At 71.4% G+C, this 113494-nt stretch carries 112 protein-coding genes (1 of these 112 cut by a window edge); 34 read left to right on the top strand and 78 right to left on the bottom strand.

The genetic code is table 11. The annotated features are described in order from the left end of the window. The 3 genes from ABZ860_RS07725 to ABZ860_RS07715 all read right to left on the bottom strand — a co-directional run. A protein-coding gene (locus ABZ860_RS07725) for a glycosyltransferase (protein ID WP_357216544.1) crosses the window boundary here: on the bottom strand, positions 1–2875 show its 5' portion. The gene continues 548 nt to the left of window position 1, outside the view; 2875 of the gene's 3423 nt are visible here — the first part of the coding sequence; the start codon lies at positions 2873–2875; its stop codon lies off the left edge, out of view. 195 nt (positions 2876–3070) lie between these two features. After that, positions 3071–4702 carry a glycosyltransferase gene (locus ABZ860_RS07720; RefSeq protein ID WP_357216541.1) on the bottom strand — a complete coding sequence of 544 codons (1632 nt, stop codon included), beginning with the start codon at positions 4700–4702 and terminating at the stop codon, positions 3071–3073. After that, a complete protein-coding gene (locus ABZ860_RS07715; RefSeq protein WP_357216538.1) occupies positions 4699–6597 on the bottom strand; it encodes a glycosyl transferase family 2 in 1899 nt (632 codons plus the stop codon). The genes ABZ860_RS07720 and ABZ860_RS07715 overlap by 4 nt, the downstream gene beginning before the upstream one ends. Positions 6598–6816: 219 nt before the next feature. Here ABZ860_RS07715 and ABZ860_RS07710 point away from each other — a divergent pair, with 219 nt between their 5' ends. Then, a complete protein-coding gene (locus ABZ860_RS07710) occupies positions 6817–7554 on the top strand; it encodes a polysaccharide deacetylase family protein (RefSeq protein WP_357216535.1) in 738 nt (245 codons plus the stop codon). Here ABZ860_RS07710 and ABZ860_RS07705 read toward each other — a convergent pair. From ABZ860_RS07705 to ABZ860_RS07690, 4 genes are all read right to left on the bottom strand, one after another. Further along, complete coding sequence (locus ABZ860_RS07705; RefSeq protein ID WP_357216532.1) at positions 7493–8713, bottom strand: acyltransferase; 1221 nt, start codon at positions 8711–8713, stop codon at positions 7493–7495. The genes ABZ860_RS07710 and ABZ860_RS07705 overlap by 62 nt on opposite strands. Positions 8714–8775: 62 nt before the next feature. Next, a complete protein-coding gene (guaA, locus tag ABZ860_RS07700) occupies positions 8776–10323 on the bottom strand; it encodes a glutamine-hydrolyzing GMP synthase (RefSeq protein ID WP_357216530.1) in 1548 nt (515 codons plus the stop codon). A 101-nt stretch (positions 10324–10424) separates the two neighbouring features. Further along, positions 10425–11282, bottom strand: coding sequence for an SAM-dependent methyltransferase (locus ABZ860_RS07695; RefSeq protein WP_357216527.1), 858 nt, complete (start codon positions 11280–11282; stop codon positions 10425–10427). 39 nt (positions 11283–11321) lie between these two features. After that, positions 11322–11987 carry a TetR/AcrR family transcriptional regulator gene (locus ABZ860_RS07690; protein WP_357216524.1) on the bottom strand — a complete coding sequence of 222 codons (666 nt, stop codon included), beginning with the start codon at positions 11985–11987 and terminating at the stop codon, positions 11322–11324. A gap of 101 nt (positions 11988–12088) precedes the next feature. Here ABZ860_RS07690 and ABZ860_RS07685 point away from each other — a divergent pair, with 101 nt between their 5' ends. Next, positions 12089–14086, top strand: coding sequence for an AAA family ATPase (locus ABZ860_RS07685; RefSeq protein ID WP_357216522.1), 1998 nt, complete (start codon positions 12089–12091; stop codon positions 14084–14086). Here ABZ860_RS07685 and ABZ860_RS07680 read toward each other — a convergent pair. After that, the gene (locus tag ABZ860_RS07680; RefSeq protein ID WP_357216519.1) at positions 14022–15749 is read right to left on the bottom strand and encodes a GMC family oxidoreductase; all 1728 of its coding nucleotides are present in this window, start codon (positions 15747–15749) and stop codon (positions 14022–14024) included. The genes ABZ860_RS07685 and ABZ860_RS07680 overlap by 65 nt on opposite strands. Before the next feature lie 16 nt (positions 15750–15765). Continuing rightward, positions 15766–17322: a succinic semialdehyde dehydrogenase gene (locus ABZ860_RS07675; RefSeq protein ID WP_357216517.1), complete on the bottom strand. Its 1557-nt coding sequence runs from the start codon at positions 17320–17322 to the stop codon at positions 15766–15768. Between the two features lie 305 nt (positions 17323–17627). On the opposite strand from ABZ860_RS07675, the gene ABZ860_RS07670 reads away from it, so the two are divergent. Further along, positions 17628–19757: a protein kinase gene (locus ABZ860_RS07670; RefSeq protein WP_357216515.1), complete on the top strand. Its 2130-nt coding sequence runs from the start codon at positions 17628–17630 to the stop codon at positions 19755–19757. 45 nt (positions 19758–19802) lie between these two features. After that, on the top strand, positions 19803–21746 hold the full coding sequence (locus ABZ860_RS07665; RefSeq protein WP_357216512.1) for a beta-propeller domain-containing protein: 1944 nt from the start codon (positions 19803–19805) through the stop codon (positions 21744–21746). On the opposite strand, the gene ABZ860_RS07660 is transcribed toward ABZ860_RS07665, so the two are convergent. Next, the gene (locus tag ABZ860_RS07660; protein WP_357216509.1) at positions 21739–23499 is read right to left on the bottom strand and encodes a glycerol-3-phosphate dehydrogenase/oxidase; all 1761 of its coding nucleotides are present in this window, start codon (positions 23497–23499) and stop codon (positions 21739–21741) included. The genes ABZ860_RS07665 and ABZ860_RS07660 overlap by 8 nt on opposite strands. Before the next feature lie 434 nt (positions 23500–23933). Between ABZ860_RS07660 and ABZ860_RS07655 the strand changes: the two genes are divergently transcribed. Together ABZ860_RS07655 and ABZ860_RS07650 are read left to right on the top strand one after the other, a co-directional pair. Continuing rightward, the gene (locus ABZ860_RS07655; protein WP_357216506.1) at positions 23934–25094 is read left to right on the top strand and encodes a histidine kinase; all 1161 of its coding nucleotides are present in this window, start codon (positions 23934–23936) and stop codon (positions 25092–25094) included. Further along, a complete protein-coding gene (locus ABZ860_RS07650; RefSeq protein ID WP_357216503.1) occupies positions 25087–25731 on the top strand; it encodes a response regulator transcription factor in 645 nt (214 codons plus the stop codon). Before ABZ860_RS07655 ends, ABZ860_RS07650 begins: the two co-directional genes overlap by 8 nt. A 1-nt stretch (position 25732) precedes the next feature. On the opposite strand, the gene ABZ860_RS07645 is transcribed toward ABZ860_RS07650, so the two are convergent. Both ABZ860_RS07645 and ABZ860_RS07640 read right to left on the bottom strand, forming a co-directional pair. Beyond that, entirely contained in the window at positions 25733–26473 is a 741-nt protein-coding gene (locus tag ABZ860_RS07645) for an ABC transporter permease (protein WP_357216501.1), read from the bottom strand. Next, positions 26470–27342 (bottom strand): ABC transporter ATP-binding protein, encoded by an 873-nt coding sequence (locus ABZ860_RS07640; RefSeq protein WP_357216499.1) that lies wholly within the window; start codon positions 27340–27342, stop codon positions 26470–26472. Before ABZ860_RS07640 ends, ABZ860_RS07645 begins: the two co-directional genes overlap by 4 nt. Positions 27343–27675: 333 nt before the next feature. On the opposite strand from ABZ860_RS07640, the gene ABZ860_RS07635 reads away from it, so the two are divergent. The 10 genes from ABZ860_RS07635 to ABZ860_RS07590 all read left to right on the top strand — a co-directional run bounded on the left by ABZ860_RS07635 (position 27676) and on the right by ABZ860_RS07590 (position 37018). Beyond that, positions 27676–27837, top strand: a complete 162-nt coding sequence (locus ABZ860_RS07635; RefSeq protein WP_157099475.1) for a hypothetical protein — start codon at positions 27676–27678, stop codon at positions 27835–27837. An 86-nt stretch (positions 27838–27923) separates the two neighbouring features. Further along, positions 27924–28502, top strand: coding sequence for a VOC family protein (locus tag ABZ860_RS07630; RefSeq protein ID WP_357217596.1), 579 nt, complete (start codon positions 27924–27926; stop codon positions 28500–28502). Positions 28503–28504: 2 nt separating this feature from the next. Then, positions 28505–29422: a SagB/ThcOx family dehydrogenase gene (locus ABZ860_RS07625; RefSeq protein WP_357216496.1), complete on the top strand. Its 918-nt coding sequence runs from the start codon at positions 28505–28507 to the stop codon at positions 29420–29422. Continuing rightward, complete coding sequence (locus ABZ860_RS07620) at positions 29419–30654, top strand: coproporphyrinogen-III oxidase family protein (protein ID WP_357216494.1); 1236 nt, start codon at positions 29419–29421, stop codon at positions 30652–30654. Before ABZ860_RS07625 ends, ABZ860_RS07620 begins: the two co-directional genes overlap by 4 nt. 31 nt (positions 30655–30685) lie before the next feature. Further along, positions 30686–31711, top strand: coding sequence for a TOMM precursor leader peptide-binding protein (locus ABZ860_RS07615; protein ID WP_357216492.1), 1026 nt, complete (start codon positions 30686–30688; stop codon positions 31709–31711). After that, on the top strand, positions 31704–33116 hold the full coding sequence (locus ABZ860_RS07610; RefSeq protein WP_357216489.1) for a YcaO-like family protein: 1413 nt from the start codon (positions 31704–31706) through the stop codon (positions 33114–33116). Before ABZ860_RS07615 ends, ABZ860_RS07610 begins: the two co-directional genes overlap by 8 nt. After that, positions 33094–33930: a CPBP family glutamic-type intramembrane protease gene (locus ABZ860_RS07605; RefSeq protein WP_357216486.1), complete on the top strand. Its 837-nt coding sequence runs from the start codon at positions 33094–33096 to the stop codon at positions 33928–33930. The genes ABZ860_RS07610 and ABZ860_RS07605 overlap by 23 nt, the downstream gene beginning before the upstream one ends. Next, positions 33927–34829, top strand: coding sequence for a CPBP family intramembrane glutamic endopeptidase (locus ABZ860_RS07600; protein WP_357216484.1), 903 nt, complete (start codon positions 33927–33929; stop codon positions 34827–34829). The genes ABZ860_RS07605 and ABZ860_RS07600 overlap by 4 nt, the downstream gene beginning before the upstream one ends. Before the next feature lie 91 nt (positions 34830–34920). Then, positions 34921–35976: an LLM class flavin-dependent oxidoreductase gene (locus tag ABZ860_RS07595; RefSeq protein ID WP_357216481.1), complete on the top strand. Its 1056-nt coding sequence runs from the start codon at positions 34921–34923 to the stop codon at positions 35974–35976. 4 nt (positions 35977–35980) lie between these two features. After that, positions 35981–37018 carry an alpha/beta hydrolase gene (locus ABZ860_RS07590; protein WP_357216478.1) on the top strand — a complete coding sequence of 346 codons (1038 nt, stop codon included), beginning with the start codon at positions 35981–35983 and terminating at the stop codon, positions 37016–37018. Positions 37019–37020: 2 nt separating this feature from the next. Here the strand turns inward: ABZ860_RS07590 and ABZ860_RS07585 are convergent, their stop codons facing one another. Next, complete coding sequence (locus ABZ860_RS07585) at positions 37021–37749, bottom strand: class I SAM-dependent methyltransferase (protein WP_357216476.1); 729 nt, start codon at positions 37747–37749, stop codon at positions 37021–37023. Between the two features lie 313 nt (positions 37750–38062). Between ABZ860_RS07585 and nagA the strand changes: the two genes are divergently transcribed. Next, positions 38063–39211, top strand: a complete 1149-nt coding sequence (gene nagA / locus ABZ860_RS07580) for an N-acetylglucosamine-6-phosphate deacetylase (protein WP_357216474.1) — start codon at positions 38063–38065, stop codon at positions 39209–39211. A gap of 51 nt (positions 39212–39262) precedes the next feature. On the opposite strand, the gene ABZ860_RS07575 is transcribed toward nagA, so the two are convergent. Beyond that, positions 39263–39646: a DUF6223 family protein gene (locus ABZ860_RS07575; protein ID WP_357216471.1), complete on the bottom strand. Its 384-nt coding sequence runs from the start codon at positions 39644–39646 to the stop codon at positions 39263–39265. Positions 39647–39861: 215 nt separating this feature from the next. Between ABZ860_RS07575 and ABZ860_RS07570 the strand changes: the two genes are divergently transcribed. Both ABZ860_RS07570 and ABZ860_RS07565 read left to right on the top strand, forming a co-directional pair. Beyond that, complete coding sequence (locus tag ABZ860_RS07570; protein WP_357216469.1) at positions 39862–40977, top strand: histidine kinase; 1116 nt, start codon at positions 39862–39864, stop codon at positions 40975–40977. Continuing rightward, entirely contained in the window at positions 40974–41636 is a 663-nt protein-coding gene (locus ABZ860_RS07565) for a response regulator transcription factor (protein WP_357216466.1), read from the top strand. The genes ABZ860_RS07570 and ABZ860_RS07565 overlap by 4 nt, the downstream gene beginning before the upstream one ends. A gap of 61 nt (positions 41637–41697) precedes the next feature. On the opposite strand, the gene ABZ860_RS07560 is transcribed toward ABZ860_RS07565, so the two are convergent. Both ABZ860_RS07560 and guaB read right to left on the bottom strand, forming a co-directional pair. Continuing rightward, entirely contained in the window at positions 41698–42816 is a 1119-nt protein-coding gene (locus ABZ860_RS07560; RefSeq protein ID WP_357216463.1) for a GuaB3 family IMP dehydrogenase-related protein, read from the bottom strand. A gap of 33 nt (positions 42817–42849) precedes the next feature. Further along, the gene (gene guaB, locus ABZ860_RS07555; RefSeq protein ID WP_357216460.1) at positions 42850–44331 is read right to left on the bottom strand and encodes an IMP dehydrogenase; all 1482 of its coding nucleotides are present in this window, start codon (positions 44329–44331) and stop codon (positions 42850–42852) included. A 577-nt stretch (positions 44332–44908) separates the two neighbouring features. On the opposite strand from guaB, the gene ABZ860_RS07550 reads away from it, so the two are divergent. Together ABZ860_RS07550 and ABZ860_RS07545 are read left to right on the top strand one after the other, a co-directional pair. Continuing rightward, positions 44909–45913 carry a helix-turn-helix domain-containing protein gene (locus tag ABZ860_RS07550; RefSeq protein ID WP_357216457.1) on the top strand — a complete coding sequence of 335 codons (1005 nt, stop codon included), beginning with the start codon at positions 44909–44911 and terminating at the stop codon, positions 45911–45913. Between the two features lie 84 nt (positions 45914–45997). After that, positions 45998–46375: a DUF5319 domain-containing protein gene (locus tag ABZ860_RS07545; protein ID WP_030508386.1), complete on the top strand. Its 378-nt coding sequence runs from the start codon at positions 45998–46000 to the stop codon at positions 46373–46375. Here the strand turns inward: ABZ860_RS07545 and ABZ860_RS07540 are convergent. From ABZ860_RS07540 to ABZ860_RS07520, 5 genes are all read right to left on the bottom strand, one after another. Then, positions 46336–46551 (bottom strand): anti-sigma-D factor RsdA, encoded by a 216-nt coding sequence (locus ABZ860_RS07540; protein WP_357216454.1) that lies wholly within the window; start codon positions 46549–46551, stop codon positions 46336–46338. The two genes, ABZ860_RS07545 and ABZ860_RS07540, sit on opposite strands and share 40 nt — an antisense overlap. Further along, entirely contained in the window at positions 46548–47174 is a 627-nt protein-coding gene (locus tag ABZ860_RS07535) for a sigma-70 family RNA polymerase sigma factor (protein WP_030508385.1), read from the bottom strand. Before ABZ860_RS07535 ends, ABZ860_RS07540 begins: the two co-directional genes overlap by 4 nt. A 312-nt stretch (positions 47175–47486) precedes the next feature. Continuing rightward, positions 47487–49112: a chaperonin GroEL gene (gene groL, locus ABZ860_RS07530; protein ID WP_357216453.1), complete on the bottom strand. Its 1626-nt coding sequence runs from the start codon at positions 49110–49112 to the stop codon at positions 47487–47489. Positions 49113–49179: 67 nt separating this feature from the next. After that, on the bottom strand, positions 49180–49494 hold the full coding sequence (gene groES / locus ABZ860_RS07525; RefSeq protein WP_111699864.1) for a co-chaperone GroES: 315 nt from the start codon (positions 49492–49494) through the stop codon (positions 49180–49182). A gap of 273 nt (positions 49495–49767) precedes the next feature. Further along, a complete protein-coding gene (locus ABZ860_RS07520) occupies positions 49768–50610 on the bottom strand; it encodes an NAD-dependent epimerase/dehydratase family protein (protein WP_357216451.1) in 843 nt (280 codons plus the stop codon). A 140-nt stretch (positions 50611–50750) separates the two neighbouring features. Between ABZ860_RS07520 and ABZ860_RS07515 the strand changes: the two genes are divergently transcribed. The 3 genes from ABZ860_RS07515 to ABZ860_RS07505 all read left to right on the top strand — a co-directional run bounded on the left by ABZ860_RS07515 (position 50751) and on the right by ABZ860_RS07505 (position 53630). After that, positions 50751–51296, top strand: a complete 546-nt coding sequence (locus ABZ860_RS07515; RefSeq protein WP_357216449.1) for a MarR family transcriptional regulator — start codon at positions 50751–50753, stop codon at positions 51294–51296. A 45-nt stretch (positions 51297–51341) separates the two neighbouring features. Beyond that, positions 51342–52535, top strand: coding sequence for a methyltransferase domain-containing protein (locus tag ABZ860_RS07510; RefSeq protein WP_357216447.1), 1194 nt, complete (start codon positions 51342–51344; stop codon positions 52533–52535). Between the two features lie 156 nt (positions 52536–52691). Continuing rightward, positions 52692–53630: a hypothetical protein gene (locus ABZ860_RS07505; protein ID WP_357216444.1), complete on the top strand. Its 939-nt coding sequence runs from the start codon at positions 52692–52694 to the stop codon at positions 53628–53630. 137 nt (positions 53631–53767) lie between these two features. Here ABZ860_RS07505 and tsaD read toward each other — a convergent pair whose 3' ends face one another. The 10 genes from tsaD to ABZ860_RS07455 all read right to left on the bottom strand — a co-directional run bounded on the left by tsaD (position 53768) and on the right by ABZ860_RS07455 (position 62306). Continuing rightward, positions 53768–54796, bottom strand: a complete 1029-nt coding sequence (gene tsaD, locus ABZ860_RS07500; protein WP_357216441.1) for a tRNA (adenosine(37)-N6)-threonylcarbamoyltransferase complex transferase subunit TsaD — start codon at positions 54794–54796, stop codon at positions 53768–53770. Then, a complete protein-coding gene (gene rimI / locus ABZ860_RS07495) occupies positions 54793–55281 on the bottom strand; it encodes a ribosomal protein S18-alanine N-acetyltransferase (protein ID WP_357216438.1) in 489 nt (162 codons plus the stop codon). The genes tsaD and rimI overlap by 4 nt, the downstream gene beginning before the upstream one ends. Before the next feature lie 19 nt (positions 55282–55300). Beyond that, positions 55301–56023, bottom strand: coding sequence for a tRNA (adenosine(37)-N6)-threonylcarbamoyltransferase complex dimerization subunit type 1 TsaB (gene tsaB, locus ABZ860_RS07490; RefSeq protein ID WP_357216436.1), 723 nt, complete (start codon positions 56021–56023; stop codon positions 55301–55303). Between the two features lie 113 nt (positions 56024–56136). After that, a complete protein-coding gene (locus ABZ860_RS07485) occupies positions 56137–56691 on the bottom strand; it encodes a class F sortase (RefSeq protein WP_357216433.1) in 555 nt (184 codons plus the stop codon). 2 nt (positions 56692–56693) lie between these two features. Then, positions 56694–57332 carry a hypothetical protein gene (locus tag ABZ860_RS07480; protein WP_357216430.1) on the bottom strand — a complete coding sequence of 213 codons (639 nt, stop codon included), beginning with the start codon at positions 57330–57332 and terminating at the stop codon, positions 56694–56696. Positions 57333–57569: 237 nt separating this feature from the next. After that, complete coding sequence (gene tsaE / locus ABZ860_RS07475; RefSeq protein ID WP_357216427.1) at positions 57570–58031, bottom strand: tRNA (adenosine(37)-N6)-threonylcarbamoyltransferase complex ATPase subunit type 1 TsaE; 462 nt, start codon at positions 58029–58031, stop codon at positions 57570–57572. Further along, positions 58028–59080, bottom strand: coding sequence for an alpha/beta hydrolase (locus tag ABZ860_RS07470; RefSeq protein ID WP_357216424.1), 1053 nt, complete (start codon positions 59078–59080; stop codon positions 58028–58030). The genes tsaE and ABZ860_RS07470 overlap by 4 nt, the downstream gene beginning before the upstream one ends. Before the next feature lie 25 nt (positions 59081–59105). Beyond that, entirely contained in the window at positions 59106–60251 is a 1146-nt protein-coding gene (alr, locus tag ABZ860_RS07465; protein ID WP_357216422.1) for an alanine racemase, read from the bottom strand. A gap of 54 nt (positions 60252–60305) precedes the next feature. Beyond that, positions 60306–61808, bottom strand: a complete 1503-nt coding sequence (locus ABZ860_RS07460; RefSeq protein ID WP_357216420.1) for an NAD(P)H-hydrate dehydratase — start codon at positions 61806–61808, stop codon at positions 60306–60308. Positions 61809–61955: 147 nt separating this feature from the next. Continuing rightward, on the bottom strand, positions 61956–62306 hold the full coding sequence (locus ABZ860_RS07455; RefSeq protein WP_357216417.1) for a holo-ACP synthase: 351 nt from the start codon (positions 62304–62306) through the stop codon (positions 61956–61958). Positions 62307–62417: 111 nt separating this feature from the next. Between ABZ860_RS07455 and coaA the strand changes: the two genes are divergently transcribed. The 6 genes from coaA (at position 62418) to ABZ860_RS07425 (ending at position 67870) form a co-directional block, all read left to right on the top strand. Then, complete coding sequence (coaA, locus tag ABZ860_RS07450) at positions 62418–63359, top strand: type I pantothenate kinase (RefSeq protein ID WP_357216414.1); 942 nt, start codon at positions 62418–62420, stop codon at positions 63357–63359. A 29-nt stretch (positions 63360–63388) separates the two neighbouring features. Further along, positions 63389–64324: a DUF389 domain-containing protein gene (locus tag ABZ860_RS07445; RefSeq protein WP_357216411.1), complete on the top strand. Its 936-nt coding sequence runs from the start codon at positions 63389–63391 to the stop codon at positions 64322–64324. 78 nt (positions 64325–64402) lie between these two features. Further along, positions 64403–65344, top strand: coding sequence for an ABC transporter ATP-binding protein (locus ABZ860_RS07440; protein WP_357216408.1), 942 nt, complete (start codon positions 64403–64405; stop codon positions 65342–65344). Next, positions 65341–66207: an ABC transporter permease gene (locus ABZ860_RS07435; protein ID WP_357216405.1), complete on the top strand. Its 867-nt coding sequence runs from the start codon at positions 65341–65343 to the stop codon at positions 66205–66207. Before ABZ860_RS07440 ends, ABZ860_RS07435 begins: the two co-directional genes overlap by 4 nt. Further along, entirely contained in the window at positions 66204–67157 is a 954-nt protein-coding gene (locus ABZ860_RS07430; RefSeq protein ID WP_239108581.1) for an ABC transporter ATP-binding protein, read from the top strand. The genes ABZ860_RS07435 and ABZ860_RS07430 overlap by 4 nt, the downstream gene beginning before the upstream one ends. Further along, positions 67154–67870 (top strand): ABC transporter permease subunit, encoded by a 717-nt coding sequence (locus ABZ860_RS07425; RefSeq protein ID WP_357216401.1) that lies wholly within the window; start codon positions 67154–67156, stop codon positions 67868–67870. Before ABZ860_RS07430 ends, ABZ860_RS07425 begins: the two co-directional genes overlap by 4 nt. Here ABZ860_RS07425 and ABZ860_RS07420 read toward each other — a convergent pair whose 3' ends face one another. Genes ABZ860_RS07420 through ABZ860_RS07410 form a run of 3 tightly spaced genes read right to left on the bottom strand, consistent with a single transcriptional unit; the run spans position 67871 to position 70006 of the window. Beyond that, positions 67871–68626, bottom strand: a complete 756-nt coding sequence (locus tag ABZ860_RS07420; protein WP_357216399.1) for an SDR family oxidoreductase — start codon at positions 68624–68626, stop codon at positions 67871–67873. It abuts the gene before it with no gap. Between the two features lie 30 nt (positions 68627–68656). After that, positions 68657–69637, bottom strand: a complete 981-nt coding sequence (locus ABZ860_RS07415) for an alpha/beta hydrolase (protein WP_357216398.1) — start codon at positions 69635–69637, stop codon at positions 68657–68659. Positions 69638–69688: 51 nt separating this feature from the next. Next, positions 69689–70006, bottom strand: coding sequence for an antibiotic biosynthesis monooxygenase (locus ABZ860_RS07410; protein ID WP_357216395.1), 318 nt, complete (start codon positions 70004–70006; stop codon positions 69689–69691). A gap of 144 nt (positions 70007–70150) precedes the next feature. On the opposite strand from ABZ860_RS07410, the gene ABZ860_RS07405 reads away from it, so the two are divergent. Then, entirely contained in the window at positions 70151–71056 is a 906-nt protein-coding gene (locus ABZ860_RS07405; RefSeq protein WP_357216394.1) for an AraC family transcriptional regulator, read from the top strand. An 80-nt stretch (positions 71057–71136) separates the two neighbouring features. Here ABZ860_RS07405 and ABZ860_RS07400 read toward each other — a convergent pair whose 3' ends face one another. From ABZ860_RS07400 to rplM, 5 genes are all read right to left on the bottom strand, one after another. After that, on the bottom strand, positions 71137–71988 hold the full coding sequence (locus tag ABZ860_RS07400; protein ID WP_357217594.1) for an alpha/beta hydrolase: 852 nt from the start codon (positions 71986–71988) through the stop codon (positions 71137–71139). Positions 71989–72162: 174 nt separating this feature from the next. Beyond that, positions 72163–74946, bottom strand: coding sequence for an AAA family ATPase (locus ABZ860_RS07395; protein ID WP_357216391.1), 2784 nt, complete (start codon positions 74944–74946; stop codon positions 72163–72165). 105 nt (positions 74947–75051) lie between these two features. Then, positions 75052–76437, bottom strand: a complete 1386-nt coding sequence (glmM, locus tag ABZ860_RS07390) for a phosphoglucosamine mutase (protein WP_357216389.1) — start codon at positions 76435–76437, stop codon at positions 75052–75054. Next, the gene (gene rpsI / locus ABZ860_RS07385) at positions 76437–76958 is read right to left on the bottom strand and encodes a 30S ribosomal protein S9 (protein ID WP_357216386.1); all 522 of its coding nucleotides are present in this window, start codon (positions 76956–76958) and stop codon (positions 76437–76439) included. Before rpsI ends, glmM begins: the two co-directional genes overlap by 1 nt. A gap of 30 nt (positions 76959–76988) precedes the next feature. After that, complete coding sequence (gene rplM, locus ABZ860_RS07380) at positions 76989–77432, bottom strand: 50S ribosomal protein L13 (protein WP_357216383.1); 444 nt, start codon at positions 77430–77432, stop codon at positions 76989–76991. 337 nt (positions 77433–77769) lie between these two features. Here rplM and ABZ860_RS07375 point away from each other — a divergent pair, with 337 nt between their 5' ends. From ABZ860_RS07375 to ABZ860_RS07365, 3 genes are all read left to right on the top strand, one after another. Further along, positions 77770–78495: a CAP domain-containing protein gene (locus tag ABZ860_RS07375; RefSeq protein ID WP_357216380.1), complete on the top strand. Its 726-nt coding sequence runs from the start codon at positions 77770–77772 to the stop codon at positions 78493–78495. A gap of 41 nt (positions 78496–78536) precedes the next feature. Continuing rightward, positions 78537–79679, top strand: a complete 1143-nt coding sequence (locus ABZ860_RS07370) for a hypothetical protein (RefSeq protein WP_357216379.1) — start codon at positions 78537–78539, stop codon at positions 79677–79679. 1321 nt (positions 79680–81000) lie between these two features. After that, positions 81001–83460, top strand: coding sequence for a hypothetical protein (locus ABZ860_RS07365; RefSeq protein ID WP_357216376.1), 2460 nt, complete (start codon positions 81001–81003; stop codon positions 83458–83460). Positions 83461–83537: 77 nt separating this feature from the next. Here ABZ860_RS07365 and truA read toward each other — a convergent pair whose 3' ends face one another. From truA to ABZ860_RS07170, 39 genes are all read right to left on the bottom strand, one after another. Next, positions 83538–84428, bottom strand: coding sequence for a tRNA pseudouridine(38-40) synthase TruA (gene truA, locus ABZ860_RS07360; RefSeq protein ID WP_357216374.1), 891 nt, complete (start codon positions 84426–84428; stop codon positions 83538–83540). 108 nt (positions 84429–84536) lie between these two features. Then, complete coding sequence (rplQ, locus tag ABZ860_RS07355; protein WP_357216371.1) at positions 84537–85061, bottom strand: 50S ribosomal protein L17; 525 nt, start codon at positions 85059–85061, stop codon at positions 84537–84539. 148 nt (positions 85062–85209) lie between these two features. Continuing rightward, positions 85210–86226: a DNA-directed RNA polymerase subunit alpha gene (locus ABZ860_RS07350; protein WP_030508347.1), complete on the bottom strand. Its 1017-nt coding sequence runs from the start codon at positions 86224–86226 to the stop codon at positions 85210–85212. A 155-nt stretch (positions 86227–86381) separates the two neighbouring features. Beyond that, positions 86382–87008: a 30S ribosomal protein S4 gene (gene rpsD, locus ABZ860_RS07345; protein ID WP_357216368.1), complete on the bottom strand. Its 627-nt coding sequence runs from the start codon at positions 87006–87008 to the stop codon at positions 86382–86384. Positions 87009–87028: 20 nt separating this feature from the next. Then, complete coding sequence (rpsK, locus tag ABZ860_RS07340) at positions 87029–87433, bottom strand: 30S ribosomal protein S11 (RefSeq protein ID WP_020542285.1); 405 nt, start codon at positions 87431–87433, stop codon at positions 87029–87031. Between the two features lie 36 nt (positions 87434–87469). Continuing rightward, positions 87470–87850 (bottom strand): 30S ribosomal protein S13, encoded by a 381-nt coding sequence (gene rpsM / locus ABZ860_RS07335; RefSeq protein ID WP_142563119.1) that lies wholly within the window; start codon positions 87848–87850, stop codon positions 87470–87472. Positions 87851–88074: 224 nt separating this feature from the next. Next, complete coding sequence (rpmJ, locus tag ABZ860_RS07330; RefSeq protein WP_003956441.1) at positions 88075–88188, bottom strand: 50S ribosomal protein L36; 114 nt, start codon at positions 88186–88188, stop codon at positions 88075–88077. A gap of 44 nt (positions 88189–88232) precedes the next feature. Beyond that, positions 88233–88454 (bottom strand): translation initiation factor IF-1, encoded by a 222-nt coding sequence (infA, locus tag ABZ860_RS07325; RefSeq protein ID WP_030508344.1) that lies wholly within the window; start codon positions 88452–88454, stop codon positions 88233–88235. A gap of 421 nt (positions 88455–88875) precedes the next feature. Next, complete coding sequence (locus tag ABZ860_RS07320) at positions 88876–89325, bottom strand: DUF1707 domain-containing protein (RefSeq protein WP_357216365.1); 450 nt, start codon at positions 89323–89325, stop codon at positions 88876–88878. Positions 89326–89394: 69 nt separating this feature from the next. Further along, a complete protein-coding gene (map, locus tag ABZ860_RS07315) occupies positions 89395–90225 on the bottom strand; it encodes a type I methionyl aminopeptidase (protein ID WP_357216362.1) in 831 nt (276 codons plus the stop codon). Positions 90226–90311: 86 nt separating this feature from the next. Then, the gene (locus ABZ860_RS07310; protein WP_079319854.1) at positions 90312–90965 is read right to left on the bottom strand and encodes an adenylate kinase; all 654 of its coding nucleotides are present in this window, start codon (positions 90963–90965) and stop codon (positions 90312–90314) included. Continuing rightward, positions 90965–92272 carry a preprotein translocase subunit SecY gene (gene secY, locus ABZ860_RS07305; protein ID WP_357216359.1) on the bottom strand — a complete coding sequence of 436 codons (1308 nt, stop codon included), beginning with the start codon at positions 92270–92272 and terminating at the stop codon, positions 90965–90967. The genes ABZ860_RS07310 and secY overlap by 1 nt, the downstream gene beginning before the upstream one ends. Positions 92273–92453: 181 nt before the next feature. After that, the gene (rplO, locus tag ABZ860_RS07300) at positions 92454–92909 is read right to left on the bottom strand and encodes a 50S ribosomal protein L15 (protein WP_139573656.1); all 456 of its coding nucleotides are present in this window, start codon (positions 92907–92909) and stop codon (positions 92454–92456) included. A gap of 2 nt (positions 92910–92911) precedes the next feature. Then, entirely contained in the window at positions 92912–93094 is a 183-nt protein-coding gene (gene rpmD / locus ABZ860_RS07295; RefSeq protein ID WP_079319858.1) for a 50S ribosomal protein L30, read from the bottom strand. A 2-nt stretch (positions 93095–93096) separates the two neighbouring features. Continuing rightward, the gene (rpsE, locus tag ABZ860_RS07290; RefSeq protein ID WP_079319859.1) at positions 93097–93729 is read right to left on the bottom strand and encodes a 30S ribosomal protein S5; all 633 of its coding nucleotides are present in this window, start codon (positions 93727–93729) and stop codon (positions 93097–93099) included. A 64-nt stretch (positions 93730–93793) separates the two neighbouring features. Then, positions 93794–94177, bottom strand: coding sequence for a 50S ribosomal protein L18 (rplR, locus tag ABZ860_RS07285; protein ID WP_357216356.1), 384 nt, complete (start codon positions 94175–94177; stop codon positions 93794–93796). A 2-nt stretch (positions 94178–94179) separates the two neighbouring features. Then, complete coding sequence (gene rplF, locus ABZ860_RS07280; protein ID WP_357216353.1) at positions 94180–94722, bottom strand: 50S ribosomal protein L6; 543 nt, start codon at positions 94720–94722, stop codon at positions 94180–94182. An 18-nt stretch (positions 94723–94740) separates the two neighbouring features. Next, the gene (gene rpsH, locus ABZ860_RS07275) at positions 94741–95139 is read right to left on the bottom strand and encodes a 30S ribosomal protein S8 (RefSeq protein ID WP_030508333.1); all 399 of its coding nucleotides are present in this window, start codon (positions 95137–95139) and stop codon (positions 94741–94743) included. A gap of 111 nt (positions 95140–95250) precedes the next feature. Further along, positions 95251–95436 carry a type Z 30S ribosomal protein S14 gene (locus ABZ860_RS07270; RefSeq protein ID WP_030451489.1) on the bottom strand — a complete coding sequence of 62 codons (186 nt, stop codon included), beginning with the start codon at positions 95434–95436 and terminating at the stop codon, positions 95251–95253. Between the two features lie 2 nt (positions 95437–95438). Next, positions 95439–96008: a 50S ribosomal protein L5 gene (gene rplE, locus ABZ860_RS07265; RefSeq protein ID WP_030508332.1), complete on the bottom strand. Its 570-nt coding sequence runs from the start codon at positions 96006–96008 to the stop codon at positions 95439–95441. Beyond that, on the bottom strand, positions 96008–96307 hold the full coding sequence (rplX, locus tag ABZ860_RS07260) for a 50S ribosomal protein L24 (RefSeq protein WP_357217591.1): 300 nt from the start codon (positions 96305–96307) through the stop codon (positions 96008–96010). Before rplX ends, rplE begins: the two co-directional genes overlap by 1 nt. 8 nt (positions 96308–96315) lie before the next feature. After that, entirely contained in the window at positions 96316–96684 is a 369-nt protein-coding gene (gene rplN / locus ABZ860_RS07255) for a 50S ribosomal protein L14 (protein WP_030508330.1), read from the bottom strand. Positions 96685–96872: 188 nt separating this feature from the next. Further along, complete coding sequence (gene rpsQ / locus ABZ860_RS07250) at positions 96873–97160, bottom strand: 30S ribosomal protein S17 (RefSeq protein WP_079319862.1); 288 nt, start codon at positions 97158–97160, stop codon at positions 96873–96875. Beyond that, a complete protein-coding gene (rpmC, locus tag ABZ860_RS07245; protein ID WP_357216348.1) occupies positions 97153–97389 on the bottom strand; it encodes a 50S ribosomal protein L29 in 237 nt (78 codons plus the stop codon). The genes rpsQ and rpmC overlap by 8 nt, the downstream gene beginning before the upstream one ends. Then, positions 97389–97808, bottom strand: coding sequence for a 50S ribosomal protein L16 (gene rplP / locus ABZ860_RS07240; RefSeq protein WP_030508327.1), 420 nt, complete (start codon positions 97806–97808; stop codon positions 97389–97391). The genes rpmC and rplP overlap by 1 nt, the downstream gene beginning before the upstream one ends. A gap of 2 nt (positions 97809–97810) precedes the next feature. Further along, complete coding sequence (rpsC, locus tag ABZ860_RS07235; protein WP_357216345.1) at positions 97811–98656, bottom strand: 30S ribosomal protein S3; 846 nt, start codon at positions 98654–98656, stop codon at positions 97811–97813. Continuing rightward, the gene (rplV, locus tag ABZ860_RS07230; protein WP_079319864.1) at positions 98656–99009 is read right to left on the bottom strand and encodes a 50S ribosomal protein L22; all 354 of its coding nucleotides are present in this window, start codon (positions 99007–99009) and stop codon (positions 98656–98658) included. The genes rpsC and rplV overlap by 1 nt, the downstream gene beginning before the upstream one ends. Positions 99010–99042: 33 nt before the next feature. Then, positions 99043–99321, bottom strand: a complete 279-nt coding sequence (gene rpsS / locus ABZ860_RS07225) for a 30S ribosomal protein S19 (protein WP_030508324.1) — start codon at positions 99319–99321, stop codon at positions 99043–99045. An 11-nt stretch (positions 99322–99332) separates the two neighbouring features. Further along, positions 99333–100169: a 50S ribosomal protein L2 gene (gene rplB / locus ABZ860_RS07220; RefSeq protein ID WP_346225637.1), complete on the bottom strand. Its 837-nt coding sequence runs from the start codon at positions 100167–100169 to the stop codon at positions 99333–99335. 123 nt (positions 100170–100292) lie between these two features. Next, positions 100293–100595: a 50S ribosomal protein L23 gene (gene rplW / locus ABZ860_RS07215; protein WP_076432505.1), complete on the bottom strand. Its 303-nt coding sequence runs from the start codon at positions 100593–100595 to the stop codon at positions 100293–100295. Then, positions 100595–101245: a 50S ribosomal protein L4 gene (rplD, locus tag ABZ860_RS07210; RefSeq protein WP_357216341.1), complete on the bottom strand. Its 651-nt coding sequence runs from the start codon at positions 101243–101245 to the stop codon at positions 100595–100597. Before rplD ends, rplW begins: the two co-directional genes overlap by 1 nt. Beyond that, positions 101242–101898: a 50S ribosomal protein L3 gene (gene rplC, locus ABZ860_RS07205; protein ID WP_357044543.1), complete on the bottom strand. Its 657-nt coding sequence runs from the start codon at positions 101896–101898 to the stop codon at positions 101242–101244. Before rplC ends, rplD begins: the two co-directional genes overlap by 4 nt. 13 nt (positions 101899–101911) lie before the next feature. Beyond that, on the bottom strand, positions 101912–102220 hold the full coding sequence (gene rpsJ / locus ABZ860_RS07200; RefSeq protein WP_012887830.1) for a 30S ribosomal protein S10: 309 nt from the start codon (positions 102218–102220) through the stop codon (positions 101912–101914). Between the two features lie 245 nt (positions 102221–102465). Then, a complete protein-coding gene (tuf, locus tag ABZ860_RS07195; RefSeq protein WP_079319869.1) occupies positions 102466–103659 on the bottom strand; it encodes an elongation factor Tu in 1194 nt (397 codons plus the stop codon). Between the two features lie 93 nt (positions 103660–103752). Next, a complete protein-coding gene (gene fusA / locus ABZ860_RS07190; RefSeq protein WP_357216338.1) occupies positions 103753–105852 on the bottom strand; it encodes an elongation factor G in 2100 nt (699 codons plus the stop codon). A gap of 33 nt (positions 105853–105885) precedes the next feature. After that, entirely contained in the window at positions 105886–106356 is a 471-nt protein-coding gene (gene rpsG / locus ABZ860_RS07185; RefSeq protein WP_142616379.1) for a 30S ribosomal protein S7, read from the bottom strand. A gap of 1 nt (position 106357) precedes the next feature. Continuing rightward, complete coding sequence (rpsL, locus tag ABZ860_RS07180) at positions 106358–106732, bottom strand: 30S ribosomal protein S12 (RefSeq protein WP_030508316.1); 375 nt, start codon at positions 106730–106732, stop codon at positions 106358–106360. Positions 106733–107292: 560 nt separating this feature from the next. Then, entirely contained in the window at positions 107293–111168 is a 3876-nt protein-coding gene (locus tag ABZ860_RS07175; protein ID WP_357216335.1) for a DNA-directed RNA polymerase subunit beta', read from the bottom strand. A gap of 19 nt (positions 111169–111187) precedes the next feature. Beyond that, positions 111188–113494, bottom strand: a 2307-nt coding sequence (locus ABZ860_RS07170) for a DNA-directed RNA polymerase subunit beta (RefSeq protein ID WP_357216332.1), incomplete at its 5' end; no start/stop codon positions are given.

Raw genomic sequence — 113494 nt, 5'->3', positions numbered from 1 at the left:
GGTCGTCGCAGGGCAGGCCGGTCTCCAGCGCCGCCGCCTCGAAGGCGAAGGCCCGCCGCAGCAGCGGGGTCCACCACGGCCCCGCGGAGACGAGATGGGTCCACTGACCCGCTCCGCACCCGCCGGCGGCGTCCTTCGGCGTGTACACGGGCTGCTGCCAGGTCTGCACGACCACCTGGCCGGGCCTGCGCTCGAACCACGGCGGCAGCGGCGCGTCGGTGACGACGTAGCGGCACCGGGCGAGGGCCTCGTAGTGCTCCCGTCCCAGGGTGCGCACCGGTTCGACGTCGCCGGGCAGGGCGACCTGGCCGTCCCGCACGTTCCACAGCAGCGGCAGGTCGGTCCCCCGGCGGCGCAGTTCCTCGCAGACCGCCCTCGGGCTGCCGCCGAAGCGGGTGCCCGCGCCGCCGTCGAACAGGACGGCGTCCCGCAGCGGCCTGTCCCTCATCTGGGGATAGGTCCTCGTGCGCAGCACCCGCTGGGCCTTCTTGCCGCGCTCGTCGGCGGTCAGGTCGCCGCTGACGGTCAGCACGGCCCGGCCCGGACCCGACGTGACGATCCCGAACGTACGGCGGGCCGTCTGGTGCGCCGCCGGCACGTCCGTGTCGAACTCCAGCGGCAGGTCCGTCCACTCTCCCCCGGCGGCGCGTGCCCGGATCGCCAGGGCGTACCGGCCGCGCGGCAGCGGCAGCCGCCCGGCCGGCGAGCCGACCTGCTCGGGCGTCAGCCGCGCCCGGAAGCGGGTTCCCGCTCCCTCGATCGGCAACAGCCACTCCCGGCGCCGGTGGGTGCTGCGGGCGACGGGGGTGACGGGGTCGAGGGCGGCCACCACCAGCGCCGACATCTCGTGCGGCACCGCGAGACCGCCCTCGATCAGCAGCTCGCCGCCTCCCCCTCGGCGCGCGGGCAGCCACTCGGCGAGGTCGGCGTACGCCGCGACGGGCTGGTCCCGCAGAACCAGGCCGCCGGTGCGGTCGCGGGTCACGACGATCTCCCGGCCGGCCAGGCCGTACCGGCCGGTGGGCACGTCCTCGGCGAGGGTCACGGGCGTCACGCTGCCGTCGGCGGCCCGCACCTCGACCTCCCACCACGTCTCGGGCACGGCGACCTCCGCCGGCACGGCGATCCGCGGGGTCCTGGACCCGGGCAGCAGGTCATGCAGGTCGACGACGGCCTCGAACGTACGCCGGTCGACGTTCACGGGACAGGTGCGGGGGACGCCTCCGGGGCGCCGGGTGACCTGGAGCACCGGGCTCGGGCCGAGGTCGTTGACGACGTGGCCCACCAGGCGCAGACGGCCGTCCCGCATCTCTCGCGTGACGACCCGGGCGGTCTCCCGCTCGGCCCGCAGCACGAGGACGCCGGTCTCCCCGAGCAGCGGGGCGACGTAGTGATCGGGGCCCACAGCGCGATATCCCGTCTGCTCGACGATCGAGGCGTCGGCGCGCGGGTCGGTCAGCCGTCCGCGCCGCAGGACGCCCCGGTGGAGCACCCGCAGCTCGACGTGCCACCGCCCGAGCCGGCCCGGCCTGATTAGCGCCGCGGGGTCGATGGCGAGCCGGAAGCCGCCCCAGTCGCGCTCCTTCGACTTCGTGGACACCCGGGCCCTGGTGACCGAGGCCGGCACCCGGACACGCCGCCCGGTCCGCTCGTGGACGAGGGCGGCGAAGACCTGCTGGTGGACCCGCCGGGTGGGGCGCAGGAACGGCGGGGCCGCGCGTCCCTCCACCACGAGCACGCCGTCCTCCCAGCGGACCGCGTCGATGCGGTGACGCGGGACGAGTTCGTCCCTGGCCCTGGTCACGGCGGCCGGGATCGCCCGGCCGGCGGAGCGGGCGAGGGGCACGTTCAGGTGGTGGCCGCCCATCCTGCGGACGAGCCGCCGGTCGGGTTTCACCTCCTGGTCCCAGGCCAGGACCTCCAGCAGGTCGGCCATGCGGCGCAGGCGCACCAGATGCCACTGCAGGCGCCGCAGTGCGGGCAGCCCGTCGAGCACGGGGGGCGCCACGTCCTCCAGGTACAGGCCGGCGAGGTCGAGGAAGCGCTCCCGGAACGCCGGGGAGGCCTGGTCGAGCACGTCGAGGAAGTTCGTGAGGTCGCCGTCGAGCACGGCGTGATCCCAGGCGTGGATGTGCGCGGTGAGGTTGTGGCGGCTGAGGAAACGGCGGACCTCGGTGACGGCGGCGAACCGGTCCTGCAGATGCGCGGCCTGTGTCTTGTCCTGCGTGATCGAGCGGCCGCCGTCCTCGCGCCGCCGCCACAGGTAGACCGGTGTGGGCAGCACGTCCACGGCCCTCGCCAGGAAGTGGGCGCGCAGGGCCACCGCGATGTCCTCGTACAGCACGCCTTCGGGGAAGGCGAACCCGTGGGCGTCCCAGAACGAGCGGCGCCACAGTTTGTTGGTGACCAGGCGGTCGCGCAGGAGCGCGTGCGTCCGGGTGATGTGGGTGGCCGCGGCGGCGTCGGCGAAGACGGCCCGATGCAGGGCCGACTGGCGGGCGCCGCGCCCGTCGAGACGCAGCACGTTGCCGGTGGCGAGGTCCGATCCCGACCGTTCCAGGGACGCCAGGAGGCATTCGAGGGCGTGCGCCGGCAGCAGGTCGTCGCTGTCGAGGAACATCAGGTGCTCCCCGGTGGCGTGCCGCACGCCCGTGTTGCGCGCCGCACCGAGCCCCGCGTTGGCCTGGCGGACCAGCCGGAACCTGCCGTCGCGCGCCGCGAAGCCGGCGGCGATGTCGGCGCTGCCGTCGGGAGAGCCGTCGTCGACCATGACGACCTCGATGTCCTGCCAGGTCTGCGCGGCGACCGAGGCCAGGCAGCCGGCGAGGTACGGTTCCACGTCGTAGATCGGGATGATCACACTGAGGCGGGGCACGGGCGGTCCTTCGGGTCGGCGAAGCGGCGGACGGAGACACGAGCGATCCGGAGGGGCGCGCCGCCGGTCTGGACTGAGGAGCGAGCGGGGAGCGAGGAACGAGCGACTCCGAGCGACGAGGGCTGTGTCCCCGCGCGCCTGCGGCACGACCGGCGGATGCGAGCGCCCCGATGGTGAGCGGGAAACACGCGCGGCTCAGGTCGGGCGCACGAGCGCGCGCAGGCGCCTGCGGAGCAGCCGGGCGGTGCGGCGCAGCGGCCGGGCACCCGAGCGGCCCTGGTGGCGGGGACGGCGAAGCGCCCTCGCGGCCCCGGCTTCGCCGGGAGCGCCCGCCTCTCCGGAAGCGCCCGTCCAGACGCGGCCGGGCACCGGCGGGGCGGTGCTCACGGCGAGCGCGGCGGGCAGGAACCCCCATTTGTCGCCCGCGTCCCACACCGTGCCGTACATCTCGTGGACGAGGTCGCCGAGGTCGTCCTCCGGTCCGGCGCAGTGGCGGGCGCGGCTCATCGCGGCGGTCCGCTCCAGCCGGGCGTGCACGACGCGGCCGTCCTCGCGTTCGTCCAGCGCGAGCGAGACGATCCCGAGCCGCTGCCGGTCGGCGTGCTTGACCACCGATCCGATGGTGCCGCGCGCCGGCACCCAGCCGGGCGGGCAGTGGAAGCGGAACGGCACGGGGAAGCAGTCGTCCGGCACGGCCTCGCGGAACCGCACGCGCGGCTCGCCCTGGTAGCAGGCGAGAACCAGGCGCAGGTCGAGCGCGGGGTCGCCGAGCGGGTCGCGCCGCCCGCCGCCGAGCCGTCCCCAGGGCCCGACGACCGTCACCCGCACGTCGGGCAGCCGCCCGCCGAGCACGGCGTCGACGGTCGCCCTGACCTCCTCGAACGACGCGTCCCCCACCTCGACCACGACCTCGACGTACGGCACGAGGTAGGTGCGGTGGGGGTGCCTGCGCAGCCAGCGGAAGCTCGGGACGCGCTCGGCGAGGTGGGGCCAGTTGTGCCGCTTCACGTCGGGCTCGCGGCGCATGACGGTGGACCGGCCGAGGTGCCAGCACCGGCTGCGGCGGTCGGGCACGAACACGGCTCCCGCCTGGGCCAGCCGGTAGCCGAGCTCGGTGTCCTCGCCGAGGACCAGCGAGGCGTCCAGCCCTCCGGCGGCGCGCAGCAGGCGGGCGGGCAGCGACGCGGTGGCCCCGACCATCACGGAGAACGCGCTGAAACCGGCCGCCCGCAGGTCGTCGGTCTGGTCCCAGCGCCGCTCGGTCCACTGCGGCGTGGCGTCCTCCTCGGCGAAGAGCTTGGGCACCGCACCCGCCTCGACGGCCGCGAGCACCTCGCTCGCCGGGACCTCGTCGAGGCCGGGCACGAACCGCAGGTGCCCGAGCACGACCAGGTAGTCGGCCAGGTGGTGCCAGCGCATCTGGGCCTCCACGTGCTCGGGGAACAGCACGAGGTCGGCGTCCAGGTAGAGGATCACCTCGCCCTCGGCCGCCTCGGCTCCCGCCGCGCAGGCGCTCGCCCTCCCCCACGCCCCGTCGCGCGGGCGGACCACCCGCAGCCGCTCGGGCAGCGGCCCGGATGATGACACTGCCGGCGACCCGGCCGGCGGCTCCATGGGCCGCTCGCCGTCGTCCACCACCACGACCTCCATGAGGTGGGCCGGGTAGGTCTGCCGGGCCAGGCTGGCCAGCGTCAGCGGCAGCGTGCGCTCCGCGCGGTACGCCGGGATCACCACGCTCACCGTGAGCGTGGGGGTCCACTCCCCCGGCGCGGGCGGCTCTCCGAGCACCCCGTAGTCGTTGAGCGGGATGCGCGCAGCCCCCGTCACGTCCTCACCTCCGCCCGCCATCGGGCACCGTCCTCCATCAGTTCGTTGAAGACCAGCCCGCGCCACTGCTCCTGGTAGGACGCGAGGAACGACTGCACGGGCTGGCGCCAGGTGTGGCCGTACGCGCTGCGGCGGCGCAGCACGTAGCCGAGGCCGTGGGTGCGGTAGATCCGGCCGCCGACGGCCTCCACCGCCTGCAGCAACTGGCCGTCCACCGTCCTCGCAAGGGGCCGGAAGCCGCCGGCCGCCTCGAACGCCGCCCGGGTGACCAGCATCGTGCCCCCGGCCACCAGCGGCGCGAACCGTTCGGTGCCGATGCACCTCCTGATCGTCACGTCGAGCGACTCCAGGTAGACGAACTCCGCGGCCGAGCCGACGAGGTCGGCGCCGCTGTAGCGGCGGGCGAGGAGGAGGTCGGCGAGGTGGTCGGGCCCATACCAGTCGTCGTCGTCCACCTTGGCGAGGTACGACCCGGAGGCGACGGCCGCCATCCGGTTCAGGACCTCGCCGAACGGCGTCGCGGCGGGGGCCTCGATCACGGTGACCGGCAGCCGCGTGCGGGGCGTCGCCGCCTCCCGTGCGGTGAAGCCGTGCAGCCCCACGATCAGCTCGGTGGTCACGCCGCGCTGGCGCTCCATCTGCTCGACCGCGAACGGCACCATCTCCGGGCGGCGCGTGCACAGCAGGATCGAGACCCGCGGCTCCGGCGGCCCCGGCAGGCCGACGGCCAGGGCCAGACGCCGCCAGCGGGTGGCGGCGCCGTGCTCGCGCAGCGCGGCCCTGCGCAGCCGGATGCTCAGCTCCTCGCGGCGCAGGTCGGAGGCGAGCGCCTCCCCGGTCACGGCAGCGACCGCGGCGGCGAGGGCGGGGCCCAGCGCCCGGTCGCGGGCGGGATCGGGCGCGGCGACCACCGGGATCCCGGCGGCCGAGAGAGCGGCCACGACCCGGGCGACTTCACTCGCCCGCCCGTCGAACGCCGGCACCTCGATGCCCCGCACGTCCCGCAGGCGGGCGACGTCCACGTCCGTCACCCGCCCGCAGGCCGGAAGCCGCATGAGCCTGTTCCCGCCGAGGGTGACGACGAATCCGTCCCGGTGCGCGGCGAGCGCCGCCATCGCCTGCGCGGGATGCTGCCGGAATCCGATGGGGTTGACCACGGCCTCGTCCAGCGGCGGCAGACCCGCGACCACAGGCCCGGCGACCACAGCACCGGCGACCACAGGGCCGGCGACCACAGGGCCGTCCGCCTCCGCCCGTCGCAGCGGCAGGTCGCAGCCCGGGGCGTCGCGGCGCTCCGGCACCGGCCCGCCGGGCGGCGACACCGTCACGTTGGGGTCGCCGGGCCGCCAGTCGGCCGTGCCGCCGCCCTCCAGTCCCGCGACGGGAGTGGCCGCCTCACATCCGCCGAACAGGCCGTTCGCGACGTGGGCCACGACGTCGCCGGCCGGAACCGGCTCGGTGAAGGCGGCGTCCAGGTGCCAGCCGCGGCCCCGGCGGGCGACCCGCATCTCGGTCAGGTGCCGCCAGCAGGCGCCCGGCGCGGCGACCGGCAGCGGCTGTGCCGCCCAGGGCGGCACGTCGGCGACGGCGAGGCGCACCCGCGTCGCCGTCGGCAGCAGGCCGCGCAGCGGCACCGCCCTGCGCAGGTCGGCCGGGGACCGCGCCGCGAGCACGACGCATCCGATCGCGCCGGCTCCGTCCGGCGCCGCGTCTCGTGTGGCGTCCCGGCCCGGGTCCGCGTCGCCTGCCGGAACGGCCGGGATGTCGGGGACGGGAACGTCCTCCAGCGGGGTCCAGGGACCGGCGAAGCCCTCGACGAGGCGGCCGAGCAGCGTGGGACAGGACTCGAACCCGATCCACGTCCCCCACGCCGACCGGGTGGCGGTTCGCGTCACCCGCCCTCCTCACGCTGCCCGGTTCCTCTTCCGACCGGCCCAGCATCGCGAACCCCGCTCGCGCGGAGGCAGCCTTAGTCCCTTCCTTGGCCGAAGGTTTAATCGCTCCCGTCCCAGGTGGACGAAGGTTTCCGGTCGATACGAAACCGGACTGAAGAGGAGGAAGTGACCCGGAGCACGTTACGATGCCGCGTTATAGATCCCCCCGAGGAGTACCCCATGGCTGTACGTCGTCTCATCCCTCTGGCCGTCGCGTGCGCCCTCACCGCGGCCGCCGCCACCCCTGCGCAGGCTCGCGGGACCGATGAACCGTACTGCGCGACCCACAAATGCATCGCCCTGACCTTCGACGACGGTCCCGGGCCGTACCTGCAGACCCTGCTGAAGACCCTCGCCACCTACAAGGCGAAGGCGACGTTCTTCGTCATCGGGACGGAGGTGAAGAAGCACCCGAAGCTCACTCAGCAGATCGCCAAGTCGGGCCACGAGATCGGCAACCACTCGTGGGATGCCAGCTACCTGACCGAGCTGACGTACGCCCAGATCAACAAGAAGATCGGCGACACCCAGCGGCTGATCCAGAAGACGACGGGCAAGGCGCCGAAGCTCTTCCGCGCGCCCGGCGGGCTGCGCAACGGCGGCGTGGAGGAGATCACCGCCAAGTTCGGGCTCATCCAGGTGCCCGGCACGTCCGCCACGAAGGACTACATCAAGGACTACCGGCACGTGGACCTTCTCACCAACCGGGCCCTGGACGTGGCCGGAGAGGGTGAGGTCGTGCTGATGCACGAGACCGTCAAGGAGACCGTGCAGTCGATGCCCGAGGTGCTCCAGACGCTGACCGCGGAGGGCTACAGCTTCGTAACGGTGTCCACCCTGCTGGAGGGCCAGGAGCTCACCCCGGGACAGGTATATCCCGACCGGTCGGGGATGGAGCCGACGACCGACGTCCACTGATCCTGCGTCCCAGCGCCTGGGCCGGCGCCTCCACGAAGCGGTAGGTCAGCCAGCTCAGCGTGAACAGCGCCACGAGGTAGCCGAGCGCGACGGCCGCCTGGCCGGTGGGCGTGAGCGACCGCAGGTCGCCGGAGAGCGCGTTCAGATACTTGAGCAGCGGGTGGTGCACCAGGTAGACCGAGTAGCTGATCAGGCCGAGCCAGGTCAGCACGCCGGGCACGCGCCGCCCGCGCAGCGCCATGCCGAGCGCGAACGTCCCGGCGGCGAGGACGATCGTGGTGATCCACACGTCGGGCTGCACCCACCACCAGCCCGCCTGGATCGACCACACCGGCGCGGCGGCCACCAGGGCCGCCGCGGCCACGACCGGGCCGAGCCCGCCCGTGCCCCGCTCCCAGCGGTACAGGGCCGTGCCGGTGAACATCACCGCGAGGATGGCCGCCCCGAACCACGGCACGAAGCTGCCGAACACGAGCAGCACCAGCGCCATCAGGCCCAGCGCGTACGCCGCGACCGTGCGGAACCGGCCGGTGATCAGGCAGGCCAGCCCCGCGAGGAACAGCACGCAGGCGGCGACGGCGGGCCACGGCCCCGGCAGCAGCGGCGCCGACAGCACCAGCCCGGCGGCGACCGCCACGACGCCGAAGGCGATCGCCAGCGTCCCGCTGCGCCGGTGCGCCCCGCCCACGAACAGCGCGGTCACCAGCAGGTAGAACACCATCTCGTACGACAGCGTCCACATCGGGTCGGCCAGGGCGCCGGTGTGGACGACGTCGAGCAGCATGCTCACGTGCGCGGCCACGGCCGACGGGTGCCGGGGAACCTCCTGGCGCACCGGAACCCAGAACGCCATGACGAGCACGACGGCGATCACCAGCAGGTAGAGCGGGTACAGCCGGAACACCCGGCTCACCCAGAACGCTCCGACGTCGCCCCTGTTCTCCAGGGACGCGGGGATGATGTACCCGCTGACCAGGAAGAAGACCAGCACGCCGTACATGCCGAGGCTGAACCAGTAGGGGCGCAGCGACGGCATGAGCCAGGGCAACGCGTGCTCGGCGACCACCGCCATCGCGCCGATTCCCCGCAGAGCGTCGAGCCAGGCGAGCCTGGCGGCCTTGGCGCTTGACGAAGCGGTGACGGGCTGAGTGGCAATCACCGCGCTACCCTATCCAGCGCGGCCGGGATCATTCCGATTGATCCCGGCTCATCGATCCCGGATCACTCCCACTCGATGGTGCCCGGCGGCTTGCTCGTCACGTCGAGGACCACCCGGTTGACCTCGCGGACCTCGTTGGTGATGCGGGTGGAGATGCGCGACAGCACGTCGTACGGCACCCGCGCCCAGTCGGCGGTCATGGCGTCCTCGGAGGTCACCGGCCGCAGGACGACCGGGTGGCCGTAGGTGCGGCCGTCGCCCTGCACGCCGACCGAGCGGACGTCGGCGAGCAGCACGACCGGGCACTGCCAGATGTCGCGGTCGAGACCGGCGCGGGTGAGCTCCTCTCGGGCGATGGCGTCGGCCTCGCGCAGCAGGTCGAGGCGCTCGCGGGTGACCTCGCCGATGATCCGGATGCCGAGGCCGGGCCCGGGGAACGGCTGGCGCCAGACCATCGCCGCGGGCAGGCCCAGCTCCTCGCCGGCCCGCCGCACCTCGTCCTTGAACAGGGTGCGCAGCGGCTCGACCAGTTCGAATTTGAGGTCCTCGGGCAGCCCGCCCACGTTGTGGTGCGACTTGATGTTCGCGGTGCCGGTGCCGCCGCCGGACTCGACCACGTCGGGGTAGAGGGTGCCCTGCACGAGGAAGTCCACCGGCCCGTCGGCGAGGATCGCGCGCTGCTCGTCCTCGAAGACCCGGATGAACTCGCGTCCGATGATCTTGCGCTTCTCCTCCGGGTCGGTGACGCCCGACAGCGCCTTGAGGAAGCGCTCCGAGGCGTCCACGACGCGCAGCTTGACGCCGGTCACCTCGACGAAGTCGCGCTCGACCTGCTCGGCCTCGCCCTTGCGCAGCAGTCCGTGGTCGACGAAGACGCAGGTCAGCCGGTCGCCGATGGCCCGCTGGACAATCGCGGCGGCGACGGCGGAGTCGACGCCGCCCGACAGCGCGCAGATCGCCCGGCCGTCGCCCACCTGGGCGCGCACGGCCTCCACGGCGTCCTCGACGATGTTGAGCATGGTCCACGACGGGCGGCAGCCGGCCGCCTCCAGGAAGTGCTTGAGCACCTGCTGCCCGTGCTCGGAGTGGAGCACCTCGGGGTGGAACTGCACGCCGTAGAGGCCGCGCGAGGGGTCCTCCATCGCGGCGACCGGCGTGGCGTCGGTGGCCGCGGTGACGGCGAAGCCGGCGGGGGCGCCGACCACGGAGTCGCCGTGCGACATCCAGACGGTCTGCGCGGCGGGCAGGCCGGCGAACAGCAGACCCTCCTGGAGGACCTTGAGCGCGGTCCCGCCGAACTCGGCGGAGTCGGTCCTGGCGACCTCGCCCCCGAGCGCCCGGGCCATGGCCTGGAAGCCGTAGCAGATGCCGAAGGTCGGCACGCCGGTCTCGAACAGGCCGTCGGGCACCGGCGGGGCGCCCTCGGCGTACACCGACGAGGGGCCGCCGGACAGGATGATCGCCTTGGGCTTCCTGGCCAGCATCTCCGACACCGGCATCGACGACGGGACGATCTCGGAGTAGACGTGGCACTCACGCACCCGTCGCGCGATCAGCTGCGCGTACTGCGCGCCGAAGTCCACGACGAGGACCGTGTCGAACTCAGACACTGGAAAGGACCCCCATGAAGGCAGCGAGGCGGTAACGCCAGTCTATCGGCGCGGTGACGCTGTCCGCCCGGGCGAGGACGGCGGTCGTGACTGCGAACCCGTCAGGCCCTCCGGCGGGCGTGGGTGATCACCGAGATCCCGCTGACGGCCAGGGCGTCCGCACGCTCCCGGAGGGCGGGGCCGGCGGCCTCGCCCTCCGGCGCCTGCTCGACCACCTCGAAGCCGTGCTCCTCCAGCAGGTCCGCCGCCTCTCGCGGGCCGAGGAACGTCAGCCAGGGCTCGCCGCCCTCCGCCACCAGCGGCATCAGGGTCTCGGCGTACGCCGTGGCACGCGGGCCGCGCAGGGACTCGGGCAGCAGGTGGTCCATGACGATCTCGCTGCCGGGGGCGAGGCGGCCGAGCCCGGCGAGCGTACGCGCGACGGCCTCGCGGGTGAGGTAGACGGTCACGCCGAGCCAGCTCGCGAACGCCGGGCGGGCGAGGTCGAACCCGTGCGCCACGAGCCGGTCGACGGGGCACTGCCCGGCTTCCATGTCCGCGGGGACGTACGTGAGGCGGGGCGGCGCCGCAATGCCCGCGCGCGCCATCGCCTCCCGTTTCCAGCGCTGGGTGCCCGGGTGGTCCACCTCGAAGACCTCCACGGGACCGGGGGCCGACCTGCAGGCGTAGGTGTCGAGCCCCGCGCCGAGGATCACGTACTGGCGGACGCCCCGCCGTACGGCGCCGGCCAGGCGGTCCTCGGTGTAGCGGCCTCGGGTGACGACGGCCGCGCGCAGCCCGGCGAGGACGGGGTGACCGGCCGCCTCGCGGTGCGGGCGCACGTAGTCCTCGGCGCACTCGCCCAGCAGGGCGTACGCCAACGGGTCGCGGAAGACGACCGGCTCCCCGTCGACGATCAGGTGGGCGGCGCGCGCCGCCGCCGCGTGGAGCGCGGTCCTGCTGGGACCCTCGGTCTGCACTCGTCGAGCGTAGACCGCCTCAGCGATCTTGACGATGGGTCACAGACCGTGCGCCCGCGCGCCGTGCCGTAGCAGTTCGAAGGCGGTGCCGGCGGCGGCGACGGCCTCGCCGTACACCTCGCCGGCCGTCCGGCCGGACGCCAGCGCCGCATAGTTGTCCCTGGCCAGGATCTGCCGGACGGCGACGTACTGCGCGGCCACCAGGCGCGAGGTCAGGCGCGGTCCGGGACCGGACGTGCTTCCGGGAGCGCGGGGAGCGGCGTCCATCGCCTCGCTCAACGCCTGCGCCAGCGCCTCCGTCTCCGCCGCGGCGTACTCGGCCACGCGGGACGCCAGGCTGGGGGTGTCGAACACGAGACGGTGGTAGGCCATCACCGCCGGGTGGTCGCACAGCCCGGTGGTCGGCTCGCGGGCGTCGAGTCCGGTCATGAAGGCGTCGTGCAGCGCGTCGAGCGGGGTCCGCCCGGCCGGGCGGGCGCGCACCACGGCCGCGGCCTCTCCCCTGTGGTCGGCGATCCGGTGCAGGACCAGATCCTCCTTGGAGGGGAAATACCGGAACAGCGTGGGCTTGGAGACCTCCGCCGCGGCCGCGATCTCGGCCACGCCCACCCGGTCGAAGCCGTGTTCCAGGAACATCGCGATCGCGACCTCGGAAATGGCCTGGCGGGTCCGCTCCTTCTTCCGCGTCCGCAGCCCCTCGACCATGCCCACAGGCTAGCAGCATCGCCACAAAATTTAACCCAGTTGCATTTTTAACCGAGTTGCTGTTCCATGCCCCTACGGAATCCGGGGGAAGGAGACGGCGGATGACCCCGCTGGAGGAGGAGCAGGCGTACGTCGAACGCTGCAAGGAGGGTCTGCGCCGGATGCTGGACGGCGCCCGGCACAACGTGGTGATCGGAGAGACCGTGGCGGGTGACCGCTACAGCGCCGAGCGGCTGGGCCGCCACCTGAAAAGCCTCGCGAAGGAGCTGAACGAGGACGACGGAGGGCCCCCGTTCTTCGGACGCCTCGACTTCGGCCCGGACGCGGGCGAGCACGCCGGGCGGCGCTACCACATCGGCCGCCGCCACGTCTCCGCCGACGGCGGCGGCTCGCCCCTGGTGATCGACTGGAGGGCGCCGGTCTCGCGGACGTTCTATAAGGCCTCGGCCCGTGACCCGCAGGGCGTGGCCGTACGGCGGCGCTTCGGCTGGGCCGGCGGCGAGCTGACCGGCTTCGAGGACGAGCACCTCGATCGCGGGCCGGATCGCGCGGTGGATCTCGGCGGCGCGGGCCGCATCCTGACGGCCGAGATCGAACGCCCCCGGGTCGGGCCGATGCGCGACATCGTCGCCACCATCCAGCCGGAGCAGGACGACCTGGTCCGCGCCGACCTGGAGGAGTCCCTGTGCGTGCAGGGCGGGCCGGGCACCGGCAAGACCGCGGTCGGCCTGCACCGCGCCGCCTATCTGCTCTACGCCCACCGCAAGCGGCTGTCGCGCGGCGGCGTGCTCGTGCTCGGCCCGAACCCGGCCTTCCTCGGTTACATCTCCGCGGTGCTGCCGGCCCTGGGCGAGGTCGACGTCGAGCAGACCACGCTCGACGCGCTCCTCGCCCGGGTCCCGGTCAAGGGGACCGACGGCACGGACGCGGCGGTCGTCAAGCACGACGTGCGCATGGCCGAGGTGCTGCGCAGGGCGCTCTACGGGCGGGTCCGCGAGCCCGCAGAGCCGCTCGCGGTGGCCGACGATTCCTTCCGCTGGCGGGTCTCGCGGGACGAGCTGCGCCGCGTGGTCGAGGAGACCCGGCGCGAGGCGATGTCGTACGGCGTGGGCCGCGAGCGCGTCATCGCCCGCGTGGCGTCGCTCGTGCGGAGCCGGGCGGAGGCCCGCGGCCGGACGATCGACACGGCGTGGACGCGCCGGACCGCCCGAACCGTCACCGCCGCCGTGGACGCCTGCTGGCCGGCCGTACGCCCCGAGGAGGTGCTGTTCGAGCTGCTCAGTGACTGCTCGCAGGCCGCCGAGGGCGTGCTCACGGCGGCCGAGCGGGCGGCGATCATCTGGGCGAGACCGCCGCGCACCCACCGGAGCGCCTCCTGGACGGCCGCCGACCTGATCCTGCTCGACGAGCTCGCGGGCCTGATCGAGCGTCCGCGGGGATACGGCCACGTGATCGTCGACGAGGCGCAGGACCTGTCGCCGATGCAGTGCAGGGCCGTCGCCCGGCGCAGCGAGCACGGCTCGCTCACCGTGCTCGGCGACCTGGCGCAGGGCACGACCCCGTGGGCCGCCCGCGACTGGGACGAGCAGATGGCCCACCTGGGCAAGCCGGAGGCCAAGGTCATGGCGCTCACCACCGGTTTCCGCACGCCCGCCGCCGTCGTCGAGCTCGCCAACCGCCTGCTGGCCGAGCTCCCGGTCGACGTGCCGCCCTCCCGGTCCTTCCGGAGGGACGGGCGGTTGCGCGTGCTGCGCGGGGGCGACCCGGCGGTCGTGGCGGCGGTGGTCGAGGCGCTCGGCCACGAGGGCTCGATCGGCGTCATCGCCGCCGACGCGTCGGCCGCCCGCCTGCGCGCGGCGCTCACGAACGCCGGCCTGACCGTCGCCGGCGGCCTCACGCCCGACCCGTCCGTGCGGATCTCCGTGGTGCCCGCCACCCTGTGCAAGGGCCTGGAGTACGACCACGTCGTGCTGGCCGAGCCCGCCGAGATCGTCGCGGCCGAGCAGCGCGGGCTGGGCAGGCTCTACGTGGCGCTCACCCGCGCGGTGTCCCGTCTCGACGTGGTGCACCGCCGTCCGCTGCCGTCCCCCCTGACGTGACGCCCACGATCGGCAGGCGCAGCGCGCCCGGCGCCGACGCGGGGACCACCGGCCGCACGGGCGCGACCGGCCCGAGCCGCACGTACGCCGCGCCGAGGGCGGGGCGCGGGTCCGGCTCGCCCTTGTTCGGCCACAGCGCCATCGCGCGCTCGGCCTGCGCCGTGATCGTGAGCGAGGGGTTGACGCCGAGGTTGGCCGACACGGCCGAGCCGTCCACGATGTGCAGGCCCTCGTAGCCGTAGACCCGATGGTAGGGGTCGATGACCCCGGTCTCGGGCGAGTCGCCGATCGCGCAGCCGCCGAGGAAGTGCGCGGTCGCCGGGATGTCGAACAGGTCGAGCCAGGAGCCGCCGGGAAGGCCGCCGATCTCCTCTGCCGCCAGGCGGACGGCCTCGTGCCCGGCGGGGATCCAGGTGGGGTTGGGCTCGCCGTGGCCGGGGCCCGCCCGCAGCTTCCCGCTCTTCAGCGAGAGCGTGATCGAGTTGTCCTTGGCCTGCATGACCAGGGCGATGACCGTGCGCTCCGACCACCTGCGGTGGTTGAACAGCCGGGGCAGCAGGTGCGGCCGCCGCACGGCCGCGCCGAGGAACTTGAGCCAGCGCGGCGCCCGCCCGCCGCCGTCCACGAGCAGCGTGCGCAGCAGCCCCATGGCGTTGGAGCCGTCGCCGTACCGGACCGGCTCGATGTGCGTCTCGGCGTCCGGATGGATCGACGAGGTGATCGCCACGCCCCGGTTGAGTTTGGTTCCCTTGGTGGTGAGGCGTTCGAAGCCGAGCAGGGCCTCGGAGTTCGTCCGGGTCAGCGCGCCGAGCCGGGGCGAGATCCGCGGGAGCGTGGTCGCCCTGAGCCGGTGGAGCAGGTGCTGCGTGCCGTACGTTCCGGCGGCGAAGACCACCTGGCCGGCGGTCAGCGTGCGGGTGGGGCCGAACGGGCCCGTACGCCTCACCGTGATCTCGTAGCCGCCCTCGATCGGCCGCACGCCCGTCACGGTGGTCTCCGGGTGGACCTTCGCCCCGGCCTTCTCGGCCAGGTAGAGGTAGTTCTTGATCAGCATGTTCTTGGCGCCGTGGCGGCAGCCGGTCATGCACTCGCCGCATTCGGTGCAGCCGCGCCGGCGCGGCCCCACGCCGCCGAAGTAGGGGTCGTCGACCTCGACGCCGGGCTCGCCGAAGAACACCCCGACAGGGGCGAGACGGAAGGTGTGGCCGACGCCCATCCGCTCGGCGACCTTCTTCATCACCTCGTCGGCGGCGGTGACGGTGGGGTTGCCCACCACGCCCAGCATCCGCCTGGCCTGGTCGTAGTAGGGCGCGAGCTCGGCCTTCCAGTCGGTGATGTGCGCCCACTGGGGATCGCGGAAGAACGGGTCGAGCGGCTCGTAGAGGGTGTTGGCGTAGACGAGCGAGCCGCCGCCCACCCCCGCGCCGGCCAGCACCATCACGCCGTTGGAGCCGCGCAGGACGTGGATGCGCTGGATGCCCTTCAGGCCGAGCGCGGGCGCGAACAGGAAGTCCCTGGCCCGCCAGGAGGTCTTCGGCAGGGTCTTTTCGTCGAACCGCCGGCCGGCCTCCAGAACGCAGACCGAATAGCCCTTCTCGGTGAGCCGCAGCGCGGTCACGCTCCCGCCGAACCCCGACCCGATCACCGCGACGTCGTAGTCCAACGCCCCGCCTTCCTTCTTACTTGAGGTGCAGCCGCTTCATCGTCTTGAGCAGCCCCGCGAGCGTGTCGGCGTACTTGTCGTAGGTCATGCCGAGGATCGGCTCGAAGCCCAGCCACGTGGCCTGGCTGGCCACCGTCTGGACCTCGGTGTACTTCAGCAGGCCCTCGGTGCCGTGGCGGCGGCCGAGGCCGGACGACTTCATCCCGCCCATCGGCGCGTCGTAGGAGGCGTACGCCGAGCCGTACCCCTCGTTGATGTTGACCGTGCCCGCCTTGATCCGGGCGGCGAGGCGGCGGCCCCGCGCCACGTCCCTGGTCCAGATCGAGGCGTTCAGCCCGTACGCCGTGTCGTTGGCCGCGTCGACCGCCTCGTCCTCGTCCCTGAAGCGGTAGAGCGACACGACCGGCCCGAACGTCTCGTCCTTGCAGACGGCCATGTCCTCGCCGACGCCGTCGAGGACGGTCGGCTCGTAGAAGAACGGGCCGAGGTCGGGGCGCGGCCGGCCGCCCGTCAGCACTCTGGCGCCCTTGGCGACGGCGTCCTCGACATGCGCCGCGACCCCGTCGAGCTGCCTTCGGGACGTGAGCGAGCCCATCTGCACGTCCCAGTCGAGACCGGGGCCGATCCTCATGTTCTCCACCGCCCGGACGAACTTGTCGCGGAAGGCGTCGGCGATCGCCTCGTGCACGTAGAGGCGCTCGATCGAGATGCACAGCTGGCCGGCGTTGGTGAAGCAGGCCCGGATCGCGCCCTGGGCGGCCACGTCGAGGTCGGCGTCGTCGAGCACGACCATCGGGTTCTTGCCGCCGAGCTCAAGGGAGCAGCCGATGAGCCGCTTGGCCGCCTCCTCTGCGATCTTGCGGCCGCCGCGCGTCGAGCCGGTGAACGCCACGTAGTCGGCGCCGTCGATCAGCGGGTCGCCGACGTCCTCCGGATCGCCGAGCACGACCTGCCAGATGTCGCGCGGCATGCCCAGCTCGGCCAGCAGGTCGATCGTCCACAGCGTGGACAGCGGGGTCTGGGTGTCCGGCTTGTGCACGACCGCGTTGCCCGCGATCAGCGCGGGGACCACGTCGGTCACGCCGAGGGCCAGCGGGTAGTTCCACGGGCTGATCACCGCGACCACGCCCTTGGGGTGGCGCAGCTCGGCCGTGCGGGTGGCGATCGGGAAGATGCCCTGCCTGCGCTGCGGCTCCAGCAGTCCGGGCGCCCGCCGCGCGTAGTAGAGCGTGCAGCCCGCCACGTCCGCCACTTCCTCGTACGCGTGGCGCCGCGCCTTGCCGGTCTCCCACTGCACGATGTCGAGCAGTTCCCTGCGGCGGTCGAGCATCGCGTCGTGGAGCCGCAGGAAGGGCCTGATCCGCTCCCGGACCGGCAGCGCCGCCCAGGCCTCCTGCGCCGCCCTCGCCCTGGCGTACGCCGCGCGGACGTCCTCGGGGGTGGAGATCGGGACCTCGGCCAGGACCTCGCCGGTGAACGGCGCGACGATCTCCCTCGTCTTGCCCTCGGAGGAGACGTGCGTGAGGATCCGGTCGACCATGGCCGCGTCGAGCGTCCGATTCATGGCACCCATGGCGGAAGAATATTCCGGAGCCCCGCTCATGGCTACCGGTAGGTAATGACCCTCGCGCTGCGGCTGGGCGCTCCCACAGGACCTCCAGGCGGTCCACGTCCGGCGTGTGGGCCACGAAGCTCGGCATGACGCGCCCGAGGAAACAGGGCACCATGTGATCCCCCTGGGATTTCGGCGAGGACATGCGCCGCTCGCCCGGCGGATCCCGCATGTGGTCTCGACGGTCCCGGGCAGGAGGCGCCGGGCAAAAGGCGTCCTCGCCGGAAACAACCTCGCCGCCGCGTCGGTCCAGCAAAATCGAGTACGTGCCGGACATCTCACCTCTGCGACCAGGCGACCCCCAGCGCATCGGCCAGTACACGCTCACCGGCCGTCTCGGTACGGGCGGACAGGGCATCGTCTACCACGCCACCGGGCCGACCGGCGAACCCGTCGCCGTCAAATGGATCCGTGCCGATCTGACCGGTGACACCGTCACCACCGAGCGCTTCCTGCGGGAGGTCGCGGCGGCCAAACGTGTGGCGGCCTTCTGCACGGCACAGATCCTCGACACCGGCATGGAGTCCGACCGGCCGTACATCGTCAGCGAATACATCGACGGCCCCTCGCTCCAGCAGAGCGTCGCCTCCTCAGGTCCCGTCAGGGGGAACGCCCTCTACCGTCTCGCCATCGGTGTCGCCACCGCCCTGGCGGCCGTTCACAAAGCCGGAATCGTGCATCGCGACCTCAAGCCGCCGAACGTGCTCATGGGGCCCGACGGGGTGCGAGTCATCGATTTCGGCATCTCCCGCGCGCTGGACGCCACCTCGTCGCTGACCTCGGTGCCCATCGGCACTCCCGCGTACATGGCGCCGGAGCAGTTCCTGAACAAGGACATCGGCCCTGCCACGGACATGTTCGCCTGGGCGAGCACGATCGTGTTCGCGGCGTCCGGAAACTCCCCGTTCGGCGGTGCATCCCTGCCCGCCGTGATCAACCGGATCCTCAACGCCGAGCCAGAGATCCGCGGCATCGACGGCACGTTGAGGGATCTGGTCGCCTCCTGCCTTCGGAAAGACCCGGCACGGCGGCCGACCGCCCAGCAGGTCATCGAGGCCCTGTTGGAGCAATACACCCCCGATGCCGTCGTCCCCGATGGCGAGGGCCCGCGGCCGGAGACCGTCACCGGCACGGCCGAGCCGGACACCGGAGGGCCGCCCCCTCCATCCGAGACCCCCGTGTGGTCACGGTCCGCTCCGGGCCGGCGGCCCGATGCCCGCGCCGGCGCGCGTCCGGTCGAGGCCGGCGGAGGCCGGGAGACGGAGATCGAATCGGCCGTCGAGCCGGGCGTCCGAGCGGGTCGCCACCGGATCAAGGTCGCCGCCGCGGTCACCGTGATCGCCGCGATCACCGCCGGCCTTCTGCTCCGCTCCGGCGACCGGGGCGGCACGGACGCCGAGGCGGCCAGGGTGGTCACTTCTCTCACGCCGCCGACGGCCCACACACCGCAGGAGGGCAGCTCGACGCCCGCCGCGGCCTCGACTCCGTCCGTCACCGTCCCCACGACGGGCCTGACCAAGACGAAACTGCCCGGCGTGGCGGCCACTCTCTACGAGCATCCCGACGACCCGGTGTCGGTCGCGTCTTTCACCACGGACGCGGCGGAGTACACGTACGTCAGGGATTCGATGTCCGCACCGTTCAAGAAGAAGGACGGCTATCTCGACTACACCGTCTCGCCGGACGGCACGTACGGGCTGGGCATACCCGTCTACTTTTACAAGGGCACGTCGTCCGTCGATCTCATTCAGCTGAGAACCGGAGTGCTGCACAAGGTGAAGACAGTGCGCCAGCCCAAGGTGGCGGACTTCTTCCAATGGTCGCGGGACGGCGGCAAGATCCTGCTGAGCATCAGGAAGCCTTCCGGCAAGGACCAGATCACCACCGGCTTCATCGTGGTCGACGCCGCCCGGCGAACCGCGAAGATCGTGGAGGTCGACGACCCGGCCATCAAGGAATCGGTGTTCGGATGGGACGCGGACGAAGAGGGAGTGGTCGCGTTCTTCCGCAGTGGCCGGACCAAGGGCCTGCGCTTTTTCGACCTGAGTGGGAAGGCGGTCCGCGACATCACCGGCCCGACCATGTTCAACGACATCGCCCAGTTCCTGTTCTCCCCGTCCGGAACCTCGTTCGCCAGCGGCTGCCCGCAGGACGACGCGGATCTGTGCGTCTGGGATCACGCGACGGGGCGGGAGAAACTGCGGATCGCGTCCGGATGCTCTCGGTTCATGGGCTGGTATGACGAGCGGCACGTCGTCTGCTGGGAGACCGGCGACGGCGACAAGAACGCGATGGTGATCCTCGACATGACGGGCGGCATGGTACGCGCGCTCATGCAGGCCAGTGACGAGGCGGTGGACGATCTGATCGTCAACCTGAGGTTCAGGCCCTCGTGAGCCGCGCGCGGTGAACCGCCCCCGACGGCGGTCCGTCTTGGGGGCATGAGGACATCGATTCGTACGGCGGGCATTCTCGCCGCGCTGCTGGCCACGGGAGCCACGGGCTGCGCGGGTGGCCGTACGACACAGGACTTCCCGCCCCTTTCCACGGACCTGACCGGCAAGGTGCGGCTCGTCGCCTACACCGGCTGCGACGAGATGACGGAGGGGCTGCGGCAGGCGGCCGCGCGGAACGTGACGCCCTGGGGCTTCGGGGACGCCATGCTCTACGCGGTCACCGACGCCGGCGCGGCCAAGCGGGCGACGCCCGAGCAGCAGTCGTTCTCGACCACGAACACGCATGAGGCGGGCGTGGACGAGCCCGACCTGGTCAAGACCGACGGCGACCGGGTGATCACGGTCACCGGGGGCGTGCTGCGCGTCGTGGACGCGAAGACCCGCAAGGTGACCGGGACGCTGCGGCTCGTCGCCGAGGACCAGTCGTGGGCCCAGGCCGACCTGCTGGTGCACGGCGACCGGGCGCTCGTGCTGTTCCAGGGCGGCGGGATCATCCCGTTCGGGGCGACGGCCAAGCGCCTGCCGGGTCCGAGCGGCCCGAGGTACGTGCTCGTGGACCTGTCCGGCGAGCCGCGCGTCCTCGGCGCGATGACCGTGCGCGGGCAGCACATCGACGCCCGCCAATCCGGCTCCACGGTGCGCCTCGTCGTCCGGTCCCAGCCGGAGATCGCCTTCCCGGCGCCGAAGCAGGACGAGCCGGAGAAGGAACTGCTCGAAGGCAACCGCAGGGCCGTGCTGTCCGCCCCCGCCGACGCGTGGCTGCCGTCGTACGATGTCGAGTCCGGCGGCGCGAGCCGCACCGAGCGGGTCGGCTGCGACCGGGTCAGCCACCCGGACCGGTTCACCGGCACCTCGATGCTGACCATCCACACGATCGACCTGGCCGCCGCCACGCCGTTCGGCTCGCTCACGCCGATCGCGGTCGCGGCCGACGGCGACACCGTGTACGGCACGGCGGGCAGCCTCTACGTCACCAGCAATCCCAGTTGGTGGACGGCGCGTCCGATCGACGTGGCGCCCGTGCCCGGCTCGTCGGACGCCGCACCCACGCCGCAGGCGCCGCCCGAGCGCACGGAGGTGCACCGCTTCGACGTCTCGGCCCCCGGCGCGCCGCGCTACGTCGCCTCGGGCTCGGTGCCCGGACGGCTGCTCAACCAGTACTCCCTGTCGGAGTACGAGGGTCACCTGCGGGTGGCGACGACCAGCGGCGCCGAGGTGTTCGGCGCGAGCCCGGGCACGAGCGAGAGCGGCGTGTACGTGCTCGACGCCGGCACGCTCGCGCGGACCGGCTCGGTCACGGGCCTCGGCAAGGGTGAGCGGATCTACTCGGTGCGGTTCATGGACGGCCTCGGCTACGTGGTGACGTTCCGCCAGACCGACCCTCTGTACACGCTGGACCTGCGGGATCCGGCCGCGCCGAAGGTCACCGGCGAACTGAAGATCACCGGGTTCTCCGCCTATCTCCACCCGGCGGGCGAGGGGCGGCTCATCGGGATCGGCCAGGAGGCGAGCGAGAAGGGCCGCGTGCTCGGCACGCAGATCTCGCTGTTCGACGTCTCCGACCCGGCCGCGCCCGCGGTGCTGTCGCGGTTCCACCAGAAGGAGTCCGGCTCGGAGGCCGAGTGGGACCCGCACGCCTTCCTCTACTGGCCCGCCACCGGGCTGGCCGTGCTCCCGCTCCAGAACTGGACCGACGGCGGGATCGCGGGCAGCGCGGCCCTCGCGTTGCGGGTCGGCGACCACGAGATCACCAAGCTGGGCGTCGTGACCCACCCGCGGTCACCCGCGAAGAGCGACTTCGCCCCCGCCGACCAGGGCATCCGCCGTTCCCTCGTCATCGGCGACGATCTGTGGACCGTGTCCGGCACCGGCCTCAAGGTCAGCGACGCCGCCACGCTGGCCGACCGCGCGTGGATCCCTTTCAGCTGATGTTCCCCGGCGCCTTGGCAAGGTCGCGCGGGGGCGCGACGGGGACGATCTCCGGCGCGCCGAGGCGGATCGCGTCGGCCTCCTGGTCGGTGTCCTGCTCCTGGGAGGCCCGCTCCGCCTCGACCCGCTTGGTGTAGTACTCGACCTCGCGCTTGACCTGGTCGGCGTCCCAGCCGAGCGGGCCGGCCATGAGCTCGGCGGCCTCCTGGGCCACCGCCGTCCCCCGGTGGAAGGTCTCGATCGAGATGCGGGTGCGCCGCGTCAGCGTGTCGTTCAGGTGCCCGGCGCCCTCGTGCGTCGCCGCGTACACGATCTCCGCGCGCAGGTAGTCGTCCGCGCCGTCGAGGGGCCGGCCGAGCGAGGAGTCCTCCTCGACGAGCGCGAGCACCTCGTCGATCAGCGAGCCGTACCGCTCCAGCAGGTGCTCGATCCTGGCCACGTGCAGCCCGGAGGAGCGCGCCATGCGGTGGCGGGAGTTCCACAGGGCCTGGTAGCCCTCCGCGCCGACCAGCGGCACCTGGTCGGTGCAGGACGGCGGCACCCGCTGGTCCAGGCCGAGCGCGACCGCGTCCACGGCGTCGGCCGCCATGACCCGATACGTCGTGAACTTCCCGCCGGCCACCATGACCAGCCCCGGCACGGGGTGGGTGACGACGTGCTCGCGCGAGAGCTTGGAGGTCTCCTCGGACTCCCCGGCCAGCAGCGGCCGCAGCCCGGCGTACACGCCCTCGACGTCGTCCCTGGTCAGCGGCACCGAGAGCACCGAGTTGACCCGGTCGAGCAGATAGTCGATGTCCGCCCGCGAGGCGGCGGGGTGGGCCTTGTCGAGGTTCCAGCGGGTGTCGGTGGTCCCGATGATCCAGTGCCGGCCCCAGGGGATGACGAACAGCACCGACTTCTCGGTGCGCATGATGAGCCCGCTGAGCGAGTGGATGCGGTCGCGCGGCACCACGAGGTGGATGCCCTTGGACGCCCGCACGTGGATCTGCCCCCGGCCGCCGACGAGCTGCTGGATGTCGTCGGTCCACACGCCGGTCGCGTTGACCACCTGGCGGGCCCGCACGTCCAGCTCGGCGCCGGTCTCCAGGTCGCACACGCGCACCCCGGTGACCCGCTCCCCCTCGCGCAGGAAGCCGATCGCCTGCACCCGGGAGGCGACGTGCGCGCCGTACGTCGCGGCGGTGCGCAGCGTGGTCATCACGAAGCGCGCGTCGTCGACCTGCGCGTCCCAGTACTGCACGGCGCCGGTGAAGGCCGACCTGCGCAGCGAGGGGACGACCCGCAGCGCCTGGCGGCGGGTCAGATGGCGGTGCCCCGGCACGCCCCGGGTGAGGCCGAAGGACAGCCCGAGCGTGTCGTAGAGCACGAGCCCCGCCCCGATGTACGGCCGCTCCCAGCCCGCGTGCGTGAGCGGGTACAGGAACGGCACCGGCCTGACCAGGTGTGGCGCGATCCGCTTGAGCAGCAGCGACCGCTCCCGCAGGGCCTCCCTGACGAGGTCGAAGTTGAGCTGCTCCAGATAGCGCAGCCCGCCGTGGATCAGCTTGGACGATCGGGACGACGTGCCGGAGGCGAAGTCGCGCGCCTCGACCAGGCCCACCGAGAGCCCGCGGGTCGCGGCGTCGAGCGCGACGCCGGCGCCGACCACGCCGCCGCCGATCACGACCACGTCGAGTTCCTGGGCCTCCATCCGCGCCAGGGCGGCGGTACGTTCTGCCGGGCCGAGCCGCGCCGTCCCCATCCTCGCCGTCATATGGCTCCTTCTGTACCGCTTTCGCCTCGTCCGAGTAAATCTACCCGTGAGTAGTTACCCGCGAATCCATCTTTTCCGTCGCCTTTCCCAAGGATCTCCGCAATAGTCGGTGAACACTTCGGCACGGCCCCCTTGCCGTCCGGCGGCGAGACGGTCCTCACACGGTGCGCGCCCGCGCCGGGACGGTGCGTGATCACAGCAGGTGGGTCCGGCGCGTGGGTGATTGCGCAAAAAAGTCCGGTTGACACGCTTTCCGACATGTAATCAACTCGTGTCGCGGAGTCCGGGTCAGCGCGCGCGGCGAGAGCACCAATAGCGCTTGGCGAGAAGTGCCAAATCGCCTTCACCGAGCAGTGGCGACGCGTGACGGGTGGTGGCGGGTGGTGTCGAGGTCGGAGCCACGTGAACGCGGGAAGAAATTCCAGGGAAATCCGGTGGCGTTTTTCACCGGGCATCGTGAGCGGGCCGGCGACCGGCGCGCGGCGGCGGATCGCTCCCGGACCGGCGCCGCGCCGTCGGCCGCCCTCTACCGGGGCATTCGCCTGTTCACGATCGCATTTCTGTTGCTCGTGCTCACATTGTCGCCCGAATTCCTGAGAGACCGGCCCGGACCGTGGAAATGCGCGGTCGCCGGGTGCGGGCTCGCCGTCTTCATGGCCTCCTACATCCGGGTGGTGTGCCGCTCGATACCGCGTTCGGAACGGCTCCACGCGCCCTGGGCGCTATTGGGCGTGGTCGTCAGCGGGCTCGCCCTCCTCGCGGTTCTCCCGGAGAGCTGGATTTATTATCTGCCGTTCTACGTCCTCACCTGCCTCGTCATCACTCAGGGCCCCTGGCTCGGGCTGGTGTCCGCCGGCGGCTTCGTCCTCGTCATGGTGTGCGCCGGGCTCCTGCGAGGACTCGCCCCGATGCGGCTCGCCATCCTGGCGACCCAGCTCGCGGTCTTCGCCGTGACGGTGAGCGGCATCCACCAGGTCATCGAGTTCGCCATCACCCGCTGGGAGACCCAGAAGGCGTCCGAGCGGCTGGCCGGCGAGCGCGAGCGCCGCCGGCTGTCCCGGGACCTGCACGACCTGGTCGGCCGCGACCTGGTCGCCCTCATCATGCGGGCCGAGGTCGCGGCGCAGCACGACCCGGAGACCTCCACGGGCGAGGAGTTGCGCCGCATCGCGGCGCTGGCGCGCACAGCCCTCAACAACACGCTGGCGGTGGTCGAGGAGATGCGCTCCCCGGACATCGTGACGGAGCTGGAGGAGGCCAGGGAACTGCTGGGCTGGGTGGGAATCGACCTCGCCGTCTTCGGCCGTCCGGTGAGGGCGCACCAGAGGGCGCCGTTCGCCTGGTTCCTGCGCGAGGCCGTCACCAACGTCGCCAAGCACAGCGACGCCCGGACATGCCGGGTGATCTTCGGCGCCGGACGGCTGACGGTCGAGGACGACGGACGGCCGAAGGAGCCCCTGGTGCCGGGCGCGGGCCTCACCGGGCTGCGGGAGCGGCTGGAGCAGGCCGGTGCGGAGCTGGTCGTCTCGCGGTCCAGGGAGGGCGGCGTACGTGTGACAGCGAGACTCGTCGAAGGGGGACCCCCGCATGACTGAACCGCCACTGGACGTGCTGATCGCCGAGGACCAGGACCTCGTCAGGGAGGCCCTGGAGCTCCTGCTCTCGGCGTACGCGGGGCTGCGGGTGGTCGGCGCGGCGCGCGGAGTCGAGGAGGCCGTGGCGCTGGCCGCCGAGACGCGCCCCCACATCGCACTGGTCGACCTGCACCTGCCGTCGGACGGCGCGGCCGGCCAGGAGGACGTCCCGAACGGCGTGGAGGTGGTCGCGGGGCTGCGCAGACGTTCTCCCGCCACCAGGTGCCTGATCCTCTCGGCGTTCCGCGAGCCGGGCGCCCTGCGCGCCGCGCTCGCCGCGGGCGCCTGCGGCTACCTCGTCAAGGACACCTCCACCGCCCGGCTGGTCGCCGCGATCAGGCAGGTGGCCGCCGGCGAGCTCGTCATCGACGACCGCCTCGCCGCCCGCATCGCCCTGGCCAAACCGTGCCCGCTCACTCCGCAGGAGGTCGCGGTGCTCCGCCACGCCCAGGACGTCCTCACGGTCGCCGACATCGCGAGGGTCATGCGCCTCAGCACCGGCACCGTGCGGAACTACATCACCCGGGCCATCCACAAGACCGGCGCGCGCAACCGCCACGAGGCCGTACGCATCGCCGCCGCCAACGACTGGCTCTGAGTCAGCGGGCGGGGCTGAGGGCCTCGGGGCGCAGCCGGGCCAGGGCCACCACGAGCGCCAGCGCCGTCCAGCAGGCCAGCACCAGCAGCGGCGTGGCGACCGCGCCGGATCCCCGCTCCGCGGTGATCGCCAGGTGGTAGAGCGCTCCGGTGGGCAGGTAGTCGCCGATCTCCTTGACCGTCTGCGGGAACGCCGACGTCGGGAACCACAGCCCGCCCAGGATCGCCATCGGGAAGAAGACGCCGAGGCAGGCGAACTGGGTCGCCTCTCCGGCGACCAGCAGCCCGATCGCCACCCCGAACACCGCGAAGCAGACGCTGCCGCCCCAGGAGGCGGCGAGCACCAGCGCCCAGCGGCCCGGCGGCATCCGCACCTGGTTGAGCAGGACGCCCAGGATGAAGATCGCCGCGAGGGCGGGCAGCGCGAGCAGCCAGGCGCCCACGAGCTTGCCCAGCACGTACCGGCGCGGGGACAGCGGGGTGAGCGTGAGCTGGCGGGCCCACCCGCTGCCGCGCTCCTCGCCCAGCCGGATTCCGCCGCCGGTCAGCGCGGCGTAGAACGCGCCGGAGACCGCCAGGGCGATCATGTAGGTGACCGCGAACCCCGGGGCGGAGGTCCAGCCCGACACGGTGAAGAGCTTGGTGAACATGACGTAGAAGCCGGCCGAGAACAGCACGGAGAAGACCAGGAAGTAGCCGCTGCGGACCATGCTGACCACGTCGAGCCTGATGTAGTGGGTCATGGCAGTCCCGTCTCCTTCGCCAGGGCCATGAGGACGTCCTCGAGGGAGCCCCGGATGATCTCCAGATCCCGCACCCCTCGCCGTGAGGCGCCGTACAGGGCGTCGAGTGTGGCGTCCTGGTCGGAGGTGACCAGTTCCCACCGGTCCCCCGGGTCGCCCTTCACCCGCAGCGCCCCCGGCAGCCGGGCGAGCTCCTCCTCCCGCGCCTCCGGATCGGTGAACCGCAGGGTGACGTCGCTCACCCGGGACATGATCTGCCTGGCCGGGCCGTCGGCCACGATCTGCCCGCCCTGCAGCACGACGATCCGGTTGGCGTACGCCTCCGCCTCCTCCATGTAGTGCGTGGCGAAGACGATGGTCCGGCCGCGCCCGGCCCGTTCGAGGATGTCCTCCCAGAACGCGTGCCTGGCCGCGACGTCGAGCGCGGCGGTGGGCTCGTCGAGGAAGAGCAGCCGCGGGTCTCCGGCGATGGCCAGGGCGAACTTGACCCGCTGACGCTGCCCGCCGGAGAGCCTGCCCACGCGGCGCGCCCCCAGGTCCGCCAGCCCGGCTTCGCGCAGGATCTCCCCGGTCAGAGCGGCCCTGCCGTACTGCGCCGCGACCAGACCGACGATCTCGCGGACGGTCACATGGCCCATCAACCCGGTGTCCTGCAGCATCGCCCCCACCAGCCCGCGCGCGACGGCGTCCTGCGGGCGCATGCCGAACAGGTCGGCCCGGCCGGTCCCCGGGGTCAGCAGCCCCAGCATGACGTGGGTGAGCGTGCTCTTGCCCGCGCCGTTCGGTCCCAGCAGCGCGACGACCTCTCCGGCGGAGATCCCCAGGGTCACGCCGGCCAGCGCCCGCACCGCTCCGTAGCTGAAGGTCACGTCCCTGATGCTCACGTGCCGGGTTTCAGGCGTCATCGCTGTCGCGGCCTCCCGAGAACGCTTCTTCGTCGGGGCGAAGTCCACTGACGCACGCTACGACGCCCGGCGCGCATTACGGGAGAACCGTTTCCGCACCGTTTTCCGGTGAGTTTTGTCACCATCGTCCCGCACGAATTCTCATCATTGACAGCGCATTTCCGCGTGTGATGATCGGTGAGTCCGATCCGGAGAAAGGGACCTTTTGCTGGATCGGAGCGCGGCGCCCGGGCTCGCATGAATCCGCGTCTTCGATCTCCCGGGTCTCCGTCATGCCGAGAGGGGGTGAACTACGGCATGAAGCTCGAGAGCACCGCCACGGTCGACCACCGGAGCATGACCGCTCAGCCGCTCGGCGCCGGTCTGACCGGCGCCGGGTTCGGCGTCGTCGTACCGGGCGCCTCGTCCTGCTGCGCTGGCTGCACGTCCAGCTCCTGCGGCACGATCGCGCGTCCGTAGCGACAAGCGGGGCCCGGCGGCGCACGCCCCGGGCCCCGCCCTTCCCGAATTCATGGAGAAATTCTGAGGAAAACGCGGTGACAGCCATGGAAGCCAAGCGGGAAATAGACGTTTCCGCCATTCCCAAGCCCGTTCTCATCAACGTGCCGGTGGACGACGTGGCGCGCGGTATGGAGTTCTACCAGGCGCTGCTCGGAATGCCGCTCGCACGATCCCTGTCGTACGAGATCTCCTACCATGCCCCGGTGTCCAGCGACGGCATCCTGCTCACGGTCAACAAGCGCAGGTTTCCCGGCGAGGCGATAACGGTCTACTTCCACGTGGCCGACCTCGACGCCGTGCTCAAGACCATCGCGGAGACCGGCGGCCAGGTGACGGCCGGCCCGTACGACCTGCCGCTGCCCAAGCAGGTCAAGCCCGAGTTCCAGGAGCAGTTCCGGGACAGCCCGTTCTACCGGGGCGACGCCGGCGACTCGATGGGCCGGGGCGCCAGCGTGACCGACGCCGACGGCAACAGGTTCGGGCTCGTGCAGTTCAGCGAGTGGGCGCACGCGACCTTCCGGCTGGGCGAGTACGCCACTCCGGTCACCGCCGAGCAGCTCGTCGACCAGTCGATCGCCCTGAACCGGAAGGTCCCCCCGCCCAGCGAGATCTTCCAGGAGTGAGCGTGGAGCACACCGATCCCCAACTGGCCGAGGCGAGCGCAGGGGTCAGCGCCTACCGGCTGCTCAGCCCGGACCTGCAGACGGTCGGCCTGCGCACGCACCAGGCCCGCTACGACAACCTCGGCGAGGCGCGCTTCCCCCGGCCCGCCGAGGACTTCATCGTCGCCAGCCGGTTCGCGCCCTGGGACCGGGAGGCCCAGCTCTCGGGCGCGGACTACTTCGGGGACGTGATGGCGACCGCGCTGTCGGTGATCGACCACGAGTCGGTGCCCGAGGCGGACGTCGTCGAGCTGCCCGCGCCGCTGGAGGTGCCGATCGCGCTGGACGAGGCCGTCGCCCGGCGGCGGAGCGTGCGCAGGTACACCGGCGATCCGGTGGCCCTCGCCGAGCTCGGCACGATGATCCGCTTCGGCGGCGGGATCACCGGGGAGGCCGACGGCGAGCTGATGCGCGGCGGCACCGCCACCTACCGGTTCCGCGCGGTGCCGAGCGGCGGCGGCCTCTATCCCGTGGAGATCCACCTCGCCGCGCTCGACGTGCCGGAACTGCCGGTGGGCGTCTATCGCTACAGCCCGGTCGAGGACGTGCTCGTCCGCACCGGCGACCGGGCGACGGCGGACCGGCTGCGCGACTCGTTCGCCATCCCCGGCGGGATCATCTCCGTCGAGAGCGCGGCGGCGGTCGTCCTCCTCGTCGCCCGGCCCTGGCGGTCCATGCGCAAGTACGGCCCGCGGGGCATGCGCTTCGTCCTGCACGAGTGCGGCGGCATCGCGCAGAACATGCACCTGACCGCCACCGGGTTCGGCCTGGGCACGACCGACTGCTCCAGCTACGTCGACGACCTGACCAACGAGGCGCTCGGGCTGGACGGCGTGCTGTCCTTCGTCGCGCACACGATCTTCGTCGGGTGGCCGGGATGAGCGACGCCCGGCCGCTGCTGATCTACGTGCACATCCCGTTCTGCAGCTCGAAGTGCCATTTCTGCGACTGGGTCACCGAGATCCCCACCGCCGAGTTGCTGCTGCGCCCCGCCGACACGCCCAGGCGGGCGTACATCGACGCGCTCTGCCGGGAGATCAGGGAACGCGGGGCGGACCTGGCCGGCCGCGGCTACCGCCCCGCGATCATGTACTGGGGCGGCGGCACGGCGAGCATCCTGGCCGAGCACGAGATCGCGCGGATCGGCGCCGCGCTGCACGAGGTGTTCGACCTGTCCGGAGGGCTGGACGAGGCGACCATCGAGTGCAGCCCGGAGAGCCTCACCCTCGAGAAGCTGGCGGCCTTCCGCGAGGTGGGCTTCCGGCGCTGGAGCAGCGGTGTCCAGTCCTTCGACGATCGGCGGCTGCGCACGCTGGGCCGCAGCCACGACGCGGCCCAGGCGCGGCGCGCCGTCGACCTGGCGGCCGAGGCGGGCTTCGACGACCGCTCGATCGACCTGATCTGCGGGCTGCCGGGCGAGAGCGTGGAGGAGGCCGCCGACTCCGTGCGGGCCGCCCTCGACCTGCCGGTCACCCACGTCGCCCTCTACCCGTACCGGCCCGCGCACGGCACGGTGCTGCGCCGTCAGGTGACCCGGGGCACCACCGAGATCCTGCGTTCGGAGCAGAAGGCGGCCTACGGACGGGCCGCCGCGCTGCTCGTGGACGCCGGGTTCCCCGAGTACGCCATGAGTCACTTCGGCGACCGGCGCTGCCTCAGCGACCTGGCCTACTTCCAGCTCCGCATGGACTGGGCCGGCTTCGGCTCCGGCGCCACCTCGCTGATCGGCGGGGAGTACCTGGCGCACCGGCGCGGCTTCCTGTCCGCCTACAACCGGGACCCGCTGCACTTCGACGAGCGCTACCCCGCCGCCTCGCCGGCCATCGCGGCCCGGCTGCTCTACCAGTCGCTGACCACCTTCGAGGGCGCCTCGCGCGACCTGTGGCGGGAGCGTACGGGCGCCGAGCTGGACGAGGTCCTGGCGCTCGGGCCCTGCCGTCACCTGCTCGGCTTCCTGGAACGGGTGGCCGAGGTGCGCTCCGACGCCGACGGCGTGCGGCTGCGCCGCGACCAGATCGCGGACGCCTTCATCGACCTGCAGTTCGCGGGGATCGCGGCGGGCGGAGGGCACGGGTCGCCCGAACTCCCCCGGACGGCCGCCTTGCTGGGCTGACGGCACGGACCCTGAGAAAGGAACGGCACCGATGCAACAGAGCAAGAACGTCAGGATCAAACCGTCCTTCAGCATCGTGGCCCACGACGCCGACACCGTGGAACTGCGCCACGGCGTCTGGAACGTGCGCTCCTACACCCTGACCGACCACGCCAGGACCGGCCGCCTGTACGGCCTGCTCCGCGGCCTCGACGGCACCGCCAGCAGGGCCGACGTGGCGAAGGCCAACGGGGTGACCCGGGCCGAGGTGGAGGCCCTCGTGGACCATCTCGACCAGCTCGGTGTGATCGCGCGGGCGCCGGAGACCGCGCTGGACAGCTATCTGGAGAGCACCGGCGCCTACACCACGGAGGCTCCCGCCCCACCGGTGGTCGTCCTGGGCGGCGACGCGCTGGCGGCGGCGACGGCCCGGGTGCTGGACGGCAGCCTGCCGGGCGGGGTGGAGGTGGCGGGCGAGGACGACCCGCTGCACCGCGCCCTGCTGGAGGCCGACCCTGTCGCGCTGGAGGACGGGCTGACCTTCGAGCGGTTCACCGAGCGCTTCGAGCCGTGGCGCGGCAAGGTGCTGGTCCACGTCGCCGAGGAGCCGCACCCGCTGCGTCTCGGCGTGCTCAACCGGGTCGCGCTGGCGCTGCGCACGCCGTGGATCCAGGCGGCCGTCGACGGGCCGATGCTGCTGATCGGCCCGGCCTTCTCCCCGCCGGCCTCGGCCTGCTTCGCCTGCTTCGAGACCCGGGTGCTGATGAACCTGCGGGAGTCGGCCGCCTACCAGCGGTACAAGGACGCCCTCGTCCGGCGGTCGATACGGGCCGGCGAGCCGCCCACCCTCGACGCGCTGCGCGCCCTGGTCGCCGGGCACGTCGGGCTTGAGGCGCTCAACCTGGCGCTGACCGGGACCACCACCACGCTCGGCAAGGTCCTGGGGATCTACGTGCCGACCATGGAGATCGCCTACTCCGAGGTGCTGCGGCTGCCCGGCTGCCGGGCCTGCGGGCCGGTGCCCGAGCGGGAGGCGACCGAGCTGTACTTCGACGTGCGGCGGTGGATCGATGCCTGACGTGACGACCCCATCGGTGACGGCCCCACCGGTGACGGCGCCGCCCGACGTGACGGCCCCGCCTGCGGGGATGGCCCCGGGTGTCGTGGAGGCCCCCGACCAGTTCACCGCGCGGCTGCGGGCCCGGATGCACTCCCCGCTGTGCGGCCTGATGCCGTCCATGGGCTTCCTGCAGCGGCAGCGGGGCGGCCCGCGGCTGATGGTGGCGGGCGGCGAGCTCACCGGCGTGCACGTGCTGCGCGGACTGCCAGCGCCGAAGATCGGCGCCTACCACATCGGCGGGTACGGCCTGCGCCCCTTCGAATCGCACATCAGGACGCTTGGCGAGGTGGTGGAGCGGTACGGCGGCTACATCGCCCCGGTGAGCGGGCGGTTCCCGATCCGCTACGCGACGGCCGGGGAGCTGACCGCGGCCGGAGAGCACTGGGACGCCGGCCCCGCCGAGCCGTTCAGCGCGGAGCAGTACGGCCGTCCCGGCTTCCCCTTCCGGCCCCGCCGGGACGGCGACGTGCTCGGCTGGGTGCGAGCCACCCGGCTGGGCGACGGCCGCGACTGCTGGGTGCCGGCCCAGCTGCTGCTCGTCGGCTACGTCGTCCAGGACACGAGGGGCGAGCCCTGGCTCGCGCCCGCGGTGTCCACCGGCACCGCCGCGCACACCGACCCCGACCGCGCCGCGCTCAACGCGCTTGAGGAGATGGTGCAGATCGACGCGGCGCTCAGCCACTGGTACGGCGGCAGCCGGTCGACGCGGATCCGTCCTGGGGTCAGGACCGCGGCGCTGCAACGGGTCATCGGCGGCTCCTTCGAAGCGCGGGGCGACCAGCCGGAGTTCCACCTGCTGCCCAGTGCCGACCTGCCCGGGTTCACCGTCGCCTGCCTGATCCGCAGCGCGGATGGCCGCCTGCCCGCCGTGGCGGTCGGTCTCGGCATCGACGGCGTGCTCGAACGGGCCATGTACCGGGCGCTGCTCGAGGCGGCGGGCGTCCGGGGCCTGGCGGTCTGGTCCGCGCTGCAGCAGCGGTTCGAGCAGGGCTCCGCCGTGCGGGAGGACATCTTCGACCTCGAATCCAACGTCTCCCTCGCCGCCACTCCCGAGGGGGCGAGGGTGGTCGAGGAGAGGTTCGGCGACTGCGACGACGCGTCGGCCGACGACCTGCCGCCCGACGACGAACGGCCGGCGGGGGCCCGTGCGCGCGATCTCGTGCGGGCCTTCCACGCCACCGGCAAGCGCCTGTACGCGGCCGACTTCACCACCGTGGACGTCGCCGACCTCGGGTTCGTCGTCGCCCGCTTCTGGTGCCCCGACCTCGTGACCCTGCCGCTGCCCAGCGCCCCGCCCGCGGCGCACGCGCGGTTCGCCGCGTACGGAGGATTCCGCCGCCATGACCCCCACCCCTATCCCTGACAGCCCTCTGCCGGACACCAGGGCGTACGCGCTGACCGCGCTGGCCCTGCTGTCCCTGTCGTGCCTGACGCTCGCGGCCCACCTGCACACCCGGTGGGCGTGGGTACGGCGGCTGCCGCTCCTCGGCGTGCATGTACTGCTCATGGGCGCGTTGGTGGCCGCGGGGGCGGTGCTGCTCGGCCCCGGCTCGGCGCTGCTGCCGGTGCCCCGTCACCCGGCCGGGTGGTGGGGGCTGCCGGCGGGCGCCGCGCTCGGGGCCGTGCTCGGCCTGCTGATCGTCCGGGCCGACCTGGCGATCATCACGGCCTGGCGTACGGCACGCCCCGCTCCGGCGCGGCCGGCGCCGCAGCGGATGACGGCGGCGCGCCCGGCGGGGTTCGCGGCGTCGGGCACCCGGGTGTCCGAGCGCCGCCGCACCGGTCTGGTCCGCGCCCGCAACGACTACGCGCCGACGGGCGGTGACCTGCGGGTCCGGCTCGAACTGCTGGTCGCCGTGGCCGTCGGCGAGGAACTGGTCTTCCGCGGCCTGCTGACCCGGCTCGCCCTGCTGCTCCCCGACGTGCGGCTCGAGGCCGGCGCGCTGGTCCTGGCCGCGGCGGTGTTCGCCTGCTCCCATGTCTTCTTCGGCTGGGTGCAGGTGCTCGCCAAGACCCCGCTCGCGGCGGCGGCGTGCGTGGCGACGCTGCTCACCGGCAACGTGCTGGCGGCGGTCGTCGCCCACGTCGTGTTCAACGTGTGGGTCTGGCGCTACCGGCGAAGCGAGCCGGTGGCACGGCGGACCCCGGCCCGGGGCATGTGGGGGGCACCCGCATGAACGACCTGCCCTGGCCGCTGAAGGCGCTCGTTCTGACGGTGTTCGTCGTCCTGTACTACAAGTACGCCAAGACCGCGCTGTTCGCCCTCTGCCGCCGGGCCGCCCACCTGCTGCCGTTCGGCCGCCGCTGGGACGCCAGCGAGCGTGGCAGCGTCCTCGAACTGGCGGCGGCCGGCGCGAGTCACGTGCTCGTGGTCGCCGTCCTCGTCCTCGTCACCGGGATCGACCTCACCCGGTTCGCCGCCGGCTTCGACCGGCCCGGCCTCATCGCGCTCGGCGCGGCGATCGGCGTCGGGGAGGTGGCGCTCGGGTCGCTGCTGTGCCGGGTGCTGATCGAGGGCGTGCAGGCGGCGGCGGGCCGGCGCCGCGCCGGTTCCGCGGCGGGCCGGGTGCGAAGCGGGGCGCGGGACGAGGCGAGGGGCACGGCGAGGGGCACGGCGAGGGGCACGGCGAGGGCGGCGGTGAAGGGGGCGCGGACCGCGCCCGCGACCGCCGGGGGCGCCGTGGACGGCTCGGTGGAGAGCGGGGAGCGCATGCGGCAGTGGCTGGGCCTGTCGCGCGGCGGGTGGATCAGGCACCACCTCAAGACGATGGAGGTCGTCTCCCTCCCCCTCGCGCTGACGCTCACCGCCACGCAGGTCGGCAGCGAGGAGGTCGTCTTCCGCGGGCTGGTGCTGTCGTGGCTGCGCGGGGCCGGACCGGTCCTCGCGATCGGGATCTCCTGCCTGCTCTTCACCGTCATGCAGGTTTTCCTGATGTCCTCCTGGCGCGCTGCGATGTTCCCGGTGGTCGGCGCGATCGTGATGGGCGTCACGCACAGCGTCCTGTTCTGGCACTACCCGGTGCTGATCCCCCTCGTGGTGGCGCACGTCGTCTTCTTCCTGTTCGCCGTGGCCTGACCGTTCGCCGTGGCCCGACCGCTCGCCGTGCCGCTGACCGCTGCTGTGCCCTGACCCCTCGCCGTGACCTGATCCGAAGAAAGGACCGCACATGTTCCACGGCCTGTCCCTGCTGCCCGACTGCGCGCCCGCGACCAAGGCGCCCGACGACTACTTCCGCGACGTGCTGCTGCTGAGCCGCCTCGCCGACCAGGGCGGCATGAGCCACGTGAAGATGACCGAGCACTACCTCGGCGCCTACGGCGGCTACTGCCCGAGCCCACTGGCGTTCCTGTCCGCGGTGGCCGCCGCCACCAGCCGGATCCGCCTCATGACGGGCTGCGTGCTGCCGGTCTTCCACCACCCCGTACGGCTCGCCTCCGAGGCGGCGATGGTGGACGCGATCAGCGGGGGACGGCTCGACGTCGGCTTCGCCCGCGCCTACCTGCCGCAGGAGTTCGAGGTGTTCCAGGTGCCGATGGACGGAAGCAGGGAGCGCTTCACCGCGACCGTGGAGACCGTGCTGCGGCTGTGGACCGAGGAACGGGTCAGCGTGGACACGCCGTTCTTCCGGTTCGAGAACGTGACGATCCTGCCCCGGCCCGTGCAACGCCCCCACCCGCCGGTGTGGGTCGCGGCGGTGCGCTCGCGCTCCAGCTTCGCCTGGATCGGCGAGAGCGGCCACAACCTGCTCGTCACCCCCGCCCTCACGCCGCTCGCCGAGATGAGCGACCACATCGCCGTCTACCGCGAGGCGTACGCCGAGGCGGGGCACCCGGGCTCCCCCCAGGTGGTGGCGAGCCTCCCGCTGTACGTCGGTGACAGCGACGAGGAGGCGCGGCGGACCGCCGACCCGCTGCTGCGGGCCTACCTCGACGTGTGGGCGTCGGCCACCGATTCCTGGTTGTCGGCCGCGTCGGCGGACTACACCGGCTACACGGGCATGAGCCGGGCCATCCGGGCGCTCGACCCCGGGACGTTCCGGACCATGGGCAGCGCCGTCGTCGGCGCCCCCGCCACCGTCGCCGAGCGCGTCGAGGAGATCGCCGAGGTGCTGGGCGTCGACGGCTTCCTGTGGCAGATGGACTTCGGCGCCGTGCCCGGGCAGGTCGCCGTGGCGAGTCTCGAACGGTTCCTGGACAAGGTGCTCCCGAGCCTTCAGGGGTGAGTTGATGACAAGAAACGTGTTCATGCGCGCCCTGCTGGCCGGGGTGGCGCTGCTGCTCCTCACCGGCCTGCCCGCGCGGCCCGCCGCGGCCTCGGCCACCGGATGCCGTCTGGTGTCCGTGCCGGTCACCCTGGCCGCCCAGAAGACGACGCTCCGGGGGACGCTGTGCCTGCCGTCGGGACAGGCTCCGGCCGCCCTGCAACTGCTGCTCGCCGGCGCCACCTTCGACCAGGCGTACTGGCTCACCCCTGCCGACGCGCACACCCGCCCGTACGTCCGTTACATGACCGACGCCGGATACGCCGTGCTCGCCCTCGACCGGCCGGGCAGCGGCCTCAGCGACCGTCCGCCCGCGCAGGACGTCACGCTGAGCACAGAGGTCGAGGCGATCCACGAAGTGGTGGGCCTGCTGCGGGCAGGGAAGGTCGACGGCCACGCCTACGGCCGGGTGATAGGCGTGGGCCACTCGTTCGGCTCCAGCGTCCTGGTGACCGACGCGGCCCGGCACGGCGACCTCGACGCGGTGGTGGCGAGCGGCTTCGTCCACTCCGTCGGGCCCAGGCTGGACGCCCTCAACGCGGCCATCGTGCCCGCCGCCGACGACCCGGTCCTCGGGCCGAGGCGACCGCCGGCGGGATATCTGACGACCCGGCAGGGCAGCAGGGCCGGGCTGTTCCTCGACACCGCGGACGCCTCACCGGCGATGCCCGCGGTCCTGGAGCTGACGAAGGCGACGATGACGAGCGGCGAGCAGGCGACGCTCGCGGAGGCCGGCGATCCGGCGATCTCCGGCGCCGTCCGCGTCCCCGTCCTCGTCGCGGTGGGGCAGCACGACGACCTGTTCTGCAACGGGCCCTACCTGCAGTGCACCGACGCCGCCGCCGTCAAGACCTGGGAGAGCTGGTTCTATCCGGCCGAGGCCCGGCTGGAGACCTTCGTGCTCGCCGGGGCCGGGCACGCGCTCAACCTGCACCGCAACGCCGGGGACTTCTTCGCCGCCGTACGCGGCTGGCTGGACGGGCTGTCCCCCACCGGCCCCTGATCTCAGGGACGCGTGCAGGCGACCATCGACGTACGGGCGTGCGGCCCGCCGTACCAGAACCTCCAGCCGAGGTCGTAGACCTCGACGTCGGCGGCGCCGCACTCCCTGAGCACCTCGGCGTACCGGCGGGCGTTGCGGAAGTCGGCGATCCGCAGCAGGCCGCCCGGTTTGAGCACGCGGAAGGCCTCGCGCACCGCCTCCGCGCGGCCCTCCTCCTGGGGGATGTTGTGGATCGCGAGGCTGGAGACGACCAGGTCGAACGCGGCGTCGTCGAACGGGAGGTCGCGCATGTCACCGGTGACCAGGTCGATCCGGTCGGCGACCCCCTCCGCGCGCGCGTTGGCCCAGGTGGCGTCCTGGCTGTTGCCCGACTGGTCCTTGGCCGACCACAGGTCGATGCCGGTGGCCCTGCCGGACGACAGCCGCGCCGCGGCCTTGAGCAGCACCAGGCCGCGGCCGCAGCCCAGGTCGAGGACCTGCTCGTCCCCCGTCAACCCGAGCCGGTCGAGTTCGGCGTCCCAGACCGCGAACTTGCCGCGAAGAGTGGTGTTCGCGAACAGCGCCGCGCCCACGACCAGCGCGACCCCGCCCACGAGGAGCACGACGGCCGGGATCGGCCAGCCGATCCCGAAGAGCACGGCGGCGAGTGCCAGCTCGGCGATGCCGCCCAGGGTCAGTCCGGCCAGCACGCCGGGGGCGTCCACCCCATAGTTCGCACGCGGATTTACCACCGTTAGTTCTTACCTCTGACTTACCTGTCATGTACAGGGTTTCTCGGGGGAATGATCCGGATTTTCGATCGATGCCCCCTGACGTGCGCCGAGTGCCGCGACATGCCGTCCCCTGGGCGCGTGACGTGCTCTTTCCGGTTCCCCTCGTAAGCGGGCTATAGCTTTTCGGCCGTTATTCACGTCCCTTGAGGGCTTATCGGTCCAATGGGCGCTTTTTGCTGTGATGACCGTCCTATCGGCGCACTCCCGCGTACGGCGGGGAGCCACCGGACCCGGAGCGGCGGGCACGCGCCGTACGCGGGAGGATGGCGGCATGAGCGTGACTCTCTCCGATGCCCGCGTCGTCACTGCCGACGGCGTCCACGACGGCTGGCTCACCATCGAGGACGGCAGGATCACCCACATCGGGCGCGGGCAGGCCCCGCGCGACGGGCACGGCCTGAGCGGGCGCACCGTCGTCCCCGGCTTCGTCGACATCCACAGCCACGGCGGCGCCGGCGGGAGCTTCCCCGACGGCGACCCGGAGACCGCCGCCGCGGTCGCGGCCTTCCATCTCAGCCGCGGCTCGACCACCCTCGTGGCGAGCCTCGTCACCGCCGCGCCCGACACGCTCGCGCGGGCCGCCGCGACGCTCGCCGACCTGTGCGAGCAGGGCCTGCTCGCCGGCATCCACTTCGAGGGGCCCTACATCGCCAGGTCGCGCTGCGGCGCGCACGAGCCCACGCTGCTGCGCGAGCCCGACGTGGCGGAGTTCCGGGCGCTGGTGAAGGCCGGGCGGGGCCACGTCCGGATGCTGACGATCGCGCCCGAGCTGCCGAACGCGCTCGACGTGATCAGGGACGCCGCCGCCGAGGGCGTCGTCTCCGCGCTGGGCCACAGCGACGCGACCTACGAGCAGACGATCGAGGGGATCGACGCCGGGGCCAGCGTGGCCACCCACCTCTACAACGCGATGCCGCCGCTCGGCCACCGCGCACCCGGACCGATCGCCGCCCTGCTCCAGGACGAGCGGGTGACCGTCGAACTGATCAACGACGGCGTCCACGTCCATCCGGCGATGCTGCGCCTGGCCATGCACGCCGCGGGCCCGGGCCGTACGGCGCTGATCACCGACGCGATGGCGGCGGCGGGCATGGGCGACGGGCGCTACCCGCTCGGCCCGATGACCGTCGACGTCGTGGACGGGGTGGCCAGGCTCGCCTCCGACACCCCCGGAGGGGGCTCGATCGCCGGCAGCACGCTCACGATGGACGTGGCCTTCCGCCGCACCGTGCGGGAGGTGGGGCGCTCGCTGGTGGACGCCGCGCTGATGGCCTCGCTCACCCCCGCCCGCGTCCTCGGGCTGGACGGCGAGATCGGCTCGATCACGGTCGGCAAGTACGCCGATCTCGTGGTGCTCGACGACGACCTGCGCGTGGGCGGCGTGATGAAGCGCGGCGCCTGGGTCCGCCGGCCTTCCTAGCCGCACCGGCCCAAGGCCCGTCCTGGGCATCGGGCGAGCCGTCCTGGCCGGTCAGCCGGTTCGGCGGGATCGGGTCAGCGCCAGCCCGCCGACGACCACGCCGGCCAGCCCCACCACCAGGGCGAAGTAGCCCCCGACTATTCCGTAGCCGGTGCCGGGACCACCGTCGGCGGCGGCCACGACCAGCCCGCCGACGACCGCGCCGGCCAGCCCGGCCACCAGGGCCACGACGGCCCCGCGTCTCGCGTCGCCGATACGGATCCGGCCGGCGGAGCGGGCCAGCGCCAGCCCGCCGACGACCACGCCGGCCAGCCCCAGCAGCATGGCCGCCATGGCCCACAGACGTCCGGCGGTCAGGGTGTAGGCGCCGACGCCGGCGGACTGAGCCACGTGCAGGGCGTTCGCGGCGGCGGCAGGCAGATGATGGACGGACATGAGGTGCTCTCCTCCTACGACGGGGACATCACCTGATCGTGTCCGCCGGACCCGCCGCCGGTCGTCCGCCGCGAGCGGGCGATCGGCGCTGCCGCCGGTGCCGCACCCGGCTGCCGCGGACGCGGCAGGAGCCGTGGAAGTACCGCGGGTGCGGTAGGCCGCCTATCACCCGCGCGGAGGAGCCGCCCATGCGCACATCCGGCTAGGGTGCGCGCATGAGGACAGTCCGGGCCGGTGTCACAGACTGGGCGATCGCCGTCTGCGTGACGGCGGCGCTGCTGGTCACCGGGCTGTCCAAGCAGCATGCCGCGACGGACCTCGACCCGGTCGGCTACACCCTGCTGGTCGCCGGCGGCCTGGCACTGGCCGCGGGCCGCAGGGCGCCGGTTCCCGTCCTGGCCGTGACCGGGCTGTGCGCGGTGGGTTACCAGGCGGCCGGCTTCGACGTGCCCGCCGTCGCGTACCTGTTCGCGGTGTACGCCGCGATGCGGGCAGGACACCGCGTCGTCACGGTGGCGGCGAGTGTGACGATGCTGGTCGCCCTCCCCCTCGCGGCGATGGCCTCGGGCCTGCACGACACGGGCGCGGCGCTCGCCCAGGCCCGCGGCGCCCTGGAGCTGGCCTGGCTGATCGCGGCCGGCGCGGCGGGTGAGGCGCTGCGGCAGGCCGAGCGCCGGGCGGACGAGGCCGAGCGCACCCGTGAGGAGACCGCGCGGCGCCGGGCGGACGAGGAGCGGCTGCACATCGCGCGGGAGCTGCACGATTCGCTGACCCACCAGATCTCGGTGATCAAGGTGCAGGCCGAGGTCGCCGTCCACGTGGCCCGCAGGCGGGGTGAACAGGTGCCGGAGGCCCTGCTGGCGATCCGGGAGGCCGGTCGTGAGGCGGCCCGCGAGCTGCGGGCGACTCTGGAGGCGCTGCGCGACGACGGCGTGAACCCGATACGTGGGCTCGACCACGTCCCGGACCTGGTGCGACGGGCCCGGGCGACCGGTCTGGACGCGACGCTGACGATCGAGGGACACCGGGACGGCGTGCCGGCCGCGGTGGACCGGACCGCGTACCGGATCGTCCAGGAGTCACTGACCAACGTCGCCCGGCATGCGTGCGCCACCACCGCGGCGGTCCGGATCGACCACCGTCCCGACGCCCTGGTCATACAGGTCGACGACGATGGAAAGGCCACTCCCGACGCCGCGCCCGTGCCCGGTGTCGGGCTGCTCGGGATGCGCGAACGGGTCACCGCCCTCGGCGGTCGCCTGCGCGCGGAGCCGCGCGGCGAGGGCGGCTTCACCGTCCACGCCGAACTCCCGGTGGACCGGACGCCGTGATCCGGGTCCTGCTGGTCGACGACCAGCCGCTCCTGCGCAGCGGATTCCGCGCGCTTCTCGACCTCGAAGACGACATCGAGGTGGTCGCCGAGGCCGGCGACGGGGTGGAGGGCCTGGCACTGGTCAGGGAACACCTGCCCGACATCGCTCTCATCGACATCCAGATGCCGGTCGTCGACGGCATCGAGGCGACCCGGCGTATCGCCGCGGACCCGGCCCTGGCCGGGGTGCACGTCGTCATCCTCACCAACTACGGGCTGGACGAGCACGTCTTCGACGCGCTGCGCGCCGGCGCCGCCGGCTTCCTCGTCAAGGACATCGTGCCGGAGGACTTCCTGCACGCCGTACGCGTCGCCGCGCGCGGTGACGCCCTGCTCGCGCCGTCGGTCACCCGCAGGCTGATCGACCGGTTCGTCACCCAGCCGCTCCATCCGGGCGCCGGCGTGGAGCTGGAGGAACTGACCAACCGCGAACGCGAGGCCGTCGCACTGGTCGCCCACGGGCTGTCCAACGACCAGATCGCAGCCCGGATGGTGATCAGCCCGATGACCGCCAAAACCCATATCAACCGGGCCATGGCCAAGCTGCACGCCCGTGACCGCGCGCAGCTGGTGGTCTTCGCCTACGAATCCGGCCTGGTGACCCCGCGCGGCCGCTGACGCGGGGCCGGGTGTCCGAAGGGGGGCCGGGCCCTGCGGCCCGGCCCTTCCCGGCGACGGCTCAGCGCTGCGGCGGGGCGACGACCACCTCGACGCGCTGGAACTCCTTGAGGTCGGAGTAGCCGGCGGTGGCCATCGTGCGGCGCAGTGCGCCGAGCAGGTTCATCGAGCCGTCGGCCAGCGACGACGGACCGTGCAGGATCTCCCGCAGCGTGCCGATCGTGCCGAACTCGACCCGCTTGCCGCGCGGCAGCTCGGGGTGGTGGGCCTCCGACCCCCAGTGGAACCCGCGGCCGGGGGCCTCGCTGGCCCGCGCGAGGGGCGAGCCCACCATGACGGCGTCGGCGCCGCAGGCGATCGCCTTGGCGATGTCGCCGGAGCCGCCCATGCCGCCGTCGGCGATGACGTGGACGTAGCGGCCGCCCGACTCGTCCATGTAGTCGCGGCGGGCCGCGGCCACGTCGGAGATCGCGGTGGCCATCGGCACGACCACGCCCAGCACGTTGCGGGTGGTGTGCGAGGCGCCGCCGCCGAACCCGACCAGCACGCCGGCCGCGCCGGTCCGCATGAGGTGCAGCGCCGCGGTGTACGTCGCGCAGCCGCCCACGATCACCGGGACGTCGAGCTCGTAGATGAACTGCTTGAGGTTGAGCGGCTCGGCCCGGCCGGAGACGTGCTCGGCGGAGACCGTCGTGCCGCGGATCACGAAGATGTCCACGCCCGCGTCGATCACGGCCTTGTGGTGCTGCACGGTGCGCTGCGGCGACAGCCGTACGGCGGTCGTGACGCCGGCGGCGCGGATCTCCTCGATGCGCCGGCCGATCAGCTCGTCCTTGATCGGCGCGGTGTAGATCTCCTGCAGCCGCCGGGTCGCGGCGGCCGTGTCGAGGGTGGCGACCTCCTCCAGCAGCGGCGCCGGGTCCTCGTAGCGGGTCCACAGCCCTTCGAGGTCGAGCACGCCGAGGCCGCCCAGGCGCCCGATCTCGATGGCCGTCTGCGGCGACACGACGCTGTCCATCGGGCTCGCCACGAGCGGAGAGTCGAATCGGTAGGCGTCGATCTGCCAGGAGATCGACACCTCCTCCGGGTCGCGGGTGCGCCGGGAGGGCACGATGCCGATCTCGTCCAGCGCGTAGGCACGCCGCCCGCTCTTGCCGCGCCCGATCTCCACCTGTGTCATATCGCCTGTTCTTTCCGTTTCTTCCGGTACGAACTATCGCCCGTGGTAGTTCGGAGCCTCGACCGTCATCTGGATGTCATGCGGGTGGCTCTCCTTGAGCCCGGCCGCGGTGATCGGCATGAGCTGCGCCTTCTCGTGCAGCTCCTGGATCGTCCGGGAGCCGGTGTACCACATGCCCTGCCGCAGGCCGCCGACCAGCTGGTGGGCCACCGCCGCGACCGGGCCGCGGTAGGGCACCTGGCCCTCGATGCCCTCGGGGATGTACTTGTCCTCCCCGGACACGTCGGCCTGCGCGTACCTGTCCTTGCTGAACGACGCGCCGCCGCGCTCGCGGTTGCGCACCGCGCCCAGCGACCCCATGCCCCGGTACGACTTGAACTGCTTGCCGTTGATGAAGATCAGCTCACCGGGCGACTCCTCGCAGCCGGCCAGCAGCGAGCCGAGCATGACCGTGTCGGCCCCCGCGGCCAGCGCCTTGGCGATGTCGCCCGAGTACTGCAGGCCGCCGTCGCCGATGACCGGGACGCCGGCCGGGCCGCACGCCAGCGCGGCCTCGTAGATGGCGGTGAGCTGCGGGGCGCCCACGCCCGCCACGACCCGGGTGGTGCAGATCGAGCCGGGCCCGACGCCCACCTTGACCGCGTCGGCGCCCGCGTCGACCAGCGCCTGCGCGCCCGCGCGGGTGGCGACGTTGCCGCCGATGACGTCCACCCGGCCGTTGGCCTTGATCTTGGCGATCATGTCGCACACGCCGCGCGAGTGCCCGTGGGCGGTGTCGACGATGATGACGTCCGCGCCCGCCTCGATCAGCGTCATGGCGCGCTCCTCGGCGTCGCCCGCGACGCCCACCGCCGCGCCGACCATCAGGCGGCCGTCGGCGTCCTTGGTCGCGATCGGGTACTGCTCGCTCTTGGTGAAGTCCTTGACCGTGATGAGGCCCTGCAGGCGGCCGGCCTCGTCCACCAACGGGAGCTTTTCGACCTTGTTCTGCCGCAGCAGCCGGAACGCCTCGTCGCGGTCGACGCCCACCGGCGCCGTCACCAGCGGCATCGGGGTCATGACGTCGCGCACGGCCCTGCTCTGGTCGCTCTCGAACCGCATGTCGCGGTTGGTGACGATGCCCACGAGCACGCCGTCCGCGTCGGTCACCGGGACGCCGGAGATCCGGTAGGTCGCGCACAGCCGCTCGACGTCGGCGAGGGTGTCCTCGGGAGAGCAGGTGACGGGGTTGGTCACCATCCCCGCCTCCGACCGCTTGACCAGGTCGACCTGCTGCGCCTGCTCGTCGATCGAGAGGTTGCGGTGCAGGATGCCGATGCCGCCCTGCCGGGCCATGGCGACCGCCATGCGCGCCTCGGTGACCGTGTCCATCGCGGCCGACACCAGCGGGATGCGCAGCGTGATGGTGCGGGACAGCCGCGTCGTGGTGTCCGCCTCCCCCGGCTGCAGGTCCGAATAGGCGGGAACGAGGAGCACGTCGTCGAACGTGAGTCCCGGTTCGGTGAACTTGGCCATCTGTTGCACCCCTCCTGCCGTGCGGGTCCCTCGCCAGACCCGAGGTCAGTCTAATGGGCGCCCCAAACCGCATCCGGCAGACCTGTCAAGGGGGAGGACACAAAAAGTGGGGGGACCGGCTTCCGGTCCCCCCACTTCCCCGCGTCGCGCCCGCCCCGCCCGTCGAGCCCCCCTCCGCGCCCGGCAGACGAGGCGTTCCCGGCTAACGCTGGGTCAAGAATGCGTCACGCAGCGTCCTCGCGCAATGGCGTAACGTGCAACTGCACAAAGATGCATTTCCTGTCTTTCGAAACTACTCCCGAAACAAATGCGAACCGTCACATCCATACAAAAGCCGCCACACTCGGCTCTGCCAAATGTGTGAAGGGCACGGACAGCGCGGAAAATCCGAGCTATTCTCGCGACCCGTAGCGAGGGCGGGGATGGAGCGGAAGTCGGCGCACCGAACGCCGGAAACGTTTTCGCCAGGGATCGGCGATCCCGTGGACCAGTGCGCCAGTGGTCCAGCGATCCCGAGGACCAGTGCGACCGATGCGATCAGCACGCCGCGACCAGTGCGACCACCGACGGAGCGAGCATGAGTACGACGCGCAACGCCGCCTCCCAGGCCGACCCGTTCGAAAGCCTCGGCCTCTCCCACGACCAGGCGGCCCTCTACACGGCCGTGCTGCGACTGCATCGCGCCACGCTGACCGAACTGGCCGAGGCGGTCGACCGGCCCGCCGAGGAGGTGCTCGACGCCCTGGACGGGCTCGTACGGCTCGGCGCGGTGAACCGGCGGCGGGAGGAGTTCCTCGCCCTGCATCCGGCCGCGACGATCGGGCGACTGGTGGCCGAGAGGCTGGATCGCATGGCCCGGGAGACCCGCCAGATCGACGAGGTGCTGGCCGCGGCGGGCCGCCTGACCCACCACTACGACGCGGGCCGCGACTGGCGCAGCGGGCGCTTCTCTGTCGAGCCGGTGAGCGGCGCGGACGAGCTCTGCGAGAGCGTGATCGGCCTCGCCCTGCAGGCGCCCCCCGCGGAGCTGGTGATGGCCGTGCCGGACCGCCGCACCATGGTCAGGTTCGCGGACGGGTACGGCGCCCAGTGGATCCAGGCCGCCGCGGACGGCATCCTGCGCCCACGGATGGTCGTCGCGCTCGACGCCGTGTCCGCGCCGGCCATGCGGGAGGTGTGCGCACGGTTCTCGGCGGCGGGCGCGGGGCTGCGCGCCCTCGACGCGGTGCCGAGCTGGTTCTTCGCGCTCGGCGACGGCACCGCCGGGCTGCCCGCCGAGTGGGGCGTTCCGCTGCCCGAGCACTCCTACAACTGCTACCTGGTCCACGCCCCGGTGGCCGTGGGGGCGCTGCGGGCGCTGTTCGAGGAGCTGTGGGCCCGGGCCGCGCCGATCTCCCCGCACAACAACGCCCTGCAGGTGCTGCGGCTGGCCGCGCACGGCCTGTCCGACGACGCCATCGCCCGCCACCTCGGGGTCTCCGTACGCACAGTGCGCGCGAGGTTCGCCGAGGCGATGTCGGAGCTGGGGGCCCAGTCCCGCTTCCACGCCGGGGTGGAGGCCGCCCGCCGCGGCTGGCTGTGACGCCCGCGTCGCGGGGCACGGCCCGACGAGCGGATGAGGCGCACTTATCCTCGTGGAGGGGGCCGTGGTCATAAGGTGGGATGCGTGCTGGAAGACGTCCCCCGCGACCCGTTCGCGGATGACCCCAACGACCCCGCGGCGGAGCTTGGAGCGCCCGACGACGTGGAGCCGCTGACGCTCGCGGAACGCGACGAGGCGCTGACCGATCTCGCCGACGTGGAGGTCTTCCGTTCCCTGCTCGAACCCCAGGGCGTGCTCGGTCTGGTCCTCGACTGCCCGGAGTGCGGCGAACAGCACTACTTCGACTGGGACCTGCTGCGCGGCAACCTGCGCCAGATGATCGACAACGGCCGGCCGCAGGTCCACGAGCCGGCCTACCAGCCCGACCCGGCCGACTACGTCAGCTGGGAGTACGCCCGGGGTTACGTGGACGGCGTGATCGACACGGAGGAGAGCCGCTGACTGTCCACGTCGGCCACGAGCGCGCCGAGCAACCGGACGGCGGCGTCCGTGCCGCCGACCGGCTCGCGGCGGGCGAGCGCGTCGAGGACGGCGTCCGTCCGCAGTACTTCGCCCTCCACGTCGGCATCGCCGTACGACCCGAGGTGGCGAGCCGTACGACGACGTTTCGTGGTCACGCAATCGACTCCAGCTCGGCCAGCTGCCTGAGCCTGGCGAGCGCACGATGCTGCGCGACCCGGACGGCACCTGGTGACATGCCGAGTACATTACCCGTCTCCTCGGCGGACAGGCCCGAGACCACCCGCAGAATGAGGAGCTCGCGTTGCGTGTCCGGGAGCCGGGCGAGCAGGTCGCGGGCGTGCTGCGCCTCGATGTAGCGCACCACCGTCTCCTCCGGCCCGGGGCCCTCGTCGGGTCCGTCCGGCAGGTCCTGCGTCGGCACGGCCGAGCGGACCGAGCTGCGCAGGGCGTCGGCCACCTTGTGGGAGGCGATGCCGAAGACGAACGAGGCGAACGGGCGGCCCATGTCGCGGTAGCGCGGCAGCGCCGACAGCACCGCGATGCACACCTCCTGGGCCACGTCGTCGGCGATGTGGTACTGACCGGACACCCTGCCCAGTCGAGCCCTGCAGTAGCGGACCACCATCGGGCGCAGATGTCCCAGCAGTGATTCGATCGCGGTGCGATCTCCCTGTACGGCAAGGCTGGTCAGTTCCCTGAGGTCGGGCTCATCCGATCTCGTCGCAAGCCTTACCCCAGTTGCGGCGTCGGCGACGCATCCCTCGGTCACGTTAGGCATGATGCCCGTCGCGATCGTTCATGTCGTCATGGTTAACGGCTACGGATTGGTCACATTGACGCGTCGATAACGTTCCGTAATCAACTGATCACTCGTCCGTTGGAACATTCCAACCGGAATGCCCAAAACGAGGGATATACGCCTGACGGCTTGACACGGAAAAAGAAGCATGCGGGTCGTTCGCATTGCCCGCGAACCGGCTTCGCCTCCGTCGGCCGCTCCGCGTACGGGACGGGCGGGGCCGGAAAAGCATGCGCCCCGCGGTCCACCCTTGCGGGCGGGCGCGGGGCGCGATGCGCGGAAGGCGCGGGATCAGTGGCCGTGACCGTGGCCGTGGCCGTGACCGCCGTTGGCGGCCGGAGCCTCCTCCTCGGGCTTGTCCACGACGAGGGCCTCGGTGGTGAGCAGCATGCCGGCGATGGACGCGGCGTTCTGCACGGCCGAGCGGGTCACCTTGACGGGGTCGATGACGCCCTGGCCCACCAGGTCGCCGTACTCGCCGGTGGCGGCGTTGAGGCCCTCACCGGCGTTCATCGCGGCGATCTTGGTGGTGACGACGTAGCCCTCCATGCCCGCGTTCTCGGCGATCCAGCGGGCGGGCTCGATCAGCGCCTTGCGGACGATCGAGACACCGGTGGCCTCGTCGCCGGTCAGGCCCAGGTCGTCGAGCTCCTTGGACACGTGCACGAGCGCGGAGCCACCGCCGGAGACGATGCCCTCCTCGATCGCGGCGCGGGTCGCGGAGATCGCGTCCTCGAGGCGGTGCTTCTTCTCCTTGAGCTCCACCTCGGTGGCGGCGCCGACACGCAGCACGCACACACCGCCGGCCAGCTTCGCGAGACGCTCCTGGAGCTTCTCGCGGTCCCAGTCGGAGTCGGACTGCTCGATGGCGACCTTGATCTCGCGGACGCGGTCCTCGATCGCCTGGGCGTCGCCGGCACCGTCCACGATCGTGGTGGTGTCCTTGTTGACCACGACGCGGCGGGCCGTGCCGAGCACCTCGAGGCCGACGTGCTCCAGCTTGAGGCCGACCTCCTCGCTGACGACCTGGCCGCCGGTGAGGATGGCGATGTCCTGCAGCATCGCCTTGCGACGGTCGCCGAAGCCGGGGGCCTTGACGGCGACGGAGGTGAAGGTGCCGCGGATCTTGTTGGTCACCAGGACGGCCAGGGCCTCGCCCTCGACGTCCTCGGCGATGACCAGCAGCTGGCGCTTGCTCTGGGCGACCTTCTCCAGCAGCGGCAGGAAGTCCGCGATGGAGGAGATCTTGCCCTGGGTGATGAGGATGTAGGGGTCCTCGAGGACCGCCTCCATGCGCTCGGAGTCGGTCACCATGTAGTGCGACAGGTAGCCCTTGTCGAACTGGAGGCCCTCGGTGAACTCCAGCTCCAGGCCCATCGCGTTGGACTCCTCGACGGTGATGACACCGTCCTTGCCCACCTTGTCGAACGCCTCGGCGATCAGGCCGCCGATCTTCGCGTCCTGCGCGGAGATCGTCGCGACGTTGGCGATCTCCTTCTTGTCCTCGACGTGGCGGGCGCTGCCGAGCAGCCGCTCGCTGACGGCCTGCGCGGCCTTGTCGATGCCGCGCTTGAGGCCGAGCGGCTGCGCGCCGGCGGCCACGTTGCGCAGGCCCTCGCGGACCATGGCCTGGGCCAGGACGGTCGCGGTGGTGGTGCCGTCACCCGCGATGTCGTTGGTCTTGGTCGCCACTTCCTTGGCGAGCTGGGCGCCAAGGTTCTCGTACGGCTTGTCCAGCTCGACCTCGCGAGCGATGGTCACACCGTCGTTCGTGATCGTCGGGGCACCGAACTTCTTGTCGATGACGACGTTGCGGCCACGGGGGCCGAGCGTCACCTTGACGGCGTCGGCGAGAGCGTTCACACCACGCTCGAGAGCGCGCCGCGCGTCCTCTTCGAACTCCAGGATCTTCGGCATTCAGGTCTCCTTGTGAGCGCGCGGAGCCCCGGGCACGTGGTCCCGGGGCTCCACAAGCCGGCGCGGCCTACTTCTCGATGATGGCGAGCACGTCGCGGGCCGAGAGCACCAGGTACTCCTCGCCGCCGTACTTGACCTCGGTGCCGCCGTACTTGCTGTAGAGGACGACGTCGCCCTCCTTGACGTCGAGCGGAATGCGCTTCTCGCCGTCCTCGTCCCAGTTGCCCGGACCCACAGCGAGGACACGGCCCTCCTGCGGCTTCTCCTTGGCGGTGTCCGGGATGACCAGGCCGGAGGCGGTGGTCTGCTCGGCCTCAAGCGGCTGGACCACGATGCGGTCGCCAAGCGGCTTAACGGGAACCTTGGTGGCGGTCGTCACGATCGGACCTCCCCTTCAGATTGCGATGAATGAGCTGAAGAGGCGACCAGCGGCCTGCCGTCGCGGGTGTCAGACCTGTCTCGTCGCTGTTGGCACTCTCGATGGGAGAGTGCCAACACGAAACAGTATGCAAGTGGCGCGTGACAGTCAACACGAACCGGCATCGCAGGTCAGACGCATCTCGCGGCAACGCGCCCGAGATCAGTCGTTCAGCCGTCCGCCGCGCCGGCGTCACCGCCGCCCCTTCCGCCGGACCGGCGCCTCCTCCGGGGACGGTCAGGCGCGCGAGGCGTACGAGCCGGAGCGGACGTCGTCGACGATGCCGGGGCGGCTCGGCTGCCAGCCGAGGACCTTCCTGGCGAGGTCGCCGCTCACCACCTGGCTCAGGGCCAGCCCCTCGGCGAACGGGCGGCCGAGCGCCTCGCTCGCCTCGTCGATCGGCCACGGCACGGCCTTCCCCGTACGGCCCGCGGCCGCCGCCACGTCGGCGACGCTCACCGCCTCCTCGGCGACGGCGTGGAAGAGGCTCCCCGGCGCCGCCCGCTCGATCGCGAGCACGAGCAGGTCCGCCAGGTCGTCGACGTGCACGGTCGCCCAGGTCGGCACCGGGCCGCCCGCGTGGACGTACCGGCCGTCCTCCTGCCCCGGGGCGGTGAGCACCGTGGGGATGCCGGCGCCCCGGCCGTACACGACGCCGGGCCTGACGACCACGCCGCCCGCGTCCAGCACCAGCTTTTCCACCCGCGGCCGGTAGCGGGAGGCCGTGATGGGGTTGACCGGCGCGTCCTCGCCCGCCGCCTCGGTCGTGGTGCCGAGCACCCAGACGCCGCTGGTGTAGACGAGCCGGGCGCCCCCTCCGGCCAGCGCCTCGATCGCCGCGACGTCCACCTCCTCGTCCCCGGTGGGGTTGGCGGCGTGCACGACGACGTCGATGTCCGGCGTCACCGCCTTCTTCAGGGTCTCGGGTTCGTGGAGGTCGCCGTGGCGCACCTCACCCGGTACGGCGGTGTCGCGGGCCCTCGGCCGGGCGAGCGCGACCACCTCGTGGCCGCGTTCGCCGAGGCGCTCCGCCAGCGCCGAACCGATGTACCCCGTCGCGCCGAGCACCAGGACCTTCATCTTTTCCACCTCGAACACTTCGATGCTTGACTGTTCGACGCAGAAGCTAGCGCATCCCCTGCTTACATTTCAACGTCGAAGCGTCGGTTACCATGACCTGTGGAGGAGGAGCGGCGAGGAGGACCCAGGCCGCGCGCGCTATGAACGACACCCTCACGAACGAACCCCTCACGAAGGACACCGCCGGCAACGACGCCGTCGACCAGATCCTCGGCCAGTGGGCCCGGGTGCGCCCGGACGTGGACTGCTCGGCGATGGGAGTGGCCGGGCGGATCTCCCGCGCGTCGCGCCTGCTGGAGAAGGGCATCAAGGAGTACTTCGCCGGACACGACCTCGAACCGTGGGAGTTCGACGTGCTCGCGACCCTCTTCCGGTCCAACCCCGATCACCGGCTCTGCATGAGCGATCTCGCCACGGCCGCGATGGTCAGCTCCGCGGCGCTCACCAACCGGGTGGACCGCCTCGTCGCCAGAGGCCTGGTGCACCGGGAGGTCTCGCCGTCCAACCGCCGCATGGTCCTGATCACCCTCACCGACGAGGGCCGGGCTGTGGTCGACGCCCTGCTGGAGGGTCACGTGGCCAACGAGGACCGGCTGCTGTCCGGCCTCACCGGCGAGGACCGGGCCCAGCTGTCCGGACTGCTCTGCAAGCTGCTCACCTCGCTCGGCGACGTCGGCTCCTGCTGACCGCGGGGCCGACGTGCGCGCCGGGCAGGCGGTAGCGTCGCGGGCGTGGACCTGGACGCCTTCCGCACGCTGCTCACGCCCGCCGGGCGCGGGGCCCTGGACGAGGCCGTGAAGATACTCGCCGACGGCGCCGACCCCGTGGCCGCCGCGAGCGCGCTGCGCCGCAACCACCCGGCGGATCTGGCGGCGGCGGCGCTCACCCAGGCGTCGCTGCGACGGCGGGCCGAGGCCAAGTTCGGCCCCGACGCCGCGGTCATGTACTTCACCCCCCACGGGCTTGAGCAGGCCACGCGCCCCGAGGTCGCCGCACACCGCGCAACCAGAATCCGGGCTGCCGGAGAACCGGACGGCGGCCCTGCCGTGCTGGACGTCTGCTGCGGGATCGGTGGGGACCTGCTCGCGCTGGCGAGGGCGGGCTGCCGGGTGGACGCCCTGGACCTCGACCCGCTGACCGTGGAGATCGCCCGCGCCAACGCGGCGGCGCTCGGCCTGTCCTCCCTGGCCGGCGTCCGCACGGGCGACGCCGCGCTGGCCGACCCCGGCCGCTACGGCCTGCTGTTCGCCGACCCCGCCAGAAGGGGGGCGAGGGGACGGACCTTCGACCCGATGGCGTACTCCCCCACGTGGCCGGTCGTGCTCGACCTGGTGGCCCGCGCCCCGGCGGCCTGTCTGAAGGTGGCCCCCGGCATCCCGTACGAGTTCATCCCGGAGGGCGCCGAGGCCGAGTGGGTGTCGTACCGCGGCGAGGTGAAGGAGGCCGCGATCTGGACCGGGATGGGGGCCGGCGGCCGGCGCGCCACCCTGCTGCCGTCCGGGGCCACGCTCACGGCGTCCGGCGCGGAGGCGGAGACCGGGCCGGTGAGCCGTTACCTCTACGAGCCCGACGGCGCCGCGGTGCGGGCCCACCTTGTGGCCGAGGTCGCCGCCCTCGTGTCGGGCCGCCTCCTCGATCCGCGAATCGCCTACATCACGAGCGACCGTCTCGTACGCACGGACTGGGCGCCCTGCTACGAGGTGACCGACGTCATGCCGTTCTCGCTCAAACGGCTGAGAGCGGTGCTGCGCGAACGGCGCGTCGGCGCGGTCACCGTCAAGAAGCGCGGGTCCGCCGTCGACGTCGAACGGCTGCGCAAGGATCTGCGGCTTTCCGGCGGCAATTCCGTCGTGATCGTGCTCACCCGCATCGAGGAACGGCCGTTCGCCCTGCTGTGTCAGCCCGTGACCAGCACAGACGGGTGAAATCGGAACAATACACCGGCAATTACCGCCTTTCTCATTCCACGCCTGATGGCCGCGGGTCAGGGCCTAAAGTTGGCCGTCGGGCGTGCCGCCTGTTCGTTCATCTGCGCGAGACCGGGCCGAACCGATGTTTCGGCGAGTGAAGGAGCATTCTCGGTGGAGCATTCCAGCCACAACCTCCTCCAGGCGGGCAGCCAGACCGCCATCTCCGACCGGATGCGCGAACTGCTCGCCCGTGCGGCCCAGGACCACGTCTACGAGCAGCGGACGCAGGGCGCCGTGCTCGACGAGATCCGCCAGCGGCTGGAGGGCATGGAATGGCTCCTGCGCGAGGTGCGCGAGCGTGAGCTGGGCGGCCTCGGCGTGGCACTCGAGGCGATCACCCAGCGGCTCGACGACATGACGGTCAGGCCGCCCGCATGGGCGGAGGGGCTGGCCCAGCACATGGAGCTGCTGCGCGACCACGTGGACGAGGTCGGCGGCAGGACCCAGGGTCTCGCCGACCGGATGGCGGACGTCGCGCACCGGCTCGGCAAGTTCCAGGGAAGCATGGAGGCCGCCGCCGGGCGGTTCACCCGGATCGACAAGGTTCTCGCCGCGCTCACCGAGCGCACCGAGCGGCTGGAGGCCGTCGTCGTCGAACGGCTGGACTCGGTCGGGGGCCGGATCGAGGCGGTGGAGAACGGGGTCGAGGCGGTCGGCGAGCGCGTCGGGAGCCTGCCCGCCGAGCTCGGCATCGGGGAACTGCGCGGCACCGTGGCCGGCCTCGGTCACGCCGTCGAGGGCATGGACGCCAGGGTGACCGCGCTGGGCGCCGGCGTCGGGGACGTCGCCGCCGGCGTGGACGAGATGAGCACCACCATCGCGGGCATGAACGCCGACCTCACCCTGGCGGCGGGGGCCGTCGTGCCCCTCGCGGACGCGGTGCGCAGCAGGCCCGACCGCGAGCAGATCGCCGAGACCGTCTCGGACGCGGTCACCCGCGCCATGGAACCGGCGCGGGGCGACGTGGCCCGGCGGCTCGCCGCCCTGGAGGAGACCATGCTGGCGCTCGCCGAGGTCCTCCTGCGCCCCGCCCGCGGCCACGCGGACTGAGACCCCCCACGGCCAGGCCGACTGAGAACCACCCGCGGTCACGCCGGCCGAGACCCGCACACGCCGCCCCTGCGCCCCTGTCGCCGCGAGCGGACAGTCGCCGCGACGGACGACACAGGCGCGCGGGGCGGCGGCGATCAGACGTTGACGACGGTGATCGGCAGCGACGAGTCGGCGGGGATCTCCAGGGTGGAGGGCTTGGCGCCCGCCGCCACCAGGTCCGCGCCGAGCGCCGCCACCATCGCGCCGTTGTCGGTGCACAGGCCGGGCCGCGGCACCCGCAGGCGCACCCCGGCCGCGTCACAGCGCTCCTGGGCCAGGGCGCGCAGCCGGGAGTTGGCGGCCACACCGCCCCCGATCAGCAGGTCCTTCACGTCGTAGCGGGCGCACGCCTGCAGGGCCTTGCGGGTGAGCACGTCCACGACCGCCTCCTGGAACGACGCGGCGACGTCGGCCACGGGCACCGTCTCGCCCGCCGCCTCGCGGGCCTCGACCCACCGCGCCACGGCCGTCTTCAGTCCCGAGAAGGAGAAGTCGAGGGTGCCGTCGTCGTACTTGCCGCGCGGGAACGCCACCGCCGCGCCCGAGCCCTCGCGGGCGGCCCGGTCGATGTGCGGCCCGCCGGGGAACGGCAGCCCGAGCACGCGGGCCACCTTGTCGAACGCCTCCCCGGCCGCGTCGTCCACGGTGGACCCGAGCGAGATCACGTCCCGCGCCACGTCGGGCACCAGGAGCAGCGAGGAGTGCCCTCCCGAGACCAGCAGCGCGATCGACGGCTTGGGCAGCGGGCCGTGCTCCAGCTGGTCCACGGCGACGTGCGCGGCGAGGTGGTTGACCCCGTAGAGCGGGACGCCGAGCCCCAGCGCGTACGCCTTGGCGGCGGCCACGCCGACGAGCAGCGCACCCGCGAGGCCGGGGCCCGCGGTGACGGCGACCGCGTCGATGTCGGAGAAGCGCAGCCCCGCGGCGGCCAGCGCGCCTTCGACCGTGGGCGTCATCGCCTCCAGGTGGGCCCGCGAGGCCACCTCGGGGACCACGCCGCCGAAGCGGGCGTGCTCGTCCATGCTGGAGGCGATGGTGTTGGCCAGCAGCGTGTGGCCGCGGACGATGCCCACGCCCGTCTCGTCGCAGGAGGTCTCGATCCCCAGCACGATCGGCTCGCTCATGCCCCGCCCCCCAGATCTCCGTGTTGCGGCCCGAGGTCCTTCACCATCGTGATGGCGTCGGTGCCGTCGTCGTAGTAGCGCCGTCGCAGGCCCAGCCGCCGGAAGCCGAACCGCTCGTACATCGCCTGCGCGGGCGGGTTGTCGGCGCGCACCTCCAGGAACACCGAGGCCGCGCCGCGCCGTGCGGCCTCGGTGAGCAGTTCGTCCATCAGCGCGGTCCCGATGCCGGCGCGCCGGTGATCGGCGAGGACCGCGATCGTCTGGACGTCGGCCTGGTCGCCCGCCGCCGCCAGGCCGGCGTACCCCACGACCCGGTCGCCGACCTCGGCGACGACGTAGTGCCGGGTGCGCGGCTGGTCGGCCAGCTCGCCGCGCATCATGGCCTCGCTCCAGGCGTCCGCGGGGAAGGTGGTGCGCTCGATCTCCATCACGACGGGCAGATCCTCGCGGGTCATCCGGCGCAGCACGACCTCGGCCTGCCTCACGACGTCCCCCCGCGGCGGATCACGCCGTCACCCGCTTCGGCGCTCCCGGCACCTGCGCGTCGGGACGCCGCAGGTAGATGGGCCGCGGCGGGCCGAGCACGGCCAGCTCCCGCGCCTTCTCGACCGAATCCACGCGTCCCTCGGGCACCCGGGCGATCTGCGCCGCCTCCTCCTCGCTCAGCGTCGCGAGGTGCTCGGCCGCCAGGGCCGCGAGCGCTCCGGCCGAAGGATGTTCGGGACCCCGCACCCGATCGGCGCCGATGACGTCGGCGTACATGGCGCCGCCCGCGCCGATCACGGGCAGCTCCCCGGGCAGGTCGTGCGGCCGGTCCACGCGCGGCCCGTCGAGCCGCGTGCGCGGGTCGCCGTACCGCGCCCAGAAGACCTCCTTGCGCCGCGCGTCTGTCGCGACGAGGAACGGCCCGCTCTCCCGCGCGGCGTACGCGATCGCGTCGAGCGTGCACACTCCGAACGCCGGCACACCGGCGGTCATGGCCAGCGCCGTCGCCGTCATCAGGCCGACCCGCAGGCCGGTGTACGGCCCGGGGCCGGTCCCGGCGACGATGGCGGTGACGTCCCTGAGCGTCGCGCCGGATTCGCGCAGGACGTGCTCGACGGCGGGTGCGAGGAGTTCCCCGTGCCGCCGCGCGTCGATCGTCGTCGACTCCGCCACCACGCGCTCGCCGTCGTAGAGCGCGGCGGTGACGGCGGGAGTGGCGGTGTCGAAGGCCAAGACAAGCACGGAGGTCAAGCGTAGTCGCTGTGCGGAGGCGGACGACCACACCGGCCCGGGCCGTTCGTCCTCGTCGCCGCGACGGTCCCGGCCCACTCGGCCCATTCGGCGCCGGAACGGCGTCAGGCGGCGCGGATCAGGGAGGCGTAGACGATGACGTTGTCGCGGTACTCGTGCCGCGACCAGTCGAAGTTCCCCCCGCAGGTGATCAGGCGCAGGCCGTCCTCGGTGTAGACGCGCTCGGCCGGGAACTCGTCCTTCGGCACGCGCTCCACCGAGTCGACCCGGTAGGAGGCGGTCTTGCCGTCGCTGCGCACCACCTTCACGACCTCTCCCTGGCGCAGGTCGCGCAGCCGGTAGAAGACGGCGGGAGCGGTCTTGGTGTCCACGTGGCCGATGATCACGGAGGCGCCGGGGTCGCCCGGCACGGCGCTTCCCGTGTACCAGCCCGCGGTGGACGGCTTGTCGAACGGCGGCAATTCGACGTCGCCTTCGTCGGACAGGCCGAGCTTCATCAGGGGGGCCTTGAGGTGCAGCGCCGGGATGTCGATCCGCCTGGGGACGACGGAGGACCTGGCGGCGGACTGGTCCTTCATCCCCTTGCCGCCGGCGACCGCGGCGAACACGAGTCCGGTGACCACCCCGGCGATGATCACCCCCCGGGTGGACAGCGCCAAGGTCAGGCTCCGGAGCGCCTGCGGGCCACGCCGATGCCGACGCCGAGCGCGGCCAGCAGCACGACGACGGTCACGCCCGTCGGCAGGCCGGAGTCGTCTTCGGGGCCCCCGGCCGCCGTGCCGCCGCCGCCCGCGTGCGGCGCCCGGGTGGGAATCCTCGTGTGGTCCTCGGTGTGGTCCGGCTCCGGCGCGACGATCCTGAACGACGTGCTGCCGATGTCGTTGGTGGCCTCGCAGCGCACCTGCACGCGGTAGCCGCCCGCCTTGGCCCCGGCCCTGATGGTCGCGCTGCCGCGCACCATCGGCACGGTCGCGGCCGGGGTGGCCGACGGCGGCGCCGGGGCCACCAGCGTGACGAGGCCGGTGAAGGCGTCGGACCGGGCGGTCGCCCGATACTCCGTGCCGCCCTGGGGCAGCGGGCACCTGGCGGTGATGTGGATGCTCTTGGTCGACCCGCCGACGATCCGCTTCGGATCGACCTCCACCCGCACGTCCTGCCGCGAGATCGAGACGAGCGGCGTCGGCAGGGCCGGGGTAAGCGTCATCGTGGGGTCGGCGGAGACCGTCTCGGCCGACGCGGTGCAGCCCAGCGCGCCGAACAATAAAGCTCCCCCGACGGCGACCTGCGTGATCCTGCTCAACGGCACACCTCTTCCACGCCGGTCCCTTACCCAGAAAATCCTTACCGACGCATTGCCGAGGATCTTCCTTCGCCTCGATGATCCACAGGAACGCGGACAGGCGTCAAGGACTGTGCGGCGGACCGGTCTGGATCGCGTACGGACGATGTCCGGCTTGTCCCCGCAGGTCCTTGTCGCACGCCAGAGTCCAGATTGCGGACCTTTATGGGGCTCCGGGCGGCTCCGGGCGGAGGGTGCTCAGGCGAGGGAGAGCCCCGACCAGCGCGGGCCCACGCCCGTCACCCGCACGCGGCGCTCCTCATCCTCGGCGCCCCGCTCGACGTGGATCTCCAGGCGGTCTTCGGACAGGCCCTCGACCAGACCCTCGCCCCACTCGACCACGGTCACGGACTCCTCCAGCGAGGCGTCGAGGTCGAGATCGTCCACCTCGAGCGTGCCGCCCAGCCGGTAGGCGTCCGCGTGCACGAGCGCGGGCCCGCCCGACAGCGACGGGTGGACCCGGGCGATCACGAACGTCGGGGACGTGATCGGCCCCCGCACCTTCAGGCCCTCCGCGATGCCCTGCACGAGCGTCGTCTTCCCCGCGCCCAGCGGCCCGCTCAGCACGACCAGGTCTCCGGGAGCGAGCAGCGCGGCCAGCCGCGCTCCCAGCGCCCGGGTCTCCTCGGCGGTCGTGGCCGGGAACTCGGCCGTGGTCACGTGTTGCCCCTCTCGGCCCGCTTCAGCAGCTCGCGCAGCGCCTCGTTCACGGCGTCGGGCCGTTCGAGCTGCACGAGGTGCGAGGTCTCCGGCACGATGGTGAGCTGCGCGGTCGGCACGGCCGCCGCGATCGCCTTGCTGTGGTCGAGCGGCGTCAGCCAGTCGCGCTCCCCCACGATGATCGCCGTGGGCACCTTGTTGAGCACGTCGAGCGCGGTGAGCTTGTCGTGCGTCATCAGCGCCGGGTAGAAGTCGGCGATCACCTCGGAGGGTGTCGCCCTGATCATCGACTCGACGAAGTCCACGACGGTCGGGCTGACGTTCTTGGAATCGCCGAACCCGAGATGGCGCAGCGCCAGGAAGGACAGGTCGGTGCCGGCCTCGCGGCCCCGGTCGACCAGCGCACCGCTCCTGCGCATGATCGACACTGCCGACGGCACCGCGAGGTTGACGAGCTTGGAGACCAGGGCGGGCAGGCCCAGCGTGATCTCGGCGAGCTTGCCCGCCGAGGTCGCGACCAGCGACACGCCGCGGATCTTGTCGCCGAACAGCTCGGGCCGCCGCTCCGCCAGAGCCATGATCGTCATACCGCCCATGGAGTGGCCCACCACCACGCACGGCCCCGGGACGAGCTCCTCGAGCACCAGCGCGAGGTCCTCGCCGAGGCGCTCGATCGTGCAGTCGCTGGCCAGCGCGCGGGCGGACTGGCCGTGGCAGCGCTGGTCCCACAGCACCAGCCGGTAGGAGTCCCGCAGGTCGCGCCGCTGGTAGTGCCAGGAGTCCGAGGACAGGCAGTAGCCGTGGCACAGCACCACGGTCAGCGGCGCGTCCTCCACCCCGTCGATCTCGGCATGGATCTCCACGCCGTCCGAGGTCGTGAGCGTCAGCGAACGTCCGTGCAGCTCGCCGAAGGGCTCACTCGCCTCCAGGTCAGGCCGCAGGCGGATGCGGCCGACGGCGTACCTCTTGGCGAGCGTGGCCGCCGCCACTCCCGCCGACGCCGCGCCGAAGACCGCTCCGGCGATCCCGACCTTGCGACGTGTGCTCATGCCCTGCCCTCCTCGCAGCCGCGGCTCAGCGTCCGTCCGTATGGACGCGAGGCACGCGGGATCCGATCCTGGTCACGATCTCATGGGTAATCGTGCCCAGGGAATCCGCCCATTCCTGACAAGTGGGCTCGCCATTGTCTCCGGGGCCGAAAAGGATCACCTCGTCCCCCGATTCCGCCGGATCGTCACCGAGGTCGATGACGAACTGGTCCATGCACACTCGCCCGGCGATCCGCCGCCGCCGGCCCGCTGCCAGCACCTCCGCCCGGTTGGTCCCGTTTCGCAGGATGCCGTCCGCATACCCGAGAGGGACGAGGCCAAGCGTGGTCTCACGTTCCGTGACGTACAGGTGCCCGTACGACACGCCCGAGCCCGGGGCCGCCCGCTTGACCTGCGCGAGCCTGGCCGTCAGCGTCATGGCGGGGCGCAGCCCGAAGTCGCCCAGCTCGGGGATCGGGCTCAGGCCGTAGACCGCGATGCCCGTGCGGACCATGTCGTACCTCGCCCGCGGCAGCGTGACGGTCGCGGCCGAGTTGGCGAAGTGACGGATCGCGTCGCTCGGCACGCCCGCCTTGTCGGCGACGGCGAGCGCCTCCTCGAACGTCGTGAGCTGGCTCTCGATGGAGGGGTGGCCCGGGATGTCGGCGCAGGCGAAGTGCGACCACAGCCCGGCGATCTCGATGGCCCCGCTCGCGCGCGCGGCGAGCGCGTGCTCGACCAGCGACGGCCAGTCCGCCATCGCCGCGCCGCCGCGGGAGTTGCCGGTGTCGGCCTTCAGGTGCACGCGGGCGGTGCGCCCGGTGCGCCGGGCGGCCTCGACGATGTCGTCCACGACCCACGTCGCGCCGGCCGACAGCTCGACGTCCGCGAGCAGCGCGGCGTCGAGCGGCTCTCCGGGAGTGATCAGCCAGGACATGACCGGCGCGGTGACCCCCGCCTCGCGCAGTGCCAGCGCCTCGCGGACGAAGGCCGTGCCGAGCCGGCTCGCGCCCGCCTCCAGGCACGCCTTCGCCACCGGCGCCGCGCCGTGGCCGTACGCGTCGGCCTTGACGACGGCCATCATGTCGGCGCCGGCGGCCGACTCTGCGAGCAGCCGCACGTTGTGCCTGATGGCGGACAGGTCCACGCGTGCCTCGGCGGGGGTGGCGGGGCGCACGGTTGAGAAGCTCATTTTTCCAGTGTGTCAGGTGGACCCGGGTGGATGCGCCCACCCTGACACCGCACGTCAGAGCGTGCGCAGGGCCTCGGGCAGCGCCTGGGCGACGTCGAGGGCGGCGATCGGCGCCTGCCCGCGTCCCGTGACGCCGCCTCCGGCGGCCGTCCGCGCCGCCAGCCCGTGGACGTACGCCGCGCACGAGGCCGCGTCGTAGCCCGTCAGCCCGGCGGCGAGCAGGGCGCCCGCGATGCCCGACAGGACGTCGCCCGTGCCGCCCGTCGCCAGCCAGGGCGTCCCCGTGGGGTTGACCCGCACCGGCCTGTGCTCCTCCGCCACCAGCGTGGTCGAGCCCTTGAGCAGCACCGTCGCCCCCAGCTCGGCGGCGGCCCTGCGTACGTGTTCGAGCCGCCGGGCCTCGATGCGCTCGCGCGGCACGCCGAGCAGCCGCGACAGCTCCCCCGCGTGCGGCGTGAGCACGGTGGGGGCGGCCCGGCGCAGCAGCGTGCGGTCCTTGGCCACCAACGTCAGCCCGTCGGCGTCCACCAGCACGGGCACCCCGGTGGACAGCACCGCGCGGGCCACCGCGTGCGCCTCCGGGCCCGTCCCGAGTCCGGGACCGAGCACCCAGGCCTGCACCCGCCCGACCTCGTCCAGCGAGCTCTTCAGGACCAGCGACGGGTCGAGCACGGTCGTGACGGCCTCCGGCCAGCGGGCCCTGACCAGCCGCACCGGCTCGGCCGAGCTCGCGAAGCGGACCATCCCCGCGCCGGCGCGCACCGCGCCGCCGACGGAGAGCACAGCGGCCCCGGTGTACCTGTCGCTGCCCGCGGCGATCCCGACGACGCCCCGCCGGTATTTGTCGCTCTCCGCGCCCGGGCGGGGCAACAGGTCCGCCACGTCGTCGGCGGTCAGCGCGGCCACCTCGGGGTCCGGCAGGAAGGGCCCCAGGCCGATGTCCACCAGCTCGACCGCGCCCGCGTGGGCGGCGCCCGGATCGACCAGCAGACCGGCCTTGTACGCGCCGAACGTCACCGTCAGATGCGCGCGGACCGCCGGTCCCTCGACCCGTCCGCTGCTCGCGTCCACCCCGCTCGGCACGTCGACCGCGACGACCAGGCCGCCCGCCTCGGCGGTCAGCTCCGCGAGCGTGCCGTACGGCTCCCGCAGCGCCCCGCTGCCCCCGATGCCGACGAGGCCGTCCACGACGAGGCCGGCGTCGGCCAGCAGCTCGCGCGCCCGCCGGGCGTCGTACGGATGTGCCCGGCCGCCCGCCTTCCGCAACGCGGACAGGCCGCCCTCGTGGGTGCGCGAGCCGGCGAGGACCGCCTCCACCCGCGCTCCCCTGCGGGCCAGCCGGGCCCCGGCGTACAGGGCGTCCCCGCCGTTGTCGCCGCTGCCGATCAGCAGCGCCACGCGGGAGCCGTACACCCGGCCGCAGGAGCCGGCGAGCAGGTGCGCGCAGACCGCGGCGAGCCCGGCGGCGGCCCTGTCCATCAGCGTCCCCTCGGGAAGCCTCGCCATCAGCGCGAGCTCGGCGGAGCGGATCTGGTCGGAGGTGTAGGCGGTCCGCATGCGTCCGACGGTAGCCTGCCGCGTCGGCGATGGCGATCACCGTACGCCGGGCATCGGCGGGGGAAATGCCGCAGCGGCACAAACGGCGCTCTTTCCCGCGAGCGGCGTCGAACGCGCGCTATCCAATGTCGAACGCGCCCTATCCGGTCAGGACTCGGCGACGACGTAGGCGACCGCCATGCCGCCGTCGTGCGACAGGGAGACGTGCCATCTGCGTACGCCGAGGTCGCGGGCCACCTCGGCCGCCCGGCCCATGATCCTCAGCTCGGGCCGGCCGTGTCCGCCGCGCACGACCTCCGCGTCCAGGTGCCGCAGGCCCGGCGGAGCCCCGAGGGCCTTGGCCACGGCCTCCTTCGCGGCGAACCGCACCGCCAGCGACTCCAGCGGCAGCGCGCCCTCGGCATCGGTGAACAGGCGGCTGCGCAGCGCGGGCGTGCGCTCCAGGGCCGCGCCCAGACGCGCCACCTCGACCACGTCGACGCCGATGCCCACGATCACACCGTCAGCGTACGGCGCGGAACAAACGTTCTTCCCCGTCGCGCACCGAAGTAATCCATCGATTTTTGTCCACAGGCTGTGCACGACCCCGGATGGGGGCGCGGAAGGGCCATGGCTACGCTTGCCGTCGTGGCAGATGGGGACGCGTACGTCGAGCTGAGCCGGGAGCAGTGGCGTGACCTGCGCAAGAACACACCGCTCACGCTCACCGAGGCGGAGCTGGAGGAACTGCGCGGCGTCCACGATCCGATCGACCTGTCCGAGGTCACCGACATCTACCTGCCGCTCACCCGGCTGCTGAACCTGCACTTCACCGGTTCGCGGCAGCGCGGCGCGGCCGTCGGCGCGTTCCTCGGCGAGCAGGACGCGCCCCCGCCGTACGTGCTGGGCATCGCGGGCAGCGTCGCGGTCGGCAAGTCGACCACGGCGCGACTGCTGCACACGCTGCTCGCCCGCTGGCCCGAGCACCCCCGGGTCGACCTGATCACCACCGACAGCTTCCTGTACCCCAACAAGGTGCTCGAAGAGCGCGGGATCATGCACCGCAAGGGCTTCCCGGAGAGCTACGACCGGCGGGCGCTGGTGAGCTTCGTGGCCGACGTCAAGGCGGGCCGTCCCGCGGTGGAGGCGCCGGTCTACAGCCACCTGGAGTACGACATCGTGCCCGGCGCGACGCAGACGGTGGACCGGCCGGACATCCTCATCGTCGAGGGGCTCAACGTCCTGCAGCCCGCGCCGCCGGACGCCCTGGCGGTCTACGACTACTTCGACTTCTCCATCTACGTGGACGCCCGGATGGAGGACATCCGCACCTGGTACGTGGAGCGCTTCCACAAGCTGCGCCGCACGGCCTTCTCCGACCCGAAGTCCTACTTCCGCCACATCGCGGCCCTGTCGCAGGAGGAGGCGACCGCGTTCGCCGAGAACGTGTGGCGGGAGATCAACGAACGCAACCTGGTGGAGAACATCGCCCCCACCCGCCGCCGGGCCGGCCTGATCCTGCACAAGGGCTCCGACCACTCCGTCAGACGGGTGCGGCTGCGCAGAACCTGAGTCGTGTCCGACACTCCTAGGATGCAGCCGTGCTGCATCTGCGGGTCATCGCCCCGTTCCAGCGGACCGACCAGGTCGTCGAGGTGCTCGACCGTACGCCGGGGGTCACGAACGTCGTGCTCCTGGCCAAGGCGGCCAGAAAACCGGAGGGCGACGTCGTGCTCGCCGACGTCGCCAGGGAGGCCGCCAACACGGTCATCGACCAGCTCAAGGCGCTCGGCCTGGAGCGGGACGGCTCGATCACGGTGGAGGACATCGAGCTCTCGATCTCCCGTGGCGCCGCCGAGGCGGAGGAGCGGGCGCCCGGCGAGGGCGACGACGCGGTCGTGTGGGATCACTTCGAGCAGCGGATGGCCCTCGACAGCCGCATCACGTGGGCGTTCCTGGCGTTCCTCGCGATCGCCACGCAGATCGCCGCGATCGGCGTGCTCATCCCCTCGCAGATCCTGATCGTCGGCGCGATGGTCCTCGGGCCGGAGTTCGGCGCGGTGGCGGCCATCTCGTTCGGCCTGCTCCGCCGCCGGTGGCCGCTCGTCGGCAGCGCGGCCCGCACGCTCGCCGTGGGCTTCGCAGCCGCGATCGCCGTCACCCTGGCCTGCGCCCTCGTCTCGCGCGGCCTCGGCTGGATCTCCCCCGACAGCCTGCGCCACCACGACGAGGTGCGCTTCATCGTGACGCCCGACCGGTGGTCGTTCATCGTGGCGCTGCTCGCCGGCGCGGCCGGGGTGCTGTCGATCACGGCGGGCAAGTCCTCCGCGCTGGTGGGCGTCTTCATCTCCGTCACCACCGTCCCCGCGGCCGGCTACATGGCCGTGGCCCTGGCGCTGTGGCGCTGGGACGAGGTCGGCGGGTCCGCGCTGCAGCTTCTCGTCAACATCGCCGGGATGGTCGTCGCCGGCACGCTGACGCTGTTCCTCCAGCGCTCGCTGTGGTCCCGGTACGGCGGCGGTCGGCGACAAACGTGACAAGGCATACCTGAGACGTAGGCGGGTTCCTCCATCAGACGGAGGCCCGGCGAAGGCCCCGCCCAGTAGGGTCGGATCATGACAGCGAGCGCGACCCCATGCTTCGCGACCGAGGGGCTGACCAAGCGCTTCCCCCGCGTCACGGCGCTCGACGACCTCACGGTCGCCGCCGGAACCGGCGTGACCGGCCTGGTGGGCGCCAACGGCGCGGGCAAGTCGACGCTGATCAAGATCCTGCTCGGCCTGCTCCCCCCGACCTCCGGGCGCGCCTCGGTGCTCGGCTTCGACACGGCCACCCAGGGCCTGGAGATCCGGCGCGCCGTCGGCTACATGCCCGAGCACGACTGCCTGCCCCCGGACATGTCCGCGACCGAGTTCGTGGTGCACATGGCCCAGATGTCCGGGCTGCCGCGTACGGCCGCCCGCGAGCGGGCCGCCGACACCCTGCGCCACGTCGGGCTGGACGAGGAGCGCTACCGCCCGATGGGCGGCTACTCCACCGGCATGCGGCAGCGGGTCAAGCTCGCCCAGGCCCTCGTCCACGACCCGAAACTGGTCTTCCTCGACGAGCCCACCAACGGGCTCGACCCGCAGGGCCGCGACGACATGCTCGCGCTGATCCGGCGCGTGGGCACCGAGTTCGGCATCAGCGTGCTGGTCACCTCCCACCTGCTCGGCGAGCTTGAGCGGGTGTGCGACCACGTCATCGTCATCGACGGCGGGCGGCTGCTGCGCTCCTCGGCGATCCGGGAGTTCACCCGGGCCGAGCAGACCCTCGCGGTGGAGGTCGAGGAGGGGCAGCAGCGGCTGGCCGAGCGGCTGAGCGCCGGCGGCGAGACGGTCGCGACGCAGGGCAGGCTGCTGACGGTCCAGGTGTCCGCGGACGACCCCGGCCGCACCTACGACGCCGTGCGCGACGCCGTCTGCGACCTCGGCCTCAGCCTGCTGCGGCTGGAGCAGCGCCGGGGCCGCATCGAGGACGTGTTCAAGGAGTCCACAGCCAAGGAGCCGGTGGCATGACCCCAGAGGCGACCGCGGTCATCCACGACATCGGATACCGCCACTACGACGGCGTACGGCTGGGCCGCGGCCGGGCGACGCTCGCCCTCGGCGTGCAGAGCCTGCGCGGCGTGTTCGGGCTCGGCCGCACGGTCCGCGCCAAGATCATGCCGCTGCTGCTGGCCGCGATCATGCTGATGCCGACGATCGTGTCGATCGGCGTGATGGCGCTCGCCAAGCAGTTCATCATGCCCTATCCGAACTACGCGGTCTTCATGCAGCCGGTGATCGCGGTCTTCCTGGCCGCCCAGTCGCCGTACCTGGTCGCGCCGGACCTGCGCTTCCGCGTGCTGCCGCTGTACCTGTCCCGCCCGTTGACCGTGACCGACTACGTCCTGGCGAAGCTCGCCGCGCTCGCGGTCGCGCTGTTCGGCCTGCTGGCCGTGCCGCTCACGATCCAGTACGTCGGCGAACTGCTGGTGGACCTGCCCGGCCCGCCGCACACCTCCGCCTATCTCGGCGCGCTGGGCGGCGCGGTCCTCCACGCGGTGCTGCTGTCCTCGGTGGGCATCGCCCTGGCGTCGTTCACCCCGCGCCGCGGTCTCGGCGTCGCGTCGGTGATCGCGTTCTACATGTTCACCGCCGCCGTCTCCGGCATCTTCGCGGGCGTGCTGATCTCGTCGGGACGCGACTCCCTCGCCGGGTGGGCCCTGCTCCTCAACCCGTTCTTCCTCGTCGACTACGTCCAGTCGGCCCTGTTCGGCACCACGCCCGTCAACACGGAGTCGGCTCCGCCCGGCATCGCATCCTGCCTGATCCTGCTGGCCGTGGTCGCCCTGGCCGTGACGGGCGTTCTCCTGCGCTACCGGAAGGCGGCGTCGTGACCACCACAAGCTCTCCCGTGACCACCCGCCAGGGCGTGCTCGAACTCGCCCAGGTGTCCCGCTGGTACGGCAACGTCGTGGCGGTCAACGACGTCACGATGACGATCGGCCCCGGCGTCACCGGCCTGCTCGGGCCGAACGGCGCGGGCAAGTCGACGCTGCTGCACATGATGGCCGGGTTCCTCGCGCCGTCCAGCGGCACGGCGACCCTCGACGGCCGCCGCATCTGGCACACCCACGAGATCTACCGGCAGATCGGCCTGGTCCCCGAGAAGGAGGCCGTGTACGGCTTCCTCACCGGATGGCAGTTCGTGCTGTCGTCGGCCCGGCTGCACGGCCTGCCCTCGCCCGCCGACGCGGCCCGGCGGGCCCTCGACCTGGTGGAGATGACGGACGCCTCCGGCCGCCGCATCGAGACGTACTCCAAGGGCATGCGGCAGCGCGTCAAGGTCGCCGCCGCCCTCGTCCACGACCCCCAGGTGCTGCTGCTGGACGAGCCGTTCAACGGCATGGACCCCCGGCAGCGGCTCCACCTCATGGACCTCGTGCGCCGCATGGGCGAGGAGGGCCGGACGATCCTGTTCAGCTCGCACATCCTCGAAGAGGTCGAGCGGGTGGCCCACCACATCGAGGTCCTCGTCGCGGGACGGCACGCCGCGTCGGGCGACTACCGCGAGATCCGGCGCCGCATGGCCGACCGGCCGCACATGTTCCGGGTCAGGTCGAGCGACGACCGGCGGCTGGCCGCCGCGCTCATCGGTGACCCCTCCTCCTCCGCGGTCTCGCTGACCGAGCAGGGCGTCGAGGTCCAGGTGACCGACTACGCGCGCTTCACCGCGCTGCTGCCGCGGATGGCGCGCGACCTCGCCGTACACCTGTGGCAGGTCTCCCCCACCGACGAGGACCTGGAAAGCGTCTTCTCCTACCTCATCTCCGGGAGCACGCGATGAACACGGTGGTGGCGGACATCACCTACCGGGCCATGCTCGGGCGCAAGCGGATCTGGCTGCTGGTTCTGCTGCCGGTGGCGCTGGTCGCGCTCGCCGCACTGCTCAGGCTGATCAACGGCCAGGACGAGCACACGGCCGTCATCCTGATGAAGAGCTTCGCGATCGGCACGATGCTGCCGCTGCTCGGGCTGATCGCCGGGACGGGCGTGATCGCGCCGGAGATCGAGGACGGCACGATCATCCACCTGCTGGCCAAGCCGATCTCGCGCCCGGTGATCGCCGTGACGAAGTTCGTGGTCGCGGCCTCCCTCGTCGCGGTGCTCGCGGCCGTCTCGACCTACATCGCCGCCTACCTCCTGGCCGGCTCGGAGTCGGGCGTCGCGACCGGTTTCACCCTCGGGGCGCTGTTCGGCGGCGTCGCGTACGCCGCGGTGTTCCTGCTGCTGGGCGTGCTCACCCGTCATGCGGTCGCGGTCGGCGTCATCTACGCCCTCGTGTGGGAGGGCGTGGTCGGCGGCTACGTGCCCGGCGCGCGGAAGTTCTCCATCCAGCAGTGGGCCCAGTCGCTCGCCGACCAGGTCTCCTCCTCGCCCTTCTTCTCCACCGAGGTGACGCTCGGCTTCGCCGTACCGGCGATGGTCATCGTCACGATCGGCGCCCTCGTCTGGACCGGCCAGCGCCTGCGCTCCCTGTCCCTGACCGGCGACGACTAGCTAGAGGTTGAAGCCGCCCGACACCTCGACGTTCTGGGCGGTGACCCAACGGCTCTCGTCGGAGACCAGTGTGGCGATCACCGCGCCGACGTCGCCGGGTTCGCCGACCCGGCCGAGCGCGGTCCTCGCGGCGAGGGCCGGGACGACCTCGGGGAACCGGGTGAAGGCGTCGTCGCCGAGCCGGGTGCGGGTCGGACCCGGTGAGACGGCGTTGACGCGGATGCCTCGCGTGCTGAACTCCTTGGCCATGTACCGGGTCAGCACGTTCAGGCCGCCCTTCATCGAGGCGTAGACCGAGTAGCCGGGCTCCAGGCCGGCCGTCGTCGAGTTGCTGCTCGTGTTGACGATGGCCCCGCCGTCCGCCATCAGAGGCAGCAGCGTCTGCGTGAGGAAGTACGGTCCCTTCAGCAAGACCCGCATGAGCCTGTCGAACGTCTCCTCGGTCGTGTCCTCGATCAACGACGCCTCGGAGGCGCCGGCGTTGTTCACCAGGTAGTCGAAGGTGTCGCGCTGCCAGGTGTCGCGCAGCACGTCCGCCACCGTGTCTCGGAAGGCCGCGAAGGCGCCGGTCTCGCCGACGTCCAGCGGCAGTGCGACGGCCCTGCCGCCCTCCTTCTCGATGGCGGCGACCGTCTCCAGTCCTCCTCCCGGGTTGTTGCCGTAGGTCAGGATGACTCCGGCTCCGCGCTTGGCGATCTCGATGGCGGCGCTCTGCCCGATTCCGGAGCTGGCGCCCGTGACGATGGCGACCTTCATTGTTCTCCTCCTGCGGTGTGGTCGTAGGTGTCAGCGGGTGAGCTCGGCGGCGGAGCCCGGGGACAGGACTCGGGCGAGCCAGTCGGTGCGCGTCCGGCGGGCCGTGGCCGAGATCCGCGCCTGCGGATACAGGGCGTCGAATCCGTGGAAGCCGCCCGCCCAGACGTGTAGCTCCGCCTGCCCGCCGGCCGCCCAGATGCGGGTGGCGTAGTCGGCGTCCTCGTCGCGGAAGACCTCGGCGGAGCCGGTGTCGACGTAGGTGGCCGGCAGGCCCGACAGGTCGTCGGCAAGCGCGGGCGAGACGTACGCGGGCACCTCGCCGCCGGTGAGGTCGCCGAGCACGGAGCGCCATCCGAACTCGTTCATCTCGCGGGTCCAGACGCCGGGCTCGCCGGAGAACTGGCGGCTCGACGTGCTGGTGTTGCGGTGGTCGAGCATGGGGCAGATCAGCATCTGCGCGGCGATCGGCGGGGTGCCGCGGTCACGGGCCAGCAGGGCGACGCCGGCGGCGAGGCCGCCTCCCGCGCTGGCGCCCGCGACGACGATCCGGGCGGGGTCGATGCCGAGTTCGGCGGAGTGCTCGGCGATCCAGAGCAGGCCCTGGTAGCAGTCGTCGACCAGGGCGGTGCCGGTAGCCTCCGGTGCGAGCCGATACTCCACGGAGACCACGACCGCGCCGAACCGGTCGAGCCACTCCAGCGGGATGTCGATCTGCGAGAAGCGGTCGCCCATGACCATTCCGCCGCCGTGCATCCAGTAGACGCAGGGCGCAGCGGTGGCGTGGGCGTCGTTCGCGGGGGTGAAGATCGACAGGGGGATCGGGGCGCCGTCCGCGGCGGGCACGGTGACCTCGCGCCGGTCGACCTGCCGGTATGCGAGAAGGGAGTCGACGGGCGCCGACGGGAGCCGGCGCAGTTGCGTGAGTACTTCCGGGGTGAGCTGGGACATGAGGGGCATGTCGGCCAGCAGCTCACGCAGCTCGGGGTCCAGGCCGGGTCGTGCCGTGGTCATGGTCACTGCCTTTCGCAGGGGGAGGGGCGGGCCGCTGAATGATCGACGGGGTCAGAAGGCGGCCTTGCCGCACACCGGGACGTGGTCGGCGTACTCGGACTCCTTGGCCACCAGGCCGCCGATCCGTGCCACGATGGCCTGGGCGGCCTCGCCGGCGAAGATCCGGTGGTGGTCCTCCTCGCTGGTCCAGCCCTCGATGACGTGGACGACGTCAGGGTCGGACGCGGAACGGGAGACCAGGTAGACGACGCAGTGCTCGCTTGCGCCGGGGTTGCCTTCGTCCAGGGCGGTCAGCAGCACGTCGACCAGCTGCTCGCCCATTCCGGGCCTGGCGGTCAGGGTGGCGGCGAAGCCGTAGCTGACGGTCATGGAGGCCTTCTCCTTCGGTGGTGGAATGACGTGATTCCATTCAACCGAGGTGACCTGCGGAAACGTTAGACCGATGCTCTCCGGCGCTTGCACAATCCTCTCGCGTACGGGAGCCCGAGCACGGATTCGTGTTGCAATGGCCGCATGTGCCTCGAAGAGCTCCGCGCCCTGCTGGCCCGGCATGCCCGGCCCGACGCGACCACCGCCATCGACGGCGTCCTCATCTCGAAGGTCGACCGGTCGGACCCGCCCGCGCCCTCGATGTCGGGCACGGTGCTTGCGGTCATCGCCCAGGGCGCCAAACGCCTCGCGCTGGGCGATCGGATCTTCGAGTACGGCGCCGGGCAATACCTGGTGGCGTCGGTCGACCTGCCGGTCACCGGGCAGTTCACCCAGGCGGACCCCGAGCGGCCGGCGCTGGGTTTCGGTCTCATCCTCGAACCGTCCGCCGTCGCCGAGTTGCTGTTGCAGGCCGGGCCCGGAGACGCTCCCCCCACCAGCGGCGGCGCGGCGCCGGGCATCGTCGTCAGCGACGCTCCGGCTCCGCTGCTGGACGCGGTGGTCCGGCTACTGCGCCTGCTCGACGAGCCGCGCGACCGGGCCGTGCTGGCCCCGCTGGTCAAGCGCGAGATCCTGTGGCATGTGATCACCGGCGAGCAGGGCGCGACGGTCCGTCAGCTCGGCCTCGCCGACAGCGGCCTCAGCCACATCTCCCGGGCCGTGCGCTGGATCCGCGAGCACTACGCGCAGCCCTTCCGGGTCGAGGACCTGGCACGGCTGTCCGGCATGAGCGTCTCCGCCTTCTACCGCAACTTCCAGGCGGTGACCGCGATGAGCCCCATCCAGTTCCAGAAGCGGATCCGGCTGCAGGAGGCCCGGCTGCTGCTCGCCACCCATCCGGGCGACGTCACCCGAGTCGGCCACCGCGTCGGCTACGACAACCCGTCACAGTTCAGCCGGGAATACCGCCGCCAGTTCGGCGCGCCCCCCAGCCAGGACGCCGCCCGTCTGCGCCACGGCGTGCACGGCCCCGCAGCCGTCCTCCCCTGACCTGACCCCGTCGCTGGATAACGACGCGACGTACGGACGGCCGCCGCGATCGGTGGGGCCGCCCGTACGCCGCTGAGATGTCAGAACGGGCAGGTGCTGCGGTACTCCTCGACGGTCAGGCCGCTGCTCGGGCCGGGGCACAGGAACCTGTCGTAGCGGGTGTCGTCGTCCACGAACCGCTTCATCCAGGCCACGGCGTACTTGCCGATGGTGGTGTTGGTCGTGTTCGGCGCGAAGTGGGTGGCGTTGTTCAGCTCCAGGTACGCCTTGTCGAGCGACGAGGGCAGGCTGGCGTAGAACGGCACCGCGTGCGAGGCGACCGGCGCGATCGTGTCGTTGTCCGCTCCGATGATCAGCGTGGGGGTCTGCACGCCCGACCAGGTCTTGTCGAGGTTCCATGGCGTGAGCGGGACCGCGGCCCGCAGGGACGGCCGGTCGTCGACGGCCTCGAGCGTGCCGCCGCCGCCCATCGAGTGGCCCATGACTCCGAGCCTGGTCGCGTCCACCCGGCCGCGGACCGAGCTGCGCTGGGTCAGGTAGTCGAGTGCGGCGAGCAACTGCCGGCCCCGGCTGTCGGGCTGGTCGAGCCGCGTCAGCGTGTCGATGTTGAACACCACGAAGCCGTGCGAGGCGAGCCGGGCGGCCAGCCACGCGAGGCTCGACTTGTCGGCCGTGTAACCGGGGGCGACGGCCACGCCGCCGAACGTCCCCTCGGACGTGGTGGCCGGATAGTAGATGGTCCCGCCGCCGAAGCCGCTCACCGACAGCGCCGACACGTCGATCTGTGCGGTCGCGTACGGCCCGCGCGACGCCTCGAGCGACGCGTCGGTGGGGTCGGGGCCGTGTACGGCGGCGTGGGCGGCGGGAGCGGTGAGACCGCCGGCCAGCGCGAGCAGCACGACGAGGGCCAGCGTCGTGACGGCGGAGGACATGCGTCGCAGCAGTGGGGTCGGGGGGTGTGTCGGCACGTCGGTGCACTCCCTGGGGGTAGGAGTGGGACCGGCCACGCGGGCCGGGTCCCGCGAACGGTTTGACCGCCGTCACTGTCGCGCCGCCGACCCCCGGCACGCATCGGTGAAATCACCGGTCCCTGCGACTCACCGGCCTCACGACAGGAGGCGGGCCAGTTCGACCCGGGAGCGCACGCCGAGTCTGGCGAAGATGTTCCTCAGGTGGTGCTCCACGGTGCGCGGGCTGATGAACAGCCGGGCCGCCACCTCGCGGTTCGTCGCGCCCTCCGCCACGAGGGCGGCGATCTGGAACTGCTGCGCCGTGAGCAGCCGGCCCGCCTCGGAGCGGGAACCCGAGGGCCGCACCGACTCCCCGGCCGCGCGCAACTCCGCGCGGGCGTGCTCGCTCCACAGGCGGGCACCGTACCGCTCGAACGTCTCCAGAGCGCCGTGCAGGTGCTCGCGCGCGGCGCCGGGACGGCGCGACCGCCGGAGCATGCCGCCGTACAGCAGCCGCGTGCGCGCGGTCTCGAACGCGCACGCCCCCTGCCGGTGCAGTTCCAGCGCCTGCGAGAAGCGCTCCGCGGCCTCGGCCGGGGGCGCGAGCAGCGCGTGACACCGTGCCGCCAGCGCCAGCCGGTCGGGGTCGCGGGTGCTGTCGGCCCAGCGGTCCAGCATGACCAGCGCGTCCCGCGCCTGCCCGATGTCGCCGGTGCGTACGGCGCTCTCGACGAGCAGCGGTGTCGCCATCACCCGCACGACGAGGGGGTCGCCGGTGCGGGCCACGGTGCGCAGGCGGTGCACGGCGTCGGCGTGGCGGTTGGCCGCGACGTCCAGATGGGCCAGGGCCAGCGTGCCGAGCGCCTCGGCCACGCTGACGCCGTGGGCGGCGGCCAGCTCGACGGCCCGCGCCGCCCGCAGGGCGCAGGTCTCCTCGTCGCCCGCGACGGCGGCGGTGAACGCGAGCCAGGCGAGGTGCTGCGCGCCGCTGGTGGCCCGGCCCGTCTCCTGCGCCAGGCGCAGGCCGTCCATGGCGTTGGCCGCGACCGCGTCGTAACGGCCGCTCCACAGCTGGGCCTGGATCAGGATCTCCAGCGTCTGCGGCATGCTGGCGACCGCGCCGTGGGCACGCGCCACCTCGACCGCCCGGGACGCCAGCGTGAGCGCGTCGGCGCCGTTGCCGAGCAGGAGGTTCGCGACGCCGCCCCAGACGAGCGCCGAAGGGCTGCCGATCGAGGGCGTCACCTCGGCGACGCGGCGCAGCGAGGCGGTCGCCTCGCGGTGCCGGCCCCGGAACGTCGCGGCCATGCCCGCGAGATACTCCAGCGCCAGGCGTGTGACGTGGTCGTCGCCGGGCCGCCGCAGGGTCTCGGCCCGCCGCGCGATCGCGAGGAACCGGCGGTTGTCCCCCGCCAGATAGCTCGCCTCGCCCGCCCTGACCAGCGCGCGTACGGCCTGCTCCCGGTCGGTGCGCAGCAGCCGCTCCGCCGCGGCGAGCAGCGTGTCGCAGGCGCCGTCGGTCTTGCCCGCGTGCAGCTCCAGGCTGCCCCTGACGAGTTCGGCCCGGCCGCGCACCTCGGCGCCGACCGCGAGCGCGTCGATCCGGGACAGCAGCGACCGCGCCCGCTGCGGCTGTCCCGCCTGCCAGGCGTGCCGGGCGGCGGCGGCCAGCCGGGCGGCCTTGGCCTCGCCGTGCCCGGTGAGCTCGGCCGCCCGTTCGAGGACGCGGAACGGCTCGGGGAAGGCCGTCGCCGCCTTCGGCGCCGCGGCGAGCGCGCGTACGAGGTCCTCGGCGAGCCTGTCGGGGGGACCGTCGAGGGCGGCGGCGCGGTGCCAGGCCCGCCGCAGCCGCTGGTGCTCCCCGCCGGAACCACCGTCGAGAAGGCTCGCCAGCAGGCGGTGGGCGGCCCGCCGCCGGGCGAGGGACGCCTCGGCGTACGCCACGTGCCGCAGGATCGGGTCGGCGAGGTCGAAGCCGCCGTCCGGCGACTCGACGACGACGCCCGCGGTCTCCGCCGCCTCCAGGGCCGCCAGCCCGGACCTCGACTCCGCCGCGCGCACCAGCGTGACCGCGTCGACGCCGGGGTCGGCCGCGACCAGCAGGACGAGGTCGGCGGTGTCGGCGGGCAGATCGCGGAGCCGGTCGGCGTACGCCCGCCACAGCCGCCCGCCGCGCGGCGGGGTCTCGGGCGGCGGCGCCGAGCCCTTGCGGTGCGCGTCGGTCAGCGCGCCGGCGAGTTCGGCCAGCGCGAGCGGGTTGCCCCGGGCCGCCCGCACCAGCGCCGCGCGCAGGTCGCCCGGAAGACCTTCGGCGACGAGGTCGTCGAGCACCTGCAGGGACGCCCGCTCGTCGAGCGGGGCGAGCGGCAGCGGCGGCAGGTCGCCGGGGGCCGTGCCGGGCTCCGCGGAGGCGAGCAGCACGGCGACGGGGGCCGCGAGGGTTCGGCGGGCCACGAAACAGATCGCCTCCCGGCTCGGGGCGTCGAGCCATTGGAGGTCGTCGGCGCACACCAGCACCGGGCGCCCGGCGGTCTGCAGGAGCCGCAGCAGCGCGGCGGGCAGCGCCAGGCCGTCGGCGACGGCCCCGGTCCGCAGCGCCTCGGCGAGCAGCGGCGAGCCTGTGGGCAGCGCCGCATCGGCCGCGTCCAGCCGGTCGGCCAGCGGCCGGAGCAGGGCGTGCAGCCCGGCGTACGGCAGGTGGGTCTCGCCTCTGACACCCTGGGTGCGGAGCACGAGGAGCCCCTGCTCGTCCGGGGTGCCGGTGGCCGCGTGCGCGGCGGCGAGGTCGAGCAGGGCGGTCTTGCCCGCACCCGGTCCGCCGAGGAGGAGCAGGCATCCGCCGGCACCGGCCCGGGCCCGGTCCACGAGCGCGCGCAGCGCGTCCGACTCCTTGTCACGGCCCCTTAACGCCCCCGACCGAACACCGGTCAAATAAGACATGAATCAGTGTTACGCGCACATTACGCAATTGAGAAGGGCTTCCAATACGGAACCCCGCCGGGCACGCACCCGGCGGGGTTCTCAGGAGTGGTGACGCGTGGGACGTCAGACGCAGACCGTGCGGACGACGTCCGCGAGGCGGTCCGCCACGGCCTTGGCCTGGTCGTGCGACTCGGCCTCGACCATGACCCGGATCATGGGCTCGGTGCCGCTCGGGCGGATCAGCACGCGGCCGGTCTCCCCGAGCTCGGCCTCCGCCTCGGTCACGGCCGCCCGCAGTTCGGGGTCGGACGCCTTCGCCTTCGCCACGTCCCTGACGTTGACGAGCACCTGCGGCAGCTTCGTCATCACCGACGCGAGGTCGGCGAGGGAGCGGCCCTGCCGGGCCACCTCGGCCATCAGGTGGAGCGAGGTGAGCAGGCCGTCCCCGGTCGTGGCGTGATCCAGCATGATCACGTGACCGGACTGCTCGCCGCCGAGCGTGTAGCCGCCGTCCTGCATCGCCTCCAGGACGTACCGGTCGCCGACCGCGGTCTCCACCACGGACAGGCCGGCCTCCCGCAGGGCGAGTTTGAACCCCAGGTTGGACATCACCGTCGCGACGACCGTGTCCTTGGCGAGGCGGCCGTCGGCCTGCATCGACAGGGCCAGGATCGCCATGATCTGGTCGCCGTCGACCTCCTCGCCCGCGCCGGTGACGGCGAGGCAGCGGTCGGCGTCGCCGTCGTAGGCGATGCCCAGGTCGGCGCCGCTCTCGACGACGGCCTTCCGCAGAGGGGCCAGATGGGTCGAGCCCACACCGTCGTTGATGTTCAGCCCGTCCGGGGCGGCGCCGATCGTCTCCACGGCCGCGCCGGCGCGCAACAGCGCCTCCGGAGCCACCATGTGCGCCGCGCCGTGCGCGCAGTCGACGACGACCCGCAGCCCGTCGAGCCGGTGGGGCAGGGTGGTCAGCAGGTGAGAGACGTACCGGTCGGCCTCGCCGTACGCCTCACGGACCCGGCCGACGGACGCGCCGATCGGACGGTCCCACTTCTCCCCGAGCCGTTGCTCGATCTCGTTCTCCACCGCGTCGGGCAGCTTGTAGCCGCCGCGGGTGAAGAACTTGATGCCGTTGTCCGGCGCGGGGTTGTGCGACGCGGAGAGCATGACACCGAGGTCGGCTCCCAGCGCGTTGGTCAGGTACGCGACCGCCGGGGTGGGCAGCACGCCGAGTCGCAGGACGTCCACGCCGGACGACGCGAGGCCGGCGACCACGGCGGCCTCCAGGAACTCTCCTGAAGCCCGCGGGTCCCGGCCTACGACGGCGATCGGGCGGCCGCGCCGCCCGACACTGGCGTGGAATGCCCCGGCGTCGCCGAGCACGTGCGCGGCGGCCACGGACAGGTCCATGGCCAGCTCCGCGGTGAGGTCGCGCCCGGCGACCCCACGTACCCCGTCGGTGCCGAAGAGGCGCCCCCGCGAGGGGGCGCCTACGGGCTCCCGCGACATTAACGCTTGCTGTACTGCGGAGCCTTGCGGGCCTTCTTGAGGCCGTACTTCTTCCGCTCCGTGGCGCGGGCGTCACGGGTGAGGAAGCCGGCCTTCTTCAGCGGCGGGCGGTTGACCTCGGCGTCCAGAGCGGCGAGCGCGCGGGACAGGCCCATGCGCAGCGCGCCGGCCTGGCCGGTCACGCCACCGCCGTCGATGCGGGCGATGACGTCGAACGCGTCCTCGGCGCCGAGCACGACGAACGGCTCGTTGATCAGCTGCTGGTGGACCTTGTTCGGGAAGTAGCTGTCCAGCGAGCGGCCGTTGATCGTCCACTTGCCGGTGCCCGGCACGATGCGGACACGGGCGATGGCCTCCTTGCGGCGGCCGGTGCCGTACGAGTTGCCCGTGGTGACGGGCTTGCGCACGGCGCCCTCGCCGGCGGGGGCCGACTCGGTGGTGTACTCGGAGGGGAACTCCTCCGCGGTGTAGTCTTCCGGCTCGCCCTCGACGAGCGTCTCGATACCGGTGGGCTCGGCCACGGTTCTCCTCTTAACTTTCCTGGCTCGCGATTACTGGGCGATCTGGGTGATCTGGAAGGGCACCGGCTGCTGGGCCTGGTGCGGGTGCTCGTCGCCGGCGTAGACCTTCAGCTTCTTGGCCATCTTCCGGCCCAGGGCGTTCTTGGGAAGCATGCCACGGACGGCCTTCTCGACGGCCCGGTCCGGACGCTTCTCCATGAGCTCGCCGTAGGAGACGGAGCGCAGACCGCCGGGGTAGCCCGAGTGGCGGTACGCCTTCTTCTGCTCGAGCTTGTTGCCGCTCAGGGCGATCTTGTCGGCGTTGATGACGATGACGAAGTCACCCGTGTCGACATGCGGAGCGAAGATCGGCTTGTGCTTCCCGCGGAGCAGGGTCGCCACCTGGCTGGCCAGCCGGCCGAGTACGACGTCGGTCGCGTCGATGACGTACCACTGACGTTCGACGTCGTTGGGCTTCGGTGAGAACGTGCGCACGGCAGTGCCTTCTGTCGGAATGTGAACTCTCGGTAGGTTGCGCAGGCACGGCGACAACCTCCGTCTCCACATGTACGGGAGAAGACGCCGGACGCGCCGTGCACCGGTCTGCGGACAGACCGATCCACACACAACGAACTAGCAGACTACCGACCCGATGCCGCCTGGTCAAAACGGCGAGAGGCGCGGGGCTTTGGAACGACTCATTTGAACGTTCATCAAATCCATACCCAATGGCCTCTTCTTCCCCATGGCACCGATCCCTATATTTGACTGCGGTATGTGGCAGACCCCTCACAAAAAACACACCTTCCGTGGCCCCTTACGGGGGACTCAGATGGGTCTGCTGGCATGCGCGGTGGCCATCCTGCTCACCGGCGTCGTGATCGGCAGGATGAGCGCCAGGTCGAGCGAGGTCGACGACGTCTATCTGCGCAAGTCCGAGCCGTCCCCGTCGCACAGCGCGAACGCCGCGGGCGCGGTGCCGCGCGACCGGCCCACCCTCGACCACGTGCTGCGCACCGTGGCTCCGGTCGTCCCCCGGCAGGTGCCGCAGCGGCGGCCCCGGAAGGAGAGGCCGCCCTCCACGCTGATCGACGGCTCAGGCAGCGGCTCGCGGCACACCGTCATCACGCCCGGAACGGACGGCGGCGAGGACGCCTACGACGCCGACTCGATGCGCTCCGCCTCGATGGAGGCCGAGGCCGTGCGCCTGGTCAACGCCGAGCGCCGCAGGCACGGCTGCCGGCCCCTGCGCGTGGACCCGCGCCTGGTGGAGTCCGCCCGCGCGCACTCGGACGAGATGGCGTCCAGCAGGCTGTTCCGGCACAGCTCCCCCGGGGGTGCCTCTCCCTGGGACCGCATGGGCGCGGCGGGCTACTCGGACGGCGGCGCCGAGACGATCGCCAGGGGCTACCAGACCGCCGACGCGGTCGTACGCGGCTGGATGGCCGGGCGGAGCGACCGCGCCACGCTGCTCGACTGCCGCCTGGTCGCGACCGGGGTCGGCATGAGCACGGGTGAGGGCGGCCCGTGGTGGACCGAGGACTTCGGGTATTCCTGACCCTTTCTCGTCTGTCCGAATAGCCGACTAATCTCAGCGCCATGGGTTATCCCGGCGACCAGCAACCACCTCCGCCGCATCATCCCTCGGATCCCCGCAGGCGAGACCTGCCGCCGTACTCCGGCGGGGACGACTCTCCCCTCGCCGGCCGTCGCGACGCGCCCCCCTTCGGCGGGGGGCAGCCGTTCGGGGGGCAGCCGCCGTACCAGCGCGAGCAGTCGCCGTACGCCCGCGAGCAATCGCCATATGAACGCGAGCAATCGCCCTACCAGCGTGAACCCTCGCCGTACGCCGGGCGCGGGCCGTACGAGCAGGAGAGCCCGCATCGGGGGGAGGAGCTCGCGTCGGGCCCGTACGCGTCCCCGTCCGGCGGTCAGCCGGGTGGCGACTGGGACGTACGGCGGCAGCCGACGGGGCCGCGCGTGCCTCCGCCGCCGGAGCCCACGTGGGATCCGGACGCGAAGGGACCGTGGTGGCGTCGCCCGTGGGTCCTCGGCCTCGCCCTGCTGGCCCTGATCGGGGCGCTGTTCACCGGCCTTTGGTACGCCGCGCGCAACGAGAAGCCGCCGGTCGCCGCCCCGACGCCCACCACCCGCCCCTCACCGCTCGTCTCCGAGGGCCCTCTCGGCAAGTTCGGGTACACCGCCTCGCGGACGACCGACAAAAGCCCGCTGTCGCTCCGGGAGCTGTTCGCGAAGAGCAAATTCGTCAAGAACAAGCGGTCGTACGTCCGCACGGCGTACCGCAAGGAGAAGAAGTGCGCGGACGGCGTCACCGGCGAAAAAATCACCAAGGCACTCAAGGCGGGCGGATGCACGCAGTTGCTGCGGGCGAGCTTCGCGGACTCCAAGGGCACGGTCATCGGCACCGTGGGTGTCGCCAACCTCAAAACCTCCGCCACGGCGAAGAAGGTCGCCTCGGCCGGAGGCGGCGGCGAGCGCAAGGACTACCTCAAGCCGCTGCCGGGCAAGGACGAGGCCACCAAGCACCTCGGCACCGGCGAGGCGTACGCGGGCGGCTGGACCCACGGCCACTACGCGGTGCTGCTCTGGTTCCAGTTCAAGGACGGCCATAAACCAGCCAAGAACGAGCTGAAACGGCTCTACCAGACGGCCGTGGACGTCACCGACGCGACTGTTTTCCCTGCCCTCGACACCCGTTCGCTGAACGGTGGCCCCAGATGAGGCCAGGCGTTCGCTGAGGTTAAGGCCGGTGGGCGACCTGGGGCGGCACGGACCGAAACGCCCATAGGGGCACGCCGATCGCGCCCGCGCCGTTACGCTTCCGGCTATGCGTGGCAAGGATTCCGGTTCCGAGCACGAACACGAAACGGCGTGGGCCCGCCGCGAGGCGGACGCCGAGGGCTCGGCGACACCTCCGACGCCACCTCCGAGCTTCGGCCAGACCCCGCCGCCCGGGTTCGGTCAGCCCCCGGCGGACGACGGCACGGCCTGGGCCCCGGACGCCGCCGGCGCGGCGGACCGGCCTCCGGCCGTGCCCTACCCGACCAGATACGGGCCGCCCGGCGGCCTCGCGGCGCCGGAACCGCCCGACGACCCCGAGAGCACGAACAGGTTCAGGGCCGTTCCGGCGTACGGCCCTCCGCCTCCCGCGCCCGGCCTGCCGGGGAACGCCGATGTTCCCGGGAATGCCGGAGCGCCGGGGGACGCGGGGAACCTTCCCGCGCCGCGCCGCCCCGGCGACGAGGCCCTTGACCGGCCCGCGCCCGGCGAGCCGCATCCCGGAGCCGGCCCCGGAACAGACGGACACGGAACAGGCGGACACGGAACCGTGCCGCCGCAACCCGCGTACGGCGCGGGCACGCCCTCCTGGCAGCAGCCGGGGGGCCAGGGCATCCACTCCTGGCAGCCGACCGGCCACGGCGACCAGCAGCAGCCCGGCCCCGGCGATCAGCGGATTCCCGGGTATGGCCCGCCCGCATGGCAGCCCCCGGCTCCGGCCACGCATCCGTGGCAGCCTCCGGCGGAGCACGCCGCCGATCCACGGCCACCAGTGCCCGGCCCGGGCGTGCCCTCGTGGCAGCCCGAGGGCCAGGCAGTCCAGTCGTGGCAGCCTCCGGCCGATCCGAACGCCGTGCACCGGGAGCAGCCTCAACAGCACCCACAGCACCCACACCCGCAGCACCCACACCCACCGGGCCCGGAAGCGCCGTCCTGGCAGCCCGGGCCGCCGCCCTGGCAGCCCGCACAGAGCGCGGGCGGCCCCGCGTATCCGCAGACTCCCTCGCCCCCCGGCCCGCAGCAGCCCGCCTACGGCCCCGGGACGCACTCCTGGCAGCCGCCCGCGGGGGGAGCGGACCCTGCGGCATGGCAGCCGCCCGCGCAGGGGCCCAACCCGGCATGGCAGCCGCCGGCCGGCGCGGGAGCGCAGCCGTGGCCTCCGCACGGCCCCGGAACGCCGGCCTGGGAGCCACTGCCCCCCGGCCCTGCCCCGCAGTCGTGGCAGCCGCAGGAGCCGCCCCCTGGGGGCGCAGGAGCCCCGCACATGTGGCCGGCCCCCGTCGGCGAGCCCGGCGCCCAGCCCGGTCCCCAACCTGGCGTACAGCCCGGTCCCCAGTCCGGCACGCAGGCCGGTCCCCAACCGGGCGTACAGCCCGGCGGCGGGACCTCCTGGCCCTACTCGGGCGACGAGTCGCAGCGGCCGCAGGGCCCCGCCCAGGCCGGGACGGGTGACACCGGCCCCGGCCCGTGGCCGTCCTCGCCGGCCGGGGAGCCGGCCGCGCCCGGCGCCTTCGGCCCGTCCCCCTCGCCGTACGACGAGGGATCCCACGGCGGGGCCTGGCAGGGCCCGGCCGGGTCCCCTGCCTGGTCGCAGCCCGGCAGCCCGCCCGCGGCACCGGCCCCGTACGGGCCGGATCAGCAGAACGCCGGTGGTCCCTGGGCCGCCCAGCCCGCCCAGCCCGGCGAGACGGCGCCCGGCGTGCCGGCGTTCCCCGAGTGGGGGCCCGCCCCCACCGCGGGGCAGCCGTCCGGCGGAGAGGCCTGGCCGCAGGGGCCGGCCCCCCACCAGGGGTATCCACCCGCCGCCCCGCCGCAGCACGGGCCCCAGTACGGGCCCCAGTACGGGCCCGAGCACGCGCAGCAGTACGCGCCGCAGCCCGGTCAGGAACTGCCGGCCGGGCAGCCGGAGGCGTACGCACAGGGAGACATGTCCCCGGAGGCGGTACGCCCCGGAGAGCCCGGCGACGTACCCGTGTGGCCGCCACGGCTGCCGGGCGAGCCGTACCCGCAGGGGGAGATGCCCGCGGGCACCTCCTGGCCTCCGACGAACGCCTACCAGGACGAGCCCGGCACGGGGCAGCCGTCCGAGGGCCCGTCCGGCGACGAGGCGGGCACGAGCGACTCAGGCGGCCCCTCTGACCACAGCACCGCACACATCGCTGCGCCCGACCACGGTGGCACGCCCGCGGACACGGCGCAGCGCGCCGATGCGCCCGCCGACGGCGGCTCGCCCGCAGAAGGACCAGGGCAGACGGGCGGACCCGCCGGCGAGCCCGCGCCGCATGCTTCCGGACAGGACGCTCCTGCGGGGAGCATCCCTCCGCCGGACGCGCCGGGGCCATACCCTTCCGCGCCGGGCCACGCCGGGCCGCCCGGGGGCTTCGGGGCCGAGATCGCCCATGCGGTGACCCCGATCGAGGGGTTCCCTGTGCCCGGCGCGCCGTACGAACCCGGCCAGGCCCTCGCGGACTCCGAGCAGGGCACGCCGCACGGCGAACCGCAGCACCCGGCCTACGACAGGACGACGCAGCCGTTGTCCCCGCCGCAGTCCGAGGAGCCGTTCCACGCACTCACGCAGACACCGGCCGCGCCCGGTCAGGCGCATGACAGCGCACCGTCCGGGACACCACTGGGGAGACAGGACGAGACGCAGGATCAGACCGCGTCTTGGTCACCGTCCCAGTCGCCGTCCGCGACGCTCCCCTCGGATGTCCCGCCATCCGCCGTGCCCCCGGGCGCGGCGTCATCCGACACGCCGCCCCCGGGCCCGTCCGCGAGCGACGGCGCCGGCGGGGCGGACTCCCCCGACCCCAATTCAGGACAGATGGCGACAACCTCTCCCACGACCGGTTCGCCCTCGCAGCCGACCGGTGAGACCCCGTTCGCGTTCACGCCGGTGACACCGGCCAAGGCGGGCAAGCCGACGCCTCCACCCGGATTCGGGCCCGACCCCTCCGCCCCCGGCAACCTTCCGGCGACGCTGGGCCCCGCCGGCCCTCCCCCCTCCGGCGGGAAGGTGAAGCGGATCCTGATGGCCGCCGGTGCGGTGGTCGTCGTGGGGGCGATCGGCACCGCGGCCTACTTCGCGTACGCCGGGGAGCCGGACGGCGGCCAGGCCGCCCGTACGCCGCCGCCCGCCGCCACCACCGCCGCGCCTCCCTCCGACGAGCCGACGCCGAGCTCCACGGTCGCCTCCGCCATCCTCGACTCCGAGCAGACCGACCCCAAGACCCTCAAGTCGGGAGAGGCGTTCCCGGACGAGAAGGTGACGCTGGCGGGACGGACGTACCGCCGGGTCAAGGTCGACGTGACCGACGACTGCGAGAAGGCGGCGACGGGCGCGTTCGCGCAGGCCCTCACCGAGCAGCAGTGCCGCAGGGTGCTCAGGGCCACCTACGTGGACGGCAAGCGCCAGTACGCGGTGACCACGGGCATCGCCGTGCTGCCCGGCAAGACCGAGGCCCTCGCCGTCGACCAGGCCAAGGACCTCAACGCGAACGTCTGGTTCCGCGGCCTCGACGGCGACCAGAAGAGCCGGGCGGACAAGGTGTCGATCTCCGGTGGCTACGCCGCCGGCATGGTGTGGGGACGCTACATCGTGTTCAGCTACGCCACCTACGCCGACGGGCACACGCCGGACGCGAACGACGAGAACCTCGCGCCGATCAGCGGCGCCTTCAGGGACAACATGGCGAAGGTGATCGAGAAGCGCGCCTCACGCTGACGATCCCGGCGCGTGGCCTCCCACACGGGGACCACGCGCCGCCCCGGCTCCGATGATCAGAGCCGGGAGCATCGGGGTCAGGTGCTCAGCGTGCGCACCCGGCGGGTGGCGGCCGCCCGCCGCGCCAGTTCCTCCGGCCCCGGGTAGCGCACCTCCTCGAGCGTGAGACCGTGCGCGGGCGCGACGTGCACACCCGAGTCCCGTACGGCTCCCGCCAGCACCTCGGCGGGCCACTCGACGGGCCGCCTGCCCTCCCCCACGGCCAGCAGCGAGCCGACCAGAGCCCGGACCATCGAGTGGCAGAAGGCGTCGGCGACCACGGTCGCGAGGAGGATGCCGTCCTGGCCCCTGACCCAGTCGAGCCGCTGCAGCTCGCGGATCGTGGTCGCGCCCTCACGCCTGCGGCAGAAGGCCGCGAAGTCGTGCTCACCCAGCAGGCGGGCGGCCGCCGCGTTCAGCAGATCCACGTCGAGCGGCCGGGCATACCACAGCACCTCGCGCCGCCGCAGCGGGTCCACCCCGCCAGGGGCGTCGCCGACGCGGTATCCGTACCGGCGTGACAGCGCGGAGAATCGGGCGTCGAAGCCCTCGGGCGCCACGCTGACGCCGTGCACCCGCACGTCGAGGGGCAGCACACCGGCCAGCCGCCTCGTCAGCGCAGCGAGCCACTCAGCGCCGCGCTCCTCCCACGCCTGTTCCGGATCCTCGGGGACGGGGGCACGCCCGGACGAGGCGGCGGCCAGCGCGGCGAGCGGGAGGTCGACGTGCGCCACCTGCCCCCGCGCGTGGACGCCGGCGTCGGTGCGGCCCGCGACGGTGAGCGACGGCGGGGCGTCCAGGCGCAGGACGCGGCCCAGCGCGTCCTCGATCTCCCCCTGCACGGTCCGCCGCCCCGGCTGCCGCGCCCAGCCCGAGAAGTCGGTGCCGTCGTAGCCCAGGTCCAGCCTCAGCCGCAGTTCTCGCTCCACGCCATCCCTCGTACGGTGCCTCGCACGGTGCACAAACACGGGTGCACAAACGAAGAGCGGGCCCAGCATCCCCGGAAGGGAAACTGAGCCCGCTCACAGAGCCTGGGATCAGGCCTCGTCCTTCTTGTCGCCCTCAGCGGACTCGGCGGCGGCCTCGGGAGCCTCCGCCGTCTCGGCGGCCTCGTCCTGCGCCGCCGGCGTCTCCTCGACCTCGGCAGGAGCAGCCGGAGCGGCCTCGGCGGCCGGAGCCGTACGGGAGACCCTGACCGGGTTCAGCTGCTCGGTGACCAGCTCGATGACCGCCATCGGAGCGGCGTCGCCCTTACGCGGGCCGAGCTTGGTGATCCGGGTGTAGCCACCGGGACGCTCGGCGTACGTCGGGGCGATCTCGGTGAAGAGGTGGTGGACGACGCCCTTGTCGCGGACGACCGTCAGCACCTGGCGACGGTTGTGGATGTCGCCCTTCTTCGCCTTGGTGATCAGCTTCTCCGCGAGCGGGCGAAGACGCCTGGCCTTGGCCTCGGTGGTGGTGATCCGGCCGTTCTGGAACAGCGAGGTGGCGAGGTTCGCCAGGATCAGCCGCTCGTGGGCCGGGCTGCCGCCGAGGCGGGCGCCCTTGGTGGGCTTGGGCATTTCATGCTCCTCATGGATAACCCGCTCCGGCCGTGTCAGGTACCGGGGTCGGGCCGACCGGCGTACCGGTCGTGACTTGTCATCGCCGCCTCATGCCGCCCTGGACGGGCGGCACGAGACGGTGGTGCCGCTGCGTGAAGACGAGCGATCAGTACTGCTCGGTCTCGATGAACCCGCCGTCCTCGTCGTCGTACCCGCCGCCGGCGACGGCGGAGGGGTCGAATCCGGGCGGGGAGTCCTTGAGAGCCAGGCCCATCTCGTGCAGCTTCTGCTTGACCTCTTCGATCGACTTGGCGCCGAAGTTGCGGATGTCCAGCAGGTCCTGCTCGCTGCGGGCGACGAGCTCACCCACGGTGTGGATGCCCTCGCGCTTGAGGCAGTTGTACGAACGGACGGTGAGGTTGAGCTCCTCGATCGGCAGCGCCAGGTCGGCCGCGAGAGCCGCGTCCGTCGGCGACGGGCCGATGTCGATGCCCTCGGCCTCGACGTTGAGCTCACGGGCCAGGCCGAACAGCTCGACCAGGGTCTTGCCGGCCGAGGCCACCGCGTCGCGGGGCTTCATGGACGGCTTGGTCTCGACGTCGAGGATCAGGCGGTCGAAGTCCGTGCGCTGCTCGACACGGGTGGCCTCGACCTTGTAGGTGACCTTGAGGACCGGGGAGTAGATCGAGTCGATCGGAATCCGGCCGATCTCCTGGCCAGGCTGCTTGTTCTGGGCGGCGGAGACGTAGCCGCGACCGCGCTCGACGGTCAGCTCCATCTCCAGCTTCGCCTTGCCGTTCAGCGTGGCGATGTGCAGGTCGGGGTTGTGCACCTCGACACCGGCCGGAGGCGCGATGTCGGCGGCGGTGACCTCACCCGGGCCCTGCTTGCGCAGGTACATCACCACGGGCTCGTCGTGCTCGGAGGAGACGACCAGCGACTTGAGGTTCAGGATGATGTCGGTGACGTCTTCCTTGACCCCGGGCACGGTCGAGAACTCGTGGAGCACGCCCTCGATGCGGATGCTGGTGACCGCCGCCCCCGGGATGGAGGACAGCAGCGTGCGCCGCAGCGAGTTGCCGATGGTGTAGCCGAAGCCCGGCTCGAGCGGCTCGATGATGAACCTGGACCGGTGCTCCTCGAGCGACTCCTCCTGGAGGCTCGGGCGCTGTGCGATGAGCATCAGGATCTCCTGGATCCGGGACGGCCCCGTCACGGCGGACGAGGAGTCCCTGGGTTACGGCGACGCCCGCTATTTGACGCCGCTCGCCTACAACCATGATGCCGTACGGCCGGGAGTGTACCGGCCGCACGGCGTCATGAAATGCCGGGGCCCTACTACTTGGAGTAGAGCTCGACGATGAGCTGCTCCTGGACCAGCGTGTCGATCTGCTGGCGGACCGGGAGCTGGTGCACGAGGATACGCATGGCCTCGGTGGAGACGCCCAGCCAGGCCGGGACGGTCTTGTCGCCGGCGCTCGCGCGGGCCACCTCGTACGGAAGCAGGTTGCGCGACTTCTCGCGGACCTCGATGATGTCGTGCTCGCGCACGCGGTACGACGGGATGTCGACCTTCTTGCCGTTCACGAGGAAGTGGCCGTGGCGCACCTGCTGGCGGGCCGCGTCACGCGACTCGGCGAAGCCGGCGCGGTAGACCACGTTGTCGAGACGGCTCTCCAGGATCTGGAGCAGGTTCTCACCCGTCTTGCCCGCCTTGCGGTTGGCTTCCTCGTAGTAGTTGTGGAACTGCTTCTCGAGGACGCCGTAGATGCGGCGGGTCTTCTGCTTCTCACGGAGCTGGAGCTGGTACTCCGACTCCTTCGGACGGCCGCGGCCGTGCTCACCCGGCGGGTACGGGCGGATCTCGATGGGGCACTTGGCGGACTCGCACTTCTTGCCCTTGAGGAAGAGCTTGGTCTTCTCACGGCGGCAGAGCTTGCAGTCCGGACCCGTGTAACGAGCCATTTCTTTCTACTCTCCTGAGCTCAGACGCGGCGGCGCTTGGGCGGACGGCAGCCGTTGTGCGGGACCGGGGTCACGTCCTGGATGGACCCGACCTCGAGGCCGGTCGCCTGCAGCGAACGGATCGCGGTCTCACGGCCGGAACCGGGGCCCTTGACGAAGACGTCGACCTTGCGCATGCCGTGCTCCATGGCGCGGCGGGCGGCGTTCTCGGCAGCCATCTGCGCGGCGAACGGGGTGGACTTGCGGGAGCCCTTGAACCCGACGTGGCCGGCGCTGGCCCAGGAGATCACGTTCCCGTTCGGGTCGGTGATCGAAACGATCGTGTTGTTGAACGTGCTCTTGATGTGGGCGTGCCCGTGAGCGACGTTCTTCTTTTCCTTGCGGCGCACCTTCTTCGGTGCGCCCTGGCGGCTCTTCGGCGGCATTGAAGCGCTAACTCCTGGAAATGTGGCTGCTAAGGACTACTTCTTGCCCGGCTTCTTCTTGCCGGCGACGGTCTTCTTCTTGCCCTTGCGGGTGCGCGCGTTCGTCTGCGTCCGCTGACCGTGGACAGGCAGCCCCTTGCGGTGCCGGATGCCCTGGTAGCAGCCGATCTCGATCTTGCGTCGGATGTCGGCCTGAATCTCGCGGCGGAGGTCGCCCTCGATCTTGTAGTTCGCCTCGATGTAGTCACGCATCGGGACGAGCTCGGCGTCCGTGAGCTGGTGGACGCGCAGGTCGGGGCTGATGCCGGTCGCGTCGAGGATCTCCTGGGCGCGAGTGCGGCCGATTCCGAAAATGTAGGTGAGAGCGATCTCCAGCCGCTTGTCGCGGGGGAGGTCGACGCCAACCAGGCGGGCCATGGTCGGGCATTCTCCTTCAGTGTGGCGGAGGTCTTGCGCCACACTTCCCCTCCCATGCCCGGGCGAGGGCCCCGGCCTCCGACCGGGGGTCTCCCGCGTGGTACGGCTCTCGCCGCCTGCGCGGGTGTGTGACGCGATTTCGTTGTTCCGGCCCGCACGCGGGTCGAGCCCGCCACGAGGGCGGACTCAGCAGGGGCCCGGTGGCGACGTACTGAGAGCTGGGCTCAGCCCTGGCGCTGCTTGTGGCGCAGGTTGTCGCAGATCACCATGACACGACCGTGCCGGCGAATCACCTTGCACTTGTCGCAGATCTTCTTGACGCTCGGCTTGACCTTCATAGTCCTTATTCGTTCCGCATACGGCCCGTCCCCTGACGGGGGGGCTACTTGTACCGGTAGACGATCCGCCCACGACTCAGGTCGTAGGGGCTCAACTCCACGACAACCCGGTCGTCGGGCAGGATCCTGATGTAGTGCATCCGCATCCGCCCGCTGATGTGGGCCAGGACCTTGTGACCGTTGTCGAGTTGCACCCGGAACATGGCATTCGGGAGCGACTCAATAACAGTGCCCTCAATCTCGATGGCGCCGTCTTTCTTGGCCATGGCCCTCGCGTTTCACTGATCGGATCGTCTGAGGCTTCGGAACACTAAGCAGCCGCGACCTTCGGGCGCTTCCAGAGAGCGGCGACCAGCCAGGCCGCCTAGGCGCAAAGGTCATAGTGAACCGACAAAGGAGTGTACGACAACCCGGGCCGAATTGCGAAACGACGGCAGGGGTCCCGACACAACCAGATCACAGAGTACCCCCCGGCGGGGGCCTCCGGCCAATTCGGCGCCGGCCCGTGCCCTCGGGCCCAAAGGGGGGGAAGCCGCCGCACCCACCCGCCCGGCACCGCCGAAATGCCGGAACGGGGGGTGCGGCCTGATCACCGCGGGGGCACGGCCCGAGCGGGGCCGTACGTCGCGACACCGGACGTATACCCGCCCGCGGCTCCCGCGACGGCGGCCCTCCGGTAAAGACCGCTCAGGTGTCGCGCCGGGACCGCCCGGCCGTTCCGGCCATCGTGTTGATGAGGAGGATGACGCCCCAGGGGCCCATGACCCACATGGGCCAGGGATAGACGAAGTGGCCGGAGCTGACGCCGACGATGAGCCAGATCATCCAGTTCACGGCGCTGGCGCCCGCCCAGGCGGTCCAGGCGGCCTTCAGGTTGGCCCGCGCCTTGTCGTCACGCCGGACCGGACGAGGCCGGTGCGCGGACTCGGCGGCGGCGGGCAGCCGGTGCAGGTCGATCTCGGGCAGGTCGGAGGTGAGCTTGGCCAGTTCTCCGTACGTGCGGCTCTGGTAGACCTGCTCCAGCCGCTCGTTGAACTCGTCGATGGTGAGCCTGCCCTCGGCCACGTGCTCGCGCAGTGCCGCGGCGACCCGGTCACGGTCGCCGTCGGAGGCGCGCATCTCCGGCGCTGCCGCCATCACCATCTCCCGGTCATTCGAGCGATACGACCATTATTGTTCACGCGCCGCCGGAACGGGCGCGCCGGCTCAGGAGGTGCTCTCCCCCGCGCCCGCGGCGACGTCCGGGAAGCGGGAGGCCCCGCCGTCGAGCGCGGTGAGAACCAGGGGGCCGTTCTCCGTCACCGCGACGCTGTGCTCGAAGTGGGCGGAGGCGCGGCCGTCGAGCGTCACGACCGTCCAGTCGTCGGCCAGCACCTTGGTGCGGTCGGTGCCGAGGTTCACCATCGGCTCGATCGCGAAGCACATGCCGACCTCGAAGCGGGGGCCCCGCCCCGGCCGGCCGTGGTTGGCGACCCACGGGTCCATGTGCATCTCGGTGCCGATGCCGTGCCCGCCGTACTCCTGGGGGATGCCGTAGCGGCCCTGAGACCGCACGTACTGCTCGACCTGGTGGCCGATGTCGGACAGGTGCCCGCCGACCCGCAGGGCCGCGATGCCCCGCCACATGGCCTCCTCGGTCACCCGCATGAGCTCCGTCAGCGTGGGATCGACCTCGCCGATCCCGACCGTGATCGCCGAGTCGCCGTGCCAGCCGTCGAGGATCGCGCCGCAGTCGATCGAGATGATGTCGCCCTCACGGAGCGGGCGGCGGTCGGTGGGGATGCCGTGGACGACCTCGTCGTTCACGGAGGCGCAGATCGTGGCGGGGAAGCCCTGGTAGCCCTTGAACGACGGGATCGCGCCCTCGCCCCGGATGGCCTCCTCGGCGATGGCGTCGAGGTCGAGCGGCGTCATCCCGGGCCGGACCGACGTCCTGAGCAACTCCAGCGTCCGGGCGACGACCAGACCGGCCGCCCGCATCTTCTCCAGCTGCTCGGCGCTTTTGATCTGAATTCCGTGCCGGTTCTTCTTGAACACGTGACGCACCCCCTCTCGAAATTGTCCCATATAAGCCTGAACGCCACCCCATGGTATGGAGTGGCGTTCCCGGCTGCGGTAATGAATCAGTCGGCGAATCGCCGCAGCGCCGACATCGCCCGCTGGGTGATCTCCTCGACCGGCCCGGTCGCGTCGACCCCCTGCAGGATTCCCTCGTCGGCGTAGAACGAGATCAGCGGCGCGGTCTGCTCCTGGTAGACCTCCAGGCGCCGCCTGATGGTCTCCTCACGATCGTCGTCCCGCTGGAAGAGCTCCCCACCGCAGGCGTCGCAGACGCCCTCCACGGCGGGCGGGTCGAACACGACATGCCACACCTTGCCGCACGAGCGGCACGTACGGCGGCCCGCCAGGCGGCGCACGACCTCGTCGTCCTCGACGACCAGGTTGAGGACCACGTCGAGCGCCGTGCCGAACTCGGCCAGCATCTTCTTGAGGACCTCGGCCTGGGGCACGTTGCGGGGGAAGCCGTCCAGGAGGAAGCCCTCCTGCGCGTCGTCCTCCGACAGCCGGTCGCGAACCATGGCCACGGTGACCTCGTCGGGGACGAGGTCGCCGCGGTCCATGTACTCCTTGGCGAGCTTGCCGAGCTCCGTGCCGCCCGAGACGTTGGCACGGAAGATGTCACCTGTCGAGATTTTCGGGATCGACAGGTGCGATGCGATGAACTGGGCCTGCGTCCCCTTACCCGCTCCGGGGGGCCCTACCAGGACGACGCGCACTATCTCAGGAAGCCCTCGTAGTTGCGCTGCTGAAGCTGGCTCTCGATCTGCTTGACCGTGTCCAGACCAACACCAACCATGATCAGAATGCTGGTCCCTCCGAACGGGAAGTTCTGGCTCGCTCCGGCCACCGCCAGCGCGATGATCGGGATGAGCGAGATCACACCCAGATACGGAGCGCCCGCGGCCGTGAGCCTGTTGAGCACGTAGCTCAGATACTCAGCGGTCGGCCGGCCCGGGCGGATGCCCGGGATGAACCCACCGTACTTCTTCATGTTGTCAGCCACTTCAGGGGGGTTGAAAGTGATGGACACGTAGAAGTAGGTGAAGAAGACGATCAGCAGGAAGAACGTGGCCATGTAGACGGGGTGGTCACCCCTGATCATGTTCTGCGCCAGCCACTCGACCACCGCGTTGGGCTTCTGGCTGTTGCCGAACAGCGTGACCAGAAGCTGCGGCAGGTACAGCAGCGACGAGGCGAAGATGACCGGGATGATGCCGGCCTGGTTCACCTTGAGCGGGATGTAGGTCGAGGTGCCGCCGTACATGCGGCGGCCGACCATCCGCTTGGCGTACTGCACCGGGATGCGGCGCTGCGCCTGCTCGATGAAGACCACGACACCGATCATCACGACGCCGACGACCATCACGACGACGAACTTGAAGGGGCTCTGCCGGAAGATGTTCACGAGCTCCGACGGGAACACCGCGATGACCTGCGTGAAGATCAGGATCGACATGCCGTTGCCGACGCCGCGGTCGGTCACCAGCTCGCCCAGCCACATGATCACGGCGGTGCCGGCGGTCATCGTGATGACCATGGTGACCAGCGGGAAGACGTCCTGGCTGAGCAGGATCTCCTGGTTGCAGTTCTGGAAGAGCTGTCCGCTGCGGGCAAGTGCGACGAACGCGGTCGACTGCAGCACCGCCAGCCCGATGGTCAGGTAACGGGTGTACTGCGTGATCTTCGCCGTACCCGCCTGGCCCTCCTTCTTGAGGGCCTCCAGCCGGGGGATCACCACCGTCAGCAGCTGCAGGATGATGCTCGCGGTGATGTACGGCATGATGCCGAGCGCGAACACTGAAAGTTTCAACAGGGCGCCGCCGCTGAAGAGCTGCACCATCCCGTAGATGTTGGCAGCGTCTCCCGCCTGGGCCTGCTCCAGACACAGGGCGACGTTCTTGGCGTTGACGCCCGGAGTCGGAAGCACCGAGCCGAGCCGGAACAGCACGATGATGCCCAATGTGAAGAGCAGCTTCTTGCGCAGGTCAGGCGTCCGGAACGCCCGGGTAAACGCGGTCAGCACGGTCCCTCCTGCGCGCCAGTGACGCGGTAACGGTCGGCGATGGGCCGCAAGGCGTCCATCGACATGTCTTCCTGCCAGAGTGCTTGGTCGGACACGGGTGGACCCCCGTGCCAGGCGAACTCTAACGCACTACGGGCGCGGAGGCTCATAACGAACCTCCGCGCCTCGTGCAGCGTCATGCCTACAGCTCGGAAACCGAGCCACCGGCCGCGGCGATCTTCTCCTTCGCGCTGGCGGAGAAGGCGTGCGCCTGCACGTTCAGCGCCACGGAGATCTCACCGGTGCCCAGCACCTTCACGGGCTGGTTCTTGCGGACCGCACCCTTGGCCACCAGGTCGTCGAGCGTGACGTCGCCGCCCTGGGGGAACAGCTCCCCGAGCCTGTCCAGGTTGACGACCTGGTAGGTCGTCTTGAACAGGGCGTTGGAGAAGCCCTTCAGCTTCGGCAGCCGCCGCTGGAGCGGGACCTGGCCACCCTCGAAGCCCGGCATCACAGCCGTACGGGCCCGGGTGCCCTTGGTGCCACGGCCGGCCGTCTTGCCCTTGGAGCCCTCGCCGCGGCCCTTGCGGGTCTTGGCCTTGTTGGCGCCGGGGGCCGGACGGAGGTCGTGAATCTTGAGCGGAGCGTTCTCGGTCATGACTAGTCGACCTCCTCAACTTCGACGAGGTGCGACACCTTGGCGACCATGCCCCGGATCTCCGGGCGGTCCTCCTTGACGACGACGTCGCCGATTCGCTTCAGACCCAGCGAGCGCAGCGAGTCACGCTGGTTCTGCTGACCACCGATCTTGGACCGGGTCTGGGTGATCTTCAGTCGAGCCATCGCTAGCTCACCGCCTTCGCGGCGGCCGCGGCCTCGGCCAGGCCCTCGGCGCGAGCCTTCAGCATCGCCTTGGGAGCGACGTCCTCGATCGGCAGGCCACGGCGGGCGGCGATCTCCTCGGGCCGGCTGAGGCCCTTCAGAGCGGCCACGGTGGCGTGCACGATGTTGATCGGGTTGTCCGAGCCGAGCGACTTGGACAGCACGTCGTGGATCCCGGCGCACTCCAGGACCGCGCGAACCGGGCCACCCGCGATGACGCCCGTACCGGGCGAGGCCGGACGCAGGAGGACGACGCCGGCGGCGTCCTCGCCCTGCACCGGGTGCGGGATGGTGCCCTGGATACGCGGGACCTTGAAGAAGTGCTTCTTGGCCTCCTCGACACCCTTGGCGATGGCCGCGGGCACCTCCTTGGCCTTGCCGTAGCCGACCCCGACGAGACCGTTGCCGTCGCCGACGATGACCAGCGCGGTGAAGCTGAAGCGCCGGCCGCCCTGGACGACCTTGGCCACTCGGTTGATCTTTACGACGCGCTCGATGTACGAGACGCCCTTGTCTGCGGCGCCACCGCGGCGGTCCTCACGACGGTCACGCCGCTCGCCACCGCCGCCGGCACCGCGACGCGGAGCTGCAGCCATCAGTGGTTCCTCTTCTCGTTGCTCTTGGGACGGGTCGTCGATCGCGACCCACTGACCGGAGCCATCAGAACTCCAGCCCGCCTTCACGGGCGCTGTCCGCGAGAGCGGCGATCCGCCCCGCGTAGCGGTTGCCACCGCGGTCGAACACGACAGCGGTGATCCCGGCGGTCTTGGCCCGCTGAGCGAGAAGCTCGCCGACCTTCTTCGCCTTCTCGGTCTTGTCACCCTCGGCGCCGCGCAGCGAGGCGTCCATCGTGGACGCGCTCACCAGCGTGTGGCCCTGAGTGTCGTCGACGATCTGCACGAACAGGTGACGCGTGGACCGGTTGACGACCAGGCGCGGACGCTCGGCCGTGCCGAAGACGTTCTTGCGGACACGGCGGTGCCGGCGGGCCCGGGAGACCGTGCGGGCGGCCGTGTGCTTGCCGAACGCAGTCTTTCCAGCCATGCCTACTTACCAGCCTTTCCGACCTTGCGGCGGACAACCTCGCCCTGGTAGCGCACGCCCTTGCCCTTGTACGGGTCCGGCTTGCGCAGCTTCCTGATGTTGGCGGCGACCTCGCCGACCCTCTGCTTGTCGATGCCGTCCACGTGGAACAGGGTCGGCCTCTCGACACGGAAGCTGACGCCCTCGGGAGCCTTGACGATCACCGGGTGACTGAAGCCCAGCGAGAACTCCAGCTCGGTCGGACCCTTGGCCTGGACGCGGTAACCGACGCCGACGATCTCGAGCGTCTTCGTGTAGCCCTGCGTGACGCCCGCCACCATGTTGGCGATGAGCGTGCGGGACAGGCCGTGCAGCGCACGAACCTTGTTCTCGTCGTTCGGGCGGGTGACGGCGATGGTGCCGTCCTCGCCGCGCGAGACCTCGATGGGCTCGGCGACCGTGTGAGTGAGCGTGCCCTTGGGCCCCTTGACCTGGACTTCCCGGCCGTCGATCGTGATGTCGACACCCGCCGGTACGGGGATGGGCAGCCGTCCGATTCGCGACATGCTGAGTGCCTCCCCTCGTTACCAGACGTAGGCGAGGACTTCCCCGCCCACTCCACGCTTGCTCGCCTGCCGGTCCGTCATCAGGCCGCCGGACGTCGAGATGATCGCGACGCCCAGACCGCCCAGAACGCGGGGCAGGTTGTCCTTCTTTGCATAGACCCGCAGACCGGGCTTCGACACCCGGCGCAGGCCCGCGATGGCGCGCTCGCGGCTGGGGCCGAACTTCAGCTCCATCACGAGGTTCTTGCCAACCTTCGCGTCCTCGACGCTCCAGCCCTGGATGTAGCCCTCCTGCTGGAGGATCTCCGCGATGTGCGCCTTGATCTTGGAGTAAGGCATGCTCACGGTGTCGTGATAGGCCGAGTTCGCGTTACGCAGACGCGTCAACATGTCTGCGATCGGGTCGGTCATCGTCATGGCCGGTGGCCTTCCTCACCGCGGTTTCCCGATGGGACCTTCGGTGTGGTCGTGGGCGCTGTGGTCAGCGCCCGGTTGATATGACTTCTGTGCAGCTGGCCCGCGGAGGGCTTACCAGCTCGACTTGGTGATGCCGGGCAGCTCGCCCCGGTGCGCCATCTCGCGGAAGCACACGCGGCACAGCCCGAACTTGCGGTAGACAGCGCGGGGACGGCCGCAGCGCGAGCACCGAGTGTACGCCCGGACCTCGAACTTCTGCTTGCGCGCTGCCTTGACCTTCAGCGACGTCTTCGCCATGATCAGGCCTCCTTGAAGGGGAAACCGAGGAGCTTCAGCAGCGCCCGGCCCTGCTCGTCGTTCTTCGCGGTGGTCACGACCGTGATGTCCATGCCCCGCTGCCGGTCCACCTTGTCCTGGTCGACCTCGTGGAACATGACCTGCTCGGTGAGGCCGAAGGTGTAGTTGCCGTTGCCGTCGAACTGCTTCGGCGACAGGCCGCGGAAGTCCCGGATACGCGGCAGCGCCAGGGACAGCAGGCGGTCGAGGAACTCCCACATGCGGTCGCCGCGCAGCGTCACGTGCGCGCCGATCGGCATGCCCTCACGCAGCTTGAACTGCGCGATGGACTTGCGGGCGCGAGCGACGGCCGGCTTCTGGCCGGTGATCGCGGTCAGGTCGCGCACGGCGCCCTCGATGAGCTTCGAGTCGCGGGCGGCCTCGCCGACACCCATGTTCACCTTGATCTTGGTGATCGTGGGCACCTGCATGATGTTCTCGATGCCGAACTCCTCGCGCAGCTTCGCGATGATCTCCTCGCGGTAGCGCTGCTTGAGGCGCGGGACGGTGCGCTCTTCAGTCGTGGCGGTCATCAGCTGTCCTCACCCGTCGCCTCGGCGTCGCCCTTGTCGGCGGCCTTCTTCTCGGGCTTCTTCTCGTCATCCTTGAGCTTCTTGACGTTGCTCACGTGGATGGGGGCCTCCATGGTCTGCACGCCGCCTTCCTTGGCGCCGCGCGGTCCCTGGTTGGTGACCTTGGAGTGCTTCTTGATCATGTTGACGCCCTCGACCACCACGCGCTCGTCACGCGGGTAGGCGGCGATAACACGGCCCTTGGCGCCCTTGTCCTTGCCGGCGATGACCTGGACGAGGTCGCCCTTCTTCACGTGCAGCTTCGGCATCACAGCACCTCCGGCGCGAGCGAGATGATGCGCATGAACTTCTTGTCGCGCAGTTCACGGCCCACCGGGCCGAAGATGCGGGTGCCCCGCGGGTCGCCGCTGTCCTTGATGATGACCGCGGCGTTCTCGTCGAAGCGGATGTAGGAGCCGTCGGGGCGGCGGCGCTCCTTCACGGTGCGCACCACGACAGCCTTGACAACGTCGCCTTTCTTAACGCCTCCGCCGGGAATGGCGTCCTTCACCGTGCCCACGATGATGTCGCCGATTCCCGCGTAGCGCCGACCCGAGCCGCCGAGCACGCGGATGCAAAGAATCTCCTTGGCACCCGTGTTGTCGGCGACCTTGAGCCGCGACTCCTGCTGGATCACGTCTACTCCTGTGTGTCGTGCCGGTTCTCACCCTCGTGGTGAGCCTGGCCGAACCTGATGTGGTCTTTTTCCCTCGGCGACAGCCGTACGACCGCCGCCGCGGGCGGACGGGACCGATGGTCGGCCCCGCCCCTTGGACGCCATCATGGGGGGCGGTCTCCCACCCCCCACGAGGCGCGTCTGTGGTGTTACTTGGCCTTCTCGAGGATCTCGACGACTCGCCACCGCTTGGTGGCCGACAGCGGCCGGGTCTCCATCAGGAGGACGCGGTCGCCGACGCCACAGGCGTTCTGCTCGTCGTGGGCCTTGTACTTGGTCGTACGGCGGATGACCTTGCCGTACAGCGGGTGCTTGACGCGGTCCTCGACGGCGACGACGACGGTCTTGTCCATCTTGTCGCTGACGACCAGGCCCTCACGGGTCTTGCGGTAGTTCCGCTGCGTCTCAGTGGTCGGGGTCTCGGTTGCTTCAGACATCGCTCGGCTCCTTCTCGACCGTGACGATTCCGAGCTCGCGCTCGCGCATCACGGTGTAGATGCGGGCGATCTCGCGGCGGACGGCGCGCAGCCGCCCGTGGCTCTCCAGCTGACCCGTCGCCGCCTGGAAGCGGAGGTTGAACAGCTCCTCCTTGGCTTCCTTCAGCTTCTGGACCAGCACGTCCTGGTCCTCGACACGCAGCTCCGCGGCGGTCAGACCCTTAGCCATCACGCCTCACCCACTTCACGCTTGACGAAACGGCACTTCATGGGGAGCTTGTGCATCGCGCGCCGCATGGCCTCGCGGGCCACGGGCTCGGCGACACCGGACAGCTCGAACATGACACGGCCAGGCTTGACATTGGCGATCCACCACTCCGGAGAGCCCTTACCGGAACCCATGCGGGTCTCGGCCGGCTTCTTCGTCAGGGGGCGGTCCGGGAAGATGTTGATCCACACCTTGCCGCCACGGCGGATGTGCCGGGTCATGGCGATACGCGCGGCCTCGATCTGGCGGTTGGTCACGTAGGAGTGCTCAAGCGCCTGAATGCCGAACTCGCCGAAGACGACCCGGGTGCCGCCCTTGGCGGCGCCGCTGCGGTCGGGCCGGTGCTGCTTGCGGTGCTTGACCCTGCGCGGGATCAGCATGGTCAGCTCCCTTCAGCACCCGGCTGCTCCGCCGGGCCGGTCTCGGGGGCGGCCTGCGCGGCCGCCTCGGTCCTAGGTGCACGGTCGCCGCGGCCGGCGCCGCCACGACGGGGACGGTCGCCACCGCGACGCGGACGCTCGCCCGCACCACCGCGACGGTCGTCACGCTCGCGACGCTGACCCGCGCGGGCGCCGGCCGCGGCCGCCTCCCGCTCGGAGCGGCTGGTCGGGGCCTCGCCCTTGTAGATCCACACCTTCACGCCGATGCGGCCGAAGGTGGTGCGGGCCTCGTAGAAGCCGAAGTCCACGTCCGCACGGAGCGTGTGCAGGGGCACGCGGCCCTCGCGGTAGAACTCCGAGCGCGACATCTCGGCGCCGCCGAGACGGCCGGAGCACTGGACACGGATGCCCTTGGCCCCGCTCTTCATGGCGGACTGCATGGCCTTGCGCATGGCCCGGCGGAACGAGACGCGGCTGGACAGCTGCTCGGCCACGCCCTGCGCGACGAGCTGCGCGTCGATCTCGGGGTTCTTCACCTCGAGGATGTTCAGCTGGACCTGCTTCTTGGTCAGCTTCTCCAGGTCGCCGCGGATGCGGTCGGCCTCGGCGCCGCGGCGGCCGATGACGATGCCCGGCCGGGCGGTGTGGATGTCGACCTGGACGCGGTCGGTCGTGCGCTCGATCTCGACCTTGGAGATGCCGGCCCGCTCCATGCCCTTCTGCAGCATGCGACGGATCGCCACGTCCTCGGCGACGTACGACTTGTACAGCTTGTCGGCGTACCACCGGCTCTTGAAGTCGGTCGTGATGCCGAGGCGGAACCCGTGCGGGTTAACCTTCTGGCCCACTAGCGGGTCCTTCCCTTCGGCTCGCGGGACTCCACGATCACGGTGATGTGGCTCGTCCGCTTGTTGATCCGATAGGCACGACCCTGGGCACGCGGGCGGAAGCGCTTGAGCGTCGGGCCCTCGTCGACCCACGCCCGGCTCACGAAGAGCGTGTCCCGGTCGAGCTTGAAGTTGTGCTCAGCGTTCGCGATCGCGCTCGAGAGCACCTTGTAGACGGTCTCGCTCGCCGCCTGGGGAGCGAACTGCAGCACGGCCTGCGCCTCCGAAGCGGGCAGCCCGCGAATGAGGTCCACCACGCGGCGGGCCTTCCGGGGCGTGTGGCGCGCGTACCGCGCCTGTGCCCTGGCTTCCATCGCTTTCTCCTCTAACTGCTTGCTTGAAGGCGCTTACCGCCGGCTGCGGCGGTCTTCCTTGACGTGGCTGCGGAACGTCCGCGTGGGAGCGAACTCACCGAGCTTGTGACCGATCATCGACTCGGTGACGAACACCGGGACGTGCTTGCGGCCGTCGTGCACGGCGATCGTGTGGCCGATCATGTCGGGCACGATCATGGAGCGCCGCGACCACGTCTTGATGACGTTCTTGGTGCCCTTTTCGTTCTGGGCGTCCACCTTCTTCTGAAGGTGGTCGTCCACGAAGGGACCCTTCTTAAGACTACGTGGCATATCGGCTGCTCCTACCGCTTCTTCCTCTTGCTCCGACGACGGATGATCAGCCGGTCGCTGGGCTTGTTCGGCTGCCGGGTACGACCCTCGGGCTTGCCCTTCGGGTTCACCGGGTGGCGACCACCGGAGGTCTTGCCCTCACCACCGCCGTGCGGGTGGTCGACCGGGTTCATGGCGACACCGCGGACCGTGGGGCGCTTGCCCTTCCAGCGGTTGCGGCCGGCCTTGCCGATGCTGATGTTGGCCTGCTCGGCGTTGCCCACCTGGCCCACCGAGGCCCGGCAGCGCACGTCGACCTGACGCATTTCTCCGGACGGCATACGCAGGGTCGCGTACATGCCCTCCTTGGCGAGCAGCTGGATCTGCGCGCCGGCGCTGCGGCCGAGCTTGGCTCCGCCACCGGGACGCAGCTCCACCGCGTGGATGAAGGTACCGGTCGGGATGTTGCGCAGCGGCAGGCAGTTGCCCGGCTTGATGTCGGCCGTGGGGCCGTTCTCGATCCGGTCCCCCTGCTTGAGGCCGGCCGGAGCGAGGATGTAGCGCTTCTCGCCGTCGGCGTAGTGGAGCAGCGCGATGCGGGAGGTGCGGTTCGGGTCGTACTCGATGTGCGCGACCTTGGCCGGGATCCCGTCCTTGTCGTGGCGGCGGAAGTCGATGATCCGGTAGGCGCGCTTGTGCCCGCCTCCCTGGTGCCGGGCGGTCACCCGGCCGTGGACGTTACGGCCGCCCTTGCTGTGCAGGGGGGCAAGCAGCGACTTCTCCGGAGTGCTGCGCGTGATCTCGGCGAAGTCCGAGACGCTCGCGCCGCGACGACCCGGTGTCGTCGGCTTGTATTTACGGATGCCCATCTTTTTCGTTCATCCTTCGTCGGTTCGTACCGGTCGGGGTCCGCCTCACGGCGGTCCCCCCGGCGCTTTCTGATTGGGGCCCTCGCACGAGGCGAGGGGCCCGTCTCCCCGCTGCGGCAGGTGCTAGCCGATCTGACCGAAGATGTCGATCCGCTCGCCCTCGGCCAGGCTCACGATCGCGCGCTTGGTGTCCGGGCGCTGGCCGTAGCCGTGCCGGGTCCGCTTGCGCTTGCCCTGGCGGTTGATCGTGTTCACGCCGGTCACCTTGACGCCGAAGATCTGCTCGACGGCGATCTTCACCTGCGTCTTGTTGGCACCCTTGCGCACCAGGAACGTGTACTTGTTGTGCTCATCGATCAGGCCGTAGCTCTTCTCGGAGACGATCGGCTTGAGGATGATGTCGCGCGGGTCGGCGATCTTCTGCATCAGGCCTCTTCCTTCCCGCTGTTCGCCAGCCGGGCCACGACCTGGTCGTAGGCCTCACGGGTGAAGACCACGTCGTCGTGGCACAGCACGTCGTAGGTGTTCAGCTGCCCCGCGTCCAGCAGGTGGACCTCGGGCGCGTTGCGCAGGCTGAGCCAGGTGACCTCGTCGTTCTCGTCGACCACGACGAGCACGCTGCGGGCCTGCGTGATCTTACGCAGCGCCTCGAGGGCGGCCTTGGTCTTGGGCGTCTCACCCGTGACCAGGCTGCTCACCACGTGGACGCGGCCGCCGCCGGCGCGGTCGGACAGCGCGCCCTTCAGGGCCGCCGCCTTCATCTTCTTGGGCGTCCGCTGCACGTACGAGCGCGGCTGCGGGCCGTGGACGGTGCCACCGCCGGCGAACTGCGGAGCGCGGGTCGAACCCTGGCGAGCGCGGCCGGTGCCCTTCTGCCGGTACGGCTTCTTGCCGCCGCCGGAGACGTCGCCGCGGGTCTTGGTGGCGTGGGTGCCCTGCCGGCGGGCGGCGAGCTGGGCGACGACCACCTGGTGGATCAGCGGGACGTTGACCTTGGTCCCGAAGACCTCCTCGGGGAGGTCGACGGTCCCCGTCTTGGCGCCGCTGGCGTCGAGGACGTCAATGGTCGTGGTCACTTCGCAGCAACCCCCTTCTTGGCAGCGGTGCGGAGGAGGACCAGGCTGCCGTTGGCGCCGGGGATCGCACCCTTGATCAGGATGAGGCCCTTCTCGGCGTCCACGGCGTGCACCTTGAGGCTCTGGACCGTCGTGCGGACGTTGCCCATCCGGCCGGCCATGCGCAGGCCCTTGAAGACCCGGCCCGGGGTGGCGCAGCCACCGATGGAGCCCGGGGAGCGGTGCTTGCGCTGGGTACCGTGCGAAGCGCCCAGACCACGGAAGTTGTGGCGCTTCATGACACCGGCGTAGCCCTTGCCCTTGCTCTTGCCCGTGACGTCGACGTACTGCCCGGCCTCGAAGGTGTCGGCGAGGAGCTCCTGGCCGACCGTGTACTCGGAGGCGTCGTCGGTGCGAACCTCGGCGAAGTAGCGGCGCGGGGTGATGTCGTGCTTGCGCAGGTAGTCGCCCAGGGGCTTGTTCACCTTGCGCGGGTCGATCTGCCCGTAGCCGAGCTGGACGGCGGAGTAGCCGTCCTTCTCCGGAGTGCGGACCCGGGTCACCACGCACGGACCGGCCTCGACGACGGTGACCGGGATCACCCGGTTCGCCTCATCGAAGACCTGGGTCATGCCGAGCTTCTTGCCCAGGACGCCCTTGATCTGCTTAGCCATGTCAGTGCGTTCCTTAGAGCTTGATCGAGATGTCCACGCCGGCGGGAAGGTCGAGACGCATGAGCGAGTCGACCGTCTTCGGCGTCGGGTCGATGATGTCAATCAGCCGCTTGTGCGTACGCATCTCAAAGTGCTCGCGGCTGTCCTTGTACTTGTGCGGCGACCGGATGACGCAGTACACGTTCTTCTCGGTCGGCAGCGGCACCGGGCCAGCGACCTTGGCGCCGGTCCGCGTCACCGTCTCGACGATCTTCTTGGCCGAGCTGTCGATGACCTCGTGGTCATACGCCTTAAGCCGGATGCGGATCTTCTGTCCCGCCATAATGGCCTCGGTGTCCTTCGCTGTCGTCCTATAAAGCTTCACGCGGCCTGTTGCCGCAGGTCTGTTTCCACAAGACCGACGCCCGGATTCCGTCCGGTGTTCCGTGATCTGGCAGTGGCTTCGGTCGAAGTGCGGCCGAAAGCACTGCGAGATCACGGTCTCGTCGTCCGTGGGGGGTCGTCTCCGGCCCCTGCGCGGTGCGGCGGTCAGGCCCTTGCGGACCCGACCGCCGCCCAGCGGTGCTGCTACTTGATGACCTTCGTGACGCGACCGGCGCCGACGGTGCGGCCACCCTCGCGGATCGCGAACTTCAGACCCTCTTCCATGGCGACCGGCTGGATGAGCTGGACGGTCATCTCGGTGTTGTCACCGGGCATGACCATCTCGGTGCCCTCCGGCAGGTTCACCACGCCCGTCACGTCAGTCGTACGGAAGTAGAACTGAGGACGGTAGTTGTTGAAGAACGGCGTGTGGCGGCCGCCCTCGTCCTTGGACAGGATGTAGACCTGCGCCTCGAACTCGGTGTGCGGGGTGGTCGTGCCCGGCTTGATGACACACTGACCGCGCTCGACCTCCTCACGCTTGATGCCGCGCAGGAGCAGACCGACGTTGTCACCGGCCTGGCCCTCGTCGAGGAGCTTGCGGAACATCTCGACGCCGGTGACGGTCGTCGTGGTGCTCTTCTCCTTGATGCCGATGATGTCGACGGTCTCGTTGACCTTGACGACACCGCGCTCGATACGGCCGGTGACGACGGTGCCGCGACCGGTGATCGAGAACACGTCCTCGATCGGCATGAGGAACGGCTTGTCGGTGTCACGAACGGGCTCGGGGACGTTCTCGTCCACGGCGTTCATGAGCTCGATGATGGAGTCGCCCCACTTCTCATCGCCCTCGAGCGCCTTGAGCGCCGATACGCGCACGACCGGCAGGTCGTCGCCCGGGAACTCCTGGGCGGACAGCAGCTCGCGGACCTCGAGCTCGACGAGCTCCAGGATCTCCTCGTCGTCGACCATGTCGGCCTTGTTGAGGGCCACGACGATGTAGGGGACGCCGACCTGGCGGGCCAGGAGGACGTGCTCCTTCGTCTGCGGCATCGGGCCGTCGGTCGCCGCGACCACCAGGATCGCGCCGTCCATCTGGGCGGCACCGGTGATCATGTTCTTCACGTAGTCGGCGTGACCGGGGCAGTCCACGTGGGCGTAGTGGCGCTTCTCGGTCTGGTACTCGACGTGCGCGATGGAGATGGTGATTCCGCGAGCCTTCTCCTCGGGCGCCTTGTCGATCTTGTCGAACGGGGTCGCCTCGTTGAGCTGCGGGAAACGGTCGTGAAGCACCTTGGTGATCGCCGCGGTCAGAGTGGTCTTGCCGTGGTCGATGTGCCCAATGGTGCCGATGTTCACGTGCGGCTTGTTCCGCTCGAACTTGGCCTTGGCCACTGGTCTGTCTCCTTAGAGATTCTGACTTGACTTTCGTCTTCTACCTCAGGCTGTGCACGGCGGGAGCACTCCCCCGCCGTGCACCGAGCGGAACTATTCGCCCCGAGCCTTCGCGACGATCTCCTTGGCGATGCCCGGGGGCACCTCCGCGTAGGAGTCGAACTGCATGCTGTAGCTCGCCCGCCCCTGAGTGCGGCTGCGCAGGTCGCCCACGTAGCCGAACATCTCGGAGAGCGGAACGAGCGCCCTGATGACACGGGCGCCGGACCGTTCGTCCATTGCCTGGATCTGTCCGCGACGACCGTTCAGGTCGCCGATGACGTCTCCCATGTAGTCCTCGGGCGTGGTGACCTCGACGGCCATCATCGGCTCGAGGAGTACGGCGTCTGCCTTGCGCGCGGCCTCCTTGAAGGCCATCGAGCCGGCAATCTTGAAGGCCATTTCCGACGAGTCGACCTCGTGGAAGGCACCGTCCTGAAGCGTGACCTTGACGCCGACCATCGGGTAGCCGGCGAGCACGCCGAACTCGGCCGCCTCCTGCGCGCCCGCGTCCACCGACGGGATGTACTCCCGCGGGATGCGGCCACCGGTGACCTTGTTCTCGAACTCGTAACCGTCGTTGCCCTCGCCCAGCGGCTCCAGGTCGATGATCACGCGCGCGAACTGGCCGGAACCACCGGTCTGCTTCTTGTGCGTGTACTCGACCTTCTCCACCTTGCGGCGGATGGTCTCGCGGTAGGCGACCTGCGGGCGGCCGACGTTCGCCTCGACCTTGAACTCGCGGCGCATCCGGTCGACGAGGATCTCCAGGTGGAGCTCGCCCATGCCCCAGATGACCGTCTGGCCGGTCTCCTCGTCACGGCGGACCTGGAAGGACGGGTCCTCCTCGGCCAGCCGCTGGATCGCGGTCGACAGCTTCTCCTGGTCGCCCTTGGTCTTGGGCTCGATGGCCACGTTGATGACCGGCGCCGGGAAGGTCATCGACTCGAGGACGACCTGCTTGACCGGGTCCGAGAGGGTGTCACCGGTGGTGGTGTCCTTCAGGCCCATGACGGCCACGATCTGACCAGCGGTCGCGGTCGGGCGCTCCTCGCGCTTGTTCGCGTGCATCTGGTAGATCTTGCCGATCCGCTCCTTCTTGCCCTTGACCGAGTTCACCACGGTGGTGCCGGCCTCGAGCGTTCCGGAGTAGACACGGATGTAGGTGAGCTTGCCCAGGTGCGGGTCGCTCATGATCTTGAAGGCCAGCGCCGCGAAGGGCTCGCTCGGGTCCGCGTGGCGCTCGATGATCTCCTCCTCGTTGCCCACCGCGTGGCCCTTGAAGGCCGGGATGTCGGTGGGAGCCGGGAGGTAGGCCACGATCGCGTCGAGCAGGGGCTGCACGCCCTTGTTCTTGAACGCGGTGCCGCACAGGACCGGGTTGATCGAGCCGGTGATGGTCGCCCGGCGGATGGCCGCGACAAGCTGCTCCTCGGAGGGCTCGACGCCCTCCAGGAAGAGCTCCATGAGCTCGTCGTCGTTCTCGGCGACGGTCTCGACGAGCTTGTCGCGCCACTCACGGGCGGCGTCGGCGTGGTCGGCCGGGATGTCGACGGTGTCGTACATCTCGCCCTTGGCCGCCTCGGCGCTCCAGATCAGGCCCTTCATCTTCACCAGGTCGATGACGCCCTTGAAGTCGGCCTCGACGCCCCAGGGAAGCTGGATGACCGCCGGAGTGGAGCCCAGCCGGTTGATCATCATGTCGACACAGCGGTGGAACTCCGCGCCGACCCGGTCCATCTTGTTCACGAAGCAGATGCGGGGCACGCCGTAGCGGTCGGCCTGGCGCCAGACCGTCTCCGACTGCGGCTCCACGCCGGCGACGCCATCGAACACCGCGACCGCGCCGTCGAGAACACGCAGCGACCGCTCGACCTCGATGGTGAAGTCCACGTGTCCGGGCGTGTCGATGATGTTGATCGTGTGATCAAGCCAGCTGCAGGTGGTCGCGGCGGAGGTGATGGTGATGCCGCGCTCCTGCTCCTGCTCCATCCAGTCCATGGTGGCAGCGCCCTCATGGACCTCACCGATCTTGTAATTGATGCCGGTGTAGAACAGGATGCGCTCAGTCGTCGTGGTCTTGCCCGCGTCGATATGGGCCATGATCCCGATGTTGCGGACCCTGGCCAGGTCAAGAGCGGTCGTGGTGGCCACTTCTTCGCGTCCTTAACTCGTCGTCGGTGCTCACTACCAGCGGTAGTGGGCGAAGGCCTTGTTGGACTCGGCCATCTTGTGCGTGTCCTCGCGCCGCTTGACGCTGGCGCCGAGGCCGTTGCTCGCGTCGAGCAGCTCGTTCATGAGCCGCTCGGTCATGGTCTTCTCGCGGCGCGCGCGGGAGTACTGGACGATCCACCGCAGCGCCAGCGTGGTGCTGCGCGAGGCCTTGACCTCGACCGGCACCTGGTAGGTGGCGCCACCGACGCGGCGGCTCTTCACCTCGAGCGTCGGGCGGACGTTGTCGAGAGCGCGCTTGAGGGTGACGACCGGGTCGTTGCCGGTCTTCTCCCTGCAGCCCTCGAGGGCGCCGTAGACGATCGACTGCGCGAGGGAGCGCTTGCCGTCCAGGAGAACCTTGTTGATCAGCGCGGTGACCAGCGGCGAGTTGTGCACCGGGTCAGCGACCAGCTGGCGGCGGCCAGGGGAACCCTTGCGCGGCATGTCAGCTCTTCTCCTTCTTCGCGCCGTAACGGCTGCGGGCCTGCTTGCGGTTGCGGACGGCCTGGGTGTCCAGCGAACCACGGATGATCTTGTAGCGAACACCCGGCAGGTCCTTCACACGACCACCACGCACGAGCACCATCGAGTGCTCCTGGAGGTTGTGGCCCACCCCGGGGATGTAAGCCGTGACCTCGATGCCGTTGGTGAGCCGAACACGGGCCACCTTGCGCAGCGCCGAGTTGGGCTTCTTGGGGGTCGTCGTGTAAACGCGGGTGCAAACGCCGCGCCGCTGCGGGCTCCCCTTGAGGGCAGGAGTCTTGGTCTTGCTGACCTTGTCCTGCCGGCCCTTACGGACCAACTGCTGAATGGTGGGCACCGCGTCTCCGTTTCGTGCCTAGCCGGTGATACGTAGGACCCGGTCGAGGTGGCTACGCCGCCTCTCACAGGCTTGCAGGTACTGCCGGTGTCATGACCTGCTGGTTTTCCATCCCCTTCGACCCCCGCGCTCGGGCGTGTCGCGCTCTTGTCGCATCACACCCGGGCGGACCCGGTCGATCTGGAGGAGTCACGCGGCGCCCCCCGCACGCCCCTCTCGTCGAGAAGCGGCATTTGAGCGCACGCATGCGAGCCCACAGACGGGCACGAAGGTAAAGCCTACCCGCCCCCGTACAACACGTCAAAACAGAGGAGGACGCCCCTGAGGGACGTGCCCCGCTGTCTCGACGTGTCGCTGCGCCGACGGCCCAAACAGGACCGCCGAAGGACTCGGCCCCCCATCATACCGTCCCCACGAGGGGCTTCTCACGGTTTCGCGCCGTCCCCGCCCGGCGTCGCGCCCGTACGCGGAGCACGGACAACGGAAAGCGGCCCGGGGCGGGATGCCCCGGGCCGCTTCCGTACCTCCCCGCCGCGGCGATCGCTCACCGCGGCGACCTGTCAACGGCCGTACTGGCCGAAGTCGTACTCCTCCAGCGGGACGGCCTCGCCGCTGCCCGAGCCGAAGGTGTAGTCCGCCGCCGAGCCGTCGTAGCCGCCGACCGTGTACATCGCGGCCTTGGCCTCCTCGGTCGGCTCCACCCGGATGTTGCGGTACTGGGGCATGCCCGTACCGGCCGGGATGAGCTTACCGATGATGACGTTCTCCTTGAGGCCGAGCAGCGAGTCCGACTTGGCGTGGATCGCCGCGTCGGTGAGGACTCGCGTCGTCTCCTGGAAGGACGCCGCCGACAGCCACGACTCGGTGGCCAGCGAGGCCTTGGTGATGCCCATCAGGACCGGACGGCCGGAGGCCGGCTGGCCGCCCTCGGCCACGGTCTGACGGTTGAGCGCCTCGAAGCGCGGCCGCTCGACCAGCTCACCGGGCAGCAGCTCGGTGTCGCCGGACTCCAGCACGTTCACGCGCTTGAGCATCTGCCGGACGATGACCTCGATGTGCTTGTCGTGGATCGACACGCCCTGCGAGCGGTAGACCTGCTGCACCTCGTCCACCAGGTGGAGCTGGACGGCACGCGGGCCGAGGATGCGCAGGACCTCGTTGGGGTTGCGCGCACCGGCGACCAGGAGCTGGCCGACGTCCACGTGCTGCCCCTCGGAGACCAGCAGCCGCGACCGCATCGACACCGGGTAGGCGACCTCGTCGGAGCCGTCGTCCGGGGTGATGACGATCTTGCGGGTCTTGTCGGTCTCGTCGATCCGGACCCGGCCGGCGACCTCGCTGATCGGGGCCACACCCTTGGGGATGCGGGCCTCGAACAGCTCCTGGACACGCGGCAGACCGTGGGTGATGTCGGCGCCCGCCACACCACCGGTGTGGAAGGTACGCATCGTCAGCTGGGTGCCGGGCTCACCGATCGACTGGGCCGCGATGATGCCGACGGCCTCGCCGACGTCCACGAGCTTGCCGGTGGCCAGCGAACGGCCGTAGCAGGTCGCGCAGACACCGATCTTGGCCTCGCAGACGAGCGTGCTGCGGGTCCTGACCGTCTCGATGCCGGCGTTCACCAGCGCCGTCACCACGTCGTCGTTGATGTCGACGCCCGCCGACGCGATGAGCTTGCCGTCCACCTCGACGTCCTCGGCCAGGATGCGGCCGTGCACGTTGCTCTCGGCGTTCTCGGCCTTGACCAGGTTGCCCTGGGAGTCGCGCTCGCCGACGTGCAGCGGGACGGCCCGGTCGGTGCCGCAGTCGATCTCGCGCACGATGACGTCCTGCGCGACGTCGACCAGACGACGGGTCAGGTAACCGGAGTCGGCGGTCCGCAGAGCGGTGTCCGCCAGACCCTTCCGCTGGCCGTGGGTCGAGATGAAGTACTCCAGCACCGACAGGCCCTCGCGGAAGGAGGACTTGATCGGCCGCGGGATCGTCTCGCCCTTGGTGTTGGACACCAGGCCGCGGATGCCGGCGATCTGCCGGACCTGCATGCGGTTACCGCGGGCGCCGGAGTTGACCATCATCCAGACCGGGTTGGTCGCCGGGAACGCGTTGACCATGTCGGTCTCGACGTCCGCCGTCGCGTGGGTCCAGATCTCGATGAGCTCCTGACGGCGCTCCTCGTCGGTGATCAGACCGCGGTCGTACTCCCGCTGGACCTTGTCGGCCCGCCTCTCGTACGACTCCATGATCTCGGCCTTGTTCGGCGGCGCCACGACGTCCTCGATGGAGATCGTGACACCGGCGCGGGTCGCCCAGTAGAAGCCGGCGTCCTTCAGCGAGTCGAGCGCGTTGGCCACCTCCACCTTCGGGTACCGCTCGGCCAGCTCGTTGACGATCGCCGAGAGCTGCTTCTTGCCGACCTGGTAGTTCACGAAGGGGTAGTTGGCGGGCAGCGTCTGGTTGAACAGGCACCGGCCCAGCGTGGTCTCCAGCCGGATCGGGTCGCCGGTCTCCCAGCCCTCGGGGGCCTCCCAGCCGCGCGGCGGCGGGACGTCCTTGAGGCGCACGTGGACCTTCGCCTGGATGTCCAGCTCGTGGCGGTCGAAGGCCATGAGAGCCTCCGACACCGTCGCGAACACCCGGCCCTCGCCGACGCCGCCCTCCTTCTGGGTGGTCAGCCAGTACAGACCGATGACCATGTCCTGGGTGGGCATCGTCACCGGCTTGCCGTCCGCCGGCTTGAGGATGTTGTTGGTGGACAGCATCAGGATCCGGGCCTCGGCCTGGGCCTCGGCCGACAGCGGCAGGTGCACCGCCATCTGGTCGCCGTCGAAGTCCGCGTTGAACGCGGTGCAGACGAGCGGGTGGATCTGGATGGCCTTGCCCTCGACGAGCTGCGGCTCGAAGGCCTGGATGCCCAGGCGGTGCAGGGTGGGCGCGCGGTTGAGCAGCACCGGGTGCTCGGTGATGACCTCTTCCAGCACGTCCCACACGACCGGCTTGGACCGCTCGACCATCCGCTTGGCGGACTTGATGTTCTGCGCGTGGTTGAGATCGACCAGGCGCTTCATCACGAACGGCTTGAACAGCTCCAGCGCCATCTGCTTGGGCAGGCCGCACTGGTGGAGCTTGAGCTGCGGGCCGACGACGATGACCGAACGGCCGGAGTAGTCGACGCGCTTGCCGAGCAGGTTCTGCCGGAAACGACCCTGCTTACCCTTCAGCATGTCGCTGAGGGACTTCAGCGGACGGTTGCCGGGGCCCGTCACCGGGCGGCCGCGGCGGCCGTTGTCGAACAGGGCGTCGACGGCCTCCTGGAGCATCCGCTTCTCGTTGTTCACGATGATCTCGGGCGCGCCGAGGTCGAGCAGACGCTTGAGGCGGTTGTTCCGGTTGATGACCCGGCGGTACAGGTCGTTCAGGTCCGAGGTGGCGAAGCGGCCACCGTCGAGCTGGACCATCGGCCGCAGGTCCGGCGGGATCACCGGGATGCAGTCGAGGACCATGCCGCTCGGCGAGTTGCGGGTGTTGAGGAACGCCGCGACGACCTTGAGCCGCTTGAGGGCGCGGGCCTTCTTCTGGCCCTTGCCGCTGCGGATGGTCTCCCGCAGGTTCTCCGCCTCGGCCTCCAGGTCGAAGCTGGCCAGCCGCTCCTGGATGGCCTGGGCGCCCATGCCGCCGCGGAAGTAGCGGCCGAACCGGTCGCGCATCTCGCGGTAGAGCAGCTCGTCGCCCTCGAGGTCCTGGACCTTGAGGTTCTTGAAGCGGCTCCAGACCTCCTCGAGCCGGTCCAGCTCGCGCTGGGCCCGGTCGCGGAGCTGGCGCATCTCGCGGTCGGCGCCCTCACGCACCTTGCGGCGGGCGTCGCCCTTGGCGCCGGTGGCCTCCAGCTCGGCCAGGTCGGCCTCGAGCTTCTTCTGGCGGGCCTCGATGTCGGCGTCACGGCGCTGCTCGATGTGCTGCCGCTCGACGGAGATCTTCGCCTCCAGCGACGGCAGGTCGCGGTCACGCATCTCGTTGTCGACATGCGTGATCATGTACGCCGCGAAGTAGATGACCTTCTCCAGGTCCTTCGGGGCCAGGTCGAGCAGGTAACCGAGGCGCGACGGGACGCCCTTGAAGTACCAGATGTGGGTGACGGGAGCGGCCAGCTCGATGTGGCCCATCCGCTCGCGGCGCACCTTGGCGCGCGTGACCTCGACGCCACAGCGCTCACAGATGATGCCCTTGAAGCGGACGCGCTTGTACTTGCCGCAGTAGCACTCCCAGTCCCGGGTCGGACCGAAGATCTTCTCGCAGAAGAGCCCGTCCTTCTCCGGCTTGAGGGTCCGGTAGTTGATGGTCTCCGGCTTCTTCACCTCGCCGTGCGACCACTGCCTGATGTCGTCGGCGGTCGCGAGGCCGATGCGCAGCTCGTCGAAGAAGTTGACGTCGAGCACTAGATAATCCCCTTTTGAATCAGACCTCGTCGACGGTCATCGCGCCCTCGTGGGGACGCCGGGACAGGTCGATGCCGAGCTCCTCCGCCGCGCGGAAGACGTCCTCGTCGGTGTCCCTCATCTCGATCGACATGCCGTCGCTGGAGAGAACCTCGACGTTCAGACAGAGTGACTGCATCTCCTTGATGAGGACCTTGAAGGATTCGGGAATGCCCGCCTCGGGGATGTTCTCGCCCTTGACGATGGCCTCGTAGACCTTCACCCGGCCCAGGACGTCGTCGGACTTGATCGTCAGCAGCTCCTGCAGCGCATAGGCGGCGCCGTAGGCCTCCAGGGCCCACACCTCCATCTCGCCGAAGCGCTGGCCGCCGAACTGCGCCTTACCACCCAGCGGCTGCTGGGTGATCATCGAGTACGGACCGGTCGAGCGAGCGTGGATCTTGTCGTCGACCAGGTGCAGCAGCTTCAGGATGTAGATGTAGCCGACCGAGATCGGGTGCGGGAACGGCTCGCCGGAGCGGCCGTCGAACAGCCGCGCCTTGCCGTTCTCCCCCACCATGCGGGAGCCGTCCCGGTTGACCAGGGTGTTGCTGAGCAGGCCGACGATCTCCTCCTCGTGGGCGCCGTCGAACACCGGCGTGGCGACCTTGGTCCAGGGCTCGACCCTGTCCATGTCCTTCTCGCGCAGGCGCTCGGCCCAGGCCTCCTCGAGACCGGAGACGTCCCATCCGCGGGCGGCGATCCACCCGAGATGTGTCTCCAGCACCTGGCCGACGTTCATTCGGCCCGGCACACCCAGCGGGTTCAGGACGATGTCGACCGGGGTGCCGTCCTCCAGGAACGGCATGTCTTCCACCGGGAGGATCTTGGAGATGACGCCCTTGTTGCCGTGACGGCCGGCGAGCTTGTCACCATCGGTGATCTTGCGCTTCTGCGCCACGTACACGCGCACCAGCTCGTTGACACCCGGAGGAAGCTCGTCGCCCTCCTCACGGCTGAACACCCGAACACCGATGACCTTGCCGGACTCACCGTGCGGCACCTTCAGCGAGGTGTCGCGCACCTCACGCGCCTTCTCACCGAAGATCGCACGCAGCAGCCGCTCCTCGGGAGTCAGCTCCGTCTCACCCTTGGGCGTGACCTTGCCCACCAGGATGTCACCGGTCACCACCTCGGCGCCGATCCGGATGATGCCCCGCTCGTCCAGGTCGGCCAGAGCGTCCTCGGAGGCGTTCGGGATGTCCCGGGTGATCTCCTCAGGCCCCAGCTTGGTGTCGCGGGCGTCGACCTCGTGCTCCTCGATGTGAATCGACGACAGCACGTCGTCCTGCACCAGACGCTGGGACAGGATGATCGCGTCCTCGTAGTTGTGACCCTCCCACGGCATGAACGCCACCAGCAGGTTCTTGCCCAGCGCCATCTCACCGTTGTCGGTGCACGGACCGTCGGCGACGACCTGACCCTGCTCCACCCGGTCACCCTCGGACACGATCGGCTTCTGGTTGAAGCAGGTGCCCTGGTTGGACCGCTTGAACTTCGCCACCCGGTAGGTCGTCCGCGTGCCGTCGTCGTTCATCACCGTGATGTAGTCGGCCGACACCTCCTCCACCACACCGGCCTTCTCGGCGGTGATCACATCCCCGGCATCGGTCGCGGCACGATATTCCATGCCGGTGCCGACCAGCGGAGCCTCGCTCTTCAGCAAAGGCACCGACTGACGCTGCATGTTCGAACCCATCAGCGCCCGGTTGGCGTCGTCGTGCTCCAGGAAGGGGATCATGGCGGTCGCCACCGACACCATCTGGCGCGGCGAGACGTCCATGTAGTCGACCTCGGACGGGTGGACGGCCTCGAACTCGCCGCCCTTACGACGGGCGAGCACGCGGGTCTCGGCGAAGGTGCCGTCGGCGTTCAGAGCCGTGTTGGCCTGCGCCACGACGTGCCGGTCCTCCTCGTCCGCGGTCAGGTAGTCGATCTCGTCGGTGACCCGGCCGTCGACGACGCGGCGGTACGGGGTCTCGACGAAGCCGAACGAGTTGACCCGTCCGTAGGAGGACAGCGAGCCGATCAGACCGATGTTCGGGCCTTCCGGCGTCTCGATCGGGCACATGCGACCGTAGTGCGAGGGGTGCACGTCGCGGACCTCGAAGCCGGCCCGCTCACGCGACAGACCACCCGGGCCGAGGGCGGACAGACGCCGCTTGTGCGTCAGGCCGGCCAGCGGGTTCGTCTGGTCCATGAACTGCGACAGCTGCGAGGTGCCGAAGAACTCCTTGATCGACGCCACGACCGGGCGGATGTTGATCAGGGTCTGCGGCGTGATCGC

Origin of the sequence: Microbispora sp. NPDC046973 (genome assembly GCF_040644495.1) — a bacterium.
Lineage (GTDB): Bacteria > Actinomycetota > Actinomycetes > Streptosporangiales > Streptosporangiaceae > Microbispora.
The sequence above is the reverse complement of the archived record's forward strand: the minus strand, read 5'-3'. Positions and strand labels throughout refer to the sequence as shown.

Excerpts from the sequence above, each read along its gene's own strand:
- ABZ860_RS07685 (WP_357216522.1), top strand. The coding sequence starts at position 12,089 with ATGACCCCGCTGGAGGAGGAGCAGGCGTACGTCGAACGCTGCAAGGAG.
- ABZ860_RS07365 (WP_357216376.1), top strand. The coding sequence starts at position 81,001 with ATGTGGCCGGCCCCCGTCGGCGAGCCCGGCGCCCAGCCCGGTCCCCAA.
- rpmJ (WP_003956441.1), bottom strand. The coding sequence starts at position 88,188 with ATGAAGGTCAAGCCGAGCGTCAAGAAGATCTGCGACAAGTGCAAGGTG.
- rplW (WP_076432505.1), bottom strand. The coding sequence starts at position 100,595 with ATGCAGAAGATCGCCGACCCGCGCGACATCATCCTCAAGCCGATCGTC.
- rpsQ (WP_079319862.1), bottom strand. The coding sequence starts at position 97,160 with ATGTCTGAAGCAACCGAGACCCCGACCACTGAGACGCAGCGGAACTAC.
- ABZ860_RS07460 (WP_357216420.1), bottom strand. The coding sequence starts at position 61,808 with ATGCGGACCGCCTACACCTCCGACCAGATCCGCTCCGCCGAGCTCGCG.
- ABZ860_RS07645 (WP_357216501.1), bottom strand. The coding sequence starts at position 26,473 with ATGACCCACTACATCAGGCTCGACGTGGTCAGCATGGTCCGCAGCGGC.
- ABZ860_RS07515 (WP_357216449.1), top strand. The coding sequence starts at position 50,751 with ATGAACGACACCCTCACGAACGAACCCCTCACGAAGGACACCGCCGGC.
- ABZ860_RS07600 (WP_357216484.1), top strand. The coding sequence starts at position 33,927 with ATGAACGACCTGCCCTGGCCGCTGAAGGCGCTCGTTCTGACGGTGTTC.
- rpsS (WP_030508324.1), bottom strand. The coding sequence starts at position 99,321 with ATGCCACGTAGTCTTAAGAAGGGTCCCTTCGTGGACGACCACCTTCAG.
- rpsG (WP_142616379.1), bottom strand. The coding sequence starts at position 106,356 with ATGCCGCGCAAGGGTTCCCCTGGCCGCCGCCAGCTGGTCGCTGACCCG.
- rplE (WP_030508332.1), bottom strand. The coding sequence starts at position 96,008 with ATGACCGCCACGACTGAAGAGCGCACCGTCCCGCGCCTCAAGCAGCGC.
- groL (WP_357216453.1), bottom strand. The coding sequence starts at position 49,112 with ATGCCGAAGATCCTGGAGTTCGAAGAGGACGCGCGGCGCGCTCTCGAG.
- ABZ860_RS07350 (WP_030508347.1), bottom strand. The coding sequence starts at position 86,226 with ATGCTCATCGCACAGCGCCCGAGCCTCCAGGAGGAGTCGCTCGAGGAG.
- ABZ860_RS07520 (WP_357216451.1), bottom strand. The coding sequence starts at position 50,610 with ATGAAGGTCCTGGTGCTCGGCGCGACGGGGTACATCGGTTCGGCGCTG.
- ABZ860_RS07435 (WP_357216405.1), top strand. The coding sequence starts at position 65,341 with ATGACCCCAGAGGCGACCGCGGTCATCCACGACATCGGATACCGCCAC.
- ABZ860_RS07400 (WP_357217594.1), bottom strand. The coding sequence starts at position 71,988 with ATGTCCTCCGCCGTCACGACGCTGGCCCTCGTCGTGCTGCTCGCGCTG.
- ABZ860_RS07630 (WP_357217596.1), top strand. The coding sequence starts at position 27,924 with ATGGAAGCCAAGCGGGAAATAGACGTTTCCGCCATTCCCAAGCCCGTT.
- ABZ860_RS07395 (WP_357216391.1), bottom strand. The coding sequence starts at position 74,946 with ATGTCTTATTTGACCGGTGTTCGGTCGGGGGCGTTAAGGGGCCGTGAC.
- ABZ860_RS07470 (WP_357216424.1), bottom strand. The coding sequence starts at position 59,080 with ATGAGCACACGTCGCAAGGTCGGGATCGCCGGAGCGGTCTTCGGCGCG.
- rplQ (WP_357216371.1), bottom strand. The coding sequence starts at position 85,061 with ATGCCCAAGCCCACCAAGGGCGCCCGCCTCGGCGGCAGCCCGGCCCAC.
- rpsK (WP_020542285.1), bottom strand. The coding sequence starts at position 87,433 with ATGCCGCCGAAGAGCCGCCAGGGCGCACCGAAGAAGGTGCGCCGCAAG.
- ABZ860_RS07660 (WP_357216509.1), bottom strand. The coding sequence starts at position 23,499 with ATGACGGCGAGGATGGGGACGGCGCGGCTCGGCCCGGCAGAACGTACC.
- nagA (WP_357216474.1), top strand. The coding sequence starts at position 38,063 with ATGAGCGTGACTCTCTCCGATGCCCGCGTCGTCACTGCCGACGGCGTC.
- ABZ860_RS07270 (WP_030451489.1), bottom strand. The coding sequence starts at position 95,436 with ATGGCGAAGACGTCGCTGAAGGTCAAGGCAGCGCGCAAGCAGAAGTTC.
- ABZ860_RS07535 (WP_030508385.1), bottom strand. The coding sequence starts at position 47,174 with ATGCCTAACGTGACCGAGGGATGCGTCGCCGACGCCGCAACTGGGGTA.
- rpsD (WP_357216368.1), bottom strand. The coding sequence starts at position 87,008 with ATGGCTCGTTACACGGGTCCGGACTGCAAGCTCTGCCGCCGTGAGAAG.
- rpmD (WP_079319858.1), bottom strand. The coding sequence starts at position 93,094 with ATGGCTCGACTGAAGATCACCCAGACCCGGTCCAAGATCGGTGGTCAG.
- rpsH (WP_030508333.1), bottom strand. The coding sequence starts at position 95,139 with ATGACGATGACCGACCCGATCGCAGACATGTTGACGCGTCTGCGTAAC.
- ABZ860_RS07710 (WP_357216535.1), top strand. The coding sequence starts at position 6,817 with ATGGCTGTACGTCGTCTCATCCCTCTGGCCGTCGCGTGCGCCCTCACC.
- ABZ860_RS07605 (WP_357216486.1), top strand. The coding sequence starts at position 33,094 with ATGACCCCCACCCCTATCCCTGACAGCCCTCTGCCGGACACCAGGGCG.
- ABZ860_RS07595 (WP_357216481.1), top strand. The coding sequence starts at position 34,921 with ATGTTCCACGGCCTGTCCCTGCTGCCCGACTGCGCGCCCGCGACCAAG.
- tsaD (WP_357216441.1), bottom strand. The coding sequence starts at position 54,796 with ATGAGCGAGCCGATCGTGCTGGGGATCGAGACCTCCTGCGACGAGACG.
- ABZ860_RS07440 (WP_357216408.1), top strand. The coding sequence starts at position 64,403 with ATGACAGCGAGCGCGACCCCATGCTTCGCGACCGAGGGGCTGACCAAG.
- ABZ860_RS07370 (WP_357216379.1), top strand. The coding sequence starts at position 78,537 with ATGGGTTATCCCGGCGACCAGCAACCACCTCCGCCGCATCATCCCTCG.
- rplO (WP_139573656.1), bottom strand. The coding sequence starts at position 92,909 with ATGACCGAGAACGCTCCGCTCAAGATTCACGACCTCCGTCCGGCCCCC.
- ABZ860_RS07405 (WP_357216394.1), top strand. The coding sequence starts at position 70,151 with ATGTGCCTCGAAGAGCTCCGCGCCCTGCTGGCCCGGCATGCCCGGCCC.
- rpsJ (WP_012887830.1), bottom strand. The coding sequence starts at position 102,220 with ATGGCGGGACAGAAGATCCGCATCCGGCTTAAGGCGTATGACCACGAG.
- ABZ860_RS07425 (WP_357216401.1), top strand. The coding sequence starts at position 67,154 with ATGAACACGGTGGTGGCGGACATCACCTACCGGGCCATGCTCGGGCGC.
- ABZ860_RS07690 (WP_357216524.1), bottom strand. The coding sequence starts at position 11,987 with ATGGTCGAGGGGCTGCGGACGCGGAAGAAGGAGCGGACCCGCCAGGCC.
- rpsM (WP_142563119.1), bottom strand. The coding sequence starts at position 87,850 with ATGGCCCGCCTGGTTGGCGTCGACCTCCCCCGCGACAAGCGGCTGGAG.
- ABZ860_RS07635 (WP_157099475.1), top strand. The coding sequence starts at position 27,676 with ATGAAGCTCGAGAGCACCGCCACGGTCGACCACCGGAGCATGACCGCT.
- ABZ860_RS07570 (WP_357216469.1), top strand. The coding sequence starts at position 39,862 with ATGAGGACAGTCCGGGCCGGTGTCACAGACTGGGCGATCGCCGTCTGC.
- rplB (WP_346225637.1), bottom strand. The coding sequence starts at position 100,169 with ATGGGCATCCGTAAATACAAGCCGACGACACCGGGTCGTCGCGGCGCG.
- rpmC (WP_357216348.1), bottom strand. The coding sequence starts at position 97,389 with ATGGCTAAGGGTCTGACCGCCGCGGAGCTGCGTGTCGAGGACCAGGAC.
- rplR (WP_357216356.1), bottom strand. The coding sequence starts at position 94,177 with ATGGCTGGAAAGACTGCGTTCGGCAAGCACACGGCCGCCCGCACGGTC.
- ABZ860_RS07590 (WP_357216478.1), top strand. The coding sequence starts at position 35,981 with ATGACAAGAAACGTGTTCATGCGCGCCCTGCTGGCCGGGGTGGCGCTG.
- alr (WP_357216422.1), bottom strand. The coding sequence starts at position 60,251 with ATGAGCTTCTCAACCGTGCGCCCCGCCACCCCCGCCGAGGCACGCGTG.
- rpsE (WP_079319859.1), bottom strand. The coding sequence starts at position 93,729 with ATGGCTGCAGCTCCGCGTCGCGGTGCCGGCGGCGGTGGCGAGCGGCGT.
- ABZ860_RS07675 (WP_357216517.1), bottom strand. The coding sequence starts at position 17,322 with ATGGGTGCCATGAATCGGACGCTCGACGCGGCCATGGTCGACCGGATC.
- rplV (WP_079319864.1), bottom strand. The coding sequence starts at position 99,009 with ATGGAAGCCAGGGCACAGGCGCGGTACGCGCGCCACACGCCCCGGAAG.
- ABZ860_RS07650 (WP_357216503.1), top strand. The coding sequence starts at position 25,087 with ATGACTGAACCGCCACTGGACGTGCTGATCGCCGAGGACCAGGACCTC.
- ABZ860_RS07375 (WP_357216380.1), top strand. The coding sequence starts at position 77,770 with ATGGGTCTGCTGGCATGCGCGGTGGCCATCCTGCTCACCGGCGTCGTG.
- ABZ860_RS07560 (WP_357216463.1), bottom strand. The coding sequence starts at position 42,816 with ATGACACAGGTGGAGATCGGGCGCGGCAAGAGCGGGCGGCGTGCCTAC.
- ABZ860_RS07610 (WP_357216489.1), top strand. The coding sequence starts at position 31,704 with ATGCCTGACGTGACGACCCCATCGGTGACGGCCCCACCGGTGACGGCG.
- ABZ860_RS07550 (WP_357216457.1), top strand. The coding sequence starts at position 44,909 with ATGAGTACGACGCGCAACGCCGCCTCCCAGGCCGACCCGTTCGAAAGC.
- rplC (WP_357044543.1), bottom strand. The coding sequence starts at position 101,898 with ATGGCTAAGCAGATCAAGGGCGTCCTGGGCAAGAAGCTCGGCATGACC.
- ABZ860_RS07620 (WP_357216494.1), top strand. The coding sequence starts at position 29,419 with ATGAGCGACGCCCGGCCGCTGCTGATCTACGTGCACATCCCGTTCTGC.
- ABZ860_RS07415 (WP_357216398.1), bottom strand. The coding sequence starts at position 69,637 with ATGACCACGGCACGACCCGGCCTGGACCCCGAGCTGCGTGAGCTGCTG.
- glmM (WP_357216389.1), bottom strand. The coding sequence starts at position 76,437 with ATGTCGCGGGAGCCCGTAGGCGCCCCCTCGCGGGGGCGCCTCTTCGGC.
- rplF (WP_357216353.1), bottom strand. The coding sequence starts at position 94,722 with ATGTCGCGAATCGGACGGCTGCCCATCCCCGTACCGGCGGGTGTCGAC.
- infA (WP_030508344.1), bottom strand. The coding sequence starts at position 88,454 with ATGGCCAAGAAAGACGGCGCCATCGAGATTGAGGGCACTGTTATTGAG.
- guaB (WP_357216460.1), bottom strand. The coding sequence starts at position 44,331 with ATGGCCAAGTTCACCGAACCGGGACTCACGTTCGACGACGTGCTCCTC.
- ABZ860_RS07320 (WP_357216365.1), bottom strand. The coding sequence starts at position 89,325 with ATGGCGGCAGCGCCGGAGATGCGCGCCTCCGACGGCGACCGTGACCGG.
- ABZ860_RS07665 (WP_357216512.1), top strand. The coding sequence starts at position 19,803 with ATGAGGACATCGATTCGTACGGCGGGCATTCTCGCCGCGCTGCTGGCC.
- rplP (WP_030508327.1), bottom strand. The coding sequence starts at position 97,808 with ATGCTGATCCCGCGCAGGGTCAAGCACCGCAAGCAGCACCGGCCCGAC.
- ABZ860_RS07410 (WP_357216395.1), bottom strand. The coding sequence starts at position 70,006 with ATGACCGTCAGCTACGGCTTCGCCGCCACCCTGACCGCCAGGCCCGGA.
- ABZ860_RS07575 (WP_357216471.1), bottom strand. The coding sequence starts at position 39,646 with ATGTCCGTCCATCATCTGCCTGCCGCCGCCGCGAACGCCCTGCACGTG.
- coaA (WP_357216414.1), top strand. The coding sequence starts at position 62,418 with ATGGCTACGCTTGCCGTCGTGGCAGATGGGGACGCGTACGTCGAGCTG.
- ABZ860_RS07420 (WP_357216399.1), bottom strand. The coding sequence starts at position 68,626 with ATGAAGGTCGCCATCGTCACGGGCGCCAGCTCCGGAATCGGGCAGAGC.
- ABZ860_RS07615 (WP_357216492.1), top strand. The coding sequence starts at position 30,686 with ATGCAACAGAGCAAGAACGTCAGGATCAAACCGTCCTTCAGCATCGTG.